This is a genomic window from Paucihalobacter ruber (assembly GCF_006494535.1).
Taxonomy (GTDB): Bacteria; Bacteroidota; Bacteroidia; order Flavobacteriales; family Flavobacteriaceae; genus Paucihalobacter; species Paucihalobacter ruber.
The window spans coordinates 230,686-320,689 of sequence record NZ_VHIQ01000005.1; the positions used below are offsets into that span (position 1 = coordinate 230,686).

The following is a 90,004-nucleotide window of genomic DNA, read 5'->3' on the forward strand; positions in this document are numbered from 1 at the left end:
TCTCAACTTTTGGTTGAAGACAACGGTCTTTATTGTGGTGTGGTACATTTGCATGATTTGGTAAAAGAAGGCATTATCTAATGAAAAAGAAATCTACCGAAGAAATGTCTTTTTTAGACCATCTTGAGGATTTAAGATGGCATTTAATCCGCGCAACTTTATCTATTTTAATTGCTGCCAGTATTGCATTTTTGTTTAAATCTTTTATTTGGGATGTGATTATTTTTGGCCCAAAGAGCATGAATTTTCCAACTTACTCCTGGCTTTGCAATATGGGCAAACTCATCAATATTGAGACTACTTTTTGTGCCGATGATTTTCCGTTTATAATCCAAAACCGAACGGTGGCCGGACAGTTTTCGGCGCATATATGGACCTCAATTTATGCCGGATTTATTGTGGCATTCCCATACGTTATCTATCAATTTTGGAGTTTTATTAGTCCGGGTTTGTACGACAATGAAAGAAAAAGTGCCAGAGGATTCATCGTTATTTCATCACTATTGTTTTTTGTTGGTGTGCTTTTTGGCTATTATGTAATAACGCCGTTATCGCTCAATTTTCTTGCTAATTATAACGTGAGTCCCGAAATTTCGAATGAGTTTGATTTAGATTCTTACATTGCGTTGGTTCGTTCGGCATCGCTGGCGTCGGGTTTTGTTTTTGAACTTCCAATCATCATTTATTTTTTAACAAAAATAGGTTTGGTGACTCCCGAAATTTTAAGAAAATACCGAAAGTTTGCCATTGTTTTTGTCTTGATTATCGCCGCCGTTATCACGCCGCCAGATATTGCTAGTCAGGTAATTGTGGCTATTCCAATTTTTATATTATATCAAGTTAGTATTTATATTTCTGCAGTAGTAGTTAGAAACCAAAAGCGTAAAAAACATGTCTGATATTGTAAAAGAATTTAACGATTACCGTTCCAGAATGAATGAAAAAATTCTGGATGACAACAACAAGATTATTAAGAGAATCTTTAATCTCGATACCAATGCCTATCAGCCCGGAGCTTTAGACGAAAACACCAAGGAACTTTTAGGTTTGGTGGCATCTGCAGTATTGAGATGCGACGATTGTGTAAAATACCACCTAGAAACTTCCTATAAACTAGGTATTACAAAAGAACAGGTGAGCGAAGCCCTGGGCATAGCAACTTTGGTTGGCGGCACTATTGTAATTCCGCATTTAAGACGTGCCTTTGAGTTTTGGGAAGCTTTGGAAGCCAATAAAAATTAATAATAACCGTTACATTTGTGACCAACGTATAATGTTTTAATAATGAAGTTGAGAGCAGAAAATTTAATGAAGTCTTACAGCGGTAGAGAAGTTGTAAAAAATGTCTCGTTAGAGGTTAATCAGGGTGAAATAGTTGGTTTACTGGGCCCGAATGGCGCCGGAAAAACTACCTCGTTTTACATGATTGTAGGACTAATTAAACCTAATAGCGGTAAAATTTTTCTCGACCAAATGGATATCACCAATTTCCCAATGTACAAAAGGGCTCAGAACGGTATTGGTTATTTGGCTCAAGAAGCCTCTGTTTTCAGGAAATTGAGTATTGAAGAAAATATTTTAAGTGTTTTGCAAATGACCAAACTTTCAAAAAAAGAACAACATGACAAAATGGAGTCGTTAATTGAAGAATTTGGTTTGGGTCACATTAGAAAGAACAGGGGCGACCTACTATCAGGTGGTGAACGAAGACGTACCGAAATTGCACGCGCATTAGCAACGAGTCCTAATTTTATTCTATTAGACGAACCTTTTGCCGGTGTTGATCCTGTTGCGGTAGAAGATATTCAGCGTATTGTAGCACAACTTACCAGGAAAAACATTGGTATTTTAATCACTGACCACAACGTACAAGAAACCCTTGCCATTACAGACCGAACTTATTTAATGTTTGAAGGTAGTATTTTAAAAGCCGGAATTCCAGAAGATTTGGCTTCAGACGAAATGGTTCGTAAAGTATATCTTGGACAAAACTTTGAACTGAGAAAAAAGAAATTACTCTTCGATTAAATCAATTTAAATCTTAATTTTTTTAGCTGAAATCTCATCTAACACAGACATTACTATATAAATAGCAATGATGATCGGTATTGCTGCAAATTGAAAAATTATCAGTGCAACAATACTTAAAGCCAAGAAAATATATCTGCTTGCGTTTTTGGCAAAACCACCCGACGTGAACTTTAGTGAAAATAATTTAATTGGTGCGTTAAGTAAATAACAACTAACCAATGTGAGTCCTAATAAAAAATAAGGATTTAAAATAGTGGTGTTCATTAAATCACTGTTTTGAAACTCTAAAATTAAGGGCAAAGACATAATAAGCAAGGCGTTGGCCGGAGTTGGTAATCCTTTAAAATAGGTTTGTTGGTCTTCGTCTATATTAAATTTAGCCAATCTATAGGCCGAGGCCAATGTAATGGCAAAACCGGCAACTGGTATAATTGAACCTTTAAATCCTTTGAAACTAAACATGGCATTCCAGCTATTAGCTTGTTCAATAATATCAGGTGCGCCAATGGTTAATTCTAATAGTTTAAACATAATAATTCCCGGTACAACGCCACTGGTAACCATATCTGCCAAGGAATCCAGCTGAACACCTAAATCACTTTTTACGTTTAATATTCTTGCAGCAAATCCGTCAAAAAAGTCGAAAATTATGCCCAGACCAACAAACAAAGCGGCCGCCGGGAAGTTTGAATTAATTGCAAAAACAATTGCTATACAACCGCTTAAAAGGTTGAGTAAGGTGATGAAGTTTGGAATGTGTTTTTTCACAAGAGTTAAGTTAGTGATGTAAAAATATAAAAGTATTTTCTAAAAACTTCGACATATACAATATAGAGCCGGTTTTTCTGTTTAATAGGTTGAAAAATATGTGCATCTTTGCAAAAAAATTGTGTTTGAAAACTAAATTAGTTTTGGCATTGTATTTTGTCTCTGCCTTGTCAATCGCTCAAACAGCTAGAAAATATTCAAACGAATTTATGAATATTGGTGTTGATGCGGCTGCACTTGGTATGAGCAATGCTGTGGTTTCGCACACAAACGATGTGACTTCGGGGTATTGGAATCCTGCCGGATTAGTGCACCTTGAAGACAACCAATTAGCTTTGATGCATTCCAGCTATTTCGCCAATATAGCTAACTACAATTTTATTGCCTACGCCATGCCAATAGATGACAGATCGGCCGTTGGTATTTCACTGATTAGGTTTGGCGTGGACGATATTTTAGATACTACACAACTTATAGATGAACAAGGTAATATTAACTACGACAGAATTAATACCTTTTCTGCTGCAGACTATGGCGTTGTGTTTTCATACGCCAGAAAATTACCCTTAGATGGTTTAAATTACGGAGTTAATGCCAAAGTAATACGCCGAATTATTGGCGATTTTGCTACATCCTGGGGATTTGGTCTAGATGTTGGTATTCAGTTTGAGACCAAAAATAACTGGAAATTCGGCTTAATGGCTCGTGATATTACCACCACTTTCAATACGTGGACCTTTAACGAAGAGAAGTTTGAAAGTATTAGCGGCGCCATAGAAGGGCAAAATCAAGAACTTCCTGAAACTACCGAAATAACCATACCAAAATTACAATTAGGCATGTCTAAAGAATTTATTTTTAACTATGACTATTCTTTACGTGCTGCTTTTGATTTGAATGTGCGCTTTGCACAAACCAATGATATTGTATCTACTGACTTCGCTAGTATAAATCCTGCACTTGGTTTTCAGTTTGGTTACACCGATTTGGTGTTTTTACGCGCCGGTCTTGGTAATTTTCAAAATGAATTACAAATAGACAATTCTACCGATATGACTTTTCAGCCAAACTTTGGCGTAGGTTTTAAATACAAAGGCATTTCAATAGATTATGCATTCACCGATATAGGCGACCAAAGCGCTGCTTTGTACTCTAATGTGTTTTCTCTAAAATTAGATTTCAGTATTTTTAGGTAAGTTGCTCTAAAATGCTCGGTTCTTGTTATTTTTATACCGAAAAATATTTTACATGAAGCAATTGGGCTTGGCCTTGTTATCAGGAACTCTTTTGGCAATTAGCTGGCCAACTTATGGTATTCCTGTTTTTTTATTTGTGGCGTTTGTGCCACTGTTATTTATCATTTCAAATCTAATTATCCATCATAAAAAGTATAACGGCTGGCGTGTTTTAGGCTGGTCGTATATTACTTTTTTTATCTGGAATTTTTTTACCACCAATTGGTTGCAGTATGCTGATGTTTTCGGAGCTGCCTTTGCTGTATTGGTCAACTCTTTGTTAATGAGTTTTGTAATTTTAATTTATTACAAAATTGCCAAGCGTACTACCCGAGCGCGTTCGCTCACCTTTTTGGTGGCGTTATGGCTGTGTTTTGAAAAGTTACATCTGGGTTGGGAATTTTCTTGGCCTTGGTTAAATCTTGGTAACGCATTTTCAGAAAACACCTCCTGGATTCAATGGTATGAATACACCGGTACTTTTGGTGGTAGTTTATGGGTATGGTTGGTGAATGTTTTTGTCTTATTACTTATTTCAGATTATAAATCAATAACATCACTCGTTAAGAAAAAATTCGCTATTGGTATTAGTTTATTGCTGTTGCTGCCAATTGTAATTTCTTATATTATTTTAAGTAATTATAAAAATCAAGGAAAAACTTTCGAGATCATTGCGCTTCAACCCAACATAGATCCCTATAGTGAAAAGTATAACTTAAGTAATGACGCCATAGCCGATTTGCTTCTAAAACTAACCCGGCAAGAACTTACGCCTAATACCGCTTTAATTTTGGCGCCTGAAACCGTTTTTGCAGATAACGTAAGGCTTAATCAATTTAACAGGTTAGACTTTAAGTTAAAACTAGACACTTTTATTGCCGATAATAAACAAGTTAACTTTTTAACCGGTGTATCCTTTATAGAATTTATTTACGATCGTAAAAAAGTAAGTACCAAATCTAACAAACTCAGAGATAACTTTTGGTACAACGATTTTAACTCTGCTGTTATGCTAACCAATACCCAAACGCCTCAATTGTACCACAAATCAAAATTGGTAGTTGGCGTTGAAGACTTTCCTTATCAGTCGGTTTTAAAACCGCTTATAGGCGATGCCATGATTGATTTAGGAGGAACTGTGGCTATGAAAACCACACAAAATTATCGTTCTGTATTTAATACTAATGACGATAATTTAAAAGTGGGACCAATTATATGCTATGAGTCTGTTTACGGTGAATTTGTTACAGAATATTCGCGAAACGGTGCCAATTTGCTGGCAATTATCACCAATGATGCCTGGTGGAACAACACCGAAGGTCACCGTCAACATTTAAGTTACGCCAAACTTCGGGCCATTGAAAACAGGCGTTTTGTGGCAAGAAGCGCCAATACCGGTATTTCAGCAATTATTGATGATACGGGTAAAGTGATTGATGCTTTAGCTTACGAAAAACAAGGTGCTTTGAAAGGTGATATAAAAACCAACTCAAAACTTACTTTTTACGCTATGGCCGGCGATTATATTGCAAGAATAGCCATGTTTGTTGCGCTTTTTGTTTTCATGATTGTGATGTTTAGAAAAAAGAGAATGAAACTTTAAGCATACCTTTTTTACTTTTTATCTAAACATCTTTTAACTCATCTATAAGTTTTTAGGATATTTAATAACTTATTGTAAATTTGGGCATTCGGTAATTAAATCGATTGTGATAGGTTTATTATGCAAGGTAAACAAGGCATCCATTTTGAAGTTTCTGAGCGCAAAATTTTGCTAAGATTGGCCGACCTTGTATTTGTAATAATTTTTGTTTACGGCCTTGAATTGTTTTTTCCTTTTACCTATCTCACCATCAACACCGAAAATATAGTACCCATTGTAGTTTTACTTGTTTATTTTACCATATTCGGAACTGTTTTTGAGCTGTATGATTTGCACAAAGCCAGTAAAATTGATATTAGCTTCAAAAATATTGTTCTAGCCTCTTCAGTTACGGTGCTTTTTTATTTGTTAACGCCCGTGGTTACGCCATTTTTGCCGGAAAAGCGATTACAGATTATTTACTTTTATCTAGCTATTATCGTAGGTGTATTTTTATGGCGTTTAGCTTACACCACGTTAATTCAATCACCAAGATTTTATAAAAAAGTTCTGCTAATTGGAGAAATTTCAAATTTGTCACACATATTAAAAGCGCTTCACGATGTAGACCCCAATTATAAGATTATTGGATTTATCAATTCTGAAGACTCTAAAGATGAAGGTATTAGATTTAAGGGCTTAAAAGAATATCAGGTCACAGATTTAAACTTCATTATTTCAGAAGAAAAAATATCTGAAATTCTCGTGGCAAGTTTTAATTCAGATAATATTTCTACCGAGTTGTACCACAGTTTGATTAATTTACTCGAGCGCGGTTTTACTATAAGAGAGTTTACGCAGGTTTACGAAGAAATGACCTATCGTGTGCCAATTCAATTCGTAGGTAAAGATTTTTATAAGTACTTCCCGTTTAGCCGTAGTAACCAAAATAAATTGTATCAATTTTTTAGACGACTCTTTGATATTTTGTTTTCTATTTTAGGCGTACTGATTGGTTTAATTTTATTACCTCTGGTTTTAATTGGAAATTTAATAGCCAACCGTGGACCGTTGTTTTACACTCAAGAACGCGTTGGTAAAAACGCCCAACCATTTAATATCATTAAATTGAGAACAATGGTAAAAAATGCTGAACAAAATGGTGCACAATGGGCTCAAAAAAACGACAAAAGAATTACGCCATTTGGTAATATTTTAAGACGCTTACGCATAGATGAAATTCCGCAAGTCATCAACGTTTTAAAAGGCGACATGAGCATTATTGGTCCGCGTCCTGAACGACCTTATTTTGTAACTGAATTGGCTAAAATAATTCCCTTCTACGAAACAAGACACATTATAAAGCCCGGTTTAACCGGTTGGGCCCAAATTCAACACAGATACGGTTATTCAGTTGAAGATAGCTTAATCAAACTACAGTACGATTTGTTTTACATTAAACATCGAAGTATTTTCTTAGATATCAATATTATTGTAAAAACAGTAAGCACAGTACTTTATTATCGCGGTCAATAATTTAATTCTACCTTTTTCCTACTGATATTGATAAATTTTTAAAAGAAGGTTGCGTATCTTTGCACCTGAATTTAAAAAAATGATACCATGAACAACGGTTTGTACGCCAAATTTAATACCAGCAAAGGCACAATTACTGTTAATTTAACGTTTGATAAAACTCCCGGAACTGTGGGTAATTTTGTAGCTTTAGCCGAAGGCAATATGGAGAATAGCGCTAAACCACAAGGTAAACCTTATTATGACGGACTCAAATTTCATCGAGTTATTCCTGATTTTATGATTCAAGGCGGCTGTCCGTTAGGCACCGGCACCGGAAATCCTGGCTATAAATTTGACGATGAGTTTCATCCCGATTTAAAGCATGATGGTCCCGGCGTTTTATCCATGGCAAACGCGGGTCCCGGAACCAATGGAAGTCAGTTTTTTATTACTCATGTTGAAACTCCATGGTTAGATAATAATCACACAGTATTTGGGAAGGTGATTGAAGGGCAAGAGGTTGTTGATGCTATTGCACAAGGTGACCAAATTAATACCTTAGAAATTATTCGTGTTGGTGACGCTGCCGAAAATTTTAACGCCATAGAGGCCTTCAGAACTTTTGAAGGGGCACGTGAAAAAAGATTAGAAGCTGAGCGTACTGCCATCGCCGCTCAGTTAGACAAAGTCTCTGCAGGATTTAGTGAAACTAAAAGTGGATTGAGATATCAAATCATTCAAAAAGGTAGCGGTAAACAGCCTCAAAAAGGCAACAAAGTTGCTGTGCATTACAAAGGTCAGTTAATGGACGGAACCGTATTTGATTCTTCTTACAAGAGAAATCAACCTTTAGAATTTCAAGTTGGAGTAGGACAGGTTATTGAAGGTTGGGACGAAGGTATTTTATTACTCAACGAAGGCGATAAAGCACGATTGGTAATTCCAAGTAATTTGGGATATGGAAGTCGTGGAGCAGGTGGTGTGATTCCCCCAAACGCTAATTTAATATTCGACGTAGAATTGGTTAAAGTAAAGTAACTTTATAAAAAATATCATAAATAGGGTGCCGGCAATTTTGTCGGCACTTTTTTATTTATAGACGCAATTTATAAGTTCTAGAGATGATAACAACATACATCAAACAGGCCAATAAAGCCACAGCATAATAGCCAACAAACACCATCTTAAATTTTAATCAAGATAATAAAAAGACTTTAGCTTTAGATTGAAAAAAATACAATTGAGTCGCTAATTTTTACAATTGGGTTGGTTTGGTTTTTGTACTTTTAAATAATAACACACCTTTGCTTTAAATAATTAATGATATGAAAAAATTAGCGCTTACAATGACTTTGGCTTTAGTTGTTTTGATTGGATTCTCGCAAAACGGCGACAGTTTTAATATAACAGTTAAGGTTAATAATATAAAAAACACTACCGGTCAAATAGTTGTTGGTTTATACAACACTCCCGACAGTTTTTTAGGAACGCCGTATCTGGGTGAAATTTCTAAAATTGAAGGAAAAACAATCACAGTTGATTTTAAAGGTGTCAAAAAAGGTACTTATGCTATTTCACTGTTTCATGACGAAAACAGTAATACAAAATTAGATACCAATTTTATGGGCATTCCTAAGGAGCGTTTTGCCTGTTCAAACAATGCATCCGGCTTTATGGGACCGCCAAAATGGGACGACGCCAAATTTGAAGTAGATAAAAATAAAGCGATAGAAATTAGTTTTTAAGCTAGTTAAGAATAAGAAAATAAATATAAAAACCCATGATTAGATTTTTCAGAACATTGGCAATAGGAATTTTAATCGGATTGGTTATTCTTATCATCGATCAAGGCATTAGGTATTTAAATTCCGGTACTTTTCCTGAATTTGAAAAGGTGTGGATCTATTTACTTTATTATTTTATCTATTCTGTTCCATTAACCTTGTTAAATGCTTATTACTTTAATTTTTTAAATACCAGAGTTAATTGGCAGAGGTATCAAAAGTATCGCATTCTTATTGGTTTTATTGGCTCTGTATTTTTAACCATAGTTTGTATATTTTTTATCAGGTTATTTATTGGAACCGCCATTGAGGGTTTTACCGTTTCAGAATTTATTGAATCAGAGCGCACGATTAACTATGTTCTTTCGCTTATTTTAACCTTAATCTTTTCTCTAATATTTCATGCTATATATTTCTATAAGGAATTACAAAAAAATAAGGTAAAAGAGCAAAAGGTTATTGCAGGAACGGCAAGCGCTAAGTTCGATGCTTTAAAAAATCAGTTAGATCCTCATTTTTTATTCAACAGTTTAAACGTTTTAACCAGTTTAATTGAAGAAAATCCAGAAAGTGCTACCCAATTTACAACGGCCCTTTCAAAGGTGTATCGTTATGTTTTAGAGCAGAAAAATAAGGATTTGGTTACAGTTGATGACGAATTAGATTTTGCTCGAACCTACATGCAGTTATTGAAAATGCGATTTGAAGACAGTATTATTTTTGAAATACCTGAAAAAGCTTTAAACCCTGAAAGTAAGGTAGTACCGTTATCATTGCAATTGCTCTTAGAAAATGCTGTGAAGCATAATATCGTTACCAGCGGTAAACCTTTACATATTAAAATATATGAAGAGAACGATGAGTTAGTTATAGAAAATAATATTCAATTGAAACAAGTGGTTAAAAAGAGTAGCGGCGTTGGTTTAAACAACATTAAACAACGTTATGGTATCTTAACCAAAAGACAAGTTATTATTAATGAGCAATCCGGGAATTTTAAAGTATCTATTCCTATGCTCACCAAACAAGTAAGTTTTATGGAACATCATTTTTCAAACCAATCAAAATTAGACAATGCCTATTTAAAGGCAAGAAAACGCGTGGAAGCTTTAAAGGATTTTTATTATAATCTTATTGCTTATCTCATTGTAATTCCAATCCTTGTGATCATATGGTATAAATTTACACCAAATGTCATTCAGTGGTTTTGGTTTCCGATGCTTGGCTGGGGCATAAGTGTTGTATTTCAGGCATATAGTGTATTCGTGTCGCATGGAACTTTTGGAACTAACTGGGAGCAGCGAAAGATTGAGGAATTTATGAAACAGGAACAAAACAAATTCAATTAAAAAATTAAATCACAAATTATGGAAACAAATTTTAAAAATTTTGATGCCGATTTTAATAAAGAAGAAGCATACATTAGAGCTAAGAAAAAAGTTGACAGCATTATTGGTTTTTACTGGCATTTAGCTGTTTTTGTAGTAGTTAATCTCATCATTATTATATTAAACGCTTATTATAACAAAAACGGATTTTGGAGTTTTGGTACCTTTTCAACTGCTTTTTTCTGGGGAATCGGACTTTTATTTCACTTTTTAGGGGTTTTTGGTCCTGATTTTTTATTCGGAAAGAATTGGGAGCAGAAAAAAATTAAAGAGTTTATGGATAAAGATCGTCAAAATTGGCAATAGACTTACTATTAAAGCATTAAATTCCTAATCTTTCCAAAATGAAAACCATCATCATAGAAGACGAAAAACCATCAGCCAGGAGACTGCAAAGAATGTTAGCTAAAATTGGATTGCAAGTTGACACTATGCTTCATTCAGTAGAAGAAGCCTTAGATTGGTTTCAGAAGAATACACATCCCGATTTAATATTTTTAGATATTCAATTAAGTGATGGCTTATCCTTCGAAATTTTTGAAAGCATTGATGTTAAATCGGCTGTGATTTTTACCACTGCTTTTGATGAGTATGCGCTTCAAGCCTTTAAGCTTAACAGTATAGATTATTTGTTGAAACCCATATCAGAAGCTGAATTGGCACAAGCCGTGAAAAAGTATGAGGAAAGAAATTTTAATAAAAGTACCCTACAGTCAATCAACTTTGAAGATATAAAAAAGTTATTGGTAAACCCTGTTGAACGTGCTTATAAACAAAGATTTACAGTAAAAGTTGGACAACATATCAAAATTATTAATGTAGATGATATTGAGTGTTTTTTTAGTGAAAACAAAGGAACTTATGCCTATACAATCGACGGGCGCAGTCATTTACTAGACATGTCTCTTGAAGATTTGGAAAAAGACATCAACAGTACCGTTTTCTTCAGGACCAGTAGAAAATACCTGGTAAATATCAACGCCATTAAGGATATGGTAAGTTATACCAATTCAAGACTTCAAATAAAATTAAATCGTTACCCAGAACAGGATATCATTGTCGCCCGAGAGCGAGTTAAAGATTTTAAAGACTGGTTAGAGTAAAAAATCGGATAGTATAAATTTTGATTTTAACCGATATTAAATTATCTTTGTGATATGTTTAATGTAGATGTATCATATAGAGATTCTTTATCGGCCACTTTTCAAAGACTTTTTGAAAAGCGAGATGCCTTGCTTGCTCTTAGACCCTTTTCTCAAGCAGCCTTAAAAAATATTCAAGAATCACTTTTTATTGAATGGACTTACAATTCAAACAGTATTGAAGGCAATACCTTGAGCCTTAGAGAAACTCAAATGGTTTTACAAGATGGTATTACTATTAAGGGTAAATCGCTTAGAGAGCATTTTGAAGCTAAAAATCATGAAGACGCCATTCATCAATTATTCAAGCTTGTAACTCCTAATTATATTTTAAACACTCGCGATATTTTAGATTTACATGCATTGGTATTAAGAGCTATTGAACAAGATTTTGCCGGTCGTTTAAGAAACGGTGCCGTTCGCATTGCAGGTGCCAATTTTGTGCCACCTAATGCTGTTAAAGTTCACGATTTACTCGAAGAATTAGTTTTGTATATCAATCAAAATTCGCAGCAACTCAATGCTATTGAGCTGGCAACGGTGTTTCATCACAGGTTTGTTTATATTCATCCCTTTTTTGATGGCAACGGTCGTACGGTTAGGTTAGCTATGAATTTACTTCTTATGAAAGAAGGCTTTCCGCCTGCTATTATTTTAACTAATGATCGTTTAAAATATTATTCAGCTTTAAATATGGCTAACAAAGGAAAACTAGATAAACTTATGTTATTGATGAGCCAAACCTTAGAGCGCAGTTTAAATATTTATTTAAGTGCTTTTCCGCAAACTCATCACGATTACCAAAGTATAGCCAATATTGCAAAAGAGCCCGATATCCCTTATGGTCAGGAATATATTAGTTTATTAGCACGTCAAGGTAAAATAGATGCACATAAAGAAGGCAGAAACTGGGTTACTACAAAAAAGGCAGTGCTTGATTATATGCGCAATTAGTTGTCAATTCGGTTATCATCAAATGCTGAAGGTAATAAGGTAGGAATTAATTTAATTACCAATGGTAGCAATAACATGCCACCTGGAAGCATAAAAATGGCCAGACTTGGTATGGATTTAAAAATGTCGAGTAATTGGGTTTGAACTTTTTTTTGCTCTTCGTCGGTGAGTTTTCGTTTTGTAGATTGGGATAGTAGTCCTACAACTTCCTTACTGTCTCTCAGCTCTTTTTGAAGCCTTTTACCATTACGTCTTATGAGTTTGGCAACTAATTTACTGGAGTTGTCATAAAAGCTTTGAACAAGATTTTTTGAGTTTAAAAATCCAATTTCATTTTTATAAGAAACGTAAAAATAGTTGATATGATTTACGGCAGATTCTAAGATAGATTTATCTAAATTTAAATCGATTTGTAGTTGTTCTAAAAATTTTGATTCTGAAATGTCTATTTTGGTATCTCCCCAGGATGCCATACATGCCACATCTAAAATATATTGTTTTTCCAATGTTTCCGTGATATGGGTTAAAGCTTGTGTATAGCTTAGCTCTTTTTGGTTGTGATAACTCAAAGAAGCTTCAAAAAGCTTCATCAGACTTTGATCATATTCAGATTTTTCAGGTTTTAAATCTAAAACCATGAATACTATTTTTTCAACAACCGACTCGAAATTTTCAATGTAAGTATTTGTTTTTGTTTGTCCACTTAAAAACTGTTTATAAGCCAACAAATCAATAAACAACAAAGCGTTAACAATAAAATACTTAAAGTTTTTAGTGATAAAATTATCGTCAATATGAATTCGTTTTTCAATTAATTTTTCTAATTCACCACTTGCGTTTGAATGTTGACTAAATCCAAAAAACGATCGATAACTTTTTGGTTTTTCGTTACTGTAAAATTTTATAACAGAGGCTTCAAAAGTCTCATTGCTTCTATTGAAATTGTTGTAAAAATAATAATAAGCAAACCACAAGTTTACTTTACATTTTTCTTCTTCGCTAAAATCTTTGGTGTCAAAATCATCTGCAATGATACTGAGGTTACTACCATAAATAAATCCTGTTTCCCGAAGTTTATTGTAAAATACTTCAGGAGCCAAAGACCAAATATTTTTGTATTTATGGGTCTTGTTTAGTAATACCTTAATCCAGCCGTTTGCTGAAGGATTCATAGTTAATTATTTTACAGGCAAAGATACTTTTTTTTGCATCACTTACTTTTTACAGTTCATCATAACGCTTCTACAATTCGGTTAATGACAATTTTTTGTTTCTAACAAGACCTTCATTTTTGTGTCAATAAATTTAACAGGTGTAAAAGTGAGGCAGTTTGTATTTTTCATAATTTGTATGTTATCGATACCATTAATGGCGCAAACTATTATTTCAGGTATAGTTACTGACATTAAAGGCTTGCCAATAGCTGGGGCTAATATTTATTTGCAAGGAACTTATGATGGTAGCACATCAAATGATTCGGGACAGTTTTATTTTAGTACCGATGAAACAGGCGATAAAACATTAATTGTTTCATTTTTATCTTTTGAAACTTTCGAATTAACTACTCAGGTTACCGTAATGAATAAACTTGAAATTAAACTCCGCGAGGATGTAAATACTATAGACGCAGTTATTTTATCTGCCGGAACCTTTTCCGCGGGCGACAACAGTAAAGTTTCTGTATTAAAAGCGCTTGATGTGGTAACGACTGCCAGTGCATTAGGCGATTTTGTTGGTGCTCTGCAAACTTTACCGGGTACTACCACGGTGGCTGAAGATGGTAGATTATTTGTTCGTGGTGGCGAGGCCGAGGAAACCCAAATTTTTATTGATGGAATTCGTGTATTTACGCCTTATAGTCCAACAACCAACAATATCCCAACACGTGGTCGTTATTCACCATTTTTGTTTGATGGTATTACGTTTTCTACAGGTGGTTACTCGGCTGAATACGGACAAGCATTATCCAGCGTGCTACTTTTAAATACGATAGACGAGCCAGATCAAAATAAAACAGATATTGGAATCATGAGTGTTGGCGCCACCCTTGGGAATACTCAAAAGTGGAATAAAAGTTCACTGAGTGTGAATGCGTCTTACACTAATTTAGCACCTTATTTACTGTTATTTGAAGACAGAAATGATTGGCAAAAACCGTTTGAAGGTGCTTCGGGAGAGTTGGTTTTTAGGCAAAAGTTCAACTCAGGATTACTAAAATTGTATGCGGCATTTGACGCCACTAATTTTGAGCTTATTCAAGAGGATATTAATATAGTAGAAGGTGTGAAATTTAAGCTCAACAATAATAACCTATATTTTAATGGTTCTTATAAAGGTGTTTTATCAGATAATTGGTCTATGTCTAGTGGATTGAGCTATACCTATGCCAATAATAAATTGGGTATTATTGACAATGCTATTGACAATACCGAAAACTCATTTCACGCAAAAGTTGTTTTTAAACGCAGATTTAACAATCGATTCAAGTTGAATGTTGGTACCGAATATTTTGCAACCAAATTTAATGAACTGTTTGAGAGTAGCGCTATTCAGCAAACGCCATTACGATTTGATAACAATATAAGTGCGGTATTTACTGAAGCGGATTTAGTTTTTTCAAAAAAAATGGCAATGAAAGCAGGAATTAGAGCTGAATACAGCGAGATATTTAAGCAGTTTACAGTCGCACCAAGAATTTCAATCGCTTACAAAACCGATAAAAACAGTCAAATATCATTAGCATATGGCGACTTTTTTCAACAGCCAAACAATGATATATTAAAATTTAATCAAGATTTAGAGTCGCAACAAACTTCTCATTACATTCTAAATTATCAATATAATTGGGATGGCATGATATTTAGGGCAGAGGCCTATTTTAAAGACTATCAGCACTTGGTTAAATTTAATACAGACTTTCCTGCTTTTAACAGTGAATTCAACAATTTAGGTGATGGCTATTCTAAGGGAATCGATTTGTTTTGGCGTGATAACAAAAGCGTAAAAAATCTGGATTATTGGGTTAGTTATTCCTATTTAGATACAGAACGCGACTACAGAAATTTCCCAAGTGCGGCAGTGCCAAGTTTTGTAAACAATCACAACTTTTCGGTTGTTGGTAAATATTGGATTGATTCTTTCAAAAGCCAGGTAGGTTTAAGCTATGCCTATGCAACCGGAAGAACCTATACAAACCCAAATGAAGTTGGATTTTTAAATGCCACAACTAAGCCCTTTAATAATTTGAGTCTCAACTGGGCCTACCTGTTAAGTCCACAAAAAATACTCTATTTCTCTGTGAATAATGCGCTCGGTACACGTAATATTAATGGTTATCAATATTCTGATACACCAGATGTCAATGGTAATTTTAACAGGCGAGCATTAAGACCTGCCGCAGATCAATTTTTTTTTATTGGGTTCTTTTGGACCATTAGTGAAAAAGGAACCGATAATCAACTAAATAATTTGTGATCACGGAATTATAACAATTCATCTGAGATAATTAACAACTCAGTAAAACAGAATTTAAATTTTGGATATGACTAAATATTTTTGAACCACAATCATTAAATAAAAACAAGATGAAACGCATAATTACCATACTTATTTTAGCCTTTACATTAGCATTAAATGCCCAATCTAACTTTGAAAAAGGAATGCAAAAAGCCTTCAAATTATGGGAAGACAATAAGTTGAATGAAGCAGAACAGTTCTTTGAGCGCATTGCGGCTGCCGAGCCAGATGAATGGTTGCCAAATTATTATGTGGCTCAAATAAACAGTATCAAATCATGGAACGAAAATGATTTAGAGGTGGTAAATGCTCAATTAACCAAAGCCCAGGATTACCTAAATAATGCTATGGCAATTAGTAAGGATAATTACAATATTTTAGTAATGCAGGCGCAAATTTATACCAATTGGATTGCACTAGACGGCAGGACTTACGGCATGAAATACTCAGCAAAAGTAACAGAGTTATACAATCAAGCTTATGCGTTAGCTCCGGTGAATCCAATGGTAATATTATCCCGAGCTGATTGGAATATGGGCAGCGCACGTTATTTTGGTCAAGATACCAAACCATTTTGTAAAGATGTAGAAAAGGCTCTAGCTCTTTTCGAAGACTTCAAGCCAGAACTATTTCACCCAAATTGGGGACGACGACGAGCCGCTGAAATTCTTGAGTCTTGCAATAAGTAGTAAATACATCACTTTTGTTTGTCTTCTCGCAAACAGAAGTGATGTTTTTTTTAGTTTATAGTACTTGAACCTACTCAGATTTGGCGTTTTCACCTTCACCTTCAATAACAAGAAGAACTTTGACTTTGATGTTTAATTTTGGTTGTTGTCTTAGAATCCTAAACACCAGGGAACGGTTTAATGCTAAAATACAGCTCTACCATTTTTCCAGATTCTGGGTTCCATCCGCTAAGATTTGTAGTGTCAAAATCATGGATGCTATTACATTTTAAATCATTTTTGAGGCTACAACCTCCCAATTTATAATAGAAAAGATATTGTTTAAATAGTCACCTCGTTTATTTTGATATTTTAAGTAATAGGCGTGTTCCCAAACATCAATTCCTAAAATGGGATGACCTTGTTTTGATTCAAATGTCATTAGTGGATTATCTTGGTTCGCCGTTGAGGTGATAAATAATTGTTTGTCAGTATCCTGACATAACCAAGCCCAACCTGATCCAAATTGTTTTGCACCGGCATCTTTAAGTTGGTTTTCCATAGCTTCAGCCGAACCGAAAGCTGAGGTTATTTGAGTGCCTAATCCTTCTGGCATGGCACCTCCGGGTTTTAAAATATCCCAGTAAAGACAATGGTTATAGTAACCACCGCCATTATTGCGTATGGATGTAGGCAAGTCATTCATTTTAAGAATTTCTTCAATTGTTTTTCCTGATATGTTATTTTCAGCTAAAGCATTATTGAGGTTATTGGTGTATCCTTGGTGGTGTTTGGAATGATGAATTTCCATGGTTTGAGCATCAATCACATCAGTAAAGGCATCATAACCATAGGCTAGTTTTGGTAATTCAAATGAAGCAGCGACGGCACTTTTTGCACTAATCGGTGTTTGGTTGTTGCCTTCTTTATCCCTGCAGCTCAATAATATGGATGGGGCAATAGCCAACCCCGTTGTTGTAATTCCTGTAAGTTTTAAAAAATCGCGCTTTCTCATTTCTCCTGTTTTTTTTAATTAAAAAATATGAACTCGAAATTACGTTATTTTTTTTACAATCTAAAGTTATAAAGGGTTGTTTTGGTGATTCTAGATTGAATAATTGCATTTTATCGAATAAGTCGCCGCTTGTAAATTGAACTGATTTATATCATTTAGCGCGAGGAATCTTTCAGATACTTTTGTATTAATTAAAAGAATCATGAACAAATCTCTTGTTAATAAATATAATGTTGCAGGCCCAAGATACACCAGTTACCCAACGGTGCCGTTTTGGGACGAAGACATATTTAACATTGATGATTACCAAGAATCACTTGTTGATTCTTTTATTAAAAGTAATCAAAAAGAAGGAATTAGTTTATACATTCATTTACCATTTTGCGAGCAGTTATGCACGTTTTGCGGTTGCAACAAACGCATTACAAAACGTCATGAGGTTGAAGTGCCTTACATTGAAACCCTTTTAAAAGAGTGGCAACTATACTTAAATATCCTGCCCCAAAGACCTGTTATTAAGGAAATACATCTGGGTGGTGGCACTCCTACGTTTTTTGCTCCGAATCAACTTTCTAGATTGATTAATAGCATAGTGAGCAGTGCTTCGCTCGCAGATGGTTATGAGTTTAGTTTTGAAGGTCACCCTAATAATACCACTAAGGAGCATTTGCAAACTTTGTTCGATTTAGGATTTAAACGCGTTAGTTTTGGGGTTCAGGATTATAATTTGCTGGTACAAAAAGCCATTCACAGAATTCAACCTTTTGAAAATGTTAAAAAGGTAACAGAATTGGCCAGAAGTATTGGCTATACTTCGGTTGGACACGACTTAATTTTTGGATTGCCGTTTCAAACTGAGGCCGATGTGATTCAAACCATCAAACACACCCAAGAATTAAAACCAGACCGAATTGCTTTCTACAGTTATGCCCATGTGCCATGGATTAAAGGCAATGGTCAGCGTGGCTTTAAAGATTCAGATTTACCATCTGCCGAAAGTAAACGCATGCAATACCAAAATGGTAAGCAACTACTCGAAGATATTGGTTATGTTGAAATTGGTATGGATCATTTCGCCTTAAAAACTGATAGTTTATTTCTGGCTGATGAAAACAAGCAATTGCATAGAAATTTCATGGGTTACACTGCCTCTAAAACAACTGTGATGATTGGCTTAGGTGTTTCTTCGATAAGCGATTGCTGGACAGGCTTTGCACAGAACGAAAAAAATCTTGAAGATTATCAGGAACGCGTTCAAAATGATGAATTACCTATTTTCAGAGGTCATTTATTGAATTCTGAAGATGTTATTATAAGACAGCACATCTTAAATTTAATGTGCAAATTTGAAACGTATTGGGAGCATCCATCGTTGAATTTTAAAGAAGTGGCAGATGTTTTGATTGCATTAAAAACTTTTGAGGAAGATGGTTTAATCACCACACAAAAAAATGGCGTGGTGGTACACCCCAAAGGAAGACCGTTCATTAGGAATATTTGTATGGCTTTTGATCTGAGATTACAGCGTAAAAAGCCCGATACGCAATTATTTTCAATGACTATTTAACTAAATTATTCTAACGAGATTGCCTATATTAGAGGCAACAAAAAACTTATCAATCATGAAAAAAATAATTGTCCCTGTAGACTTTTCAGAACATTCTGTTTACGCCATGGAAGCCGCGGCAATTCTGGCCAAACGAAATAATGCGCAAATATTGGCGCTTCATATGTTGGAATTATCAGAATCATCATTTTCAGAACAGGCCACCAATCAACCCTTAAATAGCATATTTTTTTACAAAAGAGCCGAACAGGAATTTGAAACGTTTTTAAAACAAGATTTTTTAAAAGACATAAAAGTAATTCCTGCCATCAAAAAATACAAAGTATTTAAAGAAGTAAACGACGTAGCTAAACATGAAAATGCCGACTTAATTATCATGGGTTCTCATGGCGCAAGTGGTCTTAATGAGATTTTTGTTGGTTCTAATACAGAGCGTGTTGTAAGACATTCTGAAACGCCTGTTTTAGTTGTAAAAAGTAAGCCTGAAAACATGAAATTTGATCATGTGGTTTACGGTTGCGATTTTACAGACGAATCAATTTCTTCTTACATCAAAGTCACTAAGTTTTTTGCAAAGATGGATAGTCAGGTACATTTATTATACGTAAATCTACCCGATTTCGCATTTAAAAGCACCAATGAAATGGAAGCAAGAGTGGCCGAATTTTTAAAGAAAACTGAAGGCAACTTGAAAAAAATGAAAGATGTGGTCTTTTACTCAGATTATAGTATTGAAAAAGGTGTACTCAACTATTCAGCTAAAATTGGAGCCGATTTAATTGCAGTGTCAACACACGGCCGAAAAGGTATTGCGCATTTCTTTGAAGGCAGTATTTCTGAAGATATTGCAAATCACTCTGTATTACCGGTGATGACGTTTAGAATTTAATGTAGTGATTAATTAAATTAAAGAAAAGCATCTCTAAAGGATGCTTTTTTTATAGAGGTAAACTGCTAATTCCGTTACTAATATCTTGTACAAGGTCACTAATATTTTTCTTTTTTAAATTTAGAAGTAGTTCATCTCTCATAGGGCTGGCAATATGGTGTAGTGGGCAAGGGTTAGCGTGATTGCAATGATCTAAACCCATCAAACAGTTATTGAGCTTGTCTTTACCATCTATGGCATAAATAAATTTTATAATAGGTTCTTTTTTATTTTTTTCACTTAAATAAAAACCACCGTGAGGTCCTTTTTCTGAATGTACAAGATTTTTCCTTGCTAAATCTTGTAATAGTTTAGCAATGTAGGCTGGCGGTACATTAATCAAGCCTGCCAAATCTCTCGTCATTATTTTATTTTCCATTGAGGAATGCATGGCTAGATATAAAACGCCTTTTAAAGCATATTTAGAAGAATTTGAAAGCATAAAATTAGAATCAATATTTCTTCAAATATAGATAAAATATAAAAAGATAAAAAAGTCTTTTTATATGATAATAATCATATTCTAAGAATGTAACACATGTTACTTTTGTTTTAATAAAATAATACTAACAAAATAAATCATGAGAACACTAACAATTTTAATCACCTTTTTAGTCGTCACCTTGGTAGGATGTTCTGAAAAAGAGGACAAAACCAGATCCAGAACGGCATACGCAAAAAAAACAACTGAGGCCCCGGCTAAAAAGGCTGAGCCGGCATCTAAAAGAATAGATTTAACCAATAAGGGAATTGGTCCAATTACAGACATTACTTTAGAAGATGCCATCAATCAGGATTTAGCCGCACATGGCGCCGATGTTTATCAAAAAATGTGTACTGCATGCCATAAGGTTGAGAAAAAACATATCGGGCCTTCACCAAAAGGTATTTTAGAAAGAAGAACACCGGAGTGGGTAATGAATATGATTTTAAACCCTGAACAAATGGTAAAAGAAGATCAGTTAGCTAAAGATCTTTTAATTGAGTTTAATGGCTCTCCTATGGCTAACCAAAATCTTACCGAAGAAGATGCACGCGCTGTACTTGAGTATTTTAGAACATTATAACATAATAAATAACCTGCCTAGTTTACAATAAACTTTTATAATATTCAACTTATCTAACTATATCAAACCAATATAACACACATATGAAAACACTCTTTAAATTTTTAACGATGGCTGTTTTGGTATTATTTTATTCAAATTGTAAGAATGAAACTAAGGCTGAGCAATCAACTCAAAATGTTGAGGTAACCTCCGATACCAAAAAAACCGGACAAGCATTTATTGAAGATAAAAGTGATACACCCAACGCGCTGAGGTTGGCCATAGATTCACCAGACCACACCACACTGGTGGCAGCTGTACAAGCCGCCGAAGTAGAAAATGCACTTGTAAATGTTGGTCCGCTTACCGTTTTTGCACCAACAAATGGCGCTTTTGGTAAAATAGACGCTAATACCTTAAGTGATTTATTGAAACCTGAAAATAAATCCCAATTAGCCTTTATTCTCAAGCATCACGTAGCACCTAGTAACTATCCTATTGAAACGCTCAAGAAAAATGCCGAAAAAAATCGAAAACTCTATATGGCTTCCGGACAATACCTTGAAGTAACAGTACAAAACGGTGATATTTATGTTGGAGGTACTAAAATAGTAGCAACAGTAAATGTTAGCAATGGTTGGGTACATGTTGTTGAAGACGTCATCTTACCGCAATAACCAATAATAACTTAAAATCAATTTAAATGAAAACAATAAAAAATATCTTTTTACTTACAGCTGTAGCCGGTTTAATACTAAGCTGCGGCAATAATAATGGCGGTAAATCAGGGGCGATGGCTTCTAGTAACGCCGAAAAAGTTTACGTAGCTCCGGGTGAGCACGACGAGTACTATGCTTTTATGTCTGGTGGTTATAGCGGTAATGTTACTGTTTATGGTTTGCCCAGCGGAAGAATGTTCAAAGAAATTCCGGTGTTCTCACAGTTTCCAACTTCAGGATATGGTTATTCTGAAGAAACAAAGCCTATGTTTAATACCTCTTTCGGGTTCGTGCCTTGGGGTGATGCACACCATCCGGATATTTCTCAAACTAATGGTGAATTAGATGGTAGATGGCTATTTATAAACGAAAACAATACACCGCGTATTGCTCGAATTAGTCTAGCTACTTTTGAAACAGAAGAAATTATAGAAATACCACATAGCGCCGGAAACCACGCTTCATCTTTTGTAACCGAAAATACAGAATATATAGTTGCCGGTACCAGATTTGCAGTGCCTAATCCGCAAAGAGATATGCCAATTAGTGAAATGAAAGGTGAGTTTAAAGGTCCACTAACTTTTATTGCCATAGACGATAGCGGGCATATGAAAATTGATTTTCAATTAAATATGCCTGGTTTTAACTATGATTTAGCGCATCCTGGAAGAAATAAATCGCATGGTTGGTTCTTTTTTACAAGTTATAATACAGAAGAAGCTAATACACTTCTTGAAGTTAATGCTTCTCAAAATGATAAAGATTATATTGTTGCCGTAAACTGGCAAAAATTAGCAGAGTTTGTAGCTAATGGCGGTGGCAAAAAAGTTCCGGCTACCTATGCGCATAACGTATACGATGAAAAAACTCATACAGCTACATCAACTATGATGGAAGGTGTAACTTCAATAGATCCTAGAGAAGTTGAAGGTGCTGTTTACTATATTCCAATTCCAAAAAGTCCGCACGGTTGTGATGTGGATCCATCGGGAGAATATATTATTGGTAGTGGGAAACTTTCTACTGACTTAAGTATTTATTCATTCACCAAAATTCAAGAAGCAATAGCGAATAAGGATTACGAAGGTGATGCTTATGGAATTCCGGTTTTGAATTATGAGAATACTTTAGCCGGTGTTGTTACACAAGCAGGTTTAGGTCCTTTACATACAGAATTTGATGGCAGAGGCAATGCTTATACAACTTTCTTTATTTCATCTGAGGTTGTAAAATGGAAATTAGAAACTTGGGAAGTAGTTGATAGACAACCAACTTATTATTCTGTTGGTCACTTGATGATTCCTGGCGGAAACTCTAGAACACCTGATGCTAAGTACTTGGTAGCCATGAACAAGATAACAAAAGACCGTTATTTGCCAACTGGTCCGGAACTAGAACACTCTGCACAATTGTACGACATTACAGGCGATAAAATGGAATTACTTTACGATTTCCCTACGCACGGTGAGCCCCATTATGCTGCAGGTATCGCTGCCAGCAAAATAAAAGATAATGTTAAGAAATATTATGATTTAGAGGAAAACAATCACCCTTATGTTGCTAAAAGTGAAAGCGAAACAAAAGTGGTTAGAAACGGAAACGAAGTTCATGTATATATGACCATGATTAGAAGTCACTTCTCTCCGGATAATATTGAAGGTATTAAAGTAGGCGATAAAGTGTATTTCCACATTACCAACCTTGAACAAGATTTTGATGTACCCCACGGTTTCTCAATGATTGGTGCCAATACATCAGAACTACTTATTATGCCGGGTCAAACCAAAACCAGTATCTGGGAACCAAAGCGCGAAGGTGTCTGGCCATTTTACTGTACCGATTTCTGCTCAGCTTTACACCAAGAAATGCAAGGTTATGTGAGAGTATCGGCAAAAAATTCTGATACCGAATTAAAATGGTCTTTAGACGATGAATAGTTAGAGAGTTATAAAATTAGTTATTAGTGTTATTGATATTATAGCTCAGGGCGAGCGAGATAGTTCGTTCGCCCTTTTCTTGTCATTTTTTAAGCATTTTTTACACTAACCAATAGACCATAATACTGCTTTAAAAAAATAAAACTTAAATTGAAACTAATGAAATCAGCTAGTATTTTAATGATTGTCGGTTCAGCGTTATTACTGGGATTATTTATATTTCCGCTTTGGAATATAGTTCTGGAAGCCCCACAATATCCCGACGGCATTGGTATGAATATTCATATTGATGGATTGCAAGGAAGAGACAAACACGATTTGCAAAACATTGATGGCTTAAACCATTATATTGGCATGAGAAAGCTGCCAAAGGCAAATGAAATGTGGGAGTTTTCTACCTTTCCGTTGGTAATTGGCGGAATGGCTGCCTTAGGAATTTTAATAGGCATCCTTGGATTTTTCAAAGTTTTGAATTACAAATGGTTTTTAGCATGGCTAATTTTAATGACCGTTTTAGGAATATTAGGAATGTACGACTTTAACGCTTGGATGGTAGATTACGGTACCAATCTAGATCCTAAGGCCATTATGAAAATGACCGATGCTGATGGCAATCCGTTAAGTTACAAACCACCATTATTTGGAACTAAAGATATATTGAATTTTAGAGCACATTCTTATCCAAGCTTAGGTGCTTATTTAATGGGATTGGGAATGTTTTTAACTTTCGTTGCCTTTTGGTTAGGTAAAAAGAAAACCACTTAATTTAAAAAACTAGAAATGCGAATAGTTGCTATATTACTTTTTTTGACGATTGGGTGCAGTCATGCGCCACAAAAAATTGAATACGGTGTTGAGGTATGTAATTTTTGTCAAATGACAATAGTTTCAAAAACTCATGCTGCACAATTAGTTACCAAAAAAGGAAAACAATTAAAGTTTGATGCCATTGAATGTATGTTGCATTATTTTAGGGATTCAAATAACGAGGCCAATAGCGCCATAATGCTGGTTGCCAATTACAATCAACCGGGTGAAATGATCAACGCACTTAATGCCATCTATCTGATTAGTCCGAATATTCAAAGTCCTATGGGCGCAAATCTATCGGCGTTTAATTCTGAAGAAGAAGCTGCTGCAGTGCGCAATCAACATAAGGGTGATATTTATAATTGGGAGAATCTAAAAGCCAAAATGAACGTAGAATCGCATCCTAATCACACCCACTAATTTAACGGTTTATGTCAATCTGCAGGTATCTATCTTTTTCTATATTCTGTTTCGTCATTCAATTTGCGATGGCCGAAACTATAAATATTTGCGCAACCGGCTGCGATTTTCAATCCATTCAGGTGGCTATAGATTCTGCTAAAAGTGGAGATACACTGTTCATTAAAAAAGGTGTTTATAAAGAATTTGATATTACCATTTACAAAAAATCACTTTATATTTCAGGAGAAACCGGAACTGTAATCGATGTTGAAAATAAGGGTTACGGTTTTAGAGTTGAAGCTACGGATATTTCTTTAAAAAACATTACCATTAAAAATATTTTAATGAGTTATACTAAGGAGTATGCAGCGGTTTTTTTATTTAAATCTTACGATTTTCTTCTTGAAAATATCACCATTGAAGGTGCTTTTTTTGGTATTTTGGTTCAAAAATCTAAAAACGGGAAGATTTCTAACAATGTAATTTCAGGTGAAGGCACCTCAGAAGCCAATTCAGGTAATGCCATTCATTTGTGGCATTCAGAACATATAAAAATTGAAAACAATAAGGTTTTTATGATGCGTGATGGTATTTATTTAGAGTTTGGTAATTTTTGCGAAATCAACAATAATTTGTCTGAGAATAATATGAGATACGGACTTCATTTTATGTTTAGCAATAACAATTCGTACACGGCTAATGTATTTAATAAGAATGGCGCAGGTGTGGCTGTAATGTTTTCTAAACAAATCCAAATGACCCGAAATACCTTCAAAAACAATTGGGGTCCCACATCTTACGGTCTGCTGCTAAAGGAGATTAACGATGCCGACATCAAACACAATATTTTTGAGAATAATACCATTGGTGTTAACGCCGACGGAACTAACCGAATAAACTTTACCGAAAATAATTTTTTTAATAATGGTTATGCCGTAAAGGTTCTTGGAGCTTGTTATACCAATACTTACACAAAAAATAATTTTCTTTATAACACCTTTAATTTATCGTATTCAGGAAGTTTAAATAGCAACACTTTTTCTGAGAATTACTGGAGTAATTACTCCGGTTATGATTTAAATAAAGATGGTATTGGTGATGTGCCTTACCGCCCGGTAAAATTGTATTCTTACCTGGTTAATAAAACACCTGAAGCAATTGTATTGCTAAGAAGTTTATTTATAGATATCGTTGATTTTTCAGAAAAAGTATCACCGGTATTTACACCAGAAAATTTGATAGACGATAAGCCTTTAATGAAAAAAGTAATATGGTAACCGTAAATAATTTACATAAAAAATTCAATCAAAATCAAGTGCTCAAAGGCGTTAAATTGAGTATCGAGGAAGGTAAAACAACCGCTATTTTAGGACCCAATGGTTCAGGTAAAACAACCTTGGTTAAAATTATCTTGGGCATGGTTTTACCTAATCAAGGTGATGTGATTTTTAACAATGAGAACATTAAAAATAGTTGGAGCTACCGAAAAGAAATTGACTACTTACCGCAAATAGCCAATTTTCCTGCAAATATTAAAGTGCAGGAATTAATTAATATGATTAAAGATTTACGCAATAAACCTGCACGAGACAAAGAGCTTATCGAGTATTTTAATTTGGGTAATTATTTAAATGAATCGCTTGGTAATCTTTCCGGTGGCTATAAACAAAAAGTGAATTTGTTATTAACCTTTATGTTCGATAGTCCGTTTATCATTTTAGATGAACCAACTTCGGGGTTGGACCCCATTTCATTAATTAGATTGAAAGAGTTTATCAAACAAGAACAAGCGAAGGGAAAAACCATCATAGTTACTTCGCACGTAATGAATTTTGTAGAAGAGGTAGCCAGCCATGTTATCTTCATCTTAGATGGTAAGGTGTATTTTGATGGTAGTTTAAACAGCTTGAAAGAACAAAATAAAAATGTTGATTTAGAACATGCCATTGCTAACATTTTAAAAGAAAACAATGTTTAAAATTTTAAAATACAGTTTTTACGATTTAGCCAGAAGTCGCTGGAGCTATGTGTACTTCTTGTTTTACTTGCTACTAAGTTCGGTATTACTATTTCTTAATAACGATTTGTCTAAAGCAATCATTACCCTTATGAATGTGGTTCTTATTTTAGTGCCGTTGATTGGTACCATATTCGGGGTGATGTATTATTATAATTCTCAAGAATTTACAACTTTGTTGCTGGCACAACCCATCAAACGGTCTAATGTTTTTTTAGGACAGTATTTAGGCGTTGCCTGCTCGCTATCTATTAGTTTAATACTAGGTTTAGGAATTCCGTTCATGCTCTATGGTTTACTGCAATCTACTGCTATTTTCAATTTCTTAATCTTGTTAGTGGTTGCTACATTTCTCACTTTTATTTTTAGTGCCTTGGCATATAACATCGCTCTTTCTAATCAAAATAAAATTAAGGGATTTGGTTATGCCATATTGCTATGGTTGTTTATGGCCGTTATTTACGATGGTATTGTTCTCATTTCTTTGGTTTTATTACAAGAATATCCTTTAGAAGGTTTATCGCTCACGGCTATGCTCGTTAATCCTATAGATTTGGCCAGAACACTTATTATTTTAAAATTGGATATTTCGGCATTATTAGGATATACCGGTGCGGTTTTTAAATCGTTTTTTGGAACCTCTCAAGGTTTTTTTATGTCATTTTTATTGTTATTTGTTTGGGTAATCTTACCCATCATTAGAATATTTGTTGTTTCCCGAAAAAAAGATTTTTAATGAAAGATAAAGCACTCATAATATTTATCCTATTAAGTATCTTTTGTTTTAACAACTGTAAGAATCAAGATCATTTTCCTATAAACAAGGATAGGCTTATTATAATAGATACCATTCCTTTGAAAAAGGTAAACAATACCAAATGGAACGCTAATAAAGCCACCCAAATTGGGATGCATAAGATTGATTCAACTGTTGAAAAATTCCAATCTCTTAAAAGACAAGATTTTAAAAATTTGGGAGCATTGTTGTCTAAAGAAACGAGTGCCATTGTTAAAAATTGCGATATGACAGGCGAAGCGCACGACCAGTTGCATTTAGTTTTAGTGCCAATTTTAGAACAGATCTTGGTACTGAAAGAAGACCATGACATCACCGATAAAAATACTGCTGTTAAAAATATTGAAAATTTAGTTGAAGCTTATTTTCAGTACTTTAATTATTGATTTACGCCAGTAAATATTATTAATGAATTCTATTTTTAAAAAGCAAATTCAATGTAAATAAAATAATACCCGCTACCAACAGAATTGAAGCATAAAAAAGTAACCAATAATAGAATTGAAAGGTGGTACTACCCTTAAATATAATAACTCCTTGAAAAAGCATTAACAATTCTGAAGTTACAATACCCGTTAAAAAAAGAAAAATGCCAAATAAGGTCAATTGATTTGATTTTGGCCTATAAAATTTTAATATCATGTAAAACAATAAGCTCGAAATAGCACCTAACATCAATAAATGGATAAAACCAATAATGAGATTTCTGTTTTCAAATGCAGCAAATACTAAACTCTCTGAAAGTGTAGTTAATTGAAAAGCAGATTTTAGAAGTAAACTTCCCATGCCAAAATAAATCAGTATTTTACTGTTGAAGCCGTGTTTTTTAAAGTCGATTTTCTGGATAATTAACCAACAAAAACTAACTAAAACTAAAAACTGAAGGAGGCTACCAATTGCATTTAACCAGAAAAAGACTGGCAGCATCGTATGCCAGTAGGCGGGTAGGGCAGCCGTTAAAATTACTGAAATCACTAAAATACAAATTACTTCGTGTATTCTTTTTATTGTTTGGCTTATACCCGTAGAAACTAGCCCCAATACTGCAAACACAAACCATCCATTAAATTGAAAGTGTAAAAACCACTGTATGGCTAGGTCATAAAAAATTGAATCCGAGCCATAAGCCTTCATTGCGTAGCCTAAAAACCATACCCCAATTGTAGAGATAATCATAAATATTAAGGCCGCTTTTACAAGCAAGTTAGAAACAATAGACAAATTCTTTAAGTGTTTCCAAATATGATAAACAAAAAAGTAACTACAAAATATGTGTAAGGTTGAAAATGTAATTGAGACTAAGGCATAACCCTGTACGGGGAAACATATCATCATCCCAATAACCGAAAATTGCGTTAGCCAAAATAATCTATAAAATAATTGAGCATGTGTTTTTACCACCAATTGCACCAATAAAACGTAAATACACAGGTACAACCATCCCAGCATCGCTACATGAGAATGACCGTGGATTAAAAATTGATAATTAAGTGGTATACCGCCAAGCACGGCGTAACGCAATAACAAACCCATTGTTCCTGCAATCATAAAATTAATCAGGCAAACAACAATGGGTGTTTTAGTTAACATGGCAGGAAGTGCAATGATGGTCTAATTTAATAAGAAAACACTTTGGCTTCTAAACTCAACGCTTTCGGGAATAAAATGTTGTTTTCTAAATGAATATGTTTGTGTAAGTCCTTCTCGAAATCATTTAGCATATTGTAAGCTACTTTATAAGTGTTACAGGCGTGTGCAGGTGGTTGATAGTTATTTGACAGTTCGGCTATTAATCTAAATCTTTCACCTTCAATATCGTGTTCTTCTTTCATCATACTAATTGGGTTTTGAGCTGTACCAAAATGAGGTAAATCTATGGGTGTATTGAAATCGTGAGCTTTCACCAGTTTTTTTATGAAAGGGAATAATACTAGCTCTTCCTTTTTCATATGCAATGCTAGTTCACCTGAAGCTTTTTTAAACTCATCAAATATTTTATAAAGTTCAGGATTAGCATGACCATGAACTTTACAGAGTTTTTCCAAATATTGTATTAAAACCGGACTTTTTGACTCAACATATCTGTGATGTTTTTTTTCAATATAATCAATAAGCAGATCAAGAGGCCACGATTTAAAATCGATATGTTCTTCACCTTTCTGGGTCATAACAATATCTAAATCGTGTAAAATAGCATCTATCTTTATAGCTTTTTTATTGCATACATCTTCGAGCGTTCTGTCCCCTTTACAGCAAAAATCTACGCCGTATTTTGAAAATACTGAGGCTGTTCTATAATCCTCAGCAACATACTGTCCTATTTCTTTTTGAGTATCTTTTTGTATAGTTTTCATAAGTAATTAATTTCGGATAATTATATCCTGTTTATATGTAATTTTTTTAAGTTTTTAGAAATGCTTCTCCAGATTTGATGCCTAATGCTAGTTCTTCCAGACTTGTATTTTCTAGCATAAACTTTAAATCTTCTCTTACCTTTTTAAATTTTTCATGGACGGGACACGGATGATTTTCATTACAAATTTCTAATCCCAGACCACAACCGCTAAACACCTGATCACCATCAATCGAAGCCACAATGTGAGCAAGTTTTATCTTAGCTAGCTTCGATTTGTCTATCTCAAATCCACCATAAGCGCCTTTATAGGATCTAACAATATCGCTTTTAACTAATGCTTGCAAAATTTTTGCTGTAAAGGCTTGTGGCGAAGCAATTTCCTTTGAAATATCTCTTGGGGAAATCCGCTTACCATCATAAGAATTGATCGCTATAAAAATGCACGCTTTAATACCGTACTCACAAGCTTTTGAAAACATAAATTATTATTAAGTAATAAGCAAATATACGATTTTTTAATTAGGATAAAAATATCCTAATTAGTTTTCCTTGTTTTTTTAACTCAAAAACAAGTATTTACAAAATATTTATATTATTAATAATATAAAGTATAGCAATTGTAATTTATTTTTGTAAATTTGTTAACCAAATGGTTAAACTAATTAGTTAAATTTATTTTTATATGACTAAACATAAAGACAATCAAACTGAAGATCAAATCCTGAAGGCGGCTCAAATTATATTTCAAACAAAAGGTATGGATGGTGCAAGAATGCAAGAAATAGCAGATAAAGCTAGTATTAACAAAGCCATGTTACATTATTATTACAGAAGTAAACAATTGCTTTTTGAAGCTGTATTTAATAAGGCCTTTTCATTATTGGCACCTGAGCTCAATAGAATACTAAATGACAGCTCGTCTATAGAAGAAAAAATAAAGAACTTCACAGACAATTATATTAGCTTTATGATAAAGCATCCTTATTTGCCGGGTTTTATAATACAAGAGTTAAATAGAAATCCAAAATTCATTGAAAAGCTTGAATCAAACGTCTCTTTTCCCGACATCACCAAGTTTAAAAATCAGGTGAAAAACGAGATAGAAAACGGAACTATCATCCCAATTAGTGCTGAACAACTATTTATCAACATCCTGTCTTTAAATGTTTTTCCTTTTGTTGCTTCTCCTTTGATTAAAGCCTTAGTGAACGTAGATGATACAACCTACCAAACTATATTGGAAGCTCGAAAAGAGGATGTGTCCAATTTTTTAATTAATGCCATAAAAAAATAAATCGATGAAACATCTACTTATAATTGGTGTCTTAGTTCTAACAACCTATATCAGCTATTCCCAAAACACTATTAATCTTGAGACCTGTTATGAGGGTTTAAACGCAAATTATCCGCTTGTTAAACAGCATATTATTTTAAACCATCAAAATGAAACCGAACTTTCAGCCATTAAAACACAGGCACTGCCTCAACTTAAGCTAAATGCGCAGGCTACTTATCAAAGTGATGTTACAGAAGTACCTATTCCAAATACTGGAATTGAACCTCTTAATAACGACCAGTACCGTGCCACCCTTACAGCCAACCAATTAATTTACGCCGGTGGAAAAATTAAAGCATCACAAGATTTACAAAACACCATAAATGAAAGAAAAAAACAAGAAGTTACGGTTAGTTTATATCAATTAAAACAACGTGTTAATCAGTTGTATTTCTCAATTCTTTTAATGGATGATTATGCCAAATTATTAGGTCTGAGAAAAGCACAGTTAACCAGTAAATTAAATGAAGTTAAATCCGGAATCGAAAACGGTCTGCTTTTACCCACTTCTGATAAGGTGATTGAAGCTGAATTATTAAAAATTTTACAACAAATTCAAGAGGCAAACAACAATAAATCTAAGTTGATTAATTCCTTAGCTGATTTCACAGGAATTTCGATTCAGATGGAGACCCAATTTGAAAAACCTTTTCTCTCGATCGACGATAACTCAAATTTGCTAAGACCTGAGATTGGATTATTCGACTTACAAAAAGAAGAAATAGAACAACAACAAAATATAGTTTCCAAATCTTTATGGCCAGAACTTAAAGGTTTTGCAACCGGTGGTTACGGAAATCCCGGACTGAATATGCTGGAAAATAATTTTAGATCCTTTTACATTATTGGACTTAATATCAACTGGAATGTATTCGACTGGAATACCAATAAAAAACAAAGACAGGTCTTAGATTACAATAAAGAATTGATAAAGAATCAAGAAGAAGTTTTTAGGCTAACTAACAACATTGCTTTAAATGAACAATATAAAGAAATAGAAACTCTTAAAAGTAGCATTGCCATTGATCAACAGCTCATTTCTTTACAAAAAGAGGTGGTAAATACTTACGAATCTCAATTGACATATGGTGTCATCACAACTTCTGAGTACATCACTGAGCTCACTAAATTATACGAAACAGAAAATCTTTACAATCAGCATAATACGCAATTACAATTGGCCAAAGCAAATTACAAAACAATCAAAGGAGATATTAAATAGACTTATAATGAAAAACACACAAATAATAGGGACTGTAGTCATTGCTGTAACGCTTTTAACGGCATGCAATTCTAATGGTGATAAAGCAGATGGTTACGGTAACTTCGAAGCCACCGAAATAACCGTATCCTCAGAAAATACTGGTAAATTAATAGAATTTAATTTAGAAGAAGGATATGTGATTGAAAAAAACAAATTCATCGGTTATATAGACACCATTCCTTTGCATTTAAAAAAGCAACAACTTTTAGTTCAAAAAGACCTCATTAATGCCAAATCTAAAGGTGTTTTATCCCAAATTAACGTACTACAAGCTAAATTGAAAACTGCAAAAACAAACAAAACAAGAATTGATAATCTTATTAAAGACAATGCCGGTACTCAAAAGCAATTAGACGACATTGAGGGAGAAATAGCCGTTCTGAACAACAGTATTCGCAGTATTGAAATTCAAAACGCACCGGTAGTTAATGAACTAAAAAGTATTGATGCGCAACTCGATCAACTCAACGATCAAATTACAAAAAGCCAAATAATTAATCCCATCCACGGTACAGTACTTTCAAAATATGCCGAGCCCAACGAAATTGTAAATTATGGAAAACCATTATATAAAATTGCCGATTTATCCACTATGGAATTACGTGTATACATTAGCGAAACCCAATTGCCAAATATAAAGATAGGTGAAACAGTAACCGTCAAAATTGACGATCAAGATGGTATGAAATCCTTTACTGGAACCGTTGGTTGGATTGCTTCTGAGGCAGAGTTTACGCCTAAAATTATTCAAACAAAAGAAGAACGTGTGGCCTTGGTGTATGCTGTAAAGATACAGGTAAAAAATGATGGTAGCTTAAAAATAGGGATGCCTGCCGAAATGTGGTTAAATATCAATAATTAATTATTCAAAGTCGTGACACGCCCAATAATAAACGGTATAATAACTAATGTAATGAAAAGAGCATTCTATCTGTCTTTTAAAGAAATATACAAATGAAATATCTAATACTACTAGCATTCATCGTTTTTGCAGGTTGCAAAAATGCGAATATTCAAACAAATCAATCTCAATATAATTATTTAAAAATGAATTTAAAAGATTTACATACCCAAGATAAAGCTGTACAAACCAACTTACTACTTCAAGCAGAACAAGGTAAGGTCGTTTCATTACAAATAGCAGCAAAAGAACAATTAAAAGAGCATGTTAGTGAAGTACCAGCAATTCTAATTTGTGTTTTAGGTAAAGCTGTTTACAAACAAGAATCACTTGAGGTAACTTTATTAGCCGGAGATTATGTCTTGATACCCAAAAACATAAAACATGAGGTAAAAGCCATCACCGACAGTAATTTTATATTAATAAAATAATGGGAATAACCTTAGATAAGATATCGAAATCGTATGGTAAAATAAAGGCTTTATCGAATATTTCTTTTAATGTTAAACCGGGAGAACTTTTTGGACTCATAGGTCCCGATGGCGCAGGAAAAACCACGTTGTTTAGAATTTTAACAACCTTATTGATTCCGGATGAAGGTGTGGCAACTGTTGCGGGTTACGATTTGGTGAAAGATTACAAAAATATTCGAAACAATGTGGGTTACATGCCTGGAAAATTTTCTTTGTACCAAGATTTAACTATTGAAGAAAATCTTCATTTTTTCGCCACCATTTTTGGAACCACTGTTGAAGAAAACTACCAGATAATCAAAGATATTTATGTGCAAATTGAACCTTTTAAACATCGAAGAGCTGGAAAATTATCGGGTGGAATGAAACAAAAATTGGCATTAAGCTGCGCTTTAATCCACAAACCGAAAGTGCTTTTTTTAGACGAACCTACAACCGGTGTAGACCCTGTTTCTAGAAAGGAATTCTGGGAAATGCTCAAACGATTGCAACAAACGGGCATTACCATTTTGGTTTCTACACCTTACATGGACGAGGCTGCCCTATGCGATAGAATTGCTTTGATTCAACACGGGAAAATCCTAGAAATCGACTCACCTAAAATGATAGTAAAGCACTATCCAAAACCTCTTTATAATGTAAAGGCTCATAATATGTATTTGCTTATAAACAGTTTAAACCATTATGAACACAAACATAGTGTGTATCCATTTGGCGAATTTATACATTATACCGACAGCCGGAAAGATTTTAATCCTGACGATTTGAAAAATTACTTAGAACATGAAAATCTTTTTCATGTCGAAATTGAAACAACAACACCAACAATAGAAGATACCTTTATGGAATTAGCAAAATAATGAAAACACAAAACGTCATACAAGTAGAAGGATTAACCAAAATGTTTGGTGATTTTACAGCAGTAAATGCCATTACCTTTGAGGTTAAAAAAGGTGAAATATTTGGCTTTTTAGGTGCAAATGGTGCAGGTAAAACTACGGCTATGAAAATGCTTATTGGTATTTCCTCACCAACCTCTGGTTTGGCAAAAGTTGCCGGTTTTGATGTTTACAAAGAGACCGAATCTATTAAGAAAAATATTGGTTATATGAGTCAGAAATTTGCTTTATACGATGATTTAACCGTGAAAGAAAATATCACCTTTTTTGGTGGTATTTATGGCCTCTCTAAAAAACAAATCAACCAAAAACGCAGCGAACTGGTCGAAGAGTTAGGATTGGTAGATGTAACTAACAGTTTGGTTTCATCATTGCCATTGGGTTGGAAACAAAAGCTGGCATTTTCGGTATCGTTAATTCACAATCCTAAAATTGTTTTTTTAGATGAACCCACAGGTGGTGTAGACCCAATAACCAGAAGACAATTTTGGGAAATGATTTATAACGCTGCTCATAAGGGCACTACCATTTTTGTAACTACACATTACATGGACGAGGCCGAATATTGCGACCGCGTTTCTATAATGGTAAATGGTAAAATTGAAGCACTAGATACTCCCAAAAAACTAAAAGAACAGTATAAAACAGATAGCATGAACGACGTATTTTTAAAATTGGCAAGAGGATGAAACGTTTTGTTGGTTTTATAAAAAAAGAGTTTTATCACATATTTCGGGATCGGCGTTCTCTATTCATTTTGTTCGGAATGCCAGTTGCCCAAATATTATTGTTTGGTTTTGCCATTACCAACGAAATCAATAATGTAGATATTGCCGTCTTAGATCAGGCTAAGGATGCTACTTCCAAAGAAATTATCAATAAAATAGCTGCGTCTAAACATTTTAGTATTATTGATATCATTGAACAAGAATCATCTATAGAAGCCATCTTCAAAAAAGGTAAAGTAAAAGCGGTGCTACAGTTTGACAATAACTTTGGAAGCAACCTCATAAAGTACCAACAGACAACGGTACAAATTCTTATTGATGCCACAGATCCCAATATGGCTAATACCATCAATAATTATATTACAGCCATACTTAAAAATTACCAAAGTGATATCAATGATAATGTCACCTTAAATTACCAAATCATTCCAAAAAGCAGAATGGTATACAACGCCGAACTAAAAAGCGTGTATATGTTCGTGCCTGGCGTTATGACTGTTATTTTAATGTTGGTTTCGGCCATGATGACTTCTATTTCCATTACGCGCGAGAAGGAACAAGGTACTATGGAGATTTTGTTGGTTTCTCCTTTAAAACCCTTTCAGGTAATTATAGGTAAAGTGTTTCCTTATATTTTTCTATCAGTGATTAACGCACTGGTTATTGTGCTGTTAAGTATCTTTATTTTTAATGTACCGGTAAATGGTAGTTTTATTTTACTAGGGTTTGAAAGTGTACTGTTTATCATCACTTCTTTGGCTTTAGGTATTTTAATTTCAACTATATCAGCCACACAACAAACAGCCATGATGATTTCCCTTATGGGTCTAATGTTGCCTACCATCTTACTATCAGGTTTTATTTTTCCTATTAGTAGTATGCCTTTACCACTGCAAGTGATTAGTAACATTATACCCGCCAAATGGTTTATTATTATTGTAAAAGGCATCATGTTAAAAGGAGTTGGTATAGGTTTTATTTTAAAGGAAACATTGATTTTGGTCGTGATGACTATGGTTTTTATTGGCATAAGCGTTAAAAAATATAAAATAAGACTAGAGTAAGATGAAACACTTCTGCTAAAAATTTTTAATTCACAGAAGTTTGATTATACGTGTTTTACCGGACTAAGAAAAAACAAATAAAAAAAAGATGAAAATAATTCTGTACATCATAAAAAAGGAGTTTAAGCAAATCTTTAGAAATAAAGGTATGTTACCCATCATTTTTATTTTACCAATTCTGCAATTAGTTATCTTGTCTAATGCCGCTACCTATGAAATAAAAAATATAACATTTGGTTATGTAGATTTAGACAATACTAAAACATCAAGAGGTTTGATAGAAAAGTTTGAGGCCTCTAATTATTTTAATATTTCCAACAGATTTTCTTCTGAAAAAGAAGCTTCTAACAATTTGCTAAAGGGTGCAATAGATGCTTACATTTATATACCGAACTATTTTGAACGCGATTTACAGAAACATAAAATCAATTCGGTTGGTGTATATGTAGATGCTATAGATGGTGCTGCAGCAGGTGTCATTAATGTATATATCACGCAGATTATTCAGAACTACAGCAGAACTATTACAGCAGATTTTATTCAGGTTTCCGATGCCGTTCAAAAACCCAATATCGTAGATAGTATACCTTTATTTTGGTACAATCAAACGTTAAATTACAAAACATTCATGGTACCTGGTATTTTAGTTTTATTGGTTACAATGATTACGCTGTTTTTGTCAGGCATGAACATCGTTAGAGAAAAAGAAATTGGAACATTGGAGCAAATTAATGTAACACCTATAAAAAAACACCAATTTATAATAGGTAAGCTATTTCCTTTTTGGGTGATAGGAATGGGGCTCTTAACTATTGGTTTGATATTGGCAAAAATAATATTTAATGTTCCTTTTGTAGGGAACCTAGTACTGCTCTATGGCTACACCTCAGTCTATATTTTAGTCGTTTTAGGCATGGGCTTATTCATCTCAAATTTTACCGATACCCAACAACAAGCAATGTTTATTGCTTGGTTTTTTATCGTTATTTTTATATTGATGAGTGGATTGTTTACGCCCATTGAAAGTATGCCACAATGGGCCCAATGGCTAACAGAATTTAATCCTATTAGATATTTTGTCGAAATTATTAGGATGTTGATGCTTAAGGGTTCAGGTTTTATGGATATTTTACCATTAGCCTTAAAAACGCTGGCTTATGCTGTTGTAATGAATGCACTGGCCGTTTGGAGTTATAAGAAAACTATCTAGGAGATTTTAAATATTTTTCAATGTCTAGTGCCTGTAGCTCTTAACTATTGCTTCATATGTTGCCAGGGAAGGGGTTAAAATCTCATAATATTGTGTTGATTACTTGATTTAAATGGGTTTTCTAAAATTAATGACACTGAATGTCTCCCGAAACCAATTCAACAACGGGAGTTGGTGAGATATACGGAATTCCAAGCCCCAAACCTCTTAAAATAAACAAGGCACCGATTATTACCACAAAAACAGGAATGGCCTTTTGAATGCGTTGCTTGATGGTACTGTTTAAAAACTTACCTAAATATATGGCAGCTGTCATTAGCGGAATGGTTCCTAATCCAAATAAAATCATATACAAACTACCTTCGGCATAACTACCCATGGCAATGGCCCCAAAAACTGCCATATACACCAATCCGCAAGGTAAAAATCCGTTTAAAAAGCCTATGGTTAAAAACGTATCGGCTGTTTTTTTGTGAAGTGCTTGTCCGAGACTTTTCTTGATGTAGCCTACTGCTTTATAAATAGGTTGTGAAAGATTGAACTTGCTAAGCCATTTATAGGGTAATAACACCAATACAATCATTACAATACCGATGATAATGGATAACTGCTGTTGCATTCCAAATATATAAAGGCTTTTACCAATTAATCCAAAAACCAATCCAATCATAGCATAGGCCAAAAGCCTCCCAATATGGTACATGCTTATTTGGGTGATTTTTTTAAAGGAATTGCTTCGGTCTACCGGCAACATAAATGCGATGGGTCCACACATACCAACGCAGTGCAAACTTCCAAGTAATCCTAATATAAAAGCCGAATACAGCATTAATTGTTTAAAAATTTAAATCTATTTAGTTCTTCACGATGGTTGTTCTAACCTCGCACTTCTAATATTTAATATCTAAAATCTAATATGTGATGTCTTCTTTAAATAAATACTCAACATCGTCATATTCCCATTCCACAGAAAGGTTCCAACGACCATCCAATAAACGATTGTCAGGTATGAGCAATGTGTGGTTAGACAGTGTAATAGGCATTTCAAAGTCTAAATGTTTATTAGATGGTCTATATAGGAACACTTTACCTTTAATATCTTTAATTTTTAATGACTGAGGAAATGTGATAAGCATACCTTCGGGAGTCTTTTTCCAGGTTACTTGCTCATCTAATTTTTTGGCATTGATTTCTTTGTCTATCGATTGCTGAAAAATTAATTCCTTTTGATAATAGTTTTCTGTTACCAAATCATGATCGTATTTTTTATTGGTCATCATGCTGATAACAAAGTACATAATAAACGCTATAAACGCTATAAATGCAAGTACAATGGCAGTTCCCCAATTAATTTTCATCTTCTTAATTTTTAATAACTTCTTGGTCCGAGGAAGTTCACCTCGGTCGTTTCAATTAGCTTGTCGTTAGAATATACATCGATGGTGAGCTTGTTTTTATCACCTTTTAATAATTTTTTATCTAATTCTATAAATAAAGTGCCTTCAGCAGCATTTTCAGCAGGTATAAAAAGCTGATCGTTGTCGTGGGCCACCAATTTAATGGTACCTTCAACGCCTCTAATTTTCATACTCACGTTTTCTAAATCGTTGATAGTTTTATTCAACAAACTATAGGTAAATACATTGCTAACAATATTGTTCTCTTTGTATTCGTAACGTTGGCCCGGAAGTCTTAATATTTTGGCTTCCACATCGTTTCTAAGTGCTAACATACCCAACAACACGCCAATTAAAATGGTAAGTACAGCCAGGTAACCTTTCATTCTCGCAGTTAACCTGAACTTTTCTTTCTTCTCGATTTCTTCTTCACTGGCATATCTAATGAGTCCTTTTGGTAAGCCAACTTTATCCATAATATTATCACACTCGTCTATGCATGCGGTACAATTCACACATTCTAACTGAGTGCCATTTCTTATATCGATTCCGGTAGGGCAAACGTGCACACATTGAAAACAATCAATACAATCGCCATGACCCAGTGCCGTTCTATCTTCGTTGTTACGCCATTTCTTGCGACCGTTTTCTGCTTCACCACGCTTGTGATCGTAGGCTACAACTATAGATTTATTGTCAAGTAGAACGCCTTGTAGTCTGCCATACGGACAAGCAATAATGCATACCTGTTCTCTAAACCAGGCGAATATAAAGTAGAATACACCTGTGAAAATAACCAACGGAATTAGGGTTGATACATGCTCGAAAGGTCCTTCAATGATATAGCGAATCAGCTTGTCGCTTCCTATTAAGTAGGCCAGAAAAATATTTGAAATTAAAAATGAAATGAACAAAAAGATGAGCCATTTTGTAACGCGTTTTTTTATTTTTTCGGCATCCCATTTTTGTCGGTCCAGCTTCATTTGTTTGTTGCGGTCGCCATCAATCCAGTATTCAATTCGTCTGAATACCATTTCCATAAAAATGGTTTGCGGACAAATCCATCCGCAAAAAATTCTGCCAAATCCAACGGTAAATAGTGTGATGAATATCACACCTATGATCATTGAAATTACAAAGAGGTGAAAATCTTGAGGCCAGAACGGCATTCCAAAAATGTTAAAACGTCTTTCGAGTACGTTAAACATTAAAAATTGATTGCCATTGACTTTGATAAACGGACTGAGAAATAAGAAAGCCAGCAAGAAATAGCTCACCAGCTTTCTTTTTTCCCATAGTGGCCCCGAAGGTTTTTTAGGATAAACCCATCGACGTTTGCCTTCCGCTGTTACGGTAGCAATTGAATCTCTAAAAACTTCGTTATCGGGGGTTTCCATAATATTGTAAGGTAATTACCTAATTTATCTAATCTTACTATTCTTCACTTGATACCAAGTCAGTAGTTTCTTCTTCGACATTGGTTTCAGTTTCTGCTTCATTACTACCATTGGGTTGTTCTTGTAATTCTTCTGTAGCCTCTAGTTCTCCTTCCGGTGCTTTTGGATTGGCAGGTGTTGTACCTACAAATTGTAACACATAACTGGCAACCTGAGCCATTTCAATTGGCTTTAATTCGGTTTTCCACGGCACCATTCCTTTCCCTGATCGTCCGCCTTCAGAAATGGTATTGAAAGTATTTTTGATACCACCACCCAAAATAAAGTAATTGTCTGTTAAATTCGGACCAATACCACCGCCACCATCGGCCATGTGGCAAACAGCACAGTTGGTTTCAAATATTTTTTTACCGGCATTTAAGTCTGATGCCTCGGTTAAAAGTTCAACTGTGTTAACATCAACTAAATCTTTATTTGCCTTTTTGTATTCTTCAATCGCGGCATTGGCCATAGCATATTCTTTTTCTAGCTCTACAAATTGATCGTCTGCATTGAAAATGTGATATCGCGCCATATAAACCACGGCAAATACAATGGTAATGTAGAAACCGTAAACCCACCACGGTGGTAACGAGTTATCTAATTCTTTAATACCATCGTAATTGTGGTCCAGAATAATTTCGCCTTCGGCTTCAATGGGTTTATTTCCGGTTAATTTTTTGTATAAATTTTTAATCCAAGTGAATTTTACTTCGCTTTTTTGAGATGCCAAGTATCGTTCTTTAGAGGCCTCATCTAAGCTTTGAAATAATATATTTTCGATTGAAGAAACAATGCCTTCAATGGCGATGAGTACAAAAAGTACAAACAATAGGAATAACAATACTACAGGCTGTTCCATAAAGGCCGGTTGATTTCCTGTTGATGGTACAAAATACTCTACGAGTCCGGCAATGATGAAAAATAGTACCGGTATTCTGATGTATGATGGAAGCAGTTTTCTCATAATAAGTCGTTATTTTGGTTGTCTAGGTTGTCGTTGTCTAACGGAATATTGCTCACGTTGTTGATGTAGTCCTTTTTTGCGGTGATCACCCAATAAAAGAGTATTACAAAAAAGGTAAAGAAAATTAGCATCGATATAATCGGGTAGATTTCAATACCGCTGATGCTGTCCATATGGTTTTTTACAAATTTTAACATGGCTAATTAGTTTTGAGCGGTTTTACTTTCAGTATCCGGTGTTTTTATATCGGTTCCTAATCGTTGTAAATAAGCAATTAGTGCCACGATTTCTCTGTTTTTCATTTCAACAAAGTCTTCACCTCCTGCGGCTTTATCAGCTTCGTAATTGGCTGCAAAATCAGGATCTGTGTAAAGGTTTTGTTCAATTTGAGTACCTTGCTCAAGCATATGTGCTTGTGCATTGGCAATTTCTTCTTCGGTATATGGTACACCTAATTTCACCATCACCTCCATTTTTTTCTCTGTTTGAGATTTATCCAATTCATCGGTTATAAGCCATTGATAGGCTGGCATAATAGACTCGTTATTCATGGCTTGCGGATCGTACATGTGGTTAAAGTGCCAGCTGTCGTTGTACTTACCGCCAATTCGGTGTAAGTCTGGTCCGGTACGCTTACTTCCCCAAAGGAATGGGTGATCATAAACAAATTCGCCTGCTTTAGAGTATTCACCATAACGCTCAACCTCGCTTCTAAATGGTCTAATCATTTGAGAGTGGCAACCCACGCAGCCTTCACGTATGTATAGGTCTCTACCTTCAAGTTCAAGAGGTGTGTATGGTTTTACACTGCTAATGGTTGGAATATTAGATTCTACCACTAATGTTGGAATAATTTGAACAATACCACCAATTAAAATGGCTATGGTAGCATAGATGGTTAAGAGTATAGGTTTACGCTCTAACCATGTGTGCCAGCCTTCGCCGGCAACTCTACTTTTGGAAACACGCTGTAGGGCAGGAGCTTCGGCTAATTCGTCGGTAACGGCACTACCATTTTTAATGGTAAGAATGATATTGTAAACCAACACTAACATACCGGTTACATACAAGGTGCCACCAATGGCGCGCATCCAGTACATTGGCATAATTTCGGTAACGGTGTATAAAAAGTTACCGTATACTAAAGTACCATCAGGATTGAAGTCTTTCCATAAACTGGCTTGTGTAAAACCTGCAACGTACAGCGGTAAGGCATACAGAATAATCCCTAGAGTACCAATCCAGAAATGGAAATTGGCCAATCCGATAGAATGCAATTTGGTTTTAAATAATCTGGGGATTAACCAGTAAATCATACCAAAGGCCAGAAAGCCGTTCCACGCTAAGGCACCAACGTGTACGTGTGCAATAATCCAGTCCGTAAAGTGCGCAATGGCATTGACGTTTTTAAGAGATAGCATCGGACCTTCAAAAGTGGCCATACCATAACCGGTAATGGCTACTACCATAAATTTTAAAACGGGATCCACACGAACTTTATCCCAGGCACCGCGTAGGGTTAATAAACCGTTAATCATACCACCCCAAGATGGTGCAATTAACATTACCGAGAACGCCACACCTAAGTGTTGTGCCCATTCGGGTAAAGCGGTGTAAAGTAAATGGTGAGGACCAGCCCAGATGTATATAAATATCAGCGACCAGAAATGCACAATAGACAAACGATAGGAGTATACCGGTCTGTTAGCCGCTTTAGGCACAAAGTAATACATTAAACCCAAAAATGGTGTAGTTAGGAAAAATGCCACGGCATTATGTCCGTACCACCATTGCACTAAGGCGTCTTGTACACCGGCATAAACCGAGTAGCTCTTTAAGCCACTTACCGGTAATGCTAAACTATTAAAAATGTGTAATACAGCTACGGTTACAAAAGTGGCGATGTAAAACCAGATGGCCACATATAAGTGACGTTGACGACGTTTTAATATGGTGCCTATCATGTTAACCCCAAAAGCAACCCAAATAAGAGCGATGGCAATATCAAAAGGCCACTCAAGTTCAGCGTATTCTTTAGAAGATGTGAAACCGAGCGGTAGTGTCAATGCAGCACCTACGATAATGAGCTGCCAACCCCAAAAGTTTATGCTACTCAACAAATCGCTGTACATACGCGCTTTGAGTAATCTTTGCAATGAGTAGTAAACCCCTGCAAAAATGGCATTACCAACAAAGGCAAAAATTACCGCATTGGTGTGTAATGGTCTCAATCGGCCAAAGCTAAGCCAAGAAACGCCATCGGTTAGATTGGGAAACAAAAACAGGAATGCCAGTAAAAGTCCTACCAGCATACCTACAACTCCCCAAAGAATGGTGGCGTATAAAAAATTCTTTACGATTTTGTTATCGTAGTAAAATTGCTGCATTTCCATATTTTATATAATTAGTCTGTTTTGGTTATTATTTTTGATGATTCTTTTGTTTTCTTTTTGACCACTTCATCTTCAAACAGCATTCTTACCGATGGCGTATAACTATCGTCGTACTGACCCTTTCTCACTGCTATAACAAAAGCCGCAAAAAAGAAAATGGCCACAACAACACTTACTGCCAATAAAATATAAATAACACTCATACCTCTATAATGTTGAGCCAAAAATAGTTTTGATGTAAGCTTCGCAAAATGATAATGGTCATGTTTGATAAATTTATATCGTTTTTATGGCGTCTGTTTTTAATTTCTTTCCAACAATATTCGTGCAAACCGTTGTAAATGCAACGATAGTAATAGAACTCAATGGCATTAAAATAGCGGCAATTACCGGTGATAATTGTCCGGTTACTGCAAAATACAATCCCACGGCATTGTACATAAACGAGAGTACAAAAGCCCATTTAATAATTTTAATGGCTTGTTGACTCATGTTGAAATAGCCGTGTAATTGGTTAAATTTACTCGCATCTAAAATGGCATCGCAAGCCGGAGAAAACACATTGACATTTTCTGAAATGGCAATACCAACATCGCTTTGTGCCAGTGCGCCGGCATCGTTTAAGCCATCGCCAATCATAGCAATGGTTTGTCCTTCGCTTTGATGATAGGCAATGTATTGTAACTTGTCGTCTGGTTTTTGATTGAATAGGAGCTTGGTTTTTGGCGGTAACAATTTTTGAAGGTTCTCGATTTCGCCTTCATTGTCACCCGATAAGATGGTTAAATCAAACTTTGATTTAAGTTGATTGAACAGCTTTGAAAGTCCTTTGCGGTATTGGTTGTAAAAGGTGAATTTTCCTTTGTAGGCATTATTACTGCTCACATGAACTGTGGTGTTAAGCACCGAAGTGTCTTCGCTACCTACATACGAAGCCGAACCGATTTTAATCTCGTTATTAGCGTGTTTGGCCGAAATACCTTTGCCAATATCTTCTCGATAGTCGTCTAAGGTGATGATGTTTTCAGATTGAAGCAGGTTGTATAAGCTTCTGCTTAAAGGGTGATTTGAATTGCGAAGTGAACTTCTTAATAAGTTAGATTCATCTTCGTTTAAAGGCATGCCTTCATAAGTGGCTTCAGCAGATGCATTGGAGGTGATGGTGCCCGTTTTATCGAAAATAATGCTGTCGATTTTTGCCATGCGTTCTATAACCGAAGCATTTTTTAAATAGAATTTATCCTTTCCAAAAATGCGCAACACATTGCCTAAGGTGAATGGTGCCGCCAGAGCGATGGCACACGGACAAGCAATGATCAATACTGCGGTAAACACGTTCATGGCTTTACCTGGGTCTGCAAATAGCCAATAAGTGGTGGCAATTACGGCGATGCTTAATACATATATGGTAAACTGTTTACTAATGCTGTTGGTAAGTGTTGTAAACCCGCTTTCTTTGTTTTTGGCGAATACATCATTGCTCCATAATTGGGTAAGGTAGCTTTGCTCAACGGCTTTTAGGGCTTCCATTTCGATGCTGCCCTGAGTTTGTTTACCGCCTGCAAAGAGTTTATCGCCCGACTGTTTTCTCACCACGCGCGATTCGCCGGTTACAAAGCTGTAGTCTAAATGCGCTTTACCACTAATTAAAATGCCGTCAACCGGAATTAACTCCTGATTTCTTATCAGCAAACGGTCACCTTCTTTAATGTCGTAAACCTGAATGGGTATTTCGGTTCGATCTTTACTAATTTTGGTAACGGCAATAGGGAAGTAACTCTTGTAATTGCGTTCGAATGATAAAAAGGAATAAGTTTTCTGCTGAAAGAATTTACCAAGCAATAAAAAGAAGATCAATCCTGTAAAACTGTCAAAAAAGCCGGAACCTAAATCGAAAGCAATTTCGATGGTACTTCTAAAAAACAAGACGAAGGCACCGAGCGCAATAGGCACATCGATATTTAAAATTTTAGCGCGTAATCCTTTATAAGCCGAAATAAAATAATCTTGTGCTGCATATAGTAACACAGGCACAGAATAAGCAAACATCAACCATCTAAACAAATGTTTGTATTGGTCTAGCCAGTATTCATCGACTTCAAAGTACTCCGGAAACGATAAAAACATCACATTCCCGAAGGCAAATCCAGCCACGCCTAATTTATAGATGAGCGACCTGTTAACTTGTTGTGCGCTTTTACCAAAATCGTCTAAGCTAATGTAAGGTTCGTAACCAATATTACTGAGTAATATAACCACTTGCTTTAAATTGGTGGCTTGCGGATTGTAGCTAACCCTGACGGTTTTTTTATTAAAATTCACCTGAGATTCGGTGATACCCGGTTGTAGTTTATTGAGGTTTTCCAGCACCCAAATACAGGCACTACAATGTATATGTGGAATGTATAAAGTGGCAATTTCAAGCGTTTCGTCTCTAAATTCTAAGAGTTTATTTAAGATGTTGTCTTGCGCCAAAAAATCGAACTTACCTTCAATATCCTGAGGTGTTGCGCCGGGCGCTTGCTGCATATCGTAATAGCAACTTAAGTCGTTTTCAGAGAAAATTTCGTAAACTGTTTTGCAGCCATTGCAGCAAAATGACTTGTCGTCATACTGAATGCTGTCTTCTTTACACGCATCGCCACAGTGATAACACGTTGATGTACTCATACCTATAATTGCTCAAATACCTGAAGGCAAAGATGGGTAGCTCATATTTTTTAAACTATGATTTTGGTCAGTTTGGGTTTTTTAGCTCACTGATAGCACGGATTTACACAGATTTTAACTGATAAAAAAATCTTTACCATTAAGCATTTATAAGCTCTGCGAGACTCTGTGTATCCTCTGCGAAGCTTTGTGATATAGCTGTACCGCAAAGTTTCGCGAAGAAGCCGCAAAGCTCGCGAAGACATTCGTATCTAAAAATAATCAGTGCACATCTGAGTAATCTGTGAGAAAAAAAATATAGCAGATATCTCAAAACGTAGCAGAACAAATTAGTGATAATTCGTGCAACTTGTACCCAAGGCACTTGGTGGATTAGTGTCTAAAAAAAGACACCCCGAAAGGTGCCTTATGACATCATTATATAGATTAAAATTTATTCCGCCTTAATCTCTCCAGACTTCATGTCACCATCGGGTGTGGGTTGGTCTGCCTTTAGATATTTGTCTAAAAACTGAACAATTCGGCTATAGGCTTCTATCTGATTTTCTTTTTTTACAAAACCGTGACCTTCGTCTTCAAATAATACATATTCAACCGGTACCCCGTTGGCTCTCACACCTGCCACAATCTCATCAGATTCTACCTGCAATACCCTTGGGTCTGTAGCACCTTGAAGTACCATCAACGGTTTGGTGACTTTTTCGGTGTGGAATAGGGGTGAAATGCGCTTTAGCCTTACCGAATCTGCCGAGTAAGGATCGCCCAACTCCAGATACAAGGCCTTGCGCTGTGCTTCCCAGTAAGGCGGAATACTTTTTAAGGTTCTAATCCAGTTGGTAACACCGTAAATGTTAACGCCTACAGCAAACTCTTCCGGCGTATAAGTCAATCCGGCCATGGTCATGTAACCACCGTACGAACCACCCATAATACCAATCTTATCGGGATCTATTTCAGGTTGTGTTTTTAGCCAGTTTTTACCTTCCACGCAGTCTTGTAAATCTTTTTCACCGTGGTTGAGATCGTCCATTTGGTAAAAAGTTTTTCCGTAACCGCTACTGCCACGGTTATTTACTGCTAAAACAGCATAGCCTTGATTGAGCATATACTGCATCAAAGGATTGTAATTCTGACGTGTTTGTCCACCCGGACCACCGTGCACCCAAATCATTGCCGGTACTTTATTGTCGGCAGAGGCTTGGTGCGGTAAATAGTAAATAGCCGGAACTTCAACACCGTCAAACGATTTAAATCTCACAACGGTGGCCGTTACCATATCTTCTGGATTGATGGCTTCGTTTAAAACGTGGGTCAATCTGTATTGTGTTTCGGTTGGGATGTGGTAGGTGTACAAATCTGATGGTGTATTTGAGCCACCCACAAACATTCTCATATAGCTTTCGTCTTTTGAAAACCCAATATTGCTAATGCTACTACTGCCAAAGTCGGGCAGTGGTAACTCGTCTCCGGTAAGGTTGTTAATGATTTCAATATCAGTCTTACCGTCGTTATTAACAAAAATACTCATATAAGTACCTTCTTCCGAAATACTGCAGCCCAAAATATCCCAGTTGCGTTCTATCATTTTCTCACTGCTACCGGTTTCCAGTTCGTAGGCCATTAAATATCTAAATTCAGCATCGGCATCTGTGGTATAATACAAATAACTGCTGTCTTTGGAAAAGACTTGCGCGTTATTACCGCTTTCAGAGCTGTTCACTTTTACGGTTTGATTAGTTTTTAAGTTGTGAACAAATAAGTCGCTGTTACTGGTGGTAATGGCTTTGGTGAAGGCCAAATATTGCTCGTCGTCAGACATGGCGTTGAACTGCCAGCCTTCATCATTTTGAAAGATGAGTTTGGTGCTAAAATCGTTAATATTTAATTGGTAGATGTCAAAGTATCTTGGATCGCGTTTATTGGATCCAAAAAAGAAACTTTGTTCGTCTTTTGCCCAACCGTAGAAAGACGATTTGGCGCCCGTTTCAGGCGTTAAATCTGTAATGGTACCGTCGGTATCTATCATGTAAATATGGTTGATTTCATCGCCATTGCCATCGGCACTAAACAAGATTCTGTCGTCTTTTGGAAAGAATGAAATCGCGTAAATAGAGGTGCTGTCTGAAGCCGTTACGGGCGTGAATTCGCCACCTTCAACCGGAATTGTGTACAGATTAAAAATACCGGTTCGGTTGCTTGAAATCAATAATTTAGAATTGTCGTGCGAAAAGCTTCCGCCGTTCACCGCTTCGTTGTCCATAAGTTGCTCAATGGTGTAACTTTCTACAGTCGTAACTTCGTTTTCCGATTGTTTGGGTTCGTTCTTACAGGAAGCCATTAAGGTAATTCCTAATAAGAGATAAATGACTTTGTTCATAATTTAAATGTTTTAGTTGGTTTAAAAGCAGTCACCGATAAGGCTTCCATAGCTTTTTGATATTCAGGCCAATTGCTGTTGTAAAATGCGTTGACCTTTTCAGTGGCATTATTTAAGGCCTCTTTGGCCTGGTCCATCAATCGGGTTTCGGTGTTGGTGATGCCGTTTTGTCTTGAGCGCACGTAACCCGATGCTGTGTAAAGGCGTTGCATGACCGTAACTTCCGGACTACGGGTAATGCCTTGTCTGTCGTCTTGTTTACCTAAAAATACATCAATTAGGGCATCTATTTCTTTAATTGCCTCTGTAGATTTGTCAATGGCGTCTTTGTAGGTGTCTTTATCTAAACTGCTCAGGTCTTTTTTGTATTTCTCTGCGATGGATTTGCTTTCTACCAACTGTTTTACGGCATCGGCAGACAATTGTAGCATGGCTTCCATGTTTTTGGATGCTTCGTAAACTTGGTTGATGGCGTTTTGATTGACATCCAGTCTGGGATCTGTCGCTACGGTTACGGTAGTTTCCGAAGAAACCTCACCATCACTCAACACAGCCTTATATTTACCGGGTTTTACACTCACACCGCCGGGTTCGTTGTTTCTGTTTCGGTTACTTCTTGAAGGTCTGTCTACTCCGGCTTCGTCCATATACCAGGTCCATTTGTAAATACCGGCATCTTTAGGCGCCTTTTGTTTTAAGGTTCTAATGAGTCGGTCGCCATCATAAATTTTCAGAAACAAACTATCGGAAGCTTTTTTAGTATCAGTTGAATCTTTTTTAGCATCAGATTTTTCGGCCTTTGCCTTCGGTTTAAAATAATAGGACAATATAGCACCACCACCGCGGTTATCGCCGGCATACATGGCATCGGCACCAAAACGACTTCCGGTGGGTTGTTGGTAGGCTGCCTGATAAGCTGTAGGCGGGTCAAACAACTGTAAATTGGCATCTAATATTTTTTTGTTTTTAGCTAATTCTCGCAACGGTCTAATATCATCAATCACCCATGCGGCGCGACCAAAGGTACCTATTACCAAATCGTGCTCACGTGGATGTATCACCAAATCAATTACCGGTACGGTCGGGAAACCTTCGGTCCATTTGGTCCAGTTCTCGCCTGCATTGACAGAGTAGTACAAGCCATCATCAGTTCCTAAAAATATAAGGTTGGGTTCTTCTAAATCTTCAACTATGGCGAGGGTAAAACTAATCACGTCACTTTCGTCTACAATGCGTTTCCATGTTTTACCGTAATCTTTGGTGCGGTATGCGTAAGGTGTGTAATTATCTCTTCGGTAGTCGTTTGCTATTAGTAAAGCTTCACCTTTATTTTTGTTAGAAGATTTTATTTGAGCTACCCAACTGCCTTCGGGAAGTCCTTTGATGTTTTTGGTAACATCTACCCAGTTGGTTCCGCCGTTTGTGGTGTAGTGCACTTTGCCATCATCAGTACCTATCCAGATCATGTCTTTTTCAACGGGTGATGGTTCTATCACCAAAATGGTACAGTGGTTTTCGGCACCTGTGGCATCCATGGTTAAGCCACCGCTGTCTCCTTGTTTTTGTTTTTCAGGATCGTTGGTGGTTAAATCGGGTGAAATAATACTCCAGGTGTCACCTTTATTGGTGGATTTGTGTACGAACTGACTTCCGAAGTAAATGGTACTGTTGTCAAACGGATCTATGTTAATGGCCGAATTCCAATTAAATCTCAGTTCCACATTAGCATCAGGATGCGTGGGTTTAACGCCATAATTATTTCCGGTTTCCCAGTCGTATCGCGACACGTTGCCACCTTGGCTCATACTCCAGCCGAAACGCGCATCGTCTCTGTCGGGCACCACGTCAAAACCATCGCCAAAACTAATCTCTTGCCAGTACGAATTTCTAATCCCTTGTGCACGCCATACATAGGCGGGACCGCGCCAGGAGCCGTTGTCTTGCATACCGCCGTAAACGTTATAAGGAATTTCGTTATCTACGTTGATATGATAAAACTGCGCCACAGGAATATTACCGGCAAATCGCCAGCTTTTGCCACCGTCACGCGTTATGTTAAGACCACCATCGTTACCGTCTATCATATAATTGCCATTTTCGGGGTGAATCCACCAGGCGTGGTGATCGGGGTGCACACCGTTATCAACGCCATAAGCCGGCATGAGCATCTCAAAACTTTTGCCACCGTCTTCACTTACATTCACATAGGTAAAAATAGAATAAACACGGTTTTCGTTTTGCGGATCGACATAAATTTCAGAGTAATAAAACGGTCTGTTGCCAAATTGACCCGAATTGCTGTTGACCAGCTTCCAGGTGAAACCACCATCTTCACTGCGGTAGAAACCATTCTTTTTAGCCTCCACAATGGCATAAACAATATTTGGTTTATTGCGTGCTATGGCTATGCCAATTCTACCCAATTCACCTTTAGGCAAACCGTCGTCGGCGGTAATTTGTTTCCAGTTGGAACCGCCATCATGGGTGATGTAGAGCCCTGAACCTTTTCCACCGGAATTAAAAAACCAAGGGTCGCGTTTGTGTTCCCACATAGCGGCAATGAGCTTATTGGGATTTTTAGGATCCATCACTAAATCGGCCACACCGGTTTTGTTATTGACAAACAATATTTGTTGCCAGGTTTTACCGCCATCGGTAGTTTTGTAAACACCACGCTCGGTATGTTCGCCCCAAGGTGAACCAATGGCGCCCACATACACCACATCGGGGTTGGTTGGGTCGATTACAATACGGTGAATGTGTCTTGTTTTTTCAAGTCCCATAGGTATCCAGGATTTTCCGGCATCTAAAGACTTGTAAATGCCATAGCCGCCATTAAGACTGTTTCGTGGATTCCCTTCACCGGTACCAACCCAAATCACACTTGGGTTAGATTGTTGTATGGCAACTGCACCGATAGAAGCGGTGACTTCTTTATCGAAAATTGGTGTCCATGCAATGCCGCCCGATTGCGATTTCCACAGTCCGCCGGATGCGGTTCCGGCATAAATGATATCAGGATTTGAATGTACCGCATCTATTGCGGTGACCCGACCCGACATACCACCCGGACCAATATTTCGGGGTGTCATGTTTTTAAGTAGTTCTTGCGGAATGGTTTGCGCTGATAGTGTTATGGTGATAAAAAACACCAGGAGGAGTTGAATGCGTTTCATTTTAAAAAGTTAGTTAATTAGTCCGTGAATTTATGAAATTAATGTCATTTTAATTCTTAATCTCATGTTAATACATCTTGATTTCGCTCTTAAAAAATAGTACTTTTACATTGCTATGAATTACAACCAAAAAACTTCGGGTTTTGTTTTTAAACCTTATGAGGCGCCCAACTTATCGCCTTTTGATAAGTTGTTCGAAATCTTTACGGAACTCATCACTTACACTTCGGGAGATTTTGATGAGGCTATTGACTGGCTTAAGCAGTTAGACAAGGAGTACAAACTCACCACTCCCGATTATACCATCGAAGATTTTATTGAAGATTTAAAAAATAAAGGCTACATCCGCGAAGAAATCAAACCCGATGGCAAAGGTGAATTGGGTATTACGGCTAAAACCGAGCAAGCCATTAGAAAACAAGCGCTCAACCATATCTTCGGAAAAATAAAACGGAGCGGCTCGGGCAATCACCGCAGTAAGCAATCGGGCGTAGGCGATGAGCACACAGGCGAGTTTAGAAACTACCAGTTTGGCGATGCTATTGAAAAGGTAAACATTACCGAAAGCCTGCGCAACGCACAAATTAATAACGGCATTGGCGACTTCACCATAAGCGAAGACGATTTGGTGGTGGAAGATACGCTGCATAAATCGCAAATGAGCACGGTGTTAATGATCGACATTAGCCATAGTATGATTCTCTACGGCGAAGACCGCATCACACCCGCTAAGAAGGTAGCCATGGCACTGGCCGAACTTATTACCACGCGTTACCCCAAAGATACACTCGATATTTTGGTATTTGGTAATGATGCCTGGCGTATTGATATCAAGGATTTACCGTACCTCAATGTGGGTCCGTATCATACCAACACGGTTGCCGGATTGGAATTGGCCTTAGATTTACTGAGACGTAAACGCAACACCAACAAGCAAATTTTTATGATCACCGACGGCAAGCCCAGTTGCCTGCGTATGCCCGACGGACAGTACTATAAAAACAGCAACGGATTAGACAGCTACATCACCAATAAATGCTATGCCATGGCGCAACAAGCCAGAAGATTGCATGTGCCTATCACCACTTTTATGATTGCACAAGACCCTTACTTAATGCAGTTTGTACGCGCTTTCACAGAAGCTAATAAAGGCAAGGCCTTTTACACGGGTTTAAAAGGTTTGGGCGAAATGATTTTTGAAGATTATGAGACGAATAGGAGAAAGAGGATTAGGTAGTTTTTAGTTTTGAGTTCAGAGTTCGGAGTTTTTGGTTGTGAGAATGGAGAATAGAAAATAGAAAATAGAGAAGAGAAAAGAGAAAATAGACTATAGAAAAAATGACAATAAAAAATATTTCAACATTAGGTCAGTTAAAAGCTGCAGGCTATCAAAGCAAATCTATTAAAGATGAATTGCGCGATAATTTAATTGAAAAAATTAAAAGTAAATCCACCGTTTTTGAAGGCGTACACGGTTACGAAAACACAGTCATACCAGAGTTGGAACGCGCCATTTTATCTAGACATAATATCAACTTATTAGGTTTGAGAGGTCAGGCTAAGACCCGATTGGCAAGGTTGATGGTGCAATTGTTGGACGAATACATTCCCGTAGTTGAAGGGTCTGAGATTAATGACGACCCCATGCAACCCATTTCCAGATATGCTAAAACATTGATTGTAGAAAAAGGCGACGATACACCTATTTACTGGTTACATCGCAATGAGCGCTTTGCCGAAAAACTGGCCACTCCTGACGTCACCGTAGCCGATTTAATTGGTGATGTTGACCCGATAAAAGCGGCGAATTTAAAACTGAGTTATGCCGATGATCGGGTGATTCACTACGGAATGATTCCACGGGCGAACCGCTGCATATTTGTCATTAACGAGTTACCCGATTTACAAGCGAGAATTCAGGTGGCCTTGTTTAATATTTTACAGGAAGGCGATGTGCAAATCAGAGGTTTTAAATTGCGATTACCTTTAGATATTCAGTTTGTGTTTACTGCTAACCCCGAAGATTATACCAATCGCGGCAGTATTGTAACGCCGCTAAAAGACAGAATTGGGTCGCAAATATTAACCCATTATCCCGAAAATATCGAAGTGGCCAAGCGCATCACCCAGCAAGAGGCTAAAATTAATGAGGCACAAAGCAGTTTGGTAACAATTCCTGAATTGGCAAAAGAACTATTAGAACAAATAGGTTTTGAAGCCCGAAAGAGCGAATACATCGATTTAAAAAGTGGCGTGAGTGCGCGTATGAGCATTACCGCATACGAAAATTTGATTAGTAGTGCCGAGCGTCGCGCTTTAAAGTCGGGAGATGAGCATACCACAGTACGGTTAAGCGATTTTATGGGTGTGATACCTGCCATTACCGGTAAAGTGGAATTGGTTTACGAAGGTGAACAAGAAGGTGCCGATTTTGTAGCGAAGGAATTAATTGAAGCTGCCGTTAAAACTTTATTTAAAAAATATTATCCAAAAGTTGAAAAGCTTAAAAAACAAGAAGAAGAAACGCCTTATGATGAGGTGATCCATTGGTTTTTTAATGGAAGCGGTTTTGAATTGTTAGACGATGTGAACAATGCTACCTACAACGAACAGTTAGAAAGCATCAAGCCACTCGACAAACTCATACAACAACACCAACCCGAAACGGCAGCAAAGGATGTCAATTTCACGAAAGAATTTATTTTGTGGGGCTTGGTAGCCTTTAAGCAATTGAGCAAGTATCGATTTACAGAAGGTGTGCAGTTTCAAGATCCTTATGGAAGTTACATTAATAATTTGAAGTAAGGCTTCTCGATACAATTTTTACTTCGTTGCGCTCCGTAAAAATTAACCTCTTTCAGTAAAAATTAACCTCTTTCGGTGGTCACGCTCGAAGTGGCGATAAATAGATGGTTTTACACGTGTTAGTTTATTCATCGCACAGACTGGCGTAAATCTAATAATTTAACCGTCTTAAGCATGTAGTATGAACTTTCCTTAATATAGTTGGCCGTTTTAAACATTAATTTCGTTGTTAAAAATAGCAAGAGATTTAGGGGGAAAAGTACTTTTCAAATTATTTCATCCGTTTTGACTTCTCCCTAATAATTTCCAGAATAGGTTTATTTTCTAACTTGCTTTCAATCCATGAGAGCATATCGAGATAATAAAATGAACGCTTTTCAAAGGGATGATTTTTCAGTTCCAGTAGTTTGCTGTGTAATTTTTCCAATTCCGGTTTTAACTGGCTGGGGTAAGAGTTGCTAATGGTTTTAATAAAGCTGAGCATCTCTTTTTGAACTTGTTGCAGGTTATCCATTTTTAATAAGTACGAATAGGTACTTTTGATTTGGTATTCCAGTTTCTCGTCAAATGAGGCTTCGTAATGTGTGATAAGATTTAATATTTTAGCAAAACACATCAATTCTTCCTTAACACGCTCTTGCTTATTGTCAATAATATTTTCAAGATATTGGATGGTATTGACATAGTCTTCCAAACCAAAATACAAACAGGCTATTTTGTAGTAAAATACCATCACATGATGGTTGTCTATTCTTTCTGAATTGGCTTCGATAAAATTGAGGATGTCTTCTTTTAAAACAATACCGTTTTCAAAGTCGCAATTCATTAAATGATAATTTAACTTATTGGTATAGATACACAATGAAATCAGTATACTGTTGTTATCGTTTTTGAGAATAAGATCCTCTTCGGTCGTTTTTTCAAAGTCCCGCAGCGCTTTTTTGAACTGTGTTTTGTGGTTGAGCAAAAACGATGCCTCCAGCAAATAGTTAACTCCTTTGATGTACCAAACCGGATTGAACTTAATCATGTGGGGTCTTTCGTAAAACAAATTCACCCACTTAAGTGCGTATTTATAGCAACTCACAAGGTCTTGCGACAAGAAATAATACCATAGATAGGTTTTATATATCCATAATTTTTCTCTAAAACCTAAATCCTTTTGCTTGTACACTGGTAGCGACGCCTGAAAAAACTGCTGTAGCTCCTTTAGTTCATTATGCGTTTTTACGTAACCTTTAACCAGCATGATTTGGTAGAGCTTCAAGGACAAATTTGATAGTTTACTTACAATATCATTTTGAAGACTCACGCGTTTTGATTCTTCAATGAGCTGGTCGGCGCGATCCAAAGAGCTGCGCGTAATGTACTGCGATTCTATTACTTTTTCCAGTTCAATGATTTCGTAGGCAATATTTTTTTCTTCATTGACCAGCGCATATAATTTTACCTTATCGAGTAATTTTAAACTTTGTTTAAAGAGTCCTTTGTGATAGAGAATCGTAGCAAAATCCAACTGTTCTCTAATTTGAACTCTAATGTTCTGATTGGTGGGATGCATTCTTAAACTCACCAAAATCTGCCCGTAAAGGTGATTTTTCAAGTTGGGGAGTTGTACTTTTTTTACAATTTTCGATTTTAAAATGTCTTCTTCCTTGTAGTCCTTCATTTTGTCCAGCAAGTCAAACAGCTGTAAAAATTTAGCCTCTTTATTAACTTCCAATCTATTGGCAAACAATTTAAATTGTCTTTTTTCAGATTTTGAAAGCGATTTAATTAAAGCAAATAAATTGTCTTGATGACTGTTAGACATTGTAATTTATAAAGGGTTAATACATTGTAAATAATTACGTTAACTACAATAAGGGTTCATTAGAAATCGTATAATCAGCACACTCGTGGTTTTATCTGAATTAGTGCTAACCTACCTTCGCGTGTTTAGCAAAGATATTAATTGAATCCATTATGAATAATAATCAAATTCAAATTTTTGATACCACTTTAAGAGATGGCGAGCAAGTTCCTGGTTGTAAGCTTAATAAATCACAAAAGCTCAACATTGCGCAGGCGCTCGACAACCTTGGGGTTGATGTCATCGAGGCAGGATTCCCCATTTCCAGTCCGGGCGATTTTGAAGCAGTAGCTGCCATTGCTAAAGTTGTAAACAACGCTACTGTATGCGGATTAACCCGCGCCAACAAAAAGGATATAGAGGTGGCCGCCAAAGCCCTTGAAAAGGCCAAAAAGCCGAGAATACACACAGGTATCGGTACTTCTGATTCTCATATCAAACACAAGTTTAACGCATCGCGCGAAGAGATCATTGAACGCGCTGTCGAGGCAGTTGCCTATGCCAAATCTTTTGTTGACGACGTGGAGTTTTATGCCGAAGACGCGGGCCGAACTGATAACAACTTTCTGGCCCAAGTTTGCACTGAGGTGATTAAAGCCGGTGCCACCGTGCTCAACATTCCCGATACCACCGGTTACTGCCTGCCCGAAGAATATGGTGCTAAAATTAAATACCTAACGCAGCATGTAGTAGATATTGATAAGGCGATCTTGTCTTGTCATTGTCACAACGATTTAGGACTGGCAACCGCCAATGCCATTGCAGGCGTTAGAAACGGCGCCAGACAAATAGAATGTACCATTAATGGTATAGGTGAACGCGCAGGGAACACGGCATTGGAAGAAGTGGTGATGATCATGAAACAACATCCGTATCTCAATTTAAATACCAATATTAACACCAAAATGCTCAACAACATCAGCCGTTTGGTGTCTGAAAATATGGGTATGCCGGTGCAACCCAACAAGGCTATTGTAGGCAGTAATGCCTTTGCGCATAGCTCAGGAATTCACCAAGATGGTGTTATTAAAAACAGAGAAACTTACGAAATCATCGATCCTGCCGATGTAGGTGTTGCCACATCATCTATTATTCTAACTGCCAGAAGCGGTAGAGCTGCCTTGGCTTACCGCGCCAAAAACATCGGATTTTGCTTAACCAAATTGCAGTTGGATGTGGTGTATCAGGAGTTTCTTTATCTGGCAGACCAACTTAAGGAGGTTAAGGATGACGACCTAAGCCATTTACTTGAAAACAGTAAAATTAATCACTTAGTTTTTTAACATGGGCAAGACACTTTTTGATAAAGTATGGGATAGTCACGTGGTGGAATCCATACCAAACGGACCCGATATTTTATACATAGACAAGCATTTAATTCACGAAGTTACAAGTCCGCAAGCCTTTGCAGAGCTCGAAACCAGAAACATTCCGCTGTTAAGACCCGAACAAATTTTGGCTACAGCCGATCACAACGTGCCAACGGTCAATCAGCATTTACCTATAAAGGATCTGCTTTCGAGACAGCAATTACAGCAGCTCACCGAAAATTGTAAAAAGCATAACATCACATTATACGATTTGGGTCACAAGTACCAGGGCATCGTGCATGTAATGGCTCCTGAGTTAGGCGTTACGCAACCGGGCATGACCATGGTTTGTGGCGATAGTCATACGTCTACGCACGGTGCTTTTGGTACTATTGCTTTTGGGATTGGTACCAGTCAGGTAGCGCAGGTATTTGCAAGTCAGTGTTTAATTTTAAACAAGCCCAAAAGTCTGCGCGTTAACGTTAACGGAAAACTGGCTAAAGGTGTTACACCCAAAGATGTTATTTTGTATATCATATCGCATCTGGGTACCAACTCGGGCACCGGTTATTTCTGCGAATACGCCGGTAATGTCTTTAGAGAGATGTCTATGGAAGGCCGTATGACCGTTTGTAATATGAGTATTGAAATGGGTGCGCGTGGTGGTATGATTGCGCCCGATGAGACGACATTTAGTTACATTAAGGACCGTGAGTTTGCTCCTAAAGGTGAAGCCTTCGAGAAGAAAATAGCCTACTGGAAAACTTTGCCATCCGACGCAGATGCAGTTTTTGATCAGGAATACCATTTCAATGCTGAAGATATTGCGCCAATGATTACCTACGGTACCAATCCCGGTATGGGTATGAAAATAAACGGTACTGTTCCACTAAACAAAGGGGAATCCGATAAAAAAGCACTGGCTTACATGGGATTTGAAGAAGGTCAGTCGCTTATTGGTCAGCCCATCAACTACGTATTCATTGGCAGCTGTACCAACTCTAGAATAGAAGATTTTAGAATGGCGGCCTCTTACATTAAAGGAAAGCAAAAGGCTCCAAACGTCAATGCCTTAATTGTCCCCGGTTCGCAACAGGTGGTGAAGCAAATAGAACAGGAAGGTTTAAGGGAGGTGTTTGAAATGGCCGGTTTTGAGATTCGTCAGCCGGGCTGCTCTGCTTGTTTGGCCATGAACGATGATAAGATTCCTTCCGGCGAATATTGTGTATCTACCTCCAACCGAAATTTTGAAGGCAGACAAGGTCAAGGCTCAAAAACCTTATTGTCCAGTCCGCTCGTAGCAGCTGCCATTGCTGTTGAAGGTAAAATTATAGACATTACTAAATTTCTGAATTAAGATGGAAAAATTTGTGAAACTTACATCAACGGCCGTGCCTTTAAAGGTTGAAAACGTCGATACCGATCAAATTATTCCGGCACGTTTTTTAAAAGTCACCAACAAAATTGGCTTTGGCGAAAACTTGTTCAGAGACTGGAGATACAATCCAAATAATGAGCCTGTGGCGTCTTTTGTGCTGAATGATGACACCTACAGCGGACAAATATTAGTGGTTGGTGATAACTTCGGATGTGGTAGCAGTAGAGAACACGCTGCCTGGGCTTTAACCGATTACGGATTTAAAGTAGTAGTGTCCAGCTATTTTGCTGACATTTTTAAAGGCAATGCCTTGAACAATGGTTTATTGCCATTACAAGTGTCGCCCGAGTTTTTGCAAAAGTTATTTAACGCGATAGATGAAAATCCAAATACAACTTTTACAGTTGATCTAGAATCGCAAACTATTAGTATTGATGGTTCCGGACAACAGTCGGAATTTGATATAGACCCATTTAAAAAAGTTTGTATGCTGAATGGCTACGATGATATTGATTTTTTAATCAGTAAAAAAGATGCCATCGAAACCTTTGAAAAACAAAGACAAACCGAAATAAATTTTTAAAAACGCATTCAATGAATTTAAATATAGCAGTTTTATCAGGTGATGGCATTGGTCCTGAAGTAACCGCCGAGGCACAAAAAGTACTCGATGCCGTTGCCGACAGATTTGGTCATACATTTAATTACAGTCAAGCGCTTGTTGGTGCAGTAGCCATAGATGAATGCAACAATCCTTTACCCGATGAGACCTTGGAACTTTGCAAAGCTTCACAAGCCATATTGTTTGGCGCTATAGGGCATCCCAAATACGACAACAATCCCGACGCCAAAATAAGACCCGAACAGGGCTTACTTAAATTGAGAAAAGAATTAGGATTGTTTACCAATATCAGACCGGTTCAGGCCTTTGATGCCTTGATATCTAAGTCGCCTTTAAAGAAAGACATCATTCAGGGTACCGATTTGGTTATTTATCGCGAGTTAACAGGTGGTATTTATTTTGGAGAAAAGACCCTAAGCGAGGATGGTACCGTAGCATCAGATCTATGCGAATATTCCAAACCCGAAATAGAGCGCGTAGCTCATTTGGCATTTAAAGCGGCGCAACATCGCCGTAAAAAATTGACTCTGGTAGATAAAGCCAATGTATTAGAAACTTCCAGACTCTGGAGAAAAGTGGTCACTGCAATTTCCAAGCAATATCCCGATGTTGAATTAGATTTTCTCTTTGTTGATAACGCCGCCATGCAGGTGATTTTAGCACCTTCGCAATTTGACGTCATCCTCACCGAAAATATGTTTGGTGACATCATTTCAGATGAATGCAGCGTGATTGGTGGTTCTATTGGTTTGTTGGCCTCGGCTTCGGTAGGATCGGGGACGGCCTTATTTGAACCCATTCACGGTTCGTATCCGCAAGCCACAGGAAAAAATATCGCCAATCCGTTGGCCTCTATTTTAAGTGCGGCCATGTTGTTGGAGCATTTCAATCTCATAACCGAAGCTAAAACCGTTCGCGATGCCGTAAACCGCGCCATTTCAGAAGGTGTAGTAACGGTGGATTTAAATAAGGAAACAAACTTCAGCACTTCACAAGTAGGCGATGTCGTGGCAAGTTTTATTCAGAAAAACAAAGAAGTTTTAAATTATTAATTTTAAAAAGCATTCAATGCCTCTAAATAAATACAGTAAAAACGTAACTCAAGATCCAACACAACCCGCGGCTCAGGCCATGCTTTATGGTATTGGTATGACGGACGAAGATATGCAAAAACCTTTAATAGGCATTGCCTCTATGGGTTACGATGGTAATACCTGTAATATGCACCTTAACAAGTTGGCGGCGCTGATTAAAAAGGAAACCAACAATAAAGACATGGTAGGCCTTATTTTTAATACCATTGGCATTAGCGATGGCATCACCAACGGAACCGACGGTATGCGTTATTCTTTGGTAAGCAGGGAAATTATAGCCGATAGTATCGAGAGTGTGGTAGACGGTCATTATTACGATGCGGTGATTGCTATTCCCGGTTGCGATAAAAATATGCCCGGTTCTATTATTGCTATGGGACGTTTAAATCGTCCGTCTATCATGGTGTATGGCGGTACCATAGCTCCCGGAAAATATAGAGGTCGCGACTTAAACATCGTTTCAGCTTTTGAAGCTTTGGGTGAAAAAATTGCCGGTAAAATTGACGACACCGAATACAGAAACATCATCAAAAATTCTTGTCCGGGTGCGGGTGCTTGTGGTGGCATGTACACTGCCAACACCATGGCCATTGCTATTGAAGCTTTGGGGATGAGTCTACCATATTCTAGTTCTAATCCCGCCATCAGTGAAGAAAAAATCAGGGAATGTGAAGCGGTTTCAGATTATATAAAGATTTTATTAGAAAAGGATATCTGTCCTAAAGACATCATGACCTTCGAAGCTTTTGAAAATGCCATTACTGCACTCACTATGTTTGGCGGTAGTACCAATGCTGTTTTGCATATGATTGCCATGGCCAAAAGTGTAGGTGTTAAAATCACCTTGGAGGATTTTCAGAGAATCAGTAACAAAACCCCGCTGCTGGCCGATTTCAAGCCCGGAGGCAATTATCTTATGCAAAATCTACATGAAAAAGGCGGTGTACCACGTGTGTTAAAATATTTACTACAAAACGGTATGTTGCACGGCGATTGTTTAACCGTTACCGGAAAGACTATGCGCGAGAATTTAGAAGCGGTACCAGACCTCGATTTTGATACTCAAAGTATTATCAAACCTTTACAAACACCGTTAAAATCCACCGGCCATTTGCAAATCTTGTATGGCAATCTGGCTGAAAAGGGATCGGTGGCAAAAATCACAGGAAAGGAAGGTGAAACATTTACGGGGCCTGCCCGTGTTTTTAATGGCGAGAAAGAACTGATTAAAGGTATTGAGGACAAAAAAATTAAAGCCGGCGATGTGGTGGTCATCAGGTATGTTGGTCCGAAGGGCGGACCCGGAATGCCCGAGATGCTTAAGCCCACTTCGGCTATTATTGGCGCCGGACTTGGAAAAAGCGTTGCACTGATTACCGATGGCCGATTTAGCGGCGGTACCCACGGTTTTGTGGTTGGGCATATCACTCCCGAAGCCTATGACGGTGGTACCATTGCCTTGGTTGAAAATGACGATATTATTGAATTGGATGCTGTTAATAACACCATCAATTTAAAAGTATCTAATGAAGAACTCGCCAAAAGAAGAGAACAATTTAAAACCCCGGCGCCTAACGTTACATCGGGGGTGCTTTACAAATACATCAAATTGGTTAAAGATGCATCAGAAGGTTGCGTTACCGATGAAGATTTTTAGAGATTTAATAATATCATGCTATGAATTCAGCTCAAACAATAGTTCCAAAAAAAGTATCTGCCAACATACAAACCAATGGCAGCGTTGCTGTGATTGACGCACTGATGTCAGAAAATGTTACCACGGTTTTTGGCTATCCAGGTGGTGCCATTATGCCAATTTACGATGCGCTTTACGATTACATAGACAAAATCAATCACATATTGGTACGTCACGAACAGGGTGCTATTCACGCCGCTCAGGGATTTGCCAGAAGCAGTGGAGAAGTCGGCGTTGTTTTTGCCACCAGCGGTCCTGGGGCCACCAATCTGGTGACAGGCCTTGCCGATGCCCAGATAGATTCCACACCTGTGGTTTGCATCACCGGACAGGTATTTGCGCATTTACTGGGTACCGATGCCTTTCAGGAAACCGATGTGATTAACATCACCTCTCCTGTTACCAAGTGGAACTATCAGGTCACCGACGCCAATGAAATTTCCGATGTGCTGGCAAAGGCCTTTTACATTGCAAAATCGGGCAGACCGGGCCCGGTTTTAATCGATATTACAAAAAATGCCCAACTTCAAATGTTCGACTATAAAGGCTACAGCCCTTGTATTCACGTAAGAAGTTACAGGCCCAAACCTATTGTTAGAGAAACCTATATTTACGAAGCAGCCCAACTGATTAATAGCGCAAAGAAGCCCTTCGTAATTTTTGGTCAAGGTGTTATTTTGGGCAAAGCCGAGCAGGAGTTTCTGGATTTTCTAGAAAAGTCAGGAATTCCTGCTGCCTGGACCATTATGGGTATGAGTGCCGTTCCTACCGATCATCCTTTGTGCGTTGGCATGCTGGGCATGCACGGAAATTTGGCACCAAATTATATGACCAACCAATGCGACGTATTAATCGCAATAGGTATGCGATTTGACGACCGCGTTACCGGCCGATTGGATAAATACGCCAAACAGGCCAAGGTGATTCACCTAGATATCGATCCGGCCGAAATAGATAAAAACGTCAAAACTACCGTAGCGGTTTGGGGAGATTGCAAGGAAACGCTACCCTTACTCACCAAACACATCGAGAAAAGAACCCATAAGGCTTGGCTAGAAGAGTTCAGAAAACTCAATCAAAAAGAGCAGGACAAGATTATTACCACCGAGTTAAATCCTGCGACTGATGAGTTAACCATGGGCGAAGTCATAAAGCTACTCAACGAACTCACTAATGGCGAAGCCATTACCGTCACCGATGTGGGTCAGCATCAAATGGTAGCCTGCCGTTACAGCCATCAAAAAAACACCAGAAGTAATATCACCAGCGGCGGTTTAGGCACTATGGGCTTTGCTATTCCGGCAGCTATAGGCGCCAAGTTTGGAGCACCACACAGAGAAGTCATTGCCATTATGGGCGACGGCGGCGCGCAAATGAACATCCAGGAATTGGGTACCATTATGCAGTTTAAGCCCAATGTAAAAATTGTGATACTTAACAATCAATTCCTTGGTATGGTGCGCCAGTGGCAGGAACTGTTCCATGAGAAAAGATATTCGTTTACCGATATTACAAGTCCCGATTTTGTAATGCTGGCGCAGGCCTATGGTATTAACGGCAAAAAGGTGACCCAGCGTTCTAATTTGAAAGATACTCTGAACGAAATGCTACAAAGCAACGAGAGTTACCTGGTTGAAGTGATGGTAGGTAAGCAGGACAATGTATTCCCTATGGTACCGCAGGGAAAGGGTGTGGCCGAAATTGTACTAGGCGTTGATGAATTATAACATCCCGATTGTTTTAAAAAATTAAGTTATGAGCAAACAAGAATTTACATTAAGTATTTATACCGAAAATCATGTGGGACTGATCAACAAAATCGCCACCATGTTTACAAGGCGTAAAATATCAATACACAGTTTAAATACCTCGCCCAGCGAAATAGACAACATCTATCGCTTTACCCTGGTGGTCATTGAAAGTGCTGAGGTAGTACAGAATTTAGTCAAGCAAATCGAAAAACTAGTGGATGTATTTAAAGTGTTCTGCAATACCAACGACGAAATTATCTGGCAGCAAATGGCCTTATATAAGGTGCCTACCCAAACCATTATGAAAGATATCAAGGTAGAGCGTGTGTTAAGAGAGTTTGGCGCAAAGGCTGTGGTGATTAGAGAAGACTATACCATTTTTGAAGTGACGGGACAAGACGACGAGATCAATAAATTTCTAAACTTTCTCCACAATTACAATTTAAAGGAATTTGTTAAATCGGCGCGTATTGCAATTATCCGCGCTAACGAAGGGGTTCATAAAAAAGTAATAGAAATGGATGCCAATGACCCTACCAAAGACCCCATCAACAATGAGTTTTTAAGCAAAAAAACCATGGTATTTAACTATTGAGAACTTGCGATTAAGTTCGTTTAAGTTCATTTTAATAAGATGATGACGTATGAATGACAACATAGGATTATACTCACCAAAATTTGAATTCGATTCCTGCGGGGTTGGATTTGTAGCACACATTAACGGCGTTAAAAGTCACAGCATTGTTGAAGACGCTTTAACCATGCTGGAGAACATGGAGCACCGCGGTGCCACAGGTTATGAAGAAAATGTAGGCGATGGTGCCGGTATTCAAATTCAGATTCCGCATGAATTACTCAAAGATGAAGCCTTAAAAATAGGGTTCAACATACCACAACTGGGCGATTACGGGGTAGGCATGATATTTTTCCCGAAAAATGAATTTCTGTACGCTGAATGTAAAAACCTCATCAAGCGCGCCGCCGAAAAACTCAACTTCAATATTCTTGGGTTTAGACCCGTACCGGTAGATAATACCGATGTGGGACAAATGGCCCGCGATGTCGAACCAATTATGGAAATGGTGTTTGTTGAAAGACCTTTCGACCTTAAAGATCAGACCACTTTTGAAAGAAAGTTATTCGTTCTTCGAAATTATATAACCCGGCAAGCCGCCAATATCACCATTAACGATCCCATCGGTTTTTACATTGCGTCCTTGTCGTGCAAAAAACTCATTTATAAAGGACAACTAAGAAGTATTCAGGTGAGAAACTATTTCAAAGACCTCACCAATCCAAATTTAACATCGGCTTTTGGGATGATTCATTCCCGTTTTGCCACCAATACCAGCCCTATGTGGAAGCTAGCGCAACCCTTCCGCTACATTGCGCATAATGGCGAAATTAACACGATTGAGGGCAACCTGAACTGGCTAAAATCTAACGAAAAAAACTTTGTAAGCGATCATTTTACCCAACAGGAGTTCGACATGATTTTGCCGTTGGTCTCCAACATTCAATCAGATTCAGCTTGTTTGGATAACATGATTGAATTGCTGGTGCATGCCGGCCGTTCCTTACCGCATGTGATGATGATGCTCATTCCCGAAGCCTGGGATGGCCATGAAAACATGGAAGACTACAAAAAGTATTTCTACGAGTACCACGCCAATTTAATGGAACCCTGGGATGGTCCGGCATCGGTATCCTTTACCGATGGCGATATCATTGGCGCTACTTTAGACAGAAACGGTCTAAGACCTTCGCGATATACGCTTACCTCCGACGGTAGGGTTATCATGTCTTCTGAGTCGGGCGCCTTGCCATTAGACCCCAAAATCATCACTAAAAAAGGCCGTCTGCAACCCGGAAAGATGTTTTTGGTTGATATGACCAAAGGAAAGATTATTAGCGACGACGAGCTCAAAAGAGACATTTGCACCTCAAAACCATACGAGCAATGGGTAAAGGCTCACAAGATTACGGTAGACGAATTGCCGTCGCCAAGACTTCGGTTTACCAAATTGAAAATAGAAGATATTTTAAAATATCAAAAAGCCTTTGGTTATTCGCGAGAAGACATCAATACCATTATCAAACCCATGGCCGAAACCTCCAAAGAACCTATTGGTTCTATGGGCTACGATTCGCCCATTGCGGTGCTAAGTCATAAACCCCAGCATTTAAGCAACTATTTTAAACAGTTGTTTGCACAGGTTACCAATCCGCCCATCGATCCCATCAGAGAAAAACTTGTGATGTCTTTAACAACCATTTTGGGTAATAGTGGTAATTTACTGATTGAAAGTGAAAGTTCGGCCAATTCCATCACCTTTAAGCATCCTATTTTAGACAGTATGCAATTGGAAAAGCTGCGTAGTATCGACCGCGGATCGGTGCAAAGTAAAACCATTCACGCCTATTTTAAGGCCGATGAAGAATCGGGCAGCTTAAAAAAAGCACTAACCCGACTTTGCCGCTATGCTTCCGATGCTGTTGAAGACGGCTTTGAGGTCATCATTTTATCAGATCGATCCATAGACTCCAAACACGCGCCCATTCCGTCTTTATTGGCTTGTTCGGCTGTCCACCACCATTTAATCAGAAAGGGCATGCGTGGTAAAGTAGGTATTGTTGTTGAGGCGGCTGACGTATGGGAAGTACATCACTTTGCCACCTTACTGGCTTTTGGCGCCACTGCCATCAACCCGTATTTGGCCCTGTCTTCCATTAGAAAATTGGTAGACGAAGGTCAATCTGAAAATACCAATTTCAAAGAGCTAAAGGCCAATTACATTGAAGCTGTTAAAAGCGGTTTGCTAAAAATATTTTCTAAAATGGGTATTTCTACTGTTCAATCCTATCAGGGTGCCCAGATTTTCGAAATTATCGGTATCGATAAATCGGTTGTCGATAATTATTTTAGTGGAGCCGTGTCTAGAATTGGCGGTTTAGATTTAGACGATATTGCCCGTGAAGCCGTTGAAAAGCATAAACGCGGCTTTAAGGAGCTGGTTCCTAATAATGTTTTAGACGACGGTGGCTTGTATCAGTGGAAAAAGAACGGCGAGTACCACAATTACAATCCGCAAACCGTGCATTTATTGCAACTATCAACCCAAAAGGGCGACTTTGAATTGTTTAAAAAGTACAGTGCGGCAGCCAATAATTTAACCGAAAAATCGGCGGCTATCAGAAGTTTACTGGAGTTTAAAAACGACCGCGCACCCATTTCGATTGATGAGGTAGAACCGGTTGAAAACATTCTAAAACGATTTGCCACCGGTGCCATGTCTTTTGGATCCATCTCCTGGGAAGCACACACCACGCTGGCCATGGCTATGAACCGTATTGGCGCAAAAAGCAATACCGGCGAAGGCGGCGAAGACGAAGCACGTTACGAGCCACTACCCAATGGCGACAGTATGCGTTCGTCCATTAAACAAATTGCATCTGGGAGATTTGGTGTCACGGCCCGATACCTCACCGAGGCTGATGAACTTCAAATTAAAATGGCGCAGGGTGCTAAACCGGGCGAAGGCGGACAATTACCGGGCTACAAGGTAGACGACTGGATTGGTAGAACCCGACACTCAACACCAGGAGTTGGTTTAATTTCACCACCACCACACCACGATATTTATTCTATTGAAGATTTGGCCCAGCTCATCTTCGACTTAAAAAATGCCAATCGCCACGCCCGTATCAGCGTTAAGTTGGTATCAAAAGCAGGCGTGGGCACTATTGCCAGCGGCGTTGCCAAGGCCAAAGCCGATCATATCCTGATTTCGGGTTATGATGGCGGTACAGGTGCCTCACCCTTGAGCTCTATTAAACATGCCGGATTACCATGGGAAATGGGTATTGTTGAAACTCACCAAACCCTTATAAAAAATCAGTTAAGGCAGCGCGTGGTGTTGCAAACCGACGGACAAATTAAAACAGGAAGAGATGTGGTCATCGCAGCGCTTTTGGGCGCGGAGGAATACGGCGTGGCTACCTCCGCTTTGATTGTTGAAGGCTGTATTTTAATGCGCAAATGCCATTTAAATACCTGTCCGGTAGGTGTGGCCACCCAGAATCCAGAGTTGCGTAAAAAGTTCACGGGTAAGGTAGAGCATGTGGTTAATTACTTCACATTTCTTGCTATGGAAGTACGCGAGATCATGGCTAGTCTGGGTTTTAGAACCGTTAATGAAATGATTGGTCAGTACCAATGTTTAACCAAAAGAAACGACCTGACCTTCTGGAAACACCAACGTGTAGATTTAAGCGCCTTTCTGCAACGACTGTACTCATCGCATACCATGTACCAGTCTGAGCCACAGGACCACGGTTTAAGCAATTCGCTGTCGTGGCAAATGCTGGAGGCTGCTGAGGCATCTTTAGAAACCAAAGTAAAAACGGTAACCGACTTCCCCATTTATAACACCGATAGGGCAGTGGGTACCATTGTGTCGCATGAAATTACCAAGAAATATAAGTCTGAAGGCCTACCCGAAGACACCATGACCTTTAATTTTAGAGGCACTGCCGGACAGAGTTTTGGAGCCTTTTGTACTAAAGGAATGACGCTGAAATTAGAGGGCGATGCCAACGATTATTTCGGTAAAGGGCTCTCTGGTGCTCATCTCATTGTCTATACCGACAGAGATTCGCAACTGGAAGCGAGCGAAAACAGCATTGTTGGCAATGTGGCCCTTTACGGTGCCACGGCCGGTAAGGTGTTTATCAACGGTATGGCGGGAGAGCGCTTTGCCGTTAGAAACTCCGGCGCTGTAGCCGTGGTAGAAGGCGTAGGCGATCATGGTTGTGAATACATGACCGGTGGTATTGTATTAATTCTTGGCAGTGTGGGCCGAAATTTTGGTGCCGGTATGAGTGGCGGTATTGCTTATGTATGGGATGTGAACGAGAGTTTAAAACTCAATTTTAATCCCGATATGGCCAATCTCGAAGATTTGGAGCCACAGGACTTTGAGGTGGTCAAAACCATGCTTCAGGAGCACCTGCAGGACACTAACAGCAAAGCCTCCCAATATATCCTAAACAACTTCAACGACTGCAAATCGCATTTTGTGAAGGTGTTTCCAAGAGATTATAAAGCGGTACTGGAACAACAAAAACTAATCAATAAAGAATAGACCATGGGAAAGATAGATGGGTTTTTAACCATAGAAAGAGAAACGCCGGGACGTCAGCCGGTTCCTGAAAGAACAAAGCATTATAAAGAGTTTCAGTCTTTACCTTCAACCGACGTTCTAAATAAGCAGTCGGCTAGGTGTATGGACTGCGGTATTCCGTTTTGCATGAGTGGTTGTCCGTTAGGCAACATCATTCCCGAATTTAATGATGCGGTGTATAACAAACAATGGGAAACCGCCTATCATATTTTAAAAAGCACCAATAATTTCCCCGAATTTACCGGAAGAATTTGTCCGGCACCCTGCGAAGGTGCCTGCGTATTGGGTATTAATGAAGATCCGGTAACCATTGAGGAAATTGAGAAGAACATCATAGAAATTGCCTATCAAAACAACTGGGTGAGGCCCAATTATCCGGTAGTGCAACAAGACAAACACATTGCTGTAGTAGGCTCAGGACCTGCGGGTTTGGCGGCCGCCGATCAGCTCAATCAAGTGGGATATAAGGTCACGGTGTTTGAAAGGCAGGCCAAAATAGGTGGTTTGTTAAGGTATGGCATCCCCGATTTTAAGTTGGAAAAAAATGTCGTAGACCGTCGACTGGAACTCATGAAAAATGAAGGTGTGGTATTTAAAACCAATATTGAGGTGGGCGTTGATTATTCGGCTGAAGATTTAAAGCGAAACTTCGATGCTATCGTTCTTGCCACCGGAAGCACGGTTCCAAGAGACCTTCCAATTAAAAACAGAGAAGCCCAAGGCGTGCATTTTGCTATGGATTATTTAAAACAATCTAACGAATTTGTGGATGGTATCAGGTCTCTTGAGATTGACGCCAAAGATAAAAACGTCATCGTGATTGGTGGTGGCGATACCGGCTCAGATTGTATAGGTACAGCCAACCGTCAAGGCGCCAAAAGCATCACCCAGCTGGAGATCATGCCCAAACCGCCTAAACACCGAGATGCTACCATGCCTTGGCCACAATACCCCATGACCTTGAAGGTCACCTCATCGCATGAAGAAGGCTGCGAACGGAAATGGTCGGTGAACGCCAAGGAATTTGTAATGAATGAGCACCGGCAACTAACCGGCATCAAATTGGTTAACATCGAATGGAAAAAAGATCCATTAACCAATAAATACTTGTCGTTTGAAGAAGTAGCAGGTTCCGAAAGGGTACTGCCATGCGATTTTGTATTCCTAGCTATGGGATTTTTGCATGTAGAACAGGGTAAATTGGTAGATAGTCTTGGTATTAACTTGGACCCTAGGGGTAATTTAATTGGCAATGATAAAGAGTACAAGACCAATCAACCTAAAATATTTTCTTGTGGCGATGCCCGACGCGGACAATCACTGGTGGTGTGGGCCATTCAGGAAGGCCGTGCGTGTGCCGAAAAAGTACACGAATATTTAACAACAGAATAAGTTTAAAAAATTTAATATAACAACTTTAATAACTAAGTACATCAAATTATGGCAACAATTAATTTTGGAGGAGTAGAAGAACAAGTAATCACGCGTGAAGAGTTTCCGCTGTCAAAGGCCTTAGAAACCCTTAAGAACGATACAATCGCCATTATTGGCTACGGCGTGCAGGGTCCGGGACAATCCTTAAATCTGAAGGATAACGGCTTTAACGTCATCGTCGGGCAGCGCAAAGGCGGCAAAAGCTGGGACAAGGCGGTTGCCGATGGTTGGGTGCCGGGAGAAACGCTTTTTGAGATAGAAGAAGCTTGCGAAAAAGCCACCATTATCCAGTATTTATTGTCCGATGCCGGACAAATCGCATCCTGGCCAACCGTAAAAAAGCATTTAACACCCGGAAAAACATTGTATTTCTCACACGGTTTTGGTGTGACCTATCACGAGCAAACCGGTATTGTACCGCCAAAAGACATTGATGTTATTTTGGTAGCCCCAAAAGGTTCAGGAACCTCATTACGCAGATTATTTTTAGCAGGTGAAGGTTTAAATTCCAGTTATGCCATCTATCAGGATGCTACCGGTAAGGCTAAAGAAAAAGTAGTATCGCTTGGTATTGGAGTAGGTTCTGGTTATCTATTTGAAACCAATTTTGAAAAAGAGGTTTTTTCAGATTTAACAGGCGAGCGCGGTATTTTAATGGGCGCTCTTGCAGGTTTATTTGAAGCGCAGTACAATGTGCTTCGTAAAAATGGGCATTCACCTTCAGAAGCCTTTAACGAAACTGTTGAAGAGCTTACCCAAAGTTTAATGCCTCTGGTAGCCGAAAACGGCATGGATTGGATGTATGCCAATACCTCTGTTACTGCGCAAAGAGGCGCTTTAGACTGGAAAGGAAAATTTAGAGATGCCACCACACCGGTATTTGAAAAACTGTATGATGAGGTATCTTCAGGTAGAGAAGCCGCCAGAGTAATCAAAGAAGGCAGCAAACCTGATTACAGGGAAAAACTGGAAGAGGAACTTAAAGAAATAAGAGAATCTGAACTTTGGCTCACCGGTGCTGAAGTACGAAAGTTAAGACCAAAAGCCTAATGAATTTATATCAGGAAGTTTTAGATGCACAACAAGTACTTAAAGGGGTTGTCAACGCAACCCCTTTGCAATATAACTATAACTTATCTCAAGAATACAACGCTCATGTTTACCTAAAACGCGAAGATTTACAAGTAGTTCGTTCGTATAAAATAAGGGGTGCATACAATAAAATTTCACATTTAGACGCACAGCAAAAACAATTGGGTATTGTTTGTGCCAGTGCGGGCAATCACGCCCAGGGTTTTGCCTTGTCTTGCCGATTACTTAAAATTTACGGCAAGGTGTACATGCCAAAAACTACCCCCAATCAAAAAATAAAACAAGTCAAACTCTTTGGTAAAGACTTTATAGAAATCCTTTTAATTGGTGATACCTTCGACGATGCCTATGCGGCCGCCATGAGTGACGCTCAGGAAAATCAAAAGGCCTTTATTCATCCCTTTAACGACGAATTGATTATAGCCGGTCAGGGTACTGTTGGACTTGAAATTTTAAACGATATTAAAGAACCAATCGATTATGTGATAGTGCCGGTTGGTGGAGGAGGCTTAACTGCCGGATTGGTGACGGTGTTTGAAAAATTGAGTCCTAAAACCAAAATTATTGGCGTAGAACCCGATGGAGCACCATCGATGGTTGAGGCTTTAAAACACAACGAACCGGTTGTTTTAAGCAGTATTGACCGTTTTGTGGACGGTGCAGCCGTCAAACGAGTAGGCGATAAAACATTCGATGTGATCAAGGGTCACTTACACAAAATGCAATTGGTACCAGAGGGAAAAATTTGCACTACCATTCTTAAGCTTTATAACGAAGAAGCCATTGTCGTAGAGCCCGCAGGCGCCATGAGTATTGCGGCCTTGGATTTTTTAAAGAACGAGATTTCCGGCAAAAGCGTGGTGTGTTTGGTCACCGGTGGTAATAATGATATTGAACGCACCGAAGAAATCAAAGAGCGCTCCCTCATCTACGAAGGTTTAAAACATTACTTTATGGTGAATTTCCCGCAGCGCCCCGGCGCCCTTAAAGAATTTGTAAGCGACATTTTATCGGAAAATGACGATATTACCTACTTTCAGTTTGCAAAAAAAAACAACCGCGAAAATGCCCCGGCCATTGTTGGCTTGGAACTTAAAAATCCAACAGATCTGGAAAGTATCAAAACCAAAATGCATAACAAAGGCTATGGATTTGATTATTTAAACGAAAACGAAGTACTGTTTGCGCATTTTATTGGGTAAGTTTATTTACAACTTTCACTCAAAACCATCTTTCTAAGGATGGTTTCTTGTTTTAAAAACCCACTAATAAATCTTTTTTGAAAGATTTGTCCTTTTCCTGCCCTATAATAATTAAAAAATGAACGTCCAAAACAAGGGAAAAGTCAATTTTGCTAATTCAAATCTTGTGAATTTAATAATAAATGGTTTTGGTATTGTATAGCCCATAAATTTAAGGGGCTTAAATTACAATTGTGATAAAAATACGCCTAACACACTAAAAAAATAGGGGTATTAGTAGAAAAAACTAAATCAAAAATTAATTTTACCCCCGATAAATAACTAATGAGTTGTTTGCCTTATTAACCAATTATTAACTTAAATTCTGAATTATGAAAAAAGTTACACTACTTATTGCAATTGTTTTTTGTTCGTGGTTTTCTGTTGCTCAAGAAGAGGAAGAAAAAACGTCATTATCTGTTACACTGGTGTCAGATACTTTTTTTGGTTTTGCTCCGCTTGTAACCGGTAGCTACACCTTAAACGAAAAAACCAGTTTTACCTTTTACGGTATTTACTGGTCTGGTGGGACCGGAATTGGCTGGGGCAACTGGGCCGAATTTGGTGCAGGTGTTAATTTTTCGGTAAGTGAAAGCATCGATATCAATCCGCAATTAGGTTTTACTCATGGTAATTTATTGTCGAGCTTCACCGCTGGTCCGAGTGTATTTGGAGATGGGATTGTGCCAAACTTGACGGTAAATTTAAATAACGAAAGTCTTGAAGGACAATTATACTTTGGTTATTATTTGCCTTTCAGATCGGAAGGGCCAACAACAGCCAATTATATTCATTATTGGGCTAATATTGGCTATAAGTTTAGTGGTTTTATTTCGGCCGGTTTACATTTTGAACATCTTTATGGCGGACCCGATGGAGGCGAAGACGACGTGTATCAGTGGTTTGGTCCATATGTTCAATTTTCGGATCTTGGCGGCAAAGGGTATTTAAGACTTTCGGGAGGTCTTGGTTTTATTGATGATGTCCCTGCTTATAATAATTCGTTTTATAAACTAGCTTTCGGTATTAACTTGTAATTTCTGTTATAAAAATTCCCAAAAATTTAACAAATAGTTTTAAATTGATGTTTTGCAAAGGGTTGCCTCCGTTTCCGGAAGCAGCCTTTTGCTTTTTTTTTGCTTCCTCTAAAGGGGATTATTTACGCAGCCATAAACTCACTACAAGCGCTTAATTTGATATCTTTGTGGCTTTTTAAACCCTATCATACATTTTAAGCTGAATGAAATTTAATCTCACAGCAAAAGACAGCAACTCTAAAGCAAGGGCAGGATCTATCACTACAGATCACGGCGTGATTGAAACCCCCATATTTATGCCGGTTGGCACCGTAGCCTCGGTAAAGGGCGTGCATCAAAGAGAACTTAAAGAAGATATCAATCCAGATATCATTCTCGGTAATACTTATCATTTGTATCTAAGACCCCAAACTGATATTTTGGAACAGGCCGGCGGACTTCATAAATTTATGAATTGGGATAGAAATATCTTAACCGATTCGGGCGGTTACCAAGTATATTCGTTGTCAGCTAACCGAAAAATTAAAGAAGAAGGTGTTAAATTTAAAAGTCATATAGACGGTAGCTATCACGTATTTACACCCGAAAATGTCATGGAAATACAGCGTGCTATTGGAGCAGATATTATCATGGCTTTTGACGAATGTACACCTTACCCGTGCGATTATCAATACGCCAAACGATCCATGCACATGACGCACAGATGGCTGGAACGATGTATAACACATTTGGCCAAAACACCTTTTAAATACGATTACCAACAAACATTTTTTCCAATAGTTCAGGGAAGTACCTATAAAGATCTAAGGCAACAGTCGGCCGAGTATATTGCAGGTGTCAATGCTGAAGGAAACGCCATAGGAGGATTATCGGTAGGCGAACCGGCCGAAGAGATGTACGCCATGACCGATGTTGTTTGCAGTATTTTACCCGAAGACAAACCAAGATATTTAATGGGTGTTGGAACCCCAATTAATATTCTTGAAAATATCGCCCTTGGTGTTGATATGTTTGATTGTGTGATGCCAACCCGAAACGCCAGAAACGGTATGCTGTTTACTGCTCACGGTACTATTAATATTAATAACAAAAAATGGGCAGATGATTTTTCACCCATAGACGAAATGGGAATAACTTTCGTTGATATAGAATACAGTAAAGCCTATTTAAGACACTTGTTTACCGTAAACGAATTGTTAGGAAAGCAAATTGCTACCATTCATAACCTCGGATTTTATTTGTGGTTGGTAAGAGAAGCCAGAAAACATATCTTAGCAGGCGATTTTAGAGTATGGAAAGATAAAATGGTTAAACAAATGGATAAAAGACTTTAATTTGAAAAATTAAACAATTACCAAATTTCAAACAACAAACAACTTAATAATCTAATAACTCAGAAACTCAACAACTCAACCACCCTTGAAGATACTTGACTGGTACATATTAAAACGCTATTTGTTCACCTTCGTCATGATGCTGTTATTGTTTATTCCAATTGGTATCACGGTAGATTTGGCCGAAAAAATTGGTAAAATTTTAGAAAATGAGGCACCTGCAGGCGCCGTATTAAAATATTATTTAGATTTTACAATTTACTTTGCCAACTTGTTGTTTCCGCTGTTTTTATTTTTATCTGTTATCTGGTTTACATCGAAACTTGCCAACAATACCGAAATTACCGCATTTTTAAGTAGCGGTGTTTCTTTTTCAAGATTTTTAAGGCCTTATTTTATAGGCGCCACTATTGTTGCGTTATTTGCGTTGCTACTCGGGTTGGTGCTGGCTCCAAAAGCCAGTAAAGGCTTTAACGAGTTTAAATATGAATACTTAACAAAAAATAGAAAAGTTCAGGAGACCGAGAACATTTTTAGGCAAATCAACGATAATGATATTATTTATGTAAGCAGGTTCGACACTCAAAGTAAAGTTGGTTATAACTTTACCTTAGAACATTTTAACGGTAATGTACTAGAGTATAAAATATTTGCAGATAATATAAGATATATCGAAGAAGACAGCACTTATAGATTGATAAGTTACATTAAAAGAAAAGTTGGTGAGAGCAACGATATTATTGAAATTACCAGACGAAAAGACACTATTTTTGATTTTGATTTAGACGATTTATCCCCGGTAACCTACATGGCAGAAACCTTGGACTATGTAGAATTAAATAAATTTATAGAAAAGGAAAAATTGAGAGGTTCTTCAAATATAGGACGTTACGAAGTTGTGAAATATAAAAAATGGAGTTTGCCGGTTTCGGTATTCATCTTAACAATTATTGCTGTTTCAGTGTCGTCAATTAAAAGGCGCGGTGGTATGGGTGTAAACCTGGCTTTTGGCATTACCATAGCCATGGTATTTGTTTTTTTTGATAAGATTTTCGGGGTGATGGCAGAGCAATCTAACTTTCCGCCGCTTATTGCTGTTTGGTTTCCTAATTTGTTATTCGGGCTTTTAGCAGCCTACCTGCTTCGCAATGCAAAACGATAGTTTTAAACATTACCTTCATCTTCATTTTTTAGTCTTTATTGCAGGTTTTACTGCTATTTTGGGTGATTTAATTTCCATTGGTTCAATTCCTTTGGTATGGTTTAGAATGCTCATTGCGGTTATTTTAATGTTTTTATTTGTGGTTTTTACAAAAACCAACATCAAGCTTTCTAAAAAAGTGATTTTAAAATTTGCCCTGGCAGGCGTTGTTATTGCCCTACATTGGATTACTTTTTTTGAAGCCATTAATCAATCTAATATTTCTATTACACTGGCAACCTTCTCATCGGGAGCTTTTTTTGCCTCTTTTATCGAGCCGCTGTTGTTCAAGAGGAAAATAAAAGTTTATGAAATTGTATTTGGTGTTTTGGTTATATTGGGGCTTATATTAATCACCAGAAGCGAGTTTAAGTATATCAATGGCATTTTGCTGGGCATCACTTCGGCTTTCTTATCATCGCTTTTCGCAGTCATTAACGGAAAATTTATCAAGCATTACAACGCTACCGCTATTTCCATTTACGAATTTATAAGCGGGATACTGTTTATCACTTTATTCATACTTATTTTTAAAGGCGGATTTTCTTCTGAGTTTTTCTCACTTCAGGCATCTGATTGGATGTATTTGTTTATACTGGGCTCTGTTTGTACAGCTTATGCCTTTATTGCTTCGGTTCATATCATGCGTTATATTAGTCCGTACACCGTAGTTTTGAGCTACAATATGGAACCTGTTTATGGCATTATACTGGCAGTACTGCTGTTTCCCGAAAAAGAGATTATGAGCGTTCAATTTTACTTCGGAGTGCTATTGATTTTGGGTATTCTATTTACAGACGCAATTTTTAAAAATAGAGAAAAAAGAAAAAAAGCTGTGTAAACTTCACCGCAAAAAATTGTAGTTTTGTCAACTAACTAAAACTAAATTTCGCAACCTATGGAATATTTAGATTTCGAACTTCCTATAAAAGATTTACAAGAACAACTAGAAAAATGTGAAATAATAGGCAAAGAAAGTGATGTTGACGTCACCCAAACTTGTAAGCAAATCGAGAAAAAACTCATTGATACCAAAAAAGAAATCTATAAAAACCTTACCCCTTGGCAACGTGTACAGTTATCACGCCACCCAAACAGGCCTTATACAATGGATTATATTAAGGCATTGTTAGGGAATACATTTTTAGAATTGCATGGCGATAGAGGCGTTAAAGATGATAAAGCCATGGTTGGCGGATTGGGTAAAATAGGCGGCCAGTCTTTTATGGTGATTGGTCAACAAAAAGGTTATAACACCAAAACAAGACAGTACAGAAACTTTGGTATGTCTAATCCCGAAGGTTATAGAAAGGCTTTACGACTTATGAAATCTGCCGAGAAATTTGGTATTCCGGTTTTAACTTTAATCGATACTCCGGGAGCTTATCCGGGTTTAGAGGCTGAAGAACGAGGTCAAGGCGAAGCAATTGCCCGTAACATTTTAGAAATGACAAGACTAAAAGTGCCTATTATTGCGGTTATCATAGGTGAAGGTGCCTCAGGTGGTGCCTTGGGAATTGGTGTAGGTGACCGCGTTTTAATGCTCGAAAACACCTGGTATTCGGTTATTTCTCCAGAGTCTTGCTCTTCTATTTTATGGAGAAGCTGGGAATACAAAGAACAAGCAGCCGAAGCACTTAAACTTACGGCACCCGACATGAAAAAATTAAAACTGGTTGACGAAATTGTTAAAGAACCACTTGGTGGTGCGCACTCCGACAGAGCTACCACTTTTATCACGGTTGAAAAGGCAATTTTAAATGCCTTTGAGGATTTAAATAAATTATCACCAAAAGAATTAGTGCAACAACGTATGAATAAATACGAGAATATGGGCGTCTTTAAAGGTTAACCATTCTATAATTAAATACATATAAAAAACCGGAATTTTTAATGCCGGTTTTTTTTGTGTTATCAACAAGTTTTTAAAGTTGTCAACATTATTTTTGTTGATGAACTGTTAAGATTCTAAATATTATTTCTTACCTTTTATCGATTGCTTTTAATTACTTTCGCCCTTATGAAACAACCCAGTCCAACATCAGCATACAAAGTAGACAAGAGTACCATTATAAGTCTTGAGAAAGGTAAAATACCACCGCAAGCAACTGATTTAGAAGAAGTTGTTTTAGGCGCGATGATGATTGATAAAAAAGGTGTTGATGAAGTTATCGATATTTTAAGCCCGGAAGCCTTCTACAAAGAAGCCCATCAGCACATTTTTGAGGCTATTTTAAAATTGTTCAGAGGAAGTGAACCGGTTGATTTATTAACCGTTTCTTCTCAATTAAAAAAAGATGAAAAGTTAGATGTAGTTGGAGGTGATTTTTACCTTATTTCGTTAACGCAAAGAGTATCATCATCTGCGCATATTGAGTTTCATGCCCGAATCATTCTTCAAAAATATATTCAACGCAGTTTGATTAAAATTTCAAACGAAATCATAGAACAAGCCTACGATGAAACCATTGATGTATTTGATCTTTTAGACGATTCTGAAGCAAAGCTCTATGAAGTAACTCAGGGCAACGTCAAAAAATCAACCGAAACTGCACAAAGTTTAGTGATTCAGGCCAAGAAAAAAATTCAGGATATTGCCAATAAAGAAGGTTTAAGCGGGATTCCATCAGGTTTTGATAAGCTAGACAAACTAACTTCGGGCTGGCAACCCAGCGACTTAATCATTGTGGCAGCAAGGCCTGGTATGGGTAAAACAGCGCTCACATTATCAATGGCCAGAAATATTGCCGTTAATGCCAATATTCCTGTGGCGTTTTTCTCATTAGAAATGTCTTCTGTACAGCTTATTACAAGACTTATTTCGAGTGAAACGGGATTGAGCTCAGAAAAATTAAGAACAGGAAATCTTCAGAAACACGAGTGGGAACAACTTAACGTCAAGGTAAAAGCACTTGAAGAAGCACCGCTTTATATAGACGATACACCTTCGCTCTCTATTTTCGACTTAAGAGCCAAGGCCAGAAGATTAGCATCGCAATACGGTATCAGGTTAATAGTAGTTGATTACTTGCAGCTAATGACAGCCGGTGGTGGTCAGAAGGGTGGTAACAGAGAGCAGGAAATTTCAACCATTTCACGAAATTTAAAAGCATTGGCCAAAGAACTTGATGTGCCTGTTATAGCTCTGTCTCAATTGTCTCGTGCCGTTGAAACCCGTGGTGGAAGCAAAAGACCTTTGCTTTCAGATTTAAGAGAATCTGGTGCCATCGAGCAAGATGCCGACATCGTATCGTTTATTTACAGACCGGAGTATTATAAAATTGATGAATGGGATGACGACGACCGTTCACCAACCGAAGGTCAGGCCGAATTCATTGTAGCCAAACATAGAAATGGCGGATTAGAAAATATAAGACTCAAATTTATTGGTCATCTCGGTAAATTCGATAACCTAGACGATTTTGAAACACCCTTTGGGGAATTTCACTCAAAAATGAACGCGGCTGCCAACGACGATACATTTAAACCAAGTAATTTTCCATCACCCGACGAAGCATTTGGTTCTGATGGTGATGATGTACCATTCTAAACTTTGCAATTAGCGGTAAAATCTTAACTAATAAGTAGTTTAAAAGTTTAATCTTTGGTTTATTTTTGTAAAAAATAGTCCAATGCTCCAAGATAGAAAAACAACCAATATTTTATTGCTAATCATTGCCATACCGGTAATGTTTTTGATATTAAAACAATTGGCCTTTATTTTTGTGCCTTTGGTGTCTTCTATGTTTATAGCCGGATTATTTTTACCCATTATGCGATGGCTAAATAAGAGAAATATACCTAAGTATGTGAGTGTAATTATTGTACTTCTTATTGTCTTTGTTGCGGTTAAAATTGGCATTGAATTAATTCAACTCACCAGCCGAGAAATTGTAGCAACTAAAGACGGGTTTTTGCAAAAACTAAGTGTTAAATTAGACGATTTTTCAAATTATATGCAAGCTGTTTTTGGCTTAAAGCTCGAAATTAGTAAGAATCAATTCAGTGAATATATTGGTCAAAATAATTTAGTTACCACTTTGGGCGTGATTAATATGGTCCTTACAAGAGCTTTAATGACGACCTTTTTTGTAGTGTTATGGTTAGTTGAGTCCATAAATATTCAAAAGTTGTTGAATAAGACTATTTTAAAACAAGAAAGAACATCAATTAAAACCTTCATAAAAATAGAAAGAGACTTAATCACATTTATAAAGGTAAAGTTTGTAATTAGTTTGTTTACAGGTATTGGAATTGGTTTAGCTTGCTATTTCTTCGGAATTAGCTTTCCGCTATTTTGGGGACTGTTCGCATTTCTCATTAATTTTGTGCAAATGATAGGATCGTTTATTTCGGTTATTTTATTGGCAATATTTGCTTTTGTTGAAGTTGAGATATATTCAACTTTATTGTTTTTTATACTTACAATTACAGCTGTTCAAGTAGTATTTGGAGCTATTTTAGAACCAATATTTATGGGTAAATCTTTTTCAATTAATGTAATAGCCATATTAATTTCTTTAATGTTTTGGGGTTATATTTGGGGCATTACCGGCCTAATAATGGCCATTCCAATTACGGTTTTTATCAAGATCATATCAGAGCAGTTTGAATCGACAAAAATCTTGGCTTCGCTTTTAGCGGGAAATAAACGCGGTACTATTTAGTTTAGTTCATTCAAAAATGTCTTAAGAGAATAATAAATGAAACTTTTGTACAGTTATATTTTTATACCTTAGTACCAAATGAAACGATTGATCTTATGATTTTGAATGATATAAAAAACACAACCTTCCGGCGTTTATCTTGGTTATTATTTTTTTTAATGATATTTGGAAAAATTCAGGCATCCTATATCTTAATTCCAATGGATGCTGAAGGCCAGTCTAATCATTTAAAAGCTTATGGAATAACCTATTGGTCATTAGAGCGTGAACTAAAGGTACAGTGGTTGCTCAATTATCGTGGTGGCTCGTTTTTGTTGCCCAATTTAGAAATTATAGAGCGCGAATGTAAAATAAGAGGTGTTTCGTATGAACTCATATCTGAGTCTAAAGCTGCCGAAATATTAGAATATATTGAGAGTCCGTCTCAAAATATGGACGCTGTTGTATTAGAAAAGGCACCTAAAATAGCTGTGTATTCACCAAAAGGAAATGTGCCATGGGACGACGCTGTGACCTTGGTTTTAACCTATGCCGAAATTCCTTATGAAACGCTATATGATGAAGAGGTACTCAACGACGAATTGCTATTATACGATTGGTTGCACCTGCATCACGAAGATTTTACAGGACAATATGGTAAATTTTACCGTGCGTATCGCTCTGCAGCCTGGTATATGGAAGAGAAGCGACAAGCCGAAGCTCTTGCCAACAAATTGGGTTACGATAAAGTATCTCAGGCCAAATTAGCTGTTGCACTCAAAATACGGGATTACGTCGTTGGTGGAGGCTTTATGTTTGCCATGTGTTCGGCAACCGATAGTTTTGATATTGCCTTAGCCGCCGAAGGTCTTGATATTTGTGAGCCAATGTTTGACGGCGATGGCACCACACCGGGTTATCAAAATAAAATAAACTATGCCAACACTTTTGCCTTTACAAATTTTACCTTAGAGCGCAATCCGAATGTTTATGAGTTTTCATCAATTGACATGACCACTAAAAGGCAGCAGCCCAAACAAACAGACTATTTTACGCTTATGGAATATTCTGCCAAATGGGACCCGGTGCCTACCATGCTTACCCAGAACCATACTGTGCTCGTTAAAGGTTTTATGGGACAAACCACAGCGTTTATGCGAGATGAAATCAAATCAAATGTGCTTGTGTTGGGCGAAAACAAATCTAACGGAGAAGCTCGCTATATACACGGTATAAAAGGTAAAGGTTTTTTTACTTTTTACGGCGGACATGACCCCGAAGACTACACCCATAGAGTAGGTGACCCCAAAACCGAGTTGGAGCTGTATCCAACCTCACCGGGTTATAGATTAATTTTGAATAATGTTCTTTTTCCGGCTGCTAAGAAGAAAAAGCAGAAAACTTAATAGATGATATAAGTTAGAGTAGTGTTATCTGTAAATTATGTTATATAGTAACAAGAATAGCTCATCAATCAGAAGCATAAAAAAAATCCGACTCTATTAAGAATCGGATTTAATTTAATAACTTTTTCTTTTCAGATTAATTGGCAGTACTACCGTACTGAAAGAAGGTCGCCCAATTATTACCGGGGAAGTCACAACCATCTGCCCAAGCTGTTTCTTCACAATCTCCGCAAGGCGCAGGAATTGTTACACAGATAGCTTGTTTGCCATCATTAGGTATAATAACTATAACAACATCTTCTCCACAACTAGGTACAAAATTATTATTCGATAAAGCCATGTTTACAAGCATGTTAATTCTATCGTTGTTATATGGGCCCGTAAATTCACAAAGATTGCAAACGCTATCGTCTACTAAATTCCAAATGGCTAATTGTATATCGCCAAAAGTATAATTTCCTAATTCAGGAGTTGCCTCTGTTCCAATAAAGTTTTGGTTAAGTAGCCAATTCAGTGCTCCAAAATTTTCTGGTTTTTCAAATTTACCTACTGGTAACGCCTCGTAAGATGAATAAACATCGCCAACAAAACAATCTAGATTGTCTAATGCCGCATCCTGATCTAAACACCAGGCGTCTTTTGCTCCAGACAACATATTCCCTTCAGCAATATTAATATCAAAATAGCTTTCAGGAACTCCTTTTGCAGTAACACATACACTTACCTCATTTGGTAAGGACATTTCAAAAGCTTCACTAGTTACATCAGACACGCAATTCACAACTCCATGAGCCGCTATGTAAACTTTGTCACCTTCTTGAAAATCTTCTAAACTTACGTTGTAGGTAAAACTAGTAACACAGCTATGTGTATTACTGTACTCAAATTGACCCGGTACCGGATTACCGGCTCTAGTCATTGGGAATTCGTTGGGATTAGTGACTACAGATAAATGTGTTTCAACTAAACAATAACCCTCATTGGTCAAGTTATAAGTAACTTCATAGTTACCATCGCTACCTGTAACAATCACCTCACCAACTAAGATGTTCTGACCTGCATACAAGTTAGTGCTAGTGTAAATTTGATCACAATCGGTAATTGTTAAATTTACCTTTGGACCCCTTTCAAGGGTGTTTGTCATATCGCTTTCAGGTGCGATGTCCTCTGTTTGACAGCTGTATGCACCAAATATTAGGGCGGCACACAGGATGAGTTTGGGAAAGTTTGCCAAATTTTTTTTCATGATTTTAAGTTTAAAAATTATTTTATTATTTAGATTTTATACATCTAAATTTTAGTTTATTGCTAATAATCAATTTTTAACTTTTAAAGAACTTGAACTTGGTAAAGTTAGTGTATTGGTCTGTTTAAATATAATATTTTAGATATAATGTGTTAATAATCGTTAAAAGTTTATATTCGCTATAATTTTTTTGAATTGAGATTGTAACCATTATATGAACAGTAAGTTTTCGGTTTTAATTCCTGATGGTGAAAGCCTTTTAACGATTTATATTGTTAATTGTTTAAGTTTGATAGATCATCTTAAAATCTATGTTTTATCTAACACTAAGAATTTACCAATTAGGGCTTCAAGACATGTTCATAGGATTTCTTATTATCCCAAGACCGATAACCCTTTAGATTGGATTACAAGAATAAATCAGGAAGTAGAGTCCTTTAAAATAGATTTAATAATGCCAATTTTCGAGGAAGGCATAGAGACTCTAATTAGACATAAAAAATACTTAAATCAGAATAAGTTAGTGTTTTTATCTAGTTTGGCTAATTTTCAAATAGCTAATAATAAGTTGATGTTATCTGAACATCTTTGGATTAATAACATTCCTCATCCTAAGACATCTAAATTTTCAATAGGTATTTGCTCGCAAAAACAAGAATGGAAATTTCCTGTAATTGTGAAACCTTCCAGTAATACAGGTGGAGGTAGAGGTGTGCATCTATGTAAAGACAAAGACGAATTGTGTGATTATGCCAAATCTAATTCTAATACAAATGAAAGAATCATACAAGAATATATTGAAGGTTATGATGTTGGATGCAGTGTGCTTTGCAAAGACGGGTCTATCTTAGCATATACCATTCAAAAAGCTTCAATGTTGGAGAAAAACCCTTTTAAACCTTTACTTGAGGTTGAATTTATTTACAACGAAGACTTATTAAATACGGTTAAAAAATTGATGGAATCTTTAAATTGGTCCGGTGTGGCTCATATCGATTTAAGATTTGACAAAAAAGCCAACCTTTTCAAGGTTATAGAAATTAATCCCAGATTTTGGGGGTCTTTAAATGCTTCATTGGCAGCCGGTGTTAATTTCCCTTATTTGTACTGTTTAGGAAGCATGGGACAAACATTCAAGATACCTGAATACAGTCAAATCAGATTTTTAAATTTTAAGGGGTTATCGTTGAAAATTTTTAAAAATATTAAGGTACTATTTGATTCTAGGTATATCTTAAACCAAACTGAGGTGAAATATATTCTAAAGGATCCGGCACCAATACTTTGGAAATACGTGATTATAATTCAAAAAAATATAGTTTCTATTTATAAGAAAGTTCTTTGAAGTGCCATTAAATTTTAAAAAAAACACCTGACATCATTTTTTCATGAATTCTTTTTGATTATTAAAATACATTAATTTAACTCTTTACCAGTGTAAAACTATTTGGTATTTTGTAATTGTTGGTTTCTATGTGTGTTTGGAAAATTTATAGAATATACCTAAAATTATTTGATAGATTAACAGTAACGAATAAAATTATTTAACTCTTAATTATTAAAATTAAGAGCCACACTAGTATTATACTAAAAGAGATAATAAAAAAAATCCGACTCTATTTAGAATCGGATTTTTATAAGCGAAATGTGGTTATTATTTAGGCTAAACGCCTACTAGTTAACTTTTTTAATGATTGCTTCAAAAGCTTCAGGGTGATTCATAGCTAGGTCGGCTAAAACCTTTCGGTTTAAATCGATGTTATTAGCTTTTAATTTACCCATAAACTTTGAATAAGACATCCCGTGCAACCTTGCACCTGCGTTAATACGCATAATCCATAAAGCGCGGAATGATCTCTTTTTGTTTCTGCGGTCTCTGTAAGAATAAAGCATGGCTTTATCAACCGCATTTTTTGCTACTGTCCAAACGTTTTTGCGTCTTCCAAAGTAGCCCTTTGCCTGCTTAAGAACCTTTTTTCTTCTGGCTCTTTTTGCAACTGAGTTTACTGATCTTGGCATAATTTAATTTGTTTTTTTGTAGTAGGCGGTTACTTATTTCATTAACACTTTTTTGCCCAACTCCAGGGTTTATAAATTGATTGAACCGATAAAAAAAATGTTACTTTAAACGCAACATTAATTTAACATTGTTTTCGTCTGCTGCATGTACTAGTGTATCATGCGTTAGAGCAAGCTTGCGCTTTTTCGATTTTTTAGTCAAAATGTGACTTTTAAAAGCGTGCTTTCTTTTAATTTTACCAGTGCCAGTTAGTTTGAAACGTTTCTTAGCACTTGATTTAGTTTTCATCTTAGGCATTTGTCCTATATTTAATTACGTTTCGCTTATTATTTTAATGCTTATTTCGTTTTTTTTGGCGCAATAAACATGGTCATTCTTTTTCCTTCTAATTTTGGTAGTTGTTCTACCTTACCCACATCTTCTAAATCCTGTGCTAATCTTAACAACAAAATTTGTCCTTGTTCTTTAAATACAATAGATCTTCCTTTAAAAAACACAAAAGCCTTAAGCTTTGCGCCATCTTTGAGAAATTTCTCAGCATTTTTCTTTTTAAATTCGTAGTCGTGATCGTCTGTCTGCGGCCCAAATCTAATCTCTTTAATCACCACTTTAGAAGCTTTGGCTTTTAACACTTTTTCCCGCTTTTTTTGCTCATAAAGGAATTTTTTGTAATCCATTATTTTGCAAACGGGTGGCTCTGCATTAGGAGAAATTTCTACCAGATCTAGTCCCTGTTCGTCAGCCATTTCTATAGCTTTTCGAGTGGGATAGATTCCTACTTCAACATTGTCTCCTACTAACCGTATTTGCGGTACCTTAATAGCCGAGTTGATTTTATGAGCATCCTCTTTAACCTCTCTTTTATTATAACTACCTCTTGTTTTTCTAATTGCTATAACTTCTGTATTTTAGTTAAACTTATTTATTTAAAAGTTTTTAAACTTTTTCCAATTTCTTCTGATACTAATTCTGAAAACCATTTGGTCGTAACCATGCCAAGGTCTTCGCCACCATGTTTTCTAACCGAAATTTTTTCCTCTACTTCTTCGTTCTCTCCTACAATGATAATGTAGGGTATTTTGTTCATCTCGGCCTCTCTGATTTTTTTGCCAACAGTTTCGTTCCTGTTATCTAAGAGGGCGCGAATTTCGTCATTTTCCATCAAATTTAAAACTTTTTTGGCGTATTTTTCAAATTTCTCGCTAACAGGGATGATTAATGCTTGTTCAGGCATTAACCAAAGCGGGAAATTTCCACCGGTATGTTCTAATAAAATAGCGATAAATCGTTCCATACTTCCAAACGGTGCCCGATGTATCATAACTGGCCTATGTGTTTCATTATCTGATCCTTTATAGGTAAGGTCAAACCGTTCGGGAAGGTTGTAATCTACTTGAATGGTACCAAGTTGCCAGCTTCTCCCTAAGACGTCTTTCACCATGAAATCCAATTTTGGTCCATAAAATGCAGCTTCTCCTGTTTCTATAACATAATTCAAATTTTTATCCTTTGCTGCTTTAAGAATGGCGTTTTCTGCTTTTTCCCAATTTTCTGTTGAACCAATATATTTTTCAGGTTTTTCAGGATCTCTCAGAGAAACTTGTGCAGTGAAATCTTCAAAACCCAACGATCCAAATACATATAGTACAAGGTCAATTACATTTTTGAATTCTTCGTCTAATTGATCTGGAGTACAAAAAATATGGGCATCGTCTTGAGTAAAGCCTCTTACACGGGTTAGACCATGTAGTTCTCCACTTTGTTCGTATCGATAAACGGTGCCAAATTCTGCATATCTCTTCGGTAAATCTTTATATGAAAAAGGTTTACTGTTATATATTTCACAATGATGCGGGCAATTCATCGGTTTTAATAAAAATTCTTCTCCTTCAGCTGGTGTATGAATAGGTTGAAAACTATCTTCTCCATACTTTGCATAATGTCCAGAAGTGACATAAAGTTCTTTTTGTCCTATATGAGGTGTAACAACCATTTCGTATCCTGCTTTTTTTTGTGCAGCTTTTAAAAAGTTCTCTAGTCTTTCCCTTAGCGCGGCTCCTTTAGGAAGCCAAAGAGGTAGGCCTTGACCGACCTTTTTAGAAAATGTAAAAAGTTCTAATTCTTTTCCCAGTTTTCTATGATCTCTTTTTTTAGCTTCTTCCAACAGTTCAAGATAGGTGGTTAAATCTTTTTGTTTTGGAAAAGAAATGCCGTATACTCTTGTTAGTTGTTTGTTCTTTTCGTCACCACGCCAGTAGGCTCCGGCAACGCTCATAATTTTTACGGCTTTAATAATTCCGGTATTAGGGATGTGTCCGCCACGACATAAATCTGTGAAGGTTGAGTGATCACAAAAAGTGATGGTACCGTCTTCAAGATTATCAATAAGTTCAACCTTATAGTCGTTTCCTTGCTCCTTATAATAATGTAGCGCTTCGGCTTTGCTAACACTTCGCATTTTAAAATCGTGCTTCTCTCTGGCTATGTCAAGCATTTTAGCTTCAATCTTAGGAAAGTCTTTTTCTGATATAACGTCTCCTTCTAGATCCACATCGTAATAAAAGCCGTTATCAATAGCCGGACCTATGGTAAGTTTAATATCGCTGTACAATTCTTCTAATGCTTGCGCCATAACATGTGAGGAGGAGTGCCAAAAAGCTTTTTTGCCTTCTGGTTGCTCCCAGGTGTATAATGTTAAATTACCGTTTGTTTCAAGAGGTGTGTAGATCTCTATTATAGTATCATTGAATTTGGCCGATATAATGTTTCGGGCTAGACCTTCACTTATCGATTTCGCAACGTCAAAAGGAGTTGTTCCTGCGTCAAATTTTTTAACCGCACCGTCAGGTAATTTAATGTCAATCATGTATTCAGAATTTTGGGTGTAAATATAAGATGAATAAGATTCCTCTACAATATATATATAGGATGTTTTTTATTTTGCAATTTTACGCGATTAAAAAATTTTATATATCGTAACTAACCAAAAGACAGTTATTTGTATTTAAATAAAAATTTTCTCAAAAATATTTGAGAAAGAATTTGGTTAGAAAGAGAAAAGGGTTTTATATTTGCACCCGCTAAGCGCGAGAGGGTTTAGTGAGAAGGTAAAAAAGAAGTTCATTAACATATTGAATTGACAGCGTAGAATAGTTGCTTTCGGGCAATTATTTTAAAGAAAAG

Annotated in this window: 79 protein-coding genes (1 of these 79 cut by a window edge); 56 read left to right on the forward strand and 23 right to left on the reverse strand. The window is 37.1% G+C overall.

Annotated features, from left to right (window positions below; genetic code table 11):
- The 4 genes in view from FJ651_RS11455 to lptB are tightly spaced (at most 42 nt apart) and all read left to right on the forward strand, a layout consistent with a single transcriptional unit that may run on beyond the window.
- Positions 1 to 81 carry the 3' portion of a KpsF/GutQ family sugar-phosphate isomerase gene (locus FJ651_RS11455; protein WP_394348092.1) on the forward strand. It extends 828 nt beyond the left edge of the window, so 81 of the gene's 909 nt are visible here — the last part of the coding sequence; its start codon lies off the left edge, out of view; it ends in the stop codon at positions 79 to 81.
- Positions 81 to 899 carry a twin-arginine translocase subunit TatC gene (gene tatC / locus FJ651_RS11460; protein WP_140990660.1) on the forward strand — a complete coding sequence of 273 codons (819 nt, stop codon included), beginning with the start codon at positions 81 to 83 and terminating at the stop codon, positions 897 to 899. The genes FJ651_RS11455 and tatC overlap by 1 nt, the downstream gene beginning before the upstream one ends.
- Positions 892 to 1,242, forward strand: coding sequence for a carboxymuconolactone decarboxylase family protein (locus FJ651_RS11465; RefSeq protein WP_140990661.1), 351 nt, complete (start codon positions 892 to 894; stop codon positions 1,240 to 1,242). Before tatC ends, FJ651_RS11465 begins: the two co-directional genes overlap by 8 nt.
- Positions 1,243 to 1,284: 42 nt before the next feature.
- Positions 1,285 to 2,028 (forward strand): LPS export ABC transporter ATP-binding protein, encoded by a 744-nt coding sequence (gene lptB / locus FJ651_RS11470; protein ID WP_140990662.1) that lies wholly within the window; start codon positions 1,285 to 1,287, stop codon positions 2,026 to 2,028.
- Between the two features lie 6 nt (positions 2,029 to 2,034).
- Here the strand turns inward: lptB and FJ651_RS11475 are convergent, their stop codons facing one another.
- The gene (locus FJ651_RS11475) at positions 2,035 to 2,799 is read right to left on the reverse strand and encodes a CDP-alcohol phosphatidyltransferase family protein (protein ID WP_140990663.1); all 765 of its coding nucleotides are present in this window, start codon (positions 2,797 to 2,799) and stop codon (positions 2,035 to 2,037) included.
- 125 nt (positions 2,800 to 2,924) lie between these two features.
- Here FJ651_RS11475 and FJ651_RS11480 point away from each other — a divergent pair, with 125 nt between their 5' ends.
- The 9 genes from FJ651_RS11480 (at position 2,925) to FJ651_RS11520 (ending at position 12,402) form a co-directional block, all read left to right on the forward strand.
- Positions 2,925 to 3,995 (forward strand): putative type IX sorting system protein PorV2, encoded by a 1,071-nt coding sequence (locus tag FJ651_RS11480; RefSeq protein ID WP_449406381.1) that lies wholly within the window; start codon positions 2,925 to 2,927, stop codon positions 3,993 to 3,995.
- Positions 3,996 to 4,047: 52 nt separating this feature from the next.
- Entirely contained in the window at positions 4,048 to 5,637 is a 1,590-nt protein-coding gene (gene lnt, locus FJ651_RS11485; RefSeq protein ID WP_140990665.1) for an apolipoprotein N-acyltransferase, read from the forward strand.
- Positions 5,638 to 5,757: 120 nt separating this feature from the next.
- A complete protein-coding gene (locus FJ651_RS11490) occupies positions 5,758 to 7,152 on the forward strand; it encodes an exopolysaccharide biosynthesis polyprenyl glycosylphosphotransferase (protein WP_140990666.1) in 1,395 nt (464 codons plus the stop codon).
- Between the two features lie 87 nt (positions 7,153 to 7,239).
- Positions 7,240 to 8,172 carry a peptidylprolyl isomerase gene (locus FJ651_RS11495; protein ID WP_140990667.1) on the forward strand — a complete coding sequence of 311 codons (933 nt, stop codon included), beginning with the start codon at positions 7,240 to 7,242 and terminating at the stop codon, positions 8,170 to 8,172.
- 287 nt (positions 8,173 to 8,459) lie between these two features.
- Positions 8,460 to 8,879: a DUF2141 domain-containing protein gene (locus FJ651_RS11500; protein ID WP_140990668.1), complete on the forward strand. Its 420-nt coding sequence runs from the start codon at positions 8,460 to 8,462 to the stop codon at positions 8,877 to 8,879.
- Between the two features lie 35 nt (positions 8,880 to 8,914).
- A complete protein-coding gene (locus FJ651_RS11505; RefSeq protein WP_140990669.1) occupies positions 8,915 to 10,267 on the forward strand; it encodes a histidine kinase in 1,353 nt (450 codons plus the stop codon).
- An 18-nt stretch (positions 10,268 to 10,285) separates the two neighbouring features.
- Positions 10,286 to 10,612: a 2TM domain-containing protein gene (locus tag FJ651_RS11510; RefSeq protein WP_140990670.1), complete on the forward strand. Its 327-nt coding sequence runs from the start codon at positions 10,286 to 10,288 to the stop codon at positions 10,610 to 10,612.
- A gap of 38 nt (positions 10,613 to 10,650) precedes the next feature.
- Positions 10,651 to 11,409, forward strand: coding sequence for a LytR/AlgR family response regulator transcription factor (locus tag FJ651_RS11515; protein ID WP_140990671.1), 759 nt, complete (start codon positions 10,651 to 10,653; stop codon positions 11,407 to 11,409).
- Positions 11,410 to 11,463: 54 nt separating this feature from the next.
- Positions 11,464 to 12,402, forward strand: coding sequence for a Fic family protein (locus FJ651_RS11520; RefSeq protein ID WP_140990672.1), 939 nt, complete (start codon positions 11,464 to 11,466; stop codon positions 12,400 to 12,402).
- Here the strand turns inward: FJ651_RS11520 and FJ651_RS11525 are convergent.
- A complete protein-coding gene (locus FJ651_RS11525; protein ID WP_140990673.1) occupies positions 12,399 to 13,574 on the reverse strand; it encodes an LETM1-related biofilm-associated protein in 1,176 nt (391 codons plus the stop codon). The two genes, FJ651_RS11520 and FJ651_RS11525, sit on opposite strands and share 4 nt — an antisense overlap.
- Before the next feature lie 178 nt (positions 13,575 to 13,752).
- Between FJ651_RS11525 and FJ651_RS11530 the strand changes: the two genes are divergently transcribed.
- Together FJ651_RS11530 and FJ651_RS11535 are read left to right on the forward strand one after the other, a co-directional pair.
- Complete coding sequence (locus FJ651_RS11530; protein WP_140990674.1) at positions 13,753 to 15,876, forward strand: TonB-dependent receptor; 2,124 nt, start codon at positions 13,753 to 13,755, stop codon at positions 15,874 to 15,876.
- A gap of 110 nt (positions 15,877 to 15,986) precedes the next feature.
- On the forward strand, positions 15,987 to 16,607 hold the full coding sequence (locus FJ651_RS11535) for a hypothetical protein (protein ID WP_140990675.1): 621 nt from the start codon (positions 15,987 to 15,989) through the stop codon (positions 16,605 to 16,607).
- A gap of 268 nt (positions 16,608 to 16,875) precedes the next feature.
- Here the strand turns inward: FJ651_RS11535 and FJ651_RS11540 are convergent, their stop codons facing one another.
- On the reverse strand, positions 16,876 to 17,601 hold the full coding sequence (locus FJ651_RS11540; protein ID WP_140990676.1) for a superoxide dismutase: 726 nt from the start codon (positions 17,599 to 17,601) through the stop codon (positions 16,876 to 16,878).
- A 202-nt stretch (positions 17,602 to 17,803) separates the two neighbouring features.
- Here FJ651_RS11540 and hemN point away from each other — a divergent pair, with 202 nt between their 5' ends.
- Complete coding sequence (gene hemN, locus FJ651_RS11545; protein ID WP_140990677.1) at positions 17,804 to 19,168, forward strand: oxygen-independent coproporphyrinogen III oxidase; 1,365 nt, start codon at positions 17,804 to 17,806, stop codon at positions 19,166 to 19,168.
- A 55-nt stretch (positions 19,169 to 19,223) separates the two neighbouring features.
- Positions 19,224 to 20,057, forward strand: a complete 834-nt coding sequence (locus FJ651_RS11550; protein ID WP_140990678.1) for a universal stress protein — start codon at positions 19,224 to 19,226, stop codon at positions 20,055 to 20,057.
- Between the two features lie 49 nt (positions 20,058 to 20,106).
- Here FJ651_RS11550 and FJ651_RS11555 read toward each other — a convergent pair whose 3' ends face one another.
- On the reverse strand, positions 20,107 to 20,538 hold the full coding sequence (locus tag FJ651_RS11555; protein ID WP_140990679.1) for an RrF2 family transcriptional regulator: 432 nt from the start codon (positions 20,536 to 20,538) through the stop codon (positions 20,107 to 20,109).
- A gap of 139 nt (positions 20,539 to 20,677) precedes the next feature.
- Between FJ651_RS11555 and FJ651_RS11560 the strand changes: the two genes are divergently transcribed.
- The 9 genes from FJ651_RS11560 to FJ651_RS11600 all read left to right on the forward strand — a co-directional run bounded on the left by FJ651_RS11560 (position 20,678) and on the right by FJ651_RS11600 (position 28,212).
- Entirely contained in the window at positions 20,678 to 21,163 is a 486-nt protein-coding gene (locus FJ651_RS11560) for a c-type cytochrome (protein WP_140990680.1), read from the forward strand.
- A gap of 83 nt (positions 21,164 to 21,246) precedes the next feature.
- The gene (locus FJ651_RS11565) at positions 21,247 to 21,822 is read left to right on the forward strand and encodes a fasciclin domain-containing protein (RefSeq protein WP_140990681.1); all 576 of its coding nucleotides are present in this window, start codon (positions 21,247 to 21,249) and stop codon (positions 21,820 to 21,822) included.
- 26 nt (positions 21,823 to 21,848) lie between these two features.
- Positions 21,849 to 23,801, forward strand: a complete 1,953-nt coding sequence (gene nosZ, locus FJ651_RS11570; protein ID WP_140990682.1) for a Sec-dependent nitrous-oxide reductase — start codon at positions 21,849 to 21,851, stop codon at positions 23,799 to 23,801.
- A 159-nt stretch (positions 23,802 to 23,960) separates the two neighbouring features.
- Positions 23,961 to 24,566 (forward strand): hypothetical protein, encoded by a 606-nt coding sequence (locus FJ651_RS11575; RefSeq protein ID WP_140990683.1) that lies wholly within the window; start codon positions 23,961 to 23,963, stop codon positions 24,564 to 24,566.
- Between the two features lie 15 nt (positions 24,567 to 24,581).
- The gene (locus FJ651_RS11580) at positions 24,582 to 25,031 is read left to right on the forward strand and encodes a nitrous oxide reductase accessory protein NosL (protein ID WP_140990684.1); all 450 of its coding nucleotides are present in this window, start codon (positions 24,582 to 24,584) and stop codon (positions 25,029 to 25,031) included.
- Positions 25,032 to 25,099: 68 nt separating this feature from the next.
- Positions 25,100 to 26,290, forward strand: coding sequence for a nitrous oxide reductase family maturation protein NosD (gene nosD / locus FJ651_RS11585; RefSeq protein WP_246085361.1), 1,191 nt, complete (start codon positions 25,100 to 25,102; stop codon positions 26,288 to 26,290).
- On the forward strand, positions 26,284 to 26,991 hold the full coding sequence (locus FJ651_RS11590; protein WP_140990686.1) for an ABC transporter ATP-binding protein: 708 nt from the start codon (positions 26,284 to 26,286) through the stop codon (positions 26,989 to 26,991). Before nosD ends, FJ651_RS11590 begins: the two co-directional genes overlap by 7 nt.
- Positions 26,984 to 27,766, forward strand: a complete 783-nt coding sequence (locus tag FJ651_RS11595; RefSeq protein ID WP_140990687.1) for an ABC-2 transporter permease — start codon at positions 26,984 to 26,986, stop codon at positions 27,764 to 27,766. Before FJ651_RS11590 ends, FJ651_RS11595 begins: the two co-directional genes overlap by 8 nt.
- Positions 27,766 to 28,212: a hypothetical protein gene (locus tag FJ651_RS11600; protein WP_140990688.1), complete on the forward strand. Its 447-nt coding sequence runs from the start codon at positions 27,766 to 27,768 to the stop codon at positions 28,210 to 28,212. The genes FJ651_RS11595 and FJ651_RS11600 overlap by 1 nt, the downstream gene beginning before the upstream one ends.
- 19 nt (positions 28,213 to 28,231) lie before the next feature.
- On the opposite strand, the gene FJ651_RS11605 is transcribed toward FJ651_RS11600, so the two are convergent.
- From FJ651_RS11605 to FJ651_RS11615, 3 genes are all read right to left on the reverse strand, one after another.
- Positions 28,232 to 29,374: a hypothetical protein gene (locus FJ651_RS11605; RefSeq protein ID WP_140990689.1), complete on the reverse strand. Its 1,143-nt coding sequence runs from the start codon at positions 29,372 to 29,374 to the stop codon at positions 28,232 to 28,234.
- Between the two features lie 68 nt (positions 29,375 to 29,442).
- On the reverse strand, positions 29,443 to 30,180 hold the full coding sequence (gene ric, locus FJ651_RS11610) for an iron-sulfur cluster repair di-iron protein (RefSeq protein ID WP_140990690.1): 738 nt from the start codon (positions 30,178 to 30,180) through the stop codon (positions 29,443 to 29,445).
- Between the two features lie 46 nt (positions 30,181 to 30,226).
- Entirely contained in the window at positions 30,227 to 30,661 is a 435-nt protein-coding gene (locus tag FJ651_RS11615) for an RrF2 family transcriptional regulator (protein ID WP_140990691.1), read from the reverse strand.
- A 203-nt stretch (positions 30,662 to 30,864) separates the two neighbouring features.
- On the opposite strand from FJ651_RS11615, the gene FJ651_RS11620 reads away from it, so the two are divergent.
- The 8 genes from FJ651_RS11620 (at position 30,865) to FJ651_RS11655 (ending at position 38,057) form a co-directional block, all read left to right on the forward strand.
- The gene (locus FJ651_RS11620) at positions 30,865 to 31,476 is read left to right on the forward strand and encodes a TetR/AcrR family transcriptional regulator (protein ID WP_140990692.1); all 612 of its coding nucleotides are present in this window, start codon (positions 30,865 to 30,867) and stop codon (positions 31,474 to 31,476) included.
- A 4-nt stretch (positions 31,477 to 31,480) separates the two neighbouring features.
- The gene (locus FJ651_RS11625; RefSeq protein ID WP_246085362.1) at positions 31,481 to 32,740 is read left to right on the forward strand and encodes a TolC family protein; all 1,260 of its coding nucleotides are present in this window, start codon (positions 31,481 to 31,483) and stop codon (positions 32,738 to 32,740) included.
- 7 nt (positions 32,741 to 32,747) lie between these two features.
- Positions 32,748 to 33,644, forward strand: coding sequence for an HlyD family secretion protein (locus FJ651_RS11630; RefSeq protein WP_140990693.1), 897 nt, complete (start codon positions 32,748 to 32,750; stop codon positions 33,642 to 33,644).
- 92 nt (positions 33,645 to 33,736) lie between these two features.
- On the forward strand, positions 33,737 to 34,114 hold the full coding sequence (locus tag FJ651_RS11635; RefSeq protein ID WP_246085363.1) for a cupin domain-containing protein: 378 nt from the start codon (positions 33,737 to 33,739) through the stop codon (positions 34,112 to 34,114).
- Positions 34,114 to 35,016: an ABC transporter ATP-binding protein gene (locus FJ651_RS11640; RefSeq protein ID WP_140990694.1), complete on the forward strand. Its 903-nt coding sequence runs from the start codon at positions 34,114 to 34,116 to the stop codon at positions 35,014 to 35,016. The genes FJ651_RS11635 and FJ651_RS11640 overlap by 1 nt, the downstream gene beginning before the upstream one ends.
- On the forward strand, positions 35,016 to 35,744 hold the full coding sequence (locus tag FJ651_RS11645; RefSeq protein WP_140990695.1) for an ABC transporter ATP-binding protein: 729 nt from the start codon (positions 35,016 to 35,018) through the stop codon (positions 35,742 to 35,744). The genes FJ651_RS11640 and FJ651_RS11645 overlap by 1 nt, the downstream gene beginning before the upstream one ends.
- Positions 35,741 to 36,847 carry an ABC transporter permease gene (locus FJ651_RS11650; RefSeq protein WP_140990696.1) on the forward strand — a complete coding sequence of 369 codons (1,107 nt, stop codon included), beginning with the start codon at positions 35,741 to 35,743 and terminating at the stop codon, positions 36,845 to 36,847. Before FJ651_RS11645 ends, FJ651_RS11650 begins: the two co-directional genes overlap by 4 nt.
- 88 nt (positions 36,848 to 36,935) lie before the next feature.
- Positions 36,936 to 38,057: an ABC transporter permease gene (locus tag FJ651_RS11655; RefSeq protein WP_140990697.1), complete on the forward strand. Its 1,122-nt coding sequence runs from the start codon at positions 36,936 to 36,938 to the stop codon at positions 38,055 to 38,057.
- A gap of 127 nt (positions 38,058 to 38,184) precedes the next feature.
- On the opposite strand, the gene FJ651_RS11660 is transcribed toward FJ651_RS11655, so the two are convergent.
- The 10 genes from FJ651_RS11660 to FJ651_RS11705 all read right to left on the reverse strand — a co-directional run bounded on the left by FJ651_RS11660 (position 38,185) and on the right by FJ651_RS11705 (position 52,473).
- Complete coding sequence (locus FJ651_RS11660) at positions 38,185 to 38,886, reverse strand: sulfite exporter TauE/SafE family protein (protein WP_140990698.1); 702 nt, start codon at positions 38,884 to 38,886, stop codon at positions 38,185 to 38,187.
- Positions 38,887 to 38,968: 82 nt separating this feature from the next.
- Positions 38,969 to 39,415 carry a FixH family protein gene (locus FJ651_RS11665; protein ID WP_140990699.1) on the reverse strand — a complete coding sequence of 149 codons (447 nt, stop codon included), beginning with the start codon at positions 39,413 to 39,415 and terminating at the stop codon, positions 38,969 to 38,971.
- 11 nt (positions 39,416 to 39,426) lie between these two features.
- Complete coding sequence (ccoG, locus tag FJ651_RS11670) at positions 39,427 to 40,851, reverse strand: cytochrome c oxidase accessory protein CcoG (RefSeq protein WP_140990700.1); 1,425 nt, start codon at positions 40,849 to 40,851, stop codon at positions 39,427 to 39,429.
- A 37-nt stretch (positions 40,852 to 40,888) separates the two neighbouring features.
- A complete protein-coding gene (locus FJ651_RS11675) occupies positions 40,889 to 41,857 on the reverse strand; it encodes a cbb3-type cytochrome c oxidase N-terminal domain-containing protein (protein ID WP_140990701.1) in 969 nt (322 codons plus the stop codon).
- Positions 41,854 to 42,054 carry a CcoQ/FixQ family Cbb3-type cytochrome c oxidase assembly chaperone gene (locus tag FJ651_RS11680; protein ID WP_140990702.1) on the reverse strand — a complete coding sequence of 67 codons (201 nt, stop codon included), beginning with the start codon at positions 42,052 to 42,054 and terminating at the stop codon, positions 41,854 to 41,856. Before FJ651_RS11680 ends, FJ651_RS11675 begins: the two co-directional genes overlap by 4 nt.
- 6 nt (positions 42,055 to 42,060) lie before the next feature.
- Positions 42,061 to 44,250, reverse strand: coding sequence for a cytochrome-c oxidase, cbb3-type subunit I (gene ccoN / locus FJ651_RS11685; RefSeq protein ID WP_140990703.1), 2,190 nt, complete (start codon positions 44,248 to 44,250; stop codon positions 42,061 to 42,063).
- 11 nt (positions 44,251 to 44,261) lie between these two features.
- Entirely contained in the window at positions 44,262 to 44,453 is a 192-nt protein-coding gene (ccoS, locus tag FJ651_RS11690) for a cbb3-type cytochrome oxidase assembly protein CcoS (RefSeq protein ID WP_140990704.1), read from the reverse strand.
- 73 nt (positions 44,454 to 44,526) lie between these two features.
- Positions 44,527 to 46,920 carry a heavy metal translocating P-type ATPase gene (locus FJ651_RS11695; RefSeq protein WP_140990705.1) on the reverse strand — a complete coding sequence of 798 codons (2,394 nt, stop codon included), beginning with the start codon at positions 46,918 to 46,920 and terminating at the stop codon, positions 44,527 to 44,529.
- Positions 46,921 to 47,353: 433 nt separating this feature from the next.
- Positions 47,354 to 49,297, reverse strand: a complete 1,944-nt coding sequence (locus tag FJ651_RS11700; protein WP_140990706.1) for a S9 family peptidase — start codon at positions 49,295 to 49,297, stop codon at positions 47,354 to 47,356.
- Positions 49,294 to 52,473: a WD40/YVTN/BNR-like repeat-containing protein gene (locus FJ651_RS11705; RefSeq protein WP_140990707.1), complete on the reverse strand. Its 3,180-nt coding sequence runs from the start codon at positions 52,471 to 52,473 to the stop codon at positions 49,294 to 49,296. Before FJ651_RS11705 ends, FJ651_RS11700 begins: the two co-directional genes overlap by 4 nt.
- Positions 52,474 to 52,588: 115 nt before the next feature.
- On the opposite strand from FJ651_RS11705, the gene FJ651_RS11710 reads away from it, so the two are divergent.
- Both FJ651_RS11710 and FJ651_RS11715 read left to right on the forward strand, forming a co-directional pair.
- A complete protein-coding gene (locus FJ651_RS11710) occupies positions 52,589 to 53,710 on the forward strand; it encodes a vWA domain-containing protein (RefSeq protein WP_140990708.1) in 1,122 nt (373 codons plus the stop codon).
- Between the two features lie 101 nt (positions 53,711 to 53,811).
- Positions 53,812 to 55,278, forward strand: a complete 1,467-nt coding sequence (locus FJ651_RS11715; RefSeq protein ID WP_140990709.1) for a MoxR family ATPase — start codon at positions 53,812 to 53,814, stop codon at positions 55,276 to 55,278.
- A 271-nt stretch (positions 55,279 to 55,549) separates the two neighbouring features.
- Here FJ651_RS11715 and FJ651_RS11720 read toward each other — a convergent pair whose 3' ends face one another.
- The gene (locus tag FJ651_RS11720; RefSeq protein WP_140990710.1) at positions 55,550 to 57,091 is read right to left on the reverse strand and encodes a hypothetical protein; all 1,542 of its coding nucleotides are present in this window, start codon (positions 57,089 to 57,091) and stop codon (positions 55,550 to 55,552) included.
- 152 nt (positions 57,092 to 57,243) lie between these two features.
- Here FJ651_RS11720 and FJ651_RS11725 point away from each other — a divergent pair, with 152 nt between their 5' ends.
- From FJ651_RS11725 to FJ651_RS11815, 19 genes are all read left to right on the forward strand, one after another.
- Positions 57,244 to 58,413: a 2-isopropylmalate synthase gene (locus FJ651_RS11725; RefSeq protein WP_140990711.1), complete on the forward strand. Its 1,170-nt coding sequence runs from the start codon at positions 57,244 to 57,246 to the stop codon at positions 58,411 to 58,413.
- Position 58,414: 1 nt separating this feature from the next.
- On the forward strand, positions 58,415 to 59,797 hold the full coding sequence (gene leuC / locus FJ651_RS11730) for a 3-isopropylmalate dehydratase large subunit (protein ID WP_140990712.1): 1,383 nt from the start codon (positions 58,415 to 58,417) through the stop codon (positions 59,795 to 59,797).
- A gap of 1 nt (position 59,798) precedes the next feature.
- Complete coding sequence (gene leuD / locus FJ651_RS11735; protein WP_140990713.1) at positions 59,799 to 60,401, forward strand: 3-isopropylmalate dehydratase small subunit; 603 nt, start codon at positions 59,799 to 59,801, stop codon at positions 60,399 to 60,401.
- Between the two features lie 11 nt (positions 60,402 to 60,412).
- On the forward strand, positions 60,413 to 61,492 hold the full coding sequence (leuB, locus tag FJ651_RS11740) for a 3-isopropylmalate dehydrogenase (protein WP_140990714.1): 1,080 nt from the start codon (positions 60,413 to 60,415) through the stop codon (positions 61,490 to 61,492).
- Positions 61,493 to 61,508: 16 nt separating this feature from the next.
- Complete coding sequence (ilvD, locus tag FJ651_RS11745) at positions 61,509 to 63,191, forward strand: dihydroxy-acid dehydratase (protein ID WP_140990715.1); 1,683 nt, start codon at positions 61,509 to 61,511, stop codon at positions 63,189 to 63,191.
- A gap of 20 nt (positions 63,192 to 63,211) precedes the next feature.
- A complete protein-coding gene (gene ilvB / locus FJ651_RS11750) occupies positions 63,212 to 64,957 on the forward strand; it encodes a biosynthetic-type acetolactate synthase large subunit (RefSeq protein WP_140990716.1) in 1,746 nt (581 codons plus the stop codon).
- Between the two features lie 28 nt (positions 64,958 to 64,985).
- Positions 64,986 to 65,576: an acetolactate synthase small subunit gene (gene ilvN, locus FJ651_RS11755; protein WP_140990717.1), complete on the forward strand. Its 591-nt coding sequence runs from the start codon at positions 64,986 to 64,988 to the stop codon at positions 65,574 to 65,576.
- 49 nt (positions 65,577 to 65,625) lie between these two features.
- Positions 65,626 to 70,125, forward strand: coding sequence for a glutamate synthase large subunit (gltB, locus tag FJ651_RS11760; RefSeq protein WP_140990718.1), 4,500 nt, complete (start codon positions 65,626 to 65,628; stop codon positions 70,123 to 70,125).
- Between the two features lie 3 nt (positions 70,126 to 70,128).
- Complete coding sequence (locus FJ651_RS11765) at positions 70,129 to 71,556, forward strand: glutamate synthase subunit beta (protein WP_140990719.1); 1,428 nt, start codon at positions 70,129 to 70,131, stop codon at positions 71,554 to 71,556.
- Positions 71,557 to 71,604: 48 nt separating this feature from the next.
- Positions 71,605 to 72,648, forward strand: coding sequence for a ketol-acid reductoisomerase (gene ilvC, locus FJ651_RS11770; protein ID WP_140990720.1), 1,044 nt, complete (start codon positions 71,605 to 71,607; stop codon positions 72,646 to 72,648).
- A complete protein-coding gene (gene ilvA / locus FJ651_RS11775; RefSeq protein ID WP_140990721.1) occupies positions 72,648 to 73,892 on the forward strand; it encodes a threonine ammonia-lyase IlvA in 1,245 nt (414 codons plus the stop codon). Before ilvC ends, ilvA begins: the two co-directional genes overlap by 1 nt.
- 371 nt (positions 73,893 to 74,263) lie before the next feature.
- Positions 74,264 to 74,968, forward strand: coding sequence for a DUF6733 family protein (locus FJ651_RS11780; protein ID WP_140990722.1), 705 nt, complete (start codon positions 74,264 to 74,266; stop codon positions 74,966 to 74,968).
- 203 nt (positions 74,969 to 75,171) lie between these two features.
- Entirely contained in the window at positions 75,172 to 76,302 is a 1,131-nt protein-coding gene (gene tgt, locus FJ651_RS11785) for a tRNA guanosine(34) transglycosylase Tgt (RefSeq protein ID WP_140990723.1), read from the forward strand.
- A gap of 85 nt (positions 76,303 to 76,387) precedes the next feature.
- Positions 76,388 to 77,464, forward strand: a complete 1,077-nt coding sequence (locus FJ651_RS11790) for an LptF/LptG family permease (RefSeq protein ID WP_140990724.1) — start codon at positions 76,388 to 76,390, stop codon at positions 77,462 to 77,464.
- Positions 77,451 to 78,344: a DMT family transporter gene (locus FJ651_RS11795; protein ID WP_140990725.1), complete on the forward strand. Its 894-nt coding sequence runs from the start codon at positions 77,451 to 77,453 to the stop codon at positions 78,342 to 78,344. Before FJ651_RS11790 ends, FJ651_RS11795 begins: the two co-directional genes overlap by 14 nt.
- Positions 78,345 to 78,401: 57 nt before the next feature.
- Positions 78,402 to 79,355 (forward strand): acetyl-CoA carboxylase carboxyltransferase subunit alpha, encoded by a 954-nt coding sequence (locus FJ651_RS11800; protein ID WP_140990726.1) that lies wholly within the window; start codon positions 78,402 to 78,404, stop codon positions 79,353 to 79,355.
- Between the two features lie 168 nt (positions 79,356 to 79,523).
- A complete protein-coding gene (gene dnaB, locus FJ651_RS11805) occupies positions 79,524 to 81,053 on the forward strand; it encodes a replicative DNA helicase (RefSeq protein ID WP_140990727.1) in 1,530 nt (509 codons plus the stop codon).
- An 82-nt stretch (positions 81,054 to 81,135) separates the two neighbouring features.
- Positions 81,136 to 82,170 carry an AI-2E family transporter gene (locus FJ651_RS11810; RefSeq protein WP_140990728.1) on the forward strand — a complete coding sequence of 345 codons (1,035 nt, stop codon included), beginning with the start codon at positions 81,136 to 81,138 and terminating at the stop codon, positions 82,168 to 82,170.
- A gap of 200 nt (positions 82,171 to 82,370) precedes the next feature.
- Positions 82,371 to 83,555: an asparagine synthetase B gene (locus FJ651_RS11815; protein WP_140990749.1), complete on the forward strand. Its 1,185-nt coding sequence runs from the start codon at positions 82,371 to 82,373 to the stop codon at positions 83,553 to 83,555.
- A gap of 136 nt (positions 83,556 to 83,691) precedes the next feature.
- Here the strand turns inward: FJ651_RS11815 and FJ651_RS11820 are convergent, their stop codons facing one another.
- Positions 83,692 to 84,801 (reverse strand): hypothetical protein, encoded by a 1,110-nt coding sequence (locus FJ651_RS11820; RefSeq protein ID WP_140990729.1) that lies wholly within the window; start codon positions 84,799 to 84,801, stop codon positions 83,692 to 83,694.
- Positions 84,802 to 85,015: 214 nt separating this feature from the next.
- Between FJ651_RS11820 and FJ651_RS11825 the strand changes: the two genes are divergently transcribed.
- Entirely contained in the window at positions 85,016 to 86,146 is a 1,131-nt protein-coding gene (locus FJ651_RS11825) for an ATP-grasp domain-containing protein (RefSeq protein WP_140990730.1), read from the forward strand.
- A gap of 329 nt (positions 86,147 to 86,475) precedes the next feature.
- On the opposite strand, the gene rplT is transcribed toward FJ651_RS11825, so the two are convergent.
- The 4 genes from rplT to thrS all read right to left on the reverse strand — a co-directional run bounded on the left by rplT (position 86,476) and on the right by thrS (position 89,687).
- Positions 86,476 to 86,820 (reverse strand): 50S ribosomal protein L20, encoded by a 345-nt coding sequence (gene rplT / locus FJ651_RS11830; protein WP_140990731.1) that lies wholly within the window; start codon positions 86,818 to 86,820, stop codon positions 86,476 to 86,478.
- Between the two features lie 100 nt (positions 86,821 to 86,920).
- On the reverse strand, positions 86,921 to 87,118 hold the full coding sequence (gene rpmI, locus FJ651_RS11835) for a 50S ribosomal protein L35 (RefSeq protein WP_140990732.1): 198 nt from the start codon (positions 87,116 to 87,118) through the stop codon (positions 86,921 to 86,923).
- A gap of 41 nt (positions 87,119 to 87,159) precedes the next feature.
- Positions 87,160 to 87,711 carry a translation initiation factor IF-3 gene (infC, locus tag FJ651_RS11840; RefSeq protein WP_140990733.1) on the reverse strand — a complete coding sequence of 184 codons (552 nt, stop codon included), beginning with the start codon at positions 87,709 to 87,711 and terminating at the stop codon, positions 87,160 to 87,162.
- Between the two features lie 32 nt (positions 87,712 to 87,743).
- Entirely contained in the window at positions 87,744 to 89,687 is a 1,944-nt protein-coding gene (gene thrS / locus FJ651_RS11845; RefSeq protein ID WP_140990734.1) for a threonine--tRNA ligase, read from the reverse strand.
- Positions 89,688 to 90,004 lie beyond the last annotated feature (317 nt).

Bases quoted from the DNA above. Each gene is read 5' to 3' on its own strand.
- tatC (WP_140990660.1), top strand. From the start codon at position 81: ATGAAAAAGAAATCTACCGAAGAAATGTCTTTTTTAGACCATCTTGAG.
- FJ651_RS11465 (WP_140990661.1), top strand. From the start codon at position 892: ATGTCTGATATTGTAAAAGAATTTAACGATTACCGTTCCAGAATGAAT.
- lptB (WP_140990662.1), top strand. From the start codon at position 1,285: ATGAAGTTGAGAGCAGAAAATTTAATGAAGTCTTACAGCGGTAGAGAA.
- lnt (WP_140990665.1), top strand. From the start codon at position 4,048: ATGAAGCAATTGGGCTTGGCCTTGTTATCAGGAACTCTTTTGGCAATT.
- FJ651_RS11490 (WP_140990666.1), top strand. From the start codon at position 5,758: ATGCAAGGTAAACAAGGCATCCATTTTGAAGTTTCTGAGCGCAAAATT.
- FJ651_RS11495 (WP_140990667.1), top strand. From the start codon at position 7,240: ATGAACAACGGTTTGTACGCCAAATTTAATACCAGCAAAGGCACAATT.
- FJ651_RS11500 (WP_140990668.1), top strand. From the start codon at position 8,460: ATGAAAAAATTAGCGCTTACAATGACTTTGGCTTTAGTTGTTTTGATT.
- FJ651_RS11505 (WP_140990669.1), top strand. From the start codon at position 8,915: ATGATTAGATTTTTCAGAACATTGGCAATAGGAATTTTAATCGGATTG.
- FJ651_RS11510 (WP_140990670.1), top strand. From the start codon at position 10,286: ATGGAAACAAATTTTAAAAATTTTGATGCCGATTTTAATAAAGAAGAA.
- FJ651_RS11515 (WP_140990671.1), top strand. From the start codon at position 10,651: ATGAAAACCATCATCATAGAAGACGAAAAACCATCAGCCAGGAGACTG.
- FJ651_RS11520 (WP_140990672.1), top strand. From the start codon at position 11,464: ATGTTTAATGTAGATGTATCATATAGAGATTCTTTATCGGCCACTTTT.
- FJ651_RS11525 (WP_140990673.1), bottom strand. From the start codon at position 13,574: ATGAATCCTTCAGCAAACGGCTGGATTAAGGTATTACTAAACAAGACC.
- FJ651_RS11530 (WP_140990674.1), top strand. From the start codon at position 13,753: ATGTTATCGATACCATTAATGGCGCAAACTATTATTTCAGGTATAGTT.
- FJ651_RS11535 (WP_140990675.1), top strand. From the start codon at position 15,987: ATGAAACGCATAATTACCATACTTATTTTAGCCTTTACATTAGCATTA.
- FJ651_RS11540 (WP_140990676.1), bottom strand. From the start codon at position 17,601: ATGAGAAAGCGCGATTTTTTAAAACTTACAGGAATTACAACAACGGGG.
- hemN (WP_140990677.1), top strand. From the start codon at position 17,804: ATGAACAAATCTCTTGTTAATAAATATAATGTTGCAGGCCCAAGATAC.
- FJ651_RS11550 (WP_140990678.1), top strand. From the start codon at position 19,224: ATGAAAAAAATAATTGTCCCTGTAGACTTTTCAGAACATTCTGTTTAC.
- FJ651_RS11555 (WP_140990679.1), bottom strand. From the start codon at position 20,538: ATGCTTTCAAATTCTTCTAAATATGCTTTAAAAGGCGTTTTATATCTA.
- FJ651_RS11560 (WP_140990680.1), top strand. From the start codon at position 20,678: ATGAGAACACTAACAATTTTAATCACCTTTTTAGTCGTCACCTTGGTA.
- FJ651_RS11565 (WP_140990681.1), top strand. From the start codon at position 21,247: ATGAAAACACTCTTTAAATTTTTAACGATGGCTGTTTTGGTATTATTT.
- nosZ (WP_140990682.1), top strand. From the start codon at position 21,849: ATGAAAACAATAAAAAATATCTTTTTACTTACAGCTGTAGCCGGTTTA.
- FJ651_RS11575 (WP_140990683.1), top strand. From the start codon at position 23,961: ATGAAATCAGCTAGTATTTTAATGATTGTCGGTTCAGCGTTATTACTG.
- FJ651_RS11580 (WP_140990684.1), top strand. From the start codon at position 24,582: ATGCGAATAGTTGCTATATTACTTTTTTTGACGATTGGGTGCAGTCAT.
- nosD (WP_246085361.1), top strand. From the start codon at position 25,100: ATGGCCGAAACTATAAATATTTGCGCAACCGGCTGCGATTTTCAATCC.
- FJ651_RS11590 (WP_140990686.1), top strand. From the start codon at position 26,284: ATGGTAACCGTAAATAATTTACATAAAAAATTCAATCAAAATCAAGTG.
- FJ651_RS11595 (WP_140990687.1), top strand. From the start codon at position 26,984: ATGTTTAAAATTTTAAAATACAGTTTTTACGATTTAGCCAGAAGTCGC.
- FJ651_RS11600 (WP_140990688.1), top strand. From the start codon at position 27,766: ATGAAAGATAAAGCACTCATAATATTTATCCTATTAAGTATCTTTTGT.
- FJ651_RS11605 (WP_140990689.1), bottom strand. From the start codon at position 29,374: ATGATTGCAGGAACAATGGGTTTGTTATTGCGTTACGCCGTGCTTGGC.
- ric (WP_140990690.1), bottom strand. From the start codon at position 30,180: ATGAAAACTATACAAAAAGATACTCAAAAAGAAATAGGACAGTATGTT.
- FJ651_RS11615 (WP_140990691.1), bottom strand. From the start codon at position 30,661: ATGTTTTCAAAAGCTTGTGAGTACGGTATTAAAGCGTGCATTTTTATA.
- FJ651_RS11620 (WP_140990692.1), top strand. From the start codon at position 30,865: ATGACTAAACATAAAGACAATCAAACTGAAGATCAAATCCTGAAGGCG.
- FJ651_RS11625 (WP_246085362.1), top strand. From the start codon at position 31,481: ATGAAACATCTACTTATAATTGGTGTCTTAGTTCTAACAACCTATATC.
- FJ651_RS11630 (WP_140990693.1), top strand. From the start codon at position 32,748: ATGAAAAACACACAAATAATAGGGACTGTAGTCATTGCTGTAACGCTT.
- FJ651_RS11635 (WP_246085363.1), top strand. From the start codon at position 33,737: ATGAAATATCTAATACTACTAGCATTCATCGTTTTTGCAGGTTGCAAA.
- FJ651_RS11640 (WP_140990694.1), top strand. From the start codon at position 34,114: ATGGGAATAACCTTAGATAAGATATCGAAATCGTATGGTAAAATAAAG.
- FJ651_RS11645 (WP_140990695.1), top strand. From the start codon at position 35,016: ATGAAAACACAAAACGTCATACAAGTAGAAGGATTAACCAAAATGTTT.
- FJ651_RS11650 (WP_140990696.1), top strand. From the start codon at position 35,741: ATGAAACGTTTTGTTGGTTTTATAAAAAAAGAGTTTTATCACATATTT.
- FJ651_RS11655 (WP_140990697.1), top strand. From the start codon at position 36,936: ATGAAAATAATTCTGTACATCATAAAAAAGGAGTTTAAGCAAATCTTT.
- FJ651_RS11660 (WP_140990698.1), bottom strand. From the start codon at position 38,886: ATGCTGTATTCGGCTTTTATATTAGGATTACTTGGAAGTTTGCACTGC.
- FJ651_RS11665 (WP_140990699.1), bottom strand. From the start codon at position 39,415: ATGAAAATTAATTGGGGAACTGCCATTGTACTTGCATTTATAGCGTTT.
- ccoG (WP_140990700.1), bottom strand. From the start codon at position 40,851: ATGGAAACCCCCGATAACGAAGTTTTTAGAGATTCAATTGCTACCGTA.
- FJ651_RS11675 (WP_140990701.1), bottom strand. From the start codon at position 41,857: ATGAGAAAACTGCTTCCATCATACATCAGAATACCGGTACTATTTTTC.
- FJ651_RS11680 (WP_140990702.1), bottom strand. From the start codon at position 42,054: ATGTTAAAATTTGTAAAAAACCATATGGACAGCATCAGCGGTATTGAA.
- ccoN (WP_140990703.1), bottom strand. From the start codon at position 44,250: ATGGAAATGCAGCAATTTTACTACGATAACAAAATCGTAAAGAATTTT.
- ccoS (WP_140990704.1), bottom strand. From the start codon at position 44,453: ATGAGTGTTATTTATATTTTATTGGCAGTAAGTGTTGTTGTGGCCATT.
- FJ651_RS11695 (WP_140990705.1), bottom strand. From the start codon at position 46,920: ATGAGTACATCAACGTGTTATCACTGTGGCGATGCGTGTAAAGAAGAC.
- FJ651_RS11700 (WP_140990706.1), bottom strand. From the start codon at position 49,297: ATGAACAAAGTCATTTATCTCTTATTAGGAATTACCTTAATGGCTTCC.
- FJ651_RS11705 (WP_140990707.1), bottom strand. From the start codon at position 52,473: ATGAAACGCATTCAACTCCTCCTGGTGTTTTTTATCACCATAACACTA.
- FJ651_RS11710 (WP_140990708.1), top strand. From the start codon at position 52,589: ATGAATTACAACCAAAAAACTTCGGGTTTTGTTTTTAAACCTTATGAG.
- FJ651_RS11715 (WP_140990709.1), top strand. From the start codon at position 53,812: ATGACAATAAAAAATATTTCAACATTAGGTCAGTTAAAAGCTGCAGGC.
- FJ651_RS11720 (WP_140990710.1), bottom strand. From the start codon at position 57,091: ATGTCTAACAGTCATCAAGACAATTTATTTGCTTTAATTAAATCGCTT.
- FJ651_RS11725 (WP_140990711.1), top strand. From the start codon at position 57,244: ATGAATAATAATCAAATTCAAATTTTTGATACCACTTTAAGAGATGGC.
- leuC (WP_140990712.1), top strand. From the start codon at position 58,415: ATGGGCAAGACACTTTTTGATAAAGTATGGGATAGTCACGTGGTGGAA.
- leuD (WP_140990713.1), top strand. From the start codon at position 59,799: ATGGAAAAATTTGTGAAACTTACATCAACGGCCGTGCCTTTAAAGGTT.
- leuB (WP_140990714.1), top strand. From the start codon at position 60,413: ATGAATTTAAATATAGCAGTTTTATCAGGTGATGGCATTGGTCCTGAA.
- ilvD (WP_140990715.1), top strand. From the start codon at position 61,509: ATGCCTCTAAATAAATACAGTAAAAACGTAACTCAAGATCCAACACAA.
- ilvB (WP_140990716.1), top strand. From the start codon at position 63,212: ATGAATTCAGCTCAAACAATAGTTCCAAAAAAAGTATCTGCCAACATA.
- ilvN (WP_140990717.1), top strand. From the start codon at position 64,986: ATGAGCAAACAAGAATTTACATTAAGTATTTATACCGAAAATCATGTG.
- gltB (WP_140990718.1), top strand. From the start codon at position 65,626: ATGAATGACAACATAGGATTATACTCACCAAAATTTGAATTCGATTCC.
- FJ651_RS11765 (WP_140990719.1), top strand. From the start codon at position 70,129: ATGGGAAAGATAGATGGGTTTTTAACCATAGAAAGAGAAACGCCGGGA.
- ilvC (WP_140990720.1), top strand. From the start codon at position 71,605: ATGGCAACAATTAATTTTGGAGGAGTAGAAGAACAAGTAATCACGCGT.
- ilvA (WP_140990721.1), top strand. From the start codon at position 72,648: ATGAATTTATATCAGGAAGTTTTAGATGCACAACAAGTACTTAAAGGG.
- FJ651_RS11780 (WP_140990722.1), top strand. From the start codon at position 74,264: ATGAAAAAAGTTACACTACTTATTGCAATTGTTTTTTGTTCGTGGTTT.
- tgt (WP_140990723.1), top strand. From the start codon at position 75,172: ATGAAATTTAATCTCACAGCAAAAGACAGCAACTCTAAAGCAAGGGCA.
- FJ651_RS11795 (WP_140990725.1), top strand. From the start codon at position 77,451: ATGCAAAACGATAGTTTTAAACATTACCTTCATCTTCATTTTTTAGTC.
- FJ651_RS11800 (WP_140990726.1), top strand. From the start codon at position 78,402: ATGGAATATTTAGATTTCGAACTTCCTATAAAAGATTTACAAGAACAA.
- dnaB (WP_140990727.1), top strand. From the start codon at position 79,524: ATGAAACAACCCAGTCCAACATCAGCATACAAAGTAGACAAGAGTACC.
- FJ651_RS11810 (WP_140990728.1), top strand. From the start codon at position 81,136: ATGCTCCAAGATAGAAAAACAACCAATATTTTATTGCTAATCATTGCC.
- FJ651_RS11815 (WP_140990749.1), top strand. From the start codon at position 82,371: ATGGATGCTGAAGGCCAGTCTAATCATTTAAAAGCTTATGGAATAACC.
- FJ651_RS11820 (WP_140990729.1), bottom strand. From the start codon at position 84,801: ATGAAAAAAAATTTGGCAAACTTTCCCAAACTCATCCTGTGTGCCGCC.
- FJ651_RS11825 (WP_140990730.1), top strand. From the start codon at position 85,016: ATGAACAGTAAGTTTTCGGTTTTAATTCCTGATGGTGAAAGCCTTTTA.
- rplT (WP_140990731.1), bottom strand. From the start codon at position 86,820: ATGCCAAGATCAGTAAACTCAGTTGCAAAAAGAGCCAGAAGAAAAAAG.
- rpmI (WP_140990732.1), bottom strand. From the start codon at position 87,118: ATGCCTAAGATGAAAACTAAATCAAGTGCTAAGAAACGTTTCAAACTA.
- thrS (WP_140990734.1), bottom strand. From the start codon at position 89,687: ATGATTGACATTAAATTACCTGACGGTGCGGTTAAAAAATTTGACGCA.